The following is a 113,003-nucleotide window of genomic DNA, read 5'->3' as shown; positions in this document are numbered from 1 at the left end:
CGAGCTCCCGGCTCATGAAGGCGATGCCTTCGCCGAGCTCGCCCAGCTCGTCCCGCCGCCGCACCGGCGACGCCGCGATGAAGTCCTGGCGGCGGATGCGGTCCGCCGCGCCCTTCAAGCGGACGACCGCGGACGCGATGCGGCTGAAGTACAGGTAGCCGAGCGCGAACGCCGCCGCCAGCACGCCGCCGCCGATGACGAGGAACAGCCGCCGGATCTCCTGGCGGAACTGCTCCGATCCGCGCAGCGAATACTGCAGCTGCACCGCGCCGAGCTGTCCGTCCGGCCCTTCGAGCGGAGCGAGGTAGATCAGCGTCCCGTCCGATTCGGTGAAGGCGACTTTATTGTCCAGCGCGTAGCCGAGCAGCTCGCTCGCGGGCGAGCCCGCGGGCGGAGCGGCTCCCGTCCCGTCCTGCAGCGAGCTGCCTGCGACCGTGCCCCCCATGTCGTAAAGCGTCAGCGGCAAGCCGCCGTAAGCGTACAGCTCCTGCGCGAGCTGACGGCCGCTGCGCCGCAGGAATTCCTGCGGGTCGCCTCCGGAGCCGGAGTAATACGCCTGGCGGATGCGCAGGTTCGCCATCCGGGTCTGCTGCGCCAGCTCCTGCTCCATGCGCGCCTGCTGGTTGTCCTGGATGCCGCGCTCGACGAGCAGGCTCAGCAGGCCGGCCGCGAGCAGCAGCAGCGCCGCGAGGAACAGCGTCAGCCGCAGCCTCAGGCCGAGCCGCATTAGTCCGAGCCTCCGGCCGCGGAGGGCGACGCCTTGTAGCCGATGCCGTAGACGGTCTGCAGCGCCGCCTGCCAGGGCTCGCCAAGCTTTTTGCGCAGCCGCTGGATATGGATGTCCACCGTGCGCGTGCCGCCGGCGTAATCCATGCCCCAGACGAGATCGAGCAGCTCCTCGCGCGTGTACACGCGCTCCGGATGATGCAGCAGCGCGGCGAGCAGGTCGAACTCCTTGGGCGTCAGATCGAGCTGGCGGCCGTCCGCATAGGCGGCGCGCCGCTCGGGCAGCACCCGCAGGCCGCCCTCCGCAGCGGCCTCCTGCGCCGCCTCGGGGATGCGCTCGAGCCGGCGCGCCAGCGCCTTGACGCGCGCGAGCAGCTCGCGGATCTCAAACGGCTTGGTCATGTAGTCGTCCGCGCCGAGCTCCAGGCCGACGACCTTGTCGACGATATCGTTCTTGACGGTCAGCAGGATGATGCCGATGTCCTCGCGTCCGTCGAGGCGGCGGCACACCTCGTAGCCGTTCAGCTTGGGCATCATCACGTCGAGCACGACGACGCGCGGACGGAAGCTCTCGACCTTGGCGAGCGCCTCTTCCCCGTCCTGCGCCGTCTGCACCTCGTAGCCCTCCCGCCCGAGGGCGTAAGCTACGGCGGAGGCGATGCTTTTCTCGTCGTCGACGACGAGCACGCGCGTCTGCATCGGGCATTCACGCTCCCTTCTGCTACAAGTATACCCGACTCGACCCGGTTGAAAAGGGACGCCCGGCGCCGAAAGGTGAAACCATCCGGCCCTGCGGGGAGTAAAGGAGAGGAACGACACCGCGAAAGGATGATGAACCGATGAAGCAAAACCACCGGCTCCGCCTTCCCGCGCGAGCCGTATCCCTCGGCCGCCGGCGGCTGCTGGCGCTGCTGCTCGCGCCCGCCCTGCTGGCCGGCTGCTCGCTGCCGGGCAGCGTCGACGAAGCGCTCGGCGGCGTGAACGATTCCCTGACGTATGTGAATGAAGCGACATCCTATATCAACGAAGCGAGCCAGTTTTCCAACGAGCTGCCCGGCCTGGCCCAGCAGGCGCTGACCGATCCGGACGCGCTGGCGAGCCTGGAGTCGGAGCTCGGCGCCATGAAGGCGGACATCGCCGCCTTCAACGGCTTGACCGCGCCGGAGTTCGCCTCGGCGATCGACGCCAAGCTCGAGCAGTACAACGGCGTGCTGAGCGGACAGATCGACGGCCTGCTGCAGGCGGTGAACAGCGGCCAGCTGACCGCCCAGGCGATCGAGCAGTCGCAGATCGGCCAGACGCTGTCGCAAATTACCGCCATCCTGGACCAGGTCCAGCGGCTGGGCGGCTGAATTCTGCTTAGATAAAAAAACACCCTCCGGCAATTGAAAAATGCCAGAGGGTGTTTTTTTTGAATTCTCAGGAGGGCGCGCTGCGCTTCCAGACCCGCCGCGCCGCCAAGCCTCAGGAATCGTTCGCATCGGATGAGGAGGGAGTCGGGCTCGTGGAACGTTCGGAAACCGGCATCTGCAGGAGCAGTGAACCGATGCTTATGCCGGACCCATCCCCCGTTCCATTACGAATCGACCAGCTTCCGCATCAGCGTGGTTTCAGCCGCTCACATAATAAGGCGCCATGAACAGATACACGATGACGCCGGTGAAGCTGACGTACAGCCAGATCGGCATCGCCCAGCGCACGATGCGCTTATGCTTCTTCACCTGCATCGTCCAGCCCCAGACGAGCGAGAACAGCGCGAGCGGCACGATGACCGCGGCCAAGAAGCTGTGCGTGATGAGGATCGTGAAGTAGATCGGCCGCACGATGCCTTCGCCGCCGAACTTCGCCGTCTCGGGCGACAGGTAGTGGAACGTCAGGTACGTGACCAGGAACAGCAGCGTCGACGAGAACGCCGCTAGGATGAAGCCCTTGTGGAGCTTGATGTTCTTGCGCAGGATCGACACCAGCGCGGCCACGAGGAAGATGAACGTGAAGCTGTTCAGGATGGCGTTGATCCGCGGCAGGACGGTGATGTCCCAGCCGACGCTGCCTTTGTAGCCGATCGGCCCGAAGAACAGCGCCAGAATGATGACGTTCGCCACCAAGGAAATGCCGATGATCCAGGCCGTGAAATTGCGGCCGGATGTCGGCTGGATGGAATTCGGAGACTCGTTCAAGGCGGGTGGTCCTCCTTCTCGCATTGCCTGTTGATACTACCATTATAGGCAACGGCATGTCCTTCATGTGTGACAACACGTTGAATCTTGCCTATCTCGGCCGCCGCGGCGTCCCGCCGCAGCCGTCCGAAGCTCAGCCGGCCGTCATCGCCCAGCTGTCCATCGATTCGAAGCTTGAGCCGGCGGAGGCGTATGCGGCGAGCAGGCCGAGCTGCGACTCGAGCAGCTGACGGCTCTTGCGGGGGAGGCCGTGCAGCCGCGGCAGTTCCTCGGCCAGCTCTCCCAGCGCCAGATCGACCTCCCACCCTCCGTCCTGAAGGCCGCTTGCCGGAAGCGTCGCCTCCTCGTCCACGCTCCAACCGGCGCTGTGCGCGATTCGCCGGATGTCCGCCGGCGCGAGCAACGTGCGGACGTTGGCCTCGCTGTCCGTTTTGAAGCACTCGGCCTGCGCCTGCACGAGCACGGCGAGCAGATGCGGCAGCTGCCCGATCCGGCCGATGCGCGGGTCCCACTCGGCGAAGCAGAGCCGGCGGCCCCAGCGCCGCGCGCGGGCGAGCAGCCGCTCCAGCTGCTCGGGCGACTGCAGGTACCAGGAGCTGTGCGAGAAGACGATCTCGTCATAGGCATTTTCTCCGAAATCCACGTCGTCCTGCAGCACGTCGAGGCCGAACTCCATCCGCACCGGACCGCCGATCCGGGACTGCTGCAGCCTTGCCGCCGCTTCGCCGACGGTCATCGGCGCTCCGTAGCCGGGCGGCGCGATGTCGACCCCGCGCACGAGGCCGGACGGACCGACCCGGCAAGCGAGCACTGCGGTCGTGTCTCCTTGCCCGCATCCGATCTCCAGCACGCGAGCGCCTTGCCGGATGCCCCAGAACTCCGCCAGCCTCATGCGATGCGCGGTCTGGACCCGCTGCACCTCGGCCATCCTGCCCTCCAGCCCAAGGCTGTCCAGGATCGTTTCCAGCATGTCGTCCATTCCTTGTCCTCCTCGTCTCCGTTGCTGCCGCTGCATTTCCCCCAGCTTATCCTTTCCCGGTCCCCGACGCAATTCCCCGCGATTTCACCCCCTATTTCGTTGATTTCTCACCGTTCAGCGCCGAGCCGCCATCCGGTACAATGAAGGACAGGATCGAGGAGTCCGCGCCGACGGGGACAGCCGCGCGGCAGCGGAAGGCATAGGGGGCAACGTCAATGAAGACGACATGGACATGGATCGGCGAGCTCGGCGAGGTGGAAGCCGGACTGCGCGAGCTGGCGGACGAGCTGAAGCTGAAGATCGAGCTCGGCGAGGAAGGCAAGGCGGGAGGAGCCGAGGCGATCGGACGCGGGGAAAACATGGCTGGAGGAGCCGAGGCGATCGGACGCAGCGAGGCCGCGGACGATCGAGCGGCACGGGAAGCCGGCGGCCACAGTCGCGGCGACGGAACGACGGAGGCCGAGCGGGCCGTGACGGTCCGCGTCGAGCGGGGCGGCGAAGGGCTGGCGGCCGGCTATGCGGACGGACGGGCGTGGATTCGTTATGAGCGCAAGCATCAGTTTTTCCGCGCGTTCTCGCTGCTGCTGGAAAAAGGCGTCGACGGCCCGGCCTGGGAGCTGGCCGAGCAGCAGCGGATCGGGACGGTCGGACCGATGTTCGACCTGTCGCGCAACGGCGTGCTTACGCTCGACGCCTGGCGCAGCCTGCTGCGCCGCATGGCGCTCATGGGGCTGAACAGCGTCATGCTGTATATGGAGGACACGTACGAGATTCCGGGCGAGCCGTACTTCGGCTACATGCGCGGGCGCTACAGCGCGGAGGAGCTGCGGGCGATCGACGATTACGCGGATCTGTTCGGCATCGAGGCGTTCCCGAGCATCCAGACGCTCGCCCATCTGGAGGAGTTCCTCAAGTGGGAGCCGGTCAAAGGCTACAAGGACACCAAGGGCGCGCTGCTCGCCCAGGACGATCGCGTCCTGGAGCTGGTCGAGCGGATGATCGAGCGGGCGACGGCGCCGTTCCGCAGCCGCAAGATCCACATCGGCATGGACGAGGCGGAGGAGGTCGGGCGCGGCAAGCATCTGGACCTGCACGGCTTCGACGGCCGCTTCCCGATCATCGCGGGGCATCTGCAGGCCGTGCTGGACATCGTGCGCCGCCGCGGCCTGTCGCCGATGATGTGGAGCGACATGTTCCTCAAGCTCGCTTCCGCGAACGGGGAGGAGCATTTCGACCGGAACACGGTCATTCCCGAGGAGATGGCCCGCCAGATCCCGTCCGACGTCGACATGGTGTACTGGGACTACAACCACTTCGAGCCCGAGCACTACGAGGCGCAGCTCGGCAAGCACCGTCCGCTCGGCTGCCGCGTCGTGTTCGCGGGCGGCGTCTGGGTGTTCAACACGTTCGGCGTCAACTACGGCCTGTCGCTGGCGGCGACGGAAGCGGCGCTGCTCGCCTGCAAGGCCGAGGGAGTCGACGAGGTGTATGCGACGATGTGGGGCGACGACGGCATGGAGAGCAACCCGTTCATCGCGCTGCTCGGCCTGCAATACTACGCGGAGCAGGCGTACTGCGACGGCAGGCCGGAGTGGAGCCGGGTCGAGGCCCGGACGCTGGCCTGCACGGGCACCGAGGCGGCGGCGTTCCTGCTGCTGAACGGCCTCGACGAGACGCCGGGCGCGGAGCCGGGCAACCGCAAGCAGACGAACCCGTCCAAGTTTCTGCTGTACCAGGACGTGCTGCTCGGCCTGTTCGACCGCCAGATCGCCGGCCTGGAGCTGGATGCGCATTATGCGGAGCTGGAAGCGGAGATCGCCGCGTCGCGGCGGCCGGGCGCGGCGCTCGATCCGCTGTTCGAGGTGCCGGAGCGGCTATGCGGGGTGCTGCGCTGGAAAAGCCAGGCCGGCCTCCGGCTCAAGGCCGCCTACGACGCGGACGACCGCGCGGAGCTGGAGCGGCTCGCGTCGGAGCTGCTGCCGCGCATCGCCGAGGCGGTGCGGGCGCTGCGCGAGGCGCATCGCCGCCAGTGGCTGTCGATGTTCAAGCCGTTCGGCTGGGAGGTGCTCGACATCCGCTACGGCGGCGTGCTGACGCGCCTCGACACGGCGGCGCTGCGCCTGCGCGACTACCTGGACGGCCGCGCGGCGCGGCTCGAGGAGCTGGAGCAGGAGCGGCTCCCGTACAGCACCGTGAACCTGGAGCAGGGCGGCAGCCTCGGCTGGTGCAGCTACTACTACCGCATGGCCAGCCCGAACGTGTTCTACCACGTGCAGAATCCTTTCTGACGCGCATGGCGGAGGCACGCTCGCCGCGCTGACGGCGGATGCCGCGCATGGCGGCGGACGCGTATGACGGCGGACGCTCACACGAATGTCGCGCATGGCGGCGGACGCGCGCACGAATGCCGCGCATGGCGAGACTTGCCCGCAGCGCGTTGGTCCGCCCTAACCGTTTGCGACGATGCAAAAGCCCGTTCCTGCCTCGACGGCGGGGAACGGGCTTTTGCATCGCACATCTCCTCGCTAACGACGGCTGAGATGCTTAGAAGCCCCTTTTCCACGCCTCCAGAAAGCTAACGACGCGTCAGACGCTTACAGCAGCCAACAGCCTCTTTTTTGTCGGCAGTTCCGTCCCTTTGGCACCGCTAAGCCCACCACGCGTCGTTAAAATTCCTGGCCGCCCGATTTCGGCCTTCTAACGATCTGATTCGTCGCCAGACCCTCGGCAAGGGAGCGTTCCGACAGTCCGTACAGCCGATAGCGCAGCTTTCCGCTGACGATGCTCAGATAGCCTCCGTCGACCATCTTCCCGAGCAGCTTCCGAGTATGGGATTCGGATGTCCTCAGATGGCTGGACAGCTCCATCGCAGAGAAAGGCACCATCTGCCGAAACGCGAACCTCAGAATCTCCGCTTCTTGCCAGTCCAGCTCCCGGGATACGCTCATCGCCACAAATCGGCCGACGAAGGCGAGCACCAGCTGCTGGCAGCGCTTCGGCTCCTCCAGAATCGACGGATAGGCGACCGGGAGGACCACCCAGCTGTCTATCGCGAGATAGCTATGTCTCCAGCTCAAGTCCTTGAAACGACGCACGTCCAGATCCCGGGCGTGAGGACCGTACCCCTGGATCTCGAACGCGCCTCTTCCGCCGGCCGGGGGCAAGTAAGCCAGATCGATGTAGCGGCAGCCTCCCCCCATGTCGCGGACTTCCCACTCCGGGTGCAGGTGCTGGAACCCTCCGATGGCCGGGAACCATGCTCTGCGCAGAAACTCTACCGTGCCGTGCCCCAGTCCTTCTGCCAGCCGCTCCCTGCGGCGGACATTCTCCTCCCGTTCCACCACCTCCTCCAGCCATGCCGTATACGCTTGCTTGAAGTCTGCCACGCTCGTCTCCTCCTCGCCAGGTGCCGTTAAAAAAAGCGAACGCCGCCCCGCGCGCTCCCGAAGACGGGAACGAGCAGAGGCGGCGTGTGCTTCACGGCCTGGTCTGTGCTATAGATTTATCATATAGCTAGATTATAACGGGGTGGCGCGCGGCTTGGCAAGCGGCTGCCGCATCATGCGGCAGCGTCCCCGCTTCGCTCGGCAACGTCCCCGCTTCGCTCGGCAGCGTCCCCGCTTCGCTCGGCAGCGTCCCCGCTTCGCTCGGCAGCGTCCCGCTTTGCTCGGCAGCGTCACCGCTTCGCTCGGCAGCGTCGGTTGGCGGCTTGGCGAGCCGTACGGCCAGCCCGATCACGCTCGCCATCCTTTTGAGCCCGCGGCCGGCCCGCTACCAGCGGATGCTGCGCACGGCGGCGGCGAGCTCGCGCCGGCGCTCCGGAGCTTCGCCGGTCCACCGCTCCAGCTCGTCCAGCAGCGCGGAGCGGTTGGCAAAGCCCTTGGCCAGCCCGTTCAGCCGGCAAGCCAGCCGGGAGCTTTCCGCCTCCGCTTCGGACGGGAACAGGCCGAGCAGCTTTGTCCAGGCATCGGGGTAGCGCTTGAGGGAATGCTTCTGATGGCGCTCCTCCGCGGGGAAGAACCGCCCCAGCTCCCTGACCTCCGTATCCGGCTCCGGCAGTCCCGCCAAGCGCCGCTCCTCCAGCCAGCCCTCGATCGCCGCGAGCTGCTCCGGCTCGCTCCAATGAACGATGGACTGGTACTGGCGGCCCTTGTAGCCGTTCGTATTGGCCGGATCGTGATGCTCCCGGAACAGCCGCAGCAGCTCCTCGTACGAAACGGCCGCCGCGTCATAACGGACGAGCACCGTCTCCGAATGGTCTCCCATCTCGCGGTACGTCGGCGCCTCCGAGGAGCCGCCGGCATAGCCGGTCTGCGTGGCGAGCACGCCTTCCTGCGCGCCGAACAGCGCCTCGGGACTCCAGAAGCATCCCATCGAGAACGCCGCCGTTCTTTCCTTTCGCCCTGCCGCTGCCTTCGCCTCGGTTCCATTCATGCGCCTATCCGCTCCTTCCGCGCGCCGCGTCGCTTCTTCTTCATTATGCCCCGCCCGGCGGCCGCCTCCAAACGGCGGCGGCGGCGCTACGCAAACGGATTATAAAAGCGCGAGCCGTCCTCGAACGTCAGCCAGAACGACGCCGCCGCGAGCAGGACGACGAAGGCGATCGCCGCGATATCGGCGGCGCGCAGCGGCCGCGCGCTGTACCAGGTGCGCTTCGGCCCTTGGCCGAAGCCGCGCAGCTCCATCGCGGCGCTGACCGTCTCGATCCGCTGCACGCTCGTCAGGATGAGCGGCAGCAGGATGCCGACCATATGGCGCACTCGTTTGACCAGCTTCTCCTTGCGGGAGATGTCGAGGCCGCGCGCCTGCGCCGCGAAGCGGATGTTCTGGAAATCGCGCTGGATGTCGGGGATGTAGCGCATCGCGATCGACACCGAGCAGGCGATCCGGTAGCTGACGCCGACCCGGTTCAGCGACGAGGCGAACTCGCCGGGATCGGTCGTCAGGATGAACAGCAGCGCCATCGGGATGACGGCCAGGTACTTGAGCGCCACGTTGAGCTGGTAGAACAGCTGCTCCTCCGTCACCCACCAGCGGCCGACCAGGTGCAGCAGGTCGTGCCGGGTCCCGTAGATGCGGACGCCCTCCAGCGGCGAGAACAGGAAGATCGCGACATGGTTCATCAGGAAGAAGACGAGGATGAGCGCAAGCACGAACGAGAAGTCCCGGAAGCGGACGCGCGAGACGCGGAAGGCGATCAGGCCGAGCGCGAGCAGCACGAGCAGCACCCGGGTGTCGTAGGTGATCATGGCGGTGACGGACCAGACGGCGAAAACGACCAGCTTGGCCGCGCCCGTCAGCCGGTGGATCGGCGAGTCTTGTCCCGTATAGGCGATCAGCTTGGCCTTCATCGTCCTCTCCCCTCCCGGTCGCGGCGGATGAACCGCCCGACGAATTCCGCCGGCGCCCCGATGCCCGCGCGCTCGGCGAGCCGCTGCAGCGACGTCTCGCGCAGGCTCGCCCGGCGCACGAGCTCCGCATCAGTCAGGATCGTCGCGGGAGGCGCGTCCGCCAGCACCCGGCCGTCTCCGATGACGACGGTGCGCTCGGCGTACTCCATCATCAGATGCATGTCATGCGTGATGACGAGGATGCTTTTCCCCCGTTCCTTGAGCTGCAGCACGAACTCCATCATCTCGTTGTAATGGCGGTAGTCCTGCCCGGCCGTCGGCTCGTCCAGCAGCAGGATGTCGGGATCCAGCACGAGGATGGAGGCGATCGTCACCCGCTTCTTCTGGCCGTAGCTGAGCGCCGAGACCGGCCAGCTGCGGAAGGGATGGAGGCCGCAGATGCGCAGCGTCTCCAGCACCCGCTCCCGCGCCTCGTCCTCGGGCACGCCGCGCAGCCGCAGGCCGAGCGCGACCTCGTCGTAGAGCAGCGTCTTGGACAGCATGTGGTTCGGGTTCTGCATGACGAATCCGATCCGCTCCGAGCGTTCCTTGATCGTGTCGCCCGCCAGGTCGCGCCCCCGGTGGAGGATGCGCCCGGACGTCGGCCGGTAAAAGCCGCAGATGAGCCGCGCCAGCGTCGACTTGCCCGCTCCGTTATGCCCCGCGACGGCCAGCAGCTCGCCCTCGCCGAGCTGCAGCGACAGCCCGCTCAGCACCGCCGGTCCCTCGTCGTCATAGGCGAACTGCACGTCCTCCAGCTCCAGCACGGGCGAGCGGCGAGGCGGAGGCGGGTCGGACGGCGCCGCCTCATGCCAGTCGCGCAGCGGCTCGCGGATGCTGGCGAGCTCCAGCCGCTCGAGGCTCTCCGGATGCAGCTCCGGCGAGATCGCGCAGCCCGCATGCCGCAGCGCGGTCACATACAGCGGCTCGCGCAAGCCCGTCTCGGCCAGCAGCGGCGAGCTGAGCAGCTCCGCCGGCGGCAGGTCGGCCACGATCCGGCCGTCGGCGAAAACGACGATGCGGTCGACCGGGCGATGGAGCACCTCCTCCAGCCGATGCTCGACGATGACGATCGTCTTGCCCGTCTCGCGGTGGATGGCGTCGATCCGCTCCACCGCCTGCCGTCCGGCCTCGGGATCGAGGCTGGCCAGCGGCTCGTCGAACAGCAGCACCGGCGTGTCGCTGACGAGCACGCCCGCCATCGAGACGCGCTGCTTCTGGCCGCCCGACAGCGTCTGCGGCGAAGCGCCCAGATGCGCCTCCATGCCGACGGCGCGCGCGGCCCGCTCCACGCGCTCCCGCATCTCCGTCTGCGGCACGGCGCGGTTTTCCAGCTCGAAGGCGATGTCCTCGCCGACCGTCATGCCGACGAACTGCCCGTCGGAATCCTGCAGCACCGTGCCGATCAGCCTCGACAGCTCGAGGATGCCGAGTCCGGCCAGCTCCCGGCCGCAGACGCGCGCCCGGCCCGTCATCTCGCCGGAATGCACATGCGGCGCGAGGCCGTTCAGGCAGTGGGCGAGCGTGCTTTTGCCCGAGCCGGACGGACCGACGATGAGCACCTTCTCGCCGGCGGCGATCGTCAGGGTGATGTCATGCAGCGTCGGCTCCTGCTGGCTGCGGTACTGGAAGCCGAAGCCGTCCAGCTCGATGACCGGCGGCCCGTTGTCGGCGCGGGCTCCGGCAGCGCGGCCCGCCGCTGCCGGCGGCGCGGCCAGGCCGATGCCGCCCGCATGCGGAGCCGTCTCGTCCATGCGTTCGTTCATGATGATGTCCTCCTCTGAAAAAGCAGCGGAGCCGGCGCAGCGCGCCGGCCCCAAGCTTGTCTCGATTGATCTCGTGCCTGCAGGGCAATTACAGCTCGCGCGTCAGGCTGCCTTTTTTGGTGCGGGTCTTGGCGTAGGCCGCCAGCAGCAGCGAGCCGAGGACCGCGACCGTCACGATGTTGGACAGGCCGGCGACGAGCCCTTGCGTGAACACCTTGTTCACCGGTTCGGCGTAGATGACGATGTCCAGCACCGGCGCTACGACGAACCAGGCGGCCGCGTTCGCGATGATCTGGTACAGGTTGAAGCGGATCAGGTCTTTTTTGCCGAACTCCCCGTCCCGCACGTCGATCTTGCGCGCCGCCAGGCCGATGATCAGGCCGACCACCGCCGAGGCGATGATCCAGCTGAACCACGGGCCGAATGAAATCGCGTCCTTGATCGTGTGGCCGATGAGGCCGATCAGCAGGCCCGCGAGCGGTCCGTACAGCACCGCGAACAGCGCCAGCAGGGCGTAGGTCGTCTCGATGTTCGTGTCCGGTATGCCGGACGGAATCGAGCCGAACCTTCCCAGCACGACGAACAGCGCCGCGCCGATGCCGATGGCGACGACCTGCTCCACCGGCGAAGCTTTTCTTGCCATGATTGAATTCCTCCCCCGAATGATCCCCATGTAGCGTTGATGTAAGCAGATTATATATCGGAATAGTCGGGTATACAACGGGCAGTTGAAAATATCGCTTTATTTCGTCACCGCCACCGCTTGAACCGCGCTTCCGTCCGCCGGTACGACGATGGAAGCGACCTTTCTCTCGTTCCCGCTGTAGGGACCGGCCGAGCCGGAGACGACGAGATCATAGCGGCCCGGCGGAAGATGCAGCCGGCACTTCCCGTAGTGGACGGACAGCGAGAGCAGCAGGCTGCCCTGCGCGTCATAGAGCCCGCCGTAGCCGGACCAGAGGTCGGCGCGCTCTGCTTCCACGGAGACCGACACGTTGAACGCAGGCAGCCGCAGCTGGGATGGCACGGCCTTGCCCGCTGAAAGAGCGATCGTCTGATCGCTCAGCAGCCACGCTGCCGGACCGCTCGTGACGTTGCGCAGCCGATAAGCCCCGTCCGCCCGATCCACATATGCAGCAGGGCCGTTCCAATACAGCGGGAACTCCGGCTGCGCGTCCAGGCCGAGCAGATAGCTTCCATAAATCAGCGCGTTTCCTTGGTCGTCCAGGAAGGACAGCTCGGGAATCGCTGGCTTGGCTTGACTTGGGCGGAGCCACTTCGACAGGCCCTGCATGCGAGCCGTGCCTGCGGCGCTTCCCCGGTTCCCGACGGAGCGCTCGGGATCGGCTCCGCTCGCCAGCAGCAGCTGCGTCGCTTCGAAGCTTCCGCCAAACACCGCTTGGGCAAGCGGCGAGCCTACGTTCGGGTCGGCGCCATGCTGCAGCAGCAGCCGGACGAGCTCCGGGTCGATCTCGAAGAAGACGTCCTTGCCGTCGACGGTATAAGCGCCGCCCGAGCTCGCGATTTCCAGGAGGGAGCGTCCTGACACCGGCTCGATCGTGTTCGGATCCAGGCCATGCTCCAGCAGCAGCCGCAGCAGGCCGCTCTTGCCCGCTCTCTGAGACGGCTCGAGGAAGTCGGCGGCAAGCTGCGGATCGAACGTCGACCCGGCGGCGAGCAGAGCTTCGACCGCATCCATCCGAGCGAGGCGGATCGCCACATCCAGAGCCGTCGAGTCGCCGTAGCCATGTCCGCGCGCCAGCGGATCGGCTCCGCGCCGCAGCATCTCCTTGACCGTGGCCGCCTCTCCATCTCTGGCCGCATGAAACATCCGTTCCTCGAATTCCATCGCCTGGTAAGGGCTGTAGGAAAACGTCAGCTTTCCTGTCGCTTTCTCATAGGCGCTTTGATCCATTCCCAGCGTCTTCGCGGCCATGAGGACCGGAATATAGAGCGCGCCTTGGATCAGCTTCGGCGAATAGGGCAGTCGGACCGACTGGCCGTTCGCGACCGCTTTAGGCGATCCGACCGCTCCGTTTACCTGGATCGCCCCTTTTTTCAGCGTGATGGCGCCTTTCGAGAAGACCAGGCTGGCGCCGGCTCCTTTGGCGAACGCTTTGGCGGGCAGCATCATCTGGCCCGACAGCCAGATCGGCTCGATCTTGAGCTCGAAGCCGAGGGACGGCTTCGAACCATCGGCATGAGCCTGGGCTGCGGAAGCGGCCGGCAGCGAAGGATGGAGCGGGCATGCGGCTGCCAGCAGCAGCGCCGCGGCGCCCGCAAGCAGCAGCTTGCGGGCAGGAGGCAAGCAAAGGCGGGGCATCTTAGGCATGGACGGGACTCCTCGTCTGGTTCGATCTACCCATGGTTGTATCATGGCTGTCCGGCGTCTGTCTACGGCGGAATCGACTTTCGCGAATACGCGAAAAAGAAGCGGGGCTTGGCCCCGCTCCAGTCTGCCGCTCGGCGCAGGCGCATCCGCCCGCCGATCGTCGCTGCCGCCTCCGCAGACCTGCTTCCTCAGCCCTGCTTCCTCAGCCCTGCGCCTGATCCGGCCGCTTTCGCAGCCTATGCCTCCGCCGGCGTCCTCGCATCCACCGCTGCCCCCGCATTCGTCCGCACTTCCGCACGTCGGGCGGCGGCGTAACGGGTTTCCGGAACCGGCAAGCCGAGGTTGCCGCGAAGCGTATCCGCCTCATACTCGTGGCGGAACAGGCCGCGCGCCTGCAGGATCGGCACGACATGGTCGATGAAGTCCTCCAACGCCCGCGGCACGCTCGCGCCGATCATGAAGCCATCCGCCGCGTCCGCCTCAAACCACGCCTGTACGCGGTCCGCGACCTGCTCCGGCGTGCCGATGAACGGCGTCCGCGGCGTCGCCACCTGCAGCGCCGCCTCGCGCAGCGTCAGTCCCTGCTCGCGGGCCGTCGCCTTGATGCGGTCGGTCGTGCTGCGGAAGCTGTTCTGCCCGAGCTCCCCGAGATCCGGGAACGGAGCGTCAAGCTCGTACTGCGAGAAGTCATGATGCTCGAAGAAGCGGCCCAGATAAAGCAGCGCGTCCTCGGCCGAGACGAGCTCCGCCGTCTCGCGGTACTTGCGCTCGGCCTCCTCCTCCGTAGAGCCGACGATCGGCCCGATGCCCGGAAAGACGAGCAGGTCGTCCGGATTCCGGCCGAACGAGGCCGCGCGCCTTTTGACGTCCGCATAAAAAGCAGCCGCCTCCTCCAACGTATCGTGGCCGGCGAAAATCGCATCCGCCTCCCGAGCCGCGTAGTCCCGCCCGACCTCCGAGGCTCCCGCCTGGAACAGCACGGGATGCCCCTGCGGCGAGCGCGAGATGTTCAGCGGCCCCTTGACGGAGAAGAACTCGCCCTCGTGGTTCAGCTCATGCAGCCGGCTGCGGTCGAAGTAGATGCCCCGCTCCTTGTCTCGCGGAAACGCATCGTCCTCCCACGAGTCCCACAACCCGCGCACGACGTCCAGATGCTCCTTGGCGATGCGGTACCGCTCGTCATGCTGCGGATGCCGCTTCGGCCCGAAGTTGAGCGCCGAGCCCTCGAGCGGCGAGGTGACGATGTTCCAGCCGGCGCGGCCGCCGCTGATCTTGTCGAGCGAGCCGAACTGCCGGGCGACCGTGAACGGCTCGCTGTACGACGTCGAGAGCGTGCCGACGAGGCCGATCCGCTCGCTGGCGGCGGCGAGCGCGCTCAAAATCGTGATCGGCTCGAAGCGGTCGAGGAAGTGCGGAATCGACTTTTCGTTGATGTACAGACCGTCGGCGACGAACACGAGGTCGAACCGGCCCTCCTCCGCCTTGCGCGTCCACTCCCGGTACAGCTTGAAGTTCGTGCTCGCATCCGCCTGGATATCAGGATGCCTCCATAGCGACGTGCTGCTGCCGACGCCGTGGAGCATCGCTCCCAGGCGCAGCTGTTTGCGCTTGCCCATCTCGAATTCCCCCTTGTTTTCCGCGTTCAGCGCACGGCTTCCACGGCCCGCCTTATGCGGGCGATCTGCGCCAGATGCGTGCCGACATGCCGGACGAAGCCGTCCACGATGCCTCGCAGGTCGATCGGGTCGCCTTTGAACGTAATGCCCCGCTTGGCCAGCTCCCCCGCATCCAGCCGCTCCAGCAGCCGGGCGTTCGCCCGCAGCAGCGCCGCGAACGCCGCCAGATGCTCCGCTGCCTCCTCCTCGTTGCCATGCTGGCCCGACACCCAGCGGTCCTGATCGAAGCGCGGCAGCCCGGCCTCCGTATCGGCGAGGATGTCGCGGATGCGGAACGACACGACGATGCTGTGGTCGGCCAGATGGGCCAGAACCTCCGTCACGCTCCACTTGCCGGGAGCCTCCTTTTCCTTCAGCTGCCGCTCGTCCAGTCCCTCGATGGCCTGCGCCAGCTGCTCATGCGTCTGGCGAAAGGCTTGCAGATCGATCGCGCTCATGCGCTTCTCCTCCTCCATGCTTCGACTCTCCGCTTTCTTCGGTCCCCGTCCCATCCCCCTCTGCCGCGAACCGCCGCAGCGCCCGCTCGGCCAGCTCGGCCAGCAGCCGCGCCGCCGGCAGCAGCGCCCGCTCGTCGACGTCGAAGCGGGGATGATGCCACTCCTGCGGCCCGTTCGTCCCCAGGAACACGAACAGGCCCGGGACCTCGCGCTGGTAGAACGCGAAGTCCTCGCCCGCCAGCGATGGCGAGGGCTCGACCGGCTCCAGGCCGGCCGCCGCGGCCGCCTCGCGTCCCAGCTCCGCCAGCGACGGATCGTTCAGCACCGGCGGCGGACCTTGCACCCAGCGCAGCGTCGCCTCCGTTCCGAGCGCCGAGGCGACGCCGACGACGATCGCCTCGAAGCGCTCCAGCACGCGCCGGCGCACCGCCTCGTCGAACGTGCGGATCGTGCCCTCCAGCACCGCCAGGTCGGGAATGATGTTCCATGACGTGCCGCTATGGAGCTTCGTCACGCTGACGACGACGCTGTCCAGCGGACCGACGCTGCGGCTCGCGATCGTCTGCAGCGCCGTCACGACATGCGCCGCCGCCGCGATCGGATCGAGGCCCGCTTCCGGCACGGCCGCATGCGCGGCGCGGCCCCTCACCTCGACGACGAAGCCGTCGGCGGCGGCCATGAGCGGGCCGGCCTTGATGCCGGCAGCGCCGACCGGCAAGTCGGGCTTGTTGTGCAGCCCGAACACGGCGCGCGCGCCGTCGAGAGCGCCGGCGGCGATCAGCTCGCGGGCGCCGCTCGCCTTTTCCTCCGCCGGCTGGAACAGCAGCCGCACCGTGCCGGGAAGCTCGCCCGCCCGGCGCTGCAACAGAAGCGCGGCTCCGACGAGGGCCGCCGCGTGGAAGTCATGCCCGCATGCATGCATGACGCCCGGCGCCAGCGAGGCGAACGGCAGCCCTGTCTCCTCCTGGATCGGCAGCGCGTCGATATCCGCGCGCAGCGCCACGACCGGACCCGGCCCGCCGATCTCGGCGATCAGGCCAGTGCGGAGCCCGTAGCGGCCGAGCGGGCGAATGCCCGCCTCCTCCAGCCAGGCCTGCAGGCGGCGCGTCGTCTCCCGCTCCTCGCGGGACAGCTCCGGATGGCGGTGCAGCTCCCGCCGGACGGCGACGAGCCGCGCCTCCAGCTCCTGGTCCGTCCCGCTCACGCCGGCTCTCCGGCGGCCGCCCCGGCTTCCAGCCCCGCTGCCGCTTCGACCCCCAATCCTGCATCCGCCCCGGCTTCCAGCCCCGCCGCCGGCTCCGCAACCAGCTCCGCCAGCAGCTCGAACGAGCGCAGCCGCGCGGAGAAGTCCGGCACGTTCGTGACCACGATGAACTCCGCCGCCCCGGTCGCTGCCTGCAGCGACCGCAGCTTGCGTCCCACCGTCTCCTTGGAGCCGGCGTAGACGATCGCTTCCTTCTCCTCGATCCGGTACTCGAGGCCGGACTGGCGGCCGAACTCCTCGGCCTGCTCCCGCGTCCCGAGCGTCACCGTGCGCCCGTCCTGCAGATGCGTCTTGACGACCTTCTGCGGCGTCAGCTGCGCCTCGGCCGCCGCGTCCGTATCGGCAGCGACCGCCGCGACGGCGACGATCAGCTCCGGCTGCCGCCCGGAGGAGGCGTCGAAGCTTTCGCGGTACGCCTGCGCCGCTCGTATTGCCAATTCCTCGTCTGCGCCGATGAACAGCGAGAATACATAAGGCAAGCCGAGCTTCCCGGCCGAGCGGGCGCTTTCCTCGCTCGCCCCGAGCACATGCAGCAGCGGCGGCTGCGCCGGTGCCGGCGCGGCGCGCAGGCCCGCCAGCGGATGCGGCTCGGCGAGCGGACGGCCGCCGAGGTAGCCGCTCAGCTCCTCAAGCTTGCCTTCGAGCGGCCCGCCCGCGCTGCCCGCTCCCTGCCGCAGCGCCTGCGTGCTGCGGGGCAGCCCGCCGGGCGCGCGGCCGACGCCGAGATCGACGCGGCCCGGCGCCAGCGCCGCCAGCACGTGGAACGTCTCCGCTACCTTGTACGGACTGTAATGCTGCAGCATGACGCCGCCCGAGCCGATGCGGATGCGCTCCGTGCGGGCCAGCAGGTAGCCGATGAGCGCTTCCGGCGACGAGCCGGCGAGCTGCTCGCTGTCATGATGCTCGGCGACCCAGAAGCGCCGCAGCCCGAGCTCCTCGGCGCGGCGCGCCAGCCGCACGGTATGGGCCAGCGCCTGCTCCGGCGTCTCGCCGGGATGGATCGGACTCTGGTCAAGCACGCTGATGGACAACGAAGACATGGCGGAACCTCCCTATTTCAGATTGAATACGTCGCCTCCGGCGTGATGCGCCGCAGGAACTGCCGCGTGCGCTCCTCCTTGGGCCTGCGGAACAGCTCCTCCGGCGGCCCCTCCTCGACGACGGCCCCGTCGTCCATGAACACGACGCGGCTCGCGACATCCTGCGCGAAGCCCATCTCGTGGGTGACGACGATCATCGTGATGCCCTCGCGGGCGATGCGGCGGAGCACCGCCAGCACCTCGCCGACGAGCTCGGGATCGAGCGCCGACGTCGGCTCGTCGAACAGGATGACCTCCGGCTCGAGCGCCAGCGCCCGGGCGATGCCGACCCGCTGCTGCTGCCCGCCCGACAGCTGGCTCGGATAGGCGTCCAGCCGCTCGCCGAGCCCGACCTTCTCCAGCAGCTCGACGCTGCGCCGGCGCGCTTCCTCCCGGGGCATCCGGCGGGCGACGACCAGCCCCTCCATCACGTTCTCGAGCGCCGTCTTGTGGCGGAACAGGTTGTACTGCTGGAACACCATCGCCGTGCGGCGGCGCAGCTCGTGGATGTCCCGGCGGCGGATCGAGCGGCAGTCGGCGGAGAAGCCGCCGATATGGATGCTGCCCTCCGACGGCCGCTCCAAAAAGTTCAGGCAGCGCAGCAGCGTTGTCTTGCCCGAACCGCTCGGGCCGAGGATCGCGAGCACCTCTCCTTTTTCCACGCTCAGGTCAATGCCCTTGAGCACCTCCGTCCGTCCGAACGACTTGCGGATTCCCTTCAGCCGAATCATGCGACTCCCCCCCGATGGTAACGACTGACGCGCTTCTCCAATACCGCCCCGATCCGCTCCAGCACGAGCGTCATCGCCCAGAACAGCACCGCCGCGGCCAGGAACGCCTCAAAGTACTTCCAGTTCGTCGAAGCGACGATCTCGGCCTGCGCGTTGATGTCGACGACCGACACGACAAAGGCGAGCGTCGAGGCGTGCAGCATGCCGATGACGAAGTTCGTCAGGTTCGGCACGCTCGCCGCCAGCGCCTGCGGAAAGACGATGCGCCGCAGCGCCTGCGGCACGGTCATGCCGACCGAAAGCGCCGCCTCCATCTGCCCGCGGCTGACGGCGAGCAGGCCGGAGCGGATCACCTCCGAGCCGTACGCGGATGCCGTGATCGAGAACGACAGCATCGCGAACGCGATCATCGGAATGCGCGCCGACGTCCACGACGAGCCGAGCTGACCGGCCACGCTGTCGATCAGCAGCGGCAGCCCGACGTAGAGCAGCAGCAGATGCGTCAGCATCGGCGTGCCCCGGATGACCGTCACCCAGCCGGCGGCGAGCCGGCCCAGCACCGGCACCGAGAAAAATCGCAGCAGCGCCAGCACGCTGCCTGCCGCAAGGCCGCAGAAGGCCGACACCGCCGTCAGCAGCAGCGTCGTCGGCACGGCGGGCAGCAGCTTCAGCAGCGCCTCCGCGATGAACGCCAGGTCCAGATTCATGGCGCGTTCCCTCCTTTCAGCTCCTGGATCGGAGATGGCCGCACGGACGGCCTCAGGCCCGCGAAGCGGCGGGGGCTCCCCGGCTCATCTCCGCTCCGCTCATGCCGCAGCAGCCGGCGCTCGCCGAGCTTCATCAGCTTTTCCAGCACGAACGCGACGACGAAGTACACGAGCGCCAGCGCCAAATACGCTTCGGCGAAATGCTGCGTGAGCGAGGCCAGCGTCTGCGACTTGCCGGTCATCTCCATGACGCCGAGCGTGAAGGCGAGCGAGGTGTCCTTGAGCAGCGCCAGCGTCAGGTTGGACAGCACCGGCACCGCGATCGCCAGCGCCTGCGGCGCGACGATGCGGCGGAATGCCTGCACGCCGGTCATGCCGACCGTGTAGGCGGCCTCCACCTGCCCGCGGTCGACCGCCTGGATCGACGCGCGGATCGTCTCGGAAACGTACGCCCCGGTATGAAGCCCGTACGTCAGGATGACAAAAACGAGCACCGGCGTCTTGCTCACGTCCACATGCGCCAGCTTCAGCAGCTCCGGCAGCCCGTAGTAGAACAGGAACAGCTGGATGAGGATCGGCGTCCCCCGGAAAAACGACGCGTACAGCTGCGAAAGCTGCGCCAGCACGGGGATCCGGTACAGCCGCGGCAACGCCGCCAGCAGGCCGGCCAGCAGGCCGAGCAGCAAGGAGCCGGCGACGATCCGCAGCGTCAGCCCGAGCGTGCCGAGCAGCTTGGGGATGAAGTCGATCACATAGGCAAAGTCAAACGGCAATCCGCCCATCGGCAGGTCCTCCTCGTTCCCGAAGCCGGCTCGGGCTGTTAGTCCTCTTCGGAGGTGAAGTCCGCTCCGAGCCACTGCTCGCTCAGCTTCGCCAGCGTGCCGTCAGCCTTCACTTCCTTGAGCGCGGCGTCAATGTCGTCAGCGAGCTTTTGCGACTCGGGCTCGTTCTTACGGAAGACAAACAAGATGTCCGCCTCCGACAACGCCTTGCCGACCCGCTTCAGCTTGCCCTGGGGATCGATCAGCGACAGCGAGAAGTCGGCTGCGAGCGCCGCGTCCACGCGGCCGCTCGTGATCTGATTCACCGTATCGTTGGCCACTCCGCTGGAGTAGACGATTTTCAGCGGATCGCCGTGCTCCTTGTTGTAGTTTTCCAGAATCTGCGCCTGCGCGCTCGTCGGCGAGGTCAGGAACTTCTTGCCGTGCAGGTCGGCCAGCGACTCGATCGGATCGTTATTGTCCTTGGCGACGACGATCTTGTTGCGCCAATGGGCGTAAGGCTCCTTGTTGAACAGGTACTTCTCCGTCCGCTCCGGATTTTTCTCGAACTCATGCGCGGCGAAGTCGATCTTGCCCGTCTCGAGGCTGAGCAGCAGGCTCTTGAACTCCAGCGTCTGAAACTCGAACTCGTAGGCGGGCAAACGCTTGTCGAGCTCCCGCACCAGCTCCACGTCGAACCCGGTCAGCTTGCCGTTGGCGTCGATGAAGCACACCTGAGGGAACTGCGTGCCCGTGCCGACGATGATCTTTTTCGCCGGCTGCGCCGAGCCTTCCGCTCCGGGCGCCGCACTGGCCTTCGAAGCGCCGGTATCGGCGATTCCGCCATTGGCATCGGCATTGGTTCCGGCTCCGCAGCCGGCCAGCGCCAGCCCCGCGAGCAGCGCGGCGGACAGCAGCAGCGGCCGTGCCGAATAAGTCCAGGATGGTGAAAGTCGTCTGTTCATCGGAATCTCCCCTTTTTCAATCGTTCGCTTAGTCTTGCAGCTGCGGCTGCAGCCGTTTGCGCAGCAGATGCATCGTCCCGTCGCCGTTGCCGAAGTCGATCGCTCGATACCGCTCGTAGCCTTTGCGCTCGTACATCGAGAGCAGCCACGGATGCCGCTCCGCAGTCGCCAGCGTGACCGCCTCTGCGCCCAAGCGGCGCGCCAGCACCTCCTGCTCGACCCAAGACAGCAGCTTGGAGCCGACGCCGCGGCTCTGCAGCTCCGGGGCGACCGCGAACCATTTCAGGAAGGGCAGGTCGGTAATCGCCTTCACCTCCTCGCCCTTCGACAGCGTGATCGTCGCGGCCAACTCCCCGTCCAGCTCCAGCACGTAGCATTCATGTTCGCGGATGTTGCTTCGGATCAATTCCTCATCCGCATGGGCGGCAGGCCAGCTCAGTTTCAGCTCGCGGATCTGCTCGTAGGCGCCGTAGACGATCTGCTGCAGGCGCGGCGCATCCTTTTCGACGGCGATCCGGTACAGCTCCCCCATCCTGATTCCTCCTCAGCCATTAATTTCATAACAATTCCTATGCAATTAGTATGAATTAAGCCCTGTGTCTACTGTAGCACCGTCTGCCGCCGCCCGGCCAATAGACTTGTTCTATTCGATCATAGAAAAGGCTTGGAAGCTCCGGATCGCTTCCACCAGCTCGGCATATTCGCCGCTGCGCACGCTGAGGCTCGTCTGCAGGGAGATGCCGGCCGTCTCCGCGATCTCGACGGGCACGAGCCGTCCTTTCGCCGCTTCCTCCCGAATGCAGACGCCAGGCAGGAAAGCGATGCCCGCGCGGCCAAGCACGAGCTTTTTGGCCGTCTCGGATTGATCGGCATGGCAGACGATATCCGGCGGCTGCTCCAAGCTCTCGAACACCCGATGCAGCCGCAGCCAGTCAAGCGACCCGCATTCGAAGAACACCAGCTTCTCCCCCGCAAGCTCGGACAGCTCGATCCGGCCGCGAGCGGCAAACGGATGGCTGTCGTAGACATAGAGCCGGATCGGATCGTCGTAGAGCGGATAGGAGCGGAGGGAGGGATGAGTCAGCTTGCGCACGAACGCGATGTCGATCTCCTGCTCGAGCAGCCGCGCGCCCAGCTCGTCGGTCGTAGCCGTCATCAGCTTGAACGTCAGCTCGGGGAAGAGGCCCTTGAGGAAGGGCAGAAGCTCCGGAATGATGTAGGTGGAGACGGAGACGGTGCTTCCGATGCGCAGCTCCTGAGGTACGGACGGCTTCTTCTGCAGATGAAGCTTGCCCTTGCGATACGTCTGGAGGATCTGCTGCGCGTAGGGAAGGAACGTCTTGCCCGTGTCCGTCAGCTGCACTCCCTTGGCCTGGCGCTCGAACAGCTTGGCGTCCAGGTCCCGTTCCAGCGTTTGGATGCGTGAGGTCACGGACGGCTGGGAAAGATATAGCGCATCGGCCGCCTTGTTGAAGCTCCCGTAATGGTTGACGTAGACGAATGCCTCGATATTGTCGATATTCATGGGCCGCCCCCCAAAGTATATTTCTCACATCTACATAGTGGGTTTAATTTGTATGACTATAGCTTACCCCTCCCGGGCTGTCAACGGGCCGTTTGCAGCAGCAGGACGGCCAATCGAAAAAAGCGCCTCGGCCCGCATGGAATGCGGATCCGGGCGCTTCTTGCCGCTTTAGAGCACTTGACGGCGGCGCTTCGGCCCGTCGCTGCCGCCAGTTGGTCGCGGAGCGCTCCCTCCGAGCCGCACCGGGCTGATGAACCAGTAGGACGCGCCGATGATCAGGCCGCCGCCGACGATGTTGCCGAGCGTGACGGGAATCAGGTTATGCAGCCATCCGGCGAGCGTGACCGTGCCGGGATGCGGCAGCAGCAGCGACAGGCTGAGCAGCGTCATGTTGGCGACGCTGTGCTCGTAGCCGCTTGCAATGAAGGCCAGCAGCATCCACCAGATGAGGATGAGCTTCGCCGTCTCCGACTTGGCGCGGGCTCCGCACCAGAGCGCCAGGCAGACGAGCATGTTGCAGAGGATGCCGCGGAAGAACAGCTCGGCATAGCCCAGATGCATCTTTTTCGCCGCGATCGCGAACAGGATATGATCCGGACCGATGCCGTGGAAGACGCCGGCCCCGACGACGAGTCCGCACAGCACGAGCGCGCCGAGCAGGTTGCCGGCGAACACGAACGCCCAGTTGCGAAGCGCGTCCCCCCAGGTGACCGTTCCCGAGAGGCGGCCGATCGTGAAATACATGTTGTTGCCGGTGAACAGCTCCGCTCCGGCGAATACGACAAGCGTGAGCGCGATGCCGAAAAACGCGCCCATGACGAGCGAGACGACCGGCGAGTGCGCCGCCAGCAGCGGCGCGCCGATCAGGAAGATCAGCACGATTCCCAGGCCGACATACGCTCCGGCCAGCATGCAGTGCACGAGATAACGCAGCGGCCGCTCGCGCTGCATCCGGCTTTTGTCCGCAGCCAGCCTCGCCAGCTTCTCCAGCGGTTGTTCGTACATGAGGGCTCCTCCTTTGGTGGCGCGCTAGCCTTTGCCTCCATTGTAGAGGCGGGAGGCAGGAGAGACTGTGATCGTCCTCACGTTTTCGCCTGGAAAAACATGCACGAATGCGGCATAAAAAAAGACAGCCCGCTCGGGGCTGTCTTCGGGTCTGGCTTATTCGTCGCCGGAAGCCTGCTTTTTCAGCGCGGAAGCGCTGTTGTCATGCAGCACCGGCAGCTCGCGGGTCGCGTGCTCCATCGGAGACTGGCATAAGAAGCATGTCGGCACTTCGTCCAGAGCGAAATTTTTGCGCATCCATCCATTGCAGTCCTCGCTTACGCAGGACCAGATCTCGGTGATCTCGGTCGGCAGCTCCGCCTGAGGTTTCTTGCGGGAGTAATACATTCGAGCTTCGCCTCCTGTTCAAAGTAGCCCGCCTCCTGGCGCCGGCAATTCGAGAAAAAAAGCCCTGCTGATGCAGGGCGCGGCAATTAGTAGATTTTAACGACGTTCTCGGCTTGCGGGCCGCGGTTGCCGGCAACGACGTTGAACTCAACGCGTTGGCCTTCATCCAGCGTGCGGAAGCCTTCGGATTGGATGGCGCTGAAGTGTACGAATACGTCTTCGCCGCCCTCTACCTCGATGAAGCCGTAGCCTTTTTCTGCGTTGAACCATTTTACAGTACCTTGTTGCATGGAACATTCCTCCTTGATGGGATTTACGTAAACAAAAGAAAAAGCCGCCGTTCGGAAAAGGGCAGCATCGCCGGCCCTCTTCGCCTAGGCGACTGGTGTCTCCTATACGATTCCCCTATTGTAGCACGTTCCGGTACCCAAAAGCAAAGAATCCGCTGGAAAAAGTTCCACTTTTCACCGGAACTCGCTCGCCGACAAGATGCCGAGCCGCTTGGCCTCGACGATCGCCTCGGAACGGGAGCGCACGCCGAGCTTCTCGAAGATGCGCGTCAAATTGTATTCCACCGTGCGCTGGCTCATGAGCAGCTTGCTCGCGATATCGCGATTGCTGCTGCCGCTGGCGACCTCCTGCAGGATCTCGGTCTCGCGCTCGTTGATGCTGACCTCCTCCAGCACGCGCTCGCCATGCTCCTGCGGCAGCCGGATGTCGCGGCGCCGCAGCTGGCGCAGCAGCTGCACGGGCACGATCGCTTCGCCCCGCAGGACGCAGCGGATCGAGGTGAGCAGCTGCTCGCGCGAGGCGGTCTTGCTCACGAAGCCGCTGACGCCGGACTCGATCAGCAGATTGAAGTTGGGACTGATCTCGTAGCCGGTGTAGATCAGGATCCGGTGCTCCGGATTGGACGCCATCAGGCGCTTGGTCAGCTCCAGGCCGCTGATGACCGGCATGTTGAGATCGAACAGCATGACGTCGAAGGCCTCCGCCTTGACGATCTCCAGCGCTTCCATGGCGGAATGCAGAACCGTAACCTTCATGTCCGGGTCTTGTTCGATCATCGTCTTGGTTCCTTCGCCTACGGAAGGGTGATCGTCAACCAGCAAGATTCGAATCGCGCTCATCTATCCCATCTTCTCCTTCATGAGCCGCCGATTCGATCGGCAGCCAAAGATCGACTTCCAGTCCTTCGCCCGGCTCCGACAGGAACCGGATCCGGCCTGCATGGCTCCGCACCCTTTCCTTGATGCCGGAGAGGCCCATATGCTGATACGAATCCTGCAGCTTCTCGAGCGCCAGCCCGACGCCGTCGTCCCGGTAGCGCAGCCGCACGCCGCCCTCGTCCTCGCGCAGCTCGATGCGGATGAGCGTCGCGCGGGCATGCTTGCTCGCGTTGACGAGCAGCTCCTGCACGATGCGGAACAGCGTCAGCGTCTCCTCGTCGCCGAGCGACTCCGGCGGCTCGCCGGCGTTGAACTCGATCGCGTAGTTCGCGCGGATCTGCTGCTGCTCGAACAGGCTGCGCAGCGATTCGACGAGCCCCATCTCCTTGAGCAGCGGCGGCCGCAGCTCGTTGCACGTCTCGCGGATCTGATGGATGACGTCCAGCAGCCCCTCGCGGATGTCCGTCAGCTGGCCGCGCATTTCCGGCGGCATGTCGTGGTCGAGCATCGCCGCCTCCAGCTTGCGGTACCAGACGAGCTGGTCCTGGAGCGCCGTGTCGTGCAGATCCGAAGCCAGCTTGCGCCGCTCGCTCTCGGCCAGCTGGAAAATCATGCGCAGCACCCACGAGGGCGTTCCTTGGCGCTTGGACATCTCGGCCTCCAGATCTCCGATCAGATTCTCGATCAGATGCAGGTTTTCGAATACGATGGCGCTGTAGTTGGCCAGCGTCTTGAGCCACCCGAGCTCGTCGGGATTGAACTTGGTGCGGTTCGTCTTGTCTCCGATCCAGAGGATCTGGTAGGAGGAGCGCTTCTGCCCGATGACGACGGCCAGGCCCGTCGACAGGACGACGGCGGCGCCGACGCCGAGCCGGCGGCCGCTCGCGGCGAGCTCGCGGGCGGCGATCGCCTGGGGCGTCTCGGCCGCGTCTTGCGCCTGCGGCGCCGATTCCGGCTCATACCGGAAAAAAGCGACCTCGCGCACAGGCAGGATGGACCGCACCTCCTGCTCGAGCACCCGCTCGAGATCGGCCTGCTTCATGACGCGCGAGATGCGCGAGGAGAAGCGGTCGAGGCTGCCCTGGAAGTTGTTCAGGTCCTTGTTCCATTTCGGCCGCAGCCGGTAGTCGAGGAATTCCTTGCCGAACAGGAAGGCCGTGATGAGCAGGTACACGACGAGGAACAGCTGCACCCAGCCGACCCAGGCGAGCTGGCGGTGGTTCGTGAGCACGACCGCCAGTCCCGTGATGAGCAGCGTCGGGAAGAAGGCGATGATCGTGTAGTACGAGAACCGGCTCAGGAAAAAGTCGATGTCGAACAGCCGCTGCGTCGTGAACATGTACAGGTAGACGATCGGCAGTCCAAGCAGGAACGCCGCCGCCACCTGCCCCGGGATGATCGGCACGCCGAACAGCAGCGGCACGCCGAACAGCAGCAGAAACGGCAGAAACCCGACCAGATGGCCGAGCAGCGTCAGCTTGAACAGCGACTTCAAGTCATCCTGCCGATGAGCGAGGTACGAGCGGACCAGCTTGTAGATGATGTATGCGTTGCCGAGCACGAAGTAGGCCATCAGGAAGATCGACTTGAATGGTACCGCCCCAGTCATCTCGATCGCCTGAACGGCAAGCTGCGCGATGAAGCCCGCTTGCATCAGGAGCAGAGCCGCCTTCGAGGCGAACCGCTTGCCGAAGCGCTGCAAGTAGCGGTCCAGGAAGAGCAGGAAGGTCAGCGGCACTCCGGCAAAGGAAGCCGTAAGCACGACTCTGCCGACCAGATCCCCTCTCCCGGAAACCATGGCGCTGAGGTAAGCGAACCCGATGCACAGGAAAAATAAAATCAGGCGGAGGGCAGCAGGGTCTTCTTTTTTTCGCTTGTAGACAAAGGATGAAAAAGAGATAAAGATGAGCAAAGCAATCGAAGGCAGAATGAGATAAAAGATCAACTGATTTCCTACAAGCCTTTGAGGTACGACAAAGGTCAGGTTTTCCTCTCCAGCGTCTGTCTGTCTGACTAAATTTATTGTAGATACCATTTCCAAATAGCCAAAGGTCCGAAGATTGAATAAATGGTCCGGATCTTGCCCGTCTGTCGAAACAAGCCGGTCTCCAACCTGAATTTTTCCATGACCCCAGAACTCCGGCTCGATGCTTTCGACGGTGTATGTGCCGTCTTCGCTTCGTTGTACGTTTACTCCGAGGAGTGGATGAATGGCGATGGTCTGTACGAGATAAAAGGCGAGCAGTAAGACTGTCAGGATGAATCCGACTGGCTTGAGCTTGAAAGACAGCTTAACTCACCTACCCTTGGATGGTTTAAGTCCAGATACCCGATTGCAGCAAGCTGGTTCCCTTGCCTTGCTCCCGGCGCTCCACTACGTCTACGAACGCTCTTTGCTCCGCATCGCTGAGGCCTGCCAGTTGAAGCTGTCCCATTTGAATTCGCATCACAGAGCCGGATTCCTTCACGATAGATTGGATCATTTCTTTCAACATGGTACATCCCTCCGAATTGGGTTTTAAGAGCGTCGCATCTCTTAACTCCACTATAGCAAGGCGCCAGGATGTCGGAAACGAAAAGCAGCTAGGGGAAAGCCGCAAACGTTGTTGCGCGCCCCGCATGCGGCTGCTTGCGGAGATGGCGGGCTGCGGGATGGCGGAGCCGCTGATATGCCGGATGGCGGGATTCAGCCCCTCGGCCGGCGGCGTTGCCCTCTCTTGCACCGAAGAGTCCGCCCGACTCGGTCTGGCTCGCCCCCGCGCCGAAGCATTCGCCCGCACTTGGCCGAGCCGGCTCCCGCACGGAAAGTCCGCCCTTTACTCCGCCAGAGCGAGCATCTGGTCGCGCCAGCCTTCCTCCAGCTCCAGCTGCTCCAGCAGCTCCAGGAAACGGTAGTAATGCGTGCGCATGCGGACCGACGAGTAGAGCATCGTGCCGGTCTTCTCCAGAATCGCCTCCAGCTCCTCGCGCCGGTGGCGGACCTCCTCCATCGAGAGCCGGCCCTCGTAGTAGTCGATTACCCAGCGGTCCTCGTCCGTGACGGCCTGCAGCAGGAACAGCGTCGGCAGCGTAAGCTTGCGGTTCAAAAAGTCGTTCTTGTCCGTCCAGTTGGCCAGATCGCGGATGTCGTTCTTGATCTGGGCGGCGATGCCGAGCTGCTCGGCGTAGCCGCGCACCTGCTCCTTCCACTCGCCGGTGGCGAGCACGGTGCCGATCATGCAGCCGCAGACGAGCAGCGCCGCCGATTTCTGGCTGACCATCGCCAGATAGGCGTCCTCGTCGGGGATGTCGTTGAGCAGGTCGAGCGTCTGCCCGTGCACGGCGGTCAGCACCTGCATGCTGAGCAGCCGCGCGGCCTGCTGCGCCCGCTCCGGCTCGAAGCCGCTCTCGAGCAGCAGCCGCTGCGCGATCATCAGCATGCCGAGCGCCAGGTTCAGCGCAATCTCCGGCCGGTACGCGCTCCACGGGACCGCCGGATTGTCCTGGTCCTGCACGTCGTCAATCATGTCGAGGCTCAGGATCATCAGCTCCACCGCCGCCGCGGCCCGGTAGATCCGCTCGTCGTCCTCGCCCTTGTACATGCGGTAATGCAGCATCGTCATCTTGCCGAACAGCATCGATTCGCTCAGCTTCTGCTCCAGGCAGGCGAGCGCCATCTCGCGCAGCTGCGGCAGCACGAAGTGCGCCTCGACGCTTTCCTTCATCGCCTGCTCCATCCGTCTGATCGTCTGCTCCATCAAATCCCCCCCGATCTGATCCCTATGCCCCAGGTGTGAGCGACTACGGCGTGTGCATGAGGTCCCATGACTTATTCCACAGAAAATTATCCATATCCTTCAATCCCTGGGAGCGGACAGCCGAAAAAAGCCGTTTCCTTGCCTGCAGGCAAGGAAACGGCTGGATAGGACCGCAAGGCCATTCCACGCGGCCTCCGAAAAGTCCCGCCTGCGCCGGCGCGGGAACCGCTTTCTGCATCCGGGACGCTTACGGACCGCCGCTCGGCTCGCCGTCGCGGGGACGCGGGCCGAGCGGGCGCTCGTCACGCGGCTGGCCTCCGCCCGAGCCGCCCGCAGGTCCCGGATCCGGCGCAGGTCCCGAGGCGCATCTCTCGAGCTGCTCCTCGAGCAGCAGCCGCATCTCGTCCGGCTTCAGGCCATACTTCGAGCCGGTCGCGACCGCGCTGCGGAACGACTCCTGCACGAGCGCCCGCGACCATGACCGCCGCGCGGAGCGCTCCGAGCCGCTGCGGCAGACGAAGGTGCCGATGCCTTTGGAGATCGTCAGCAGCCCTTCCCGCTCCAGATCCAGGTAGACGCGGCGAACAGTGATGAGGCTGCAGCCCAATTTCGAGGCGAGATCCCGCAAGCTGGGCAGCTGCATATCCTCCGGCAGCGCCCCGCTGTGGATCAGCTCGCGCAGCTGAGCCTCCAGCTGGGCGTATAGCGGCTGCGCGCTATCCGGCGAGACGCGCAGCGGCAGCTCCCCCGGGAGAAGGGGGAGCGGCTCGGTGCGGTCTGTCATCGGGAAGCCTCCGGCTCGGCCTGCAGCAGCAGGCAGCTCAGCGCGACCTCGTACTGGCCGTCAAGCCCGAGCAGCTGATGCACGCGGCTGTCGTAAAAGCCGAGCACCGGCTGCAGCCTGAGCCCGCTGCCGGCCGAGCAGGCGGCCAGCCTTTCCGTGATGCGGCCCCCTTCGAGCAGGCTCAGCCGGTAGCCGCGCTCGCCGAACAGCTGCAGCGACCGATGCAGGTTGGCGGCGACGAAAATCGCGCCCTGCAGCGGACCGGCATTCACCGCCGGATCGAACAGCGCGGAGCAGCGCTCCTCGTCCGGAGCGCCGAGCTCCTGCAGGCAGTCGCCGTGCGGATGAAAGTAGAACAGCTCCAGCCGCTTCGTCGCCAAGCTGCGCGAGAGGATGTACAGCTCCGGCGAGTCGAGCGCCGCCCCGCCGAGCTCCTCGAGCGGACCGAAGTCCGCGAACGGAGCCGTCTGCGGCTGCTGGCGGCGCAGGCGGACCAGCAGCCGGCGCAGCGCGGGATGGTCGTTCAGGCCGCCCTCTGCCTCCGCCTCCGGATCGTCCGCCAGCCGGGAATGCGGCGCGGAGAAATACCGCTTGGCGGGCGTGGCGGGAGCGTTCATCTGCGCGAACAGCTTGCGCAGCATTTTCATCCGGGAGCGGGTGAGCACCTCGAGCTGGGGATAATGGCTGGAGTTGAGGTGATACGTCAGGGACAGAGAATCTTCGCCGGCGAGCGCGTCGGCGCGCCAGTCGATGAACTTGGATTGCATGGAATCACGCCCTTATGGGTTGATGGTGCGGCCGAGGCGCGGGAGGCGCGAGGCCGCCGGTCGAGGCCAATCAAGGAAAAGGATGCGGGCTGACGTTCAGCTCGGAAGGAGCGATCGGCGAGCTGCGCCAGCCGAGCTCCACCGGCACGTCGTAGATGCGGCGGCTGGCGATCAGCCGCTCGCGCTCGCTGCGCGGCAGCTGGATCGTGCCGGGCACGATCATCTTGACGACATGCAGCCCGAGCTCGCGCACGTCGTCGGTCGTGACGTCGACGCAGAGCGGCTCCAGGCCGCGCGCCTGCAGGGCTTCGACGAGATAGGCGAGCCGCTCCGCCTCGGAGGCGGAAGCGACGGCCGGAGCCGGCGGCACCGGACGCAGCAGCGGCGAGGCCGCCGTGAAGGCCAGCTCCTCATGGGCGAACGGCTGCTCGTAATACGGAAGCCGCAGGCCGTAGTCGGTAATTTGATGCGGCAGCAGCGACGGCAGTCCCTCGGCGTAGATCTGCGCCTTGTTGCCGATGAACAGCTGGCTGATCTCCATCAGCGTCTTGACGACTGCCTCCTCCATGGACAGACGCGCCGAGCCGCCGAAGCTGACGCGGCCGTCGTTCGTCCGGAGCAGGCCGAACGACGACGGAATGCCGGTGTCGCCGGTCGTGTCCACGATCGACAGCTCGAAGCGGCTCTCGTCGAGCAGCTCGCGGAACGGCCGCGCCAGCGGATGATCCCGGATGTCGAGCCGCGGCAGCGAGGCCATGTTGTACCACATCATCATGAACGCGTCGCGCTCGACGATTTCCAGCAGCCCGCCGATCATCGCCTGCTCGAGCGTCGAGCCGGCGGCCGATCCGGTCATCAGGCCGAAGCAGATCGCCGCTTCGTCGTCGCTCTGCGGCACATAGGAGTCCCACGCGATCGCGGCGGGCACAAGCTTCTCGCGGCCGGTCGCGAGCGATACGGCCGGCACCCAGCGGATGCGCGCCTGTTCCGTGAACGGCTGGTAGGGGAACTGCCAGGCCGCGTGCTGCTCCGGCGTGTACAGCGGCAGCTCGCGCGGATGCAGCGCCTCCGCCCGCAGCTCGCTCCACGAGGCGAACACGGTGCGGTCCGGCATGACGTAAGCGGCGCAGTAGCGCTCGACCGCTTCGGCGACCGCCGAGACGTTCGCTTCCTGCAGCGTGAAGCCCATGCCGCTGGCGAACCGGTCGATCAGCCCGTGCTGGCGGCCGCCGAACGCCTTCGGATCGGCCGGAGCGGCGAGGCTGAGGAACAGCGCCGGATCGCCGGGATCGGTGCTGAGGCTCATCAGCCTGCGCACCATGCCGCCCTGCGGGCTGATCGCCCGCGCCAGCGGCTCCGTCAGGCCGAGGGCAAGGCCGAGCGGCCGGCTGGCGACGCTTGGGGACGCCGCCGCCGCGCCGCTCCAGCGGCGGATCAGCTGGCGGCTCATGGCCGATGCACCAGCCCGGCCTCGGTCCACGGCTGGGCCGCGAGCCGCGCCTGATGGCGCAGCCCGCAGGACGGGCAGGTGGGCAGCCGGTACACCGGGTTCACCTCGCCCTGCAGGTGAAAGGCGTCGAACTCGACCTGATGGCCGAGCGACAGCGGCGCGAAGCTGTTCGTGGAGCGGGACAGCCATTTGACCGTCTCCATGACGGCCAGCGACGCCACCATCGACCAGCTCGGATCGAACCGGCTCGGCTTCGGCGCAAGCGGCGGCACGCCGTTCGCGCGTCCGCGCAGCTCCAGGCATTCGTAGCAGGCCGTCTCGCCGGGGACGACGATCGGTCCGAGCCGGCCGACCGTATGCGAGAACGCGACCGGCAGCCACGTCAGCCCATGCTCCAGGGCGTAGGCGTTGAACGCGGCGCCCTGGCGCTCCGCCTGGAGCACGAGCACGAGGTCGCTGCCGGGATCGATCTCGCCGAACGCCGACGCGGCGCGCGCTTCGACGCCGAGGCCGCGCAGGGCGGCGGCGATCGGCTCGGCCTCGCCGCTCTCTCCCCATCCGCCCAGAAGGGTGACGAAGGCGTTCATCGGGCGCCCTCCTTCTCCAGAATCAGGCAGCGCACGTTGCCGTCGCCCTCGACGCTGTACGTGCGGGTGTCCACGATGCGCAGGCCGGAAGCTTCGATGCTGGCGTAGATGTCCGGCTCGGGGAAGAATTTTTTGAACGTGGAGCCGAAATAGCGCTTCGTCTGGTCCCCCTGGATGACCTCGGCGTAAAAATTCATGACCGCGCTCTGATCGTCCAGATTCTCCTCCTCGCCCATGAGCACGAACTGCTTGTGGTCGGGACCGAGATCGAGCGTGACGCCGTTGACGCGGCCGCCGCGCAGCTGGCTGTTGTGGATGTCGTTGGACAGCACGTAGTCGAAGACGAACCGTCCGCCGTCCGCCAGATGGCGCTCCACCGTCTGCAGCATGCGCTCCAGGTCGGCCTGCTGGCGCAGCAGGCTGATGCTCGTCGCCGACAGGATGATGAGCGGGAACTTCTCGCCGAGCTCGAAGCTCGTCATGTCGCCTTGGCGCACTTCGATGCGGTTCTTCAGGCGCGGCGGCAGCTGCTCGCTCTTGCGACGGCACAGCTTGAGCATATCCTCCGACAGGTCGAGGCCGACCGTCTGGAAGCCGCGATTGGCCAGATGCATCAGGACGCGGCCCGAGCCGCAGGCCAGCTCCAGCACCTTGCCGTCGCCCGCAAGGGCCGCCGCCTGCTCCAGCAGCAGCGGGATGTCATAGTCCGTGCGGCCCGCCACCGCCTCGTAGAACTCGGAATAGTACCCTTCATACAGGTCGAAATCCTGGCTGCCGGGCAGCCCCAAATTCCTCAGGTCCTTGAATACGCCGAAATACATCGCAACCGCCTCCTCGCGTCGAATGGATAGGGATAAGTGCCGCTTTGAAGCGCCGTCCGCCCTCGCGGAAGCCGCCGGGCGCCAAGGCCCGGGAACCGGCTCCGCTGCGGACGATGCTTGATCGGGCCGGGTATCCGGCCGGGCGCTGCGCCGCCGTCTGACCGCCGGGTATCCGGCTCTCGGCGCTGCTTATGGATGCTCTTCGCCGGGTATCCGGCTCGGGTGCTGCTTATGGATGCGCTTCGCCGGGTATCCGGCTTGCGGTGCTGCTTATGCGTGGCGGACCCTCGAAACGGAACTCCCGGTCGGGCAGCCGCCTCAGGCGCTGCCGCCGTCAGATGGCGGTCCAGCCGCCGTCGACGACGAGATTGTGCCCGGTGATCATGCCGGCCGCGTCCGTCGCCAGGAACAGCGCCGAGCGGGCGATGTCCTCCGGCGTCGCGAACCTGCGCAGCGGCAGCTTGGGCAGGTTGGCCCGCAGGAACTGCGGGTCGGTCAGATGCGGCTCGCTCGCCTCGGTCAGCACGAACGTCGGCGACACCGTGTTGACGCGGATGCCGTATTTGGCCCATTCGACCGCGAGCGCCTTGGACAGATGGATGAGTCCGGCCTTGCTGGCGCAGTAGGGAGCGCGGTTCTCGTTGGCGACGACGCCGTGCTGCGAGGCGATCATGACGATCGAGCCGCGCTTCTTGCGGACCATCGCCTTGGCCACCTCGCGGGTCAGGAAAAACGTGCCCTTGAGGTTGATGTCCACGACAAAGTCCCATTCCTCCTGCGTGAGCGAAAGCGCCGGCTGCAGCAGGTTGACGCCGGCGTTGTTGACGAGGTAGTCCACGCCCGCTTCAACCTCGCCGCCGATGCGCGCCGCCGCCTCCTCGATCTGCTCGAATCGGCGCAGGTCGAGCGGCAGGCAGCTCGCCTGCACGCCATGCTCCCGCCGCAGCGCGGCGGCGCTCTCCTCCAGCAGCGGCAAGCGATCCGGCAGCTCGGTCAGGACGAGCGACGCGCCGGAGGCGGCGAACTGCCGCGCGATCTCCTCGCCGATGCCGCGCCCGGCTCCGGTCACCATCGCCCACTGGCCGAGCAGCGGCCGGGCCGCCGCATCCTCCCCCCGGACGGCCGGGGGTGGGATCGGGACGGGACGGGCGGCCGGCGTCTCCCTGGTGATGTCTATCGCCATGTGCGCCCCTCCTTACATCGTCGACCGAAGCGCTTTGTAGATCAGCTTCGGCGTCGGCTTTTGCCCGTAGAGCAGCACGCCGACCTGATAGACCTTGGCGGAAATCCAGCAGGCGAGGACGGAGGAGGCAAGCAGGATGAGCGTCGGCACGAGAATCTCCATCCAGGACGGGTCGGACATGCCGATCCGGACGAACATCGCGAACGGCGTCGCGAACGGGATGTAGGAGCTGACGACGGCGAGGCTGCCTTCCGGGGAGCCGAGCGAGAGCAGCGCGACCACGAAGCCGCCCATCATGAGGAGCGAGACCGGCAAGGTCACGGCGTTGACCTCCTCGCTGCGGCTGACGAGCGAGCCGCAGGCGGCGAACAGCGCCGCGTAGAAGAAGTAGCCGAGGATGAAGAACATCACGAGCAGGACCATCGTCTTGGCATCCAGCATCGAGAAGTCGACCGTGAAGCCGAACAGGCTGAGCCCGCTGCCCGAGCCGGAGGCGAGGATCATGCCGTAGCCGATGCCGAGGATCAGGACGAACTGCAGCAGGCCGGCGAGGCCGACGCCGAGCACCTTGCCGAACAGCAGCTGCTCCGGCTTCACCTTGGTGATGAGGATCTCTTTGACGCGCGAGCTCTTCTCGACCGAGACGGAGGTAGCCACGCTGCCTCCGCACATGTAGAGCAGCAGATAGAGCATGAAGCTGATCAAGTAAATCGGCATGTACATGGAGAACATGGACTTGCTGCCCGCCTTCAGCTCCTGCACGTCGAGCTGCAGGGCCGCGGTCACGCGCTCCTTCTGCGCCGGGTCCAGCGTCAGCTTGGCGAGCTCGCTCGCCGTGTACGCCCCTTGCAGGTAGGTGCCGAGCGCTTCGGCGTAAGGCGCGTCGTCGAGCTTGTTGACCGTAAGCGAGAGCACCGGCTTGCCGTCCTTCTCCTCGATCGCCGCCAGGCCGAGCAGGCTGTCGTCGTCCTTGGCCAGCTGCGCGCGGGCTTCGGCTTCTCCGGACGGCTCGATCAGCTTCCAGGCGTAGGAGGGCGATACGCCCTGCTGGAGGCTTTCCGACGTGACCGCCAGGTCCGTCTTGTTGACGACGGCGATCGTGCCGTCCACCGATTCGCTGTCCGATTGCAGCAGCTTGGGGAGGAAGATGAGCGCCGCCAGCAGCACCGCTGCGATGTAGATCGTCAGCGTGAACGCTTTGGAGCGGAGACGCTCCCGGAACGAATACTGGAATACGAGGCCGAACTGCTTCATGCTCCTTCGCCTACCTTTTCAATGAAGATTTCATGGAGCGTCGGCTCCTTGATCTCGAACTTGAGCAGCTTCACGCCCGCGCCCGCCATCGACTGCATGAGGCCGTGGGCCTGCTCCTCGCTGTCGACCTTGACCTGCCACTCGTGGAGCGACTCCTCGACCGGCCGCACGCCGAACGTCGCCAGATGCGGGGTCAGGTCCTGCTCGCTGCGCAGCAGCAGGCTCGTGCGGCCGTAGGAGCGCTTGATGTCGGCGAGCTTGCCGGAGACCGTCATCTCGCCGCGCTTCAGGATGCACACCTGGTCGCAGAACCGCTCGACCTGGCCCATCTGGTGGCTGGAGAAGATCATCGTCTTGCCGAGCTTCAGCTGGTCCTGCACGACGGCGGCCAGCATGTCGGAGTTGACCGGGTCGAGGCCGCTGAACGGCTCGTCGAGGATGACCAGCTCGGGATCGTGGATGAGCGACGAGATGATCTGCACCTTTTGCTGATTGCCCTTGGACAGCTGCTCGACGCGCTTGCCCTCATGCTCGGCGATGCCGAGCCGCTCCAGCCAGCCGCGCATCGCCTTGACCGCCGCCGGCCGGGAGAGCCCTTCCAGCATGGCGAAGTAGACGAGCTGCTCGCTGACCTTCTCCTTCGGATACAGGCCGCGCTCCTCCGGCAAATAGCCGATGCTCGGGCGGTTGTCCTTGATCGGCTTGCCGTCCCACGTGATGGAGCCGGACTCGTACTCGACCAGGCCGAGGACGGAGCGGATCGTCGTCGTCTTGCCCGCCCCGTTGCCGCCGAGCAGGCCGAACGCCTGGCCGGTGCGAGCCTCGAGCGAGATGCCGTGCAGCACCGTCTTCCCTCCGTAGCGCTTGATCAGATGATTGATTTCCAGTCCCATCTCATATCCCACCTTGTCTTGGTTTGGAGCCGGTCAGGCCGGCTGTCTCATCGTCCGGAAAAACTTGCCCATATGATAGAGCATGACGACCGCGATGCAGGCGGTCACGAGGAAGCTGAAGGCGCCGATCCAGGCTTGCAGCCGCTGCTGCACCTGCAGGATGCCCCACAGCCAGAAGCAAGGAGTGAACGCCGTCGCCGCCGCGCCGTAGGCGAGCAGGATCGCGCGCTCCCGGCGGCTGGCGCCGCTTTGGGCAGCCTCCCCGCGGAATTTCGTCAGCCGCAGCAGGCTCCACAGGGAGCGGAACGCCTTGGCGCGCAGGTTGGCGATGCCGAGGCCGTGGCTCAGCATCCAGTAGCCGTCGAGCTTGACGAGCGGCAGCAGGTTGAGCACGCTCATGCCGAGGTTGGCGAAGGCGTAGTACAGCAGCAGCTCCGACGGCTGCGCTCCGGCCGCTTGGAGCGCGCCGTAGGCGAGGATGGCGAGCGAGGAGAGCAGCCACTGGCTGAACACGCCCGCCGCCAGCACGGCCAGCTTATGCCGCCGGCGCCGGAACGTATACGTGTCGCTCACGTCGCAGAACATCGCCGGGCTGAAGTAGAACAGCATCGCGCCCATCTGCTTCACGCGCCCGCCGTAATATTTGCACGTCATGCCGTGGCCGAGCTCGTGGATGACCGTCGTCAGGACGATCATCGCGTAGATCGCCGCGTACTGGCCCCAGCCGAGGCCGTACGGGTCGAGGCCGACGGTCAGCTGCGGCTGCGACAGCAGCAGCGCGAACGCGCCGAGCATGACGAGCCCGTAGGCGGCGATTGCCGCCGGGTGGAGCAGCAGGCGGATGAGCGGCAGCCGCCGGTCCAGCCAGGCGTCGGGATCGACGGAGAAAAACTTGATCGTCGTCAGGTCGTCGATGCGCCAGTTGAAGCGCCACTTGCGGGCTCCGGCCGCCTCCTCCTCCGGCAAGGCCGGGTCGAGGAAGCCCCATTCGCCGAATTTGGCGGCGAGATAGGCCCGCTCCTCCTCCGTCAGGCTGCCGGCGTAGGCCGGGGCGGCTTGGGCGGCCGCTTCGCCCTGCGGCGGGTCCGCGGCGGCGGCGGGGACGGCGGCGAGGAACTGCAGGTACTCCGTCTCGCGCGGCCCCATGCGGATGAACTTGCGGCTCGATTTATGTTGAACCAGGAATAGGTTGTTTTCGATCTCATGGATATCGAAGGCTAAGGCTGATGCGGTCGACATCTCGTTCACCTCGAATCGTGGATAATGTCCGGGTCAGGCTTCATCGTTAATCCAGGAAAAAAATAATGCGGCGATGCTCGTCATGGGGAGGACTCCCCCGCCCGGCTCCATCGTCCGGGCGGGGAGAGAGTCTCCCATCTGAAGCGGCTGAGAGGCTCAGCCGGGTCTTGCGGGCGATTGTTCGTCCGAAGCGGTTCTTAGGTGAAGGCGATGATGGCCGTGACGGCTGCGACGGCGCCCAGGCCGACCGCTACGCCTTCGACGAAATCTTTGCCGCTGCCCGGAGCGGATACGTCCTCCAGCAGCTCCATGTGCAGGTTCAGCGATTGGTTCATGGATGATTCCTCCTTGGATAGGGTTAAGTAAAGCTTCGATTACGTGAAGGCGATGATGCCGATGCCGATCGCGACGCCTACCGCTACGCCGGCGATGTACGCGCCGTCGCCCGGTGCTGCGATGCTTTCCATTTCCTCCAGTTGGAGGGACAGAGCTTGGTTCATGGTTTTGGCCTCCTTTCCGAAAAGGTACGGGGTCGCTCTTACGTGAAGGCGATGATCGCCGTGACAGCCGCGACGGCGCCCAGGCCGACCGCTACGCCTTCGACAAAGTCCTTGCCGCTGCCCGGAGCGGATACGTCCTCGAGCAGTTCCATATGCAGGTTCAGGGATGGATTCATGGATCATTCCTCCTTGGATGAAAGTGGATGGGATAAATGGATTACGTGAAGGCGATCGCGCCGATGCCGATGCCGATACCGATGCCGACGGCAACGTCTTTCCAGTCCGGAGCGGAAACAGCTTCCAGCTCCTCGAGCTGCAGGGACAGGTTTTTCATGGATTTCACCTCCTTGGCGTAATGTCGGATGCAGGGAAACGCGGATTACGTGAAGGCGATGGCGCCGATGCCGATGCCGATGCCGATGCCGATCGCGACATCGCCCCAATCGACCGGAGCGGCGACCGCCTCGAGCTCTTCGAGCTGCAGGGACAGGTTTTTCATGGATTTCACCTCCTCTCAAGGAATATCGCTATGCGGGAATCGGAACTAGGTGAGGGCCGCGATGCCGAGTCCGATGGCGATGATGACGACAGTATCTTGCCAGCCTGGAGCCGCGACGGCTTCCAGCTCTTCGAGCTGCAGGGAGATTTCGTTCATGGATCTCACCTCCTGAAAGGGAATGGGCGGAGCGGGAGCGATTAGAACAGGATGATCGGGTCGATCGGGAACGGAAGCGGGATCGGAAGCTTCGGGAACGGAAGCGGCCAGATTGCCATCACGGTCATCACCTCCTGAGCGGAATGTCGCCGTTGCGAAAAGGGTCAGCGGAAGGAAAGGAAGCTGCCGATGCGGTGCAGGCAGGCCCGCAGCCGGGAGATGACGGCGGCCTCCGGCTCCGGCTCGGCCGGAGTCAGCTCCAGCGGCGAGGCCAGGTCATGCTTGGCCGGACTCATGCTCGCTCTCACCTCCCTCCCAGCGAGCGGGCGACGATCTGGACGATCTTGCGGATCTCGCCGTCCTCGATGATCAGCGGAGGGAACAGGTGGAAGCCGGTCGTCACGCCGGGCGTGTGGATCGGGTAGACGAGCAGGCCGCGCTGCCTCAGCCGGGCGACGACCTCCCGCAAGCGGTCCGGATCGAGCAGCGCCCGGGCCGAGCGGTCCGAGGTCAGGGCGACGCCGATCATGAGCCCTTTGCCCCGCGTCTCGAGGAACATCGGATTCGCAGCCAGCGCTTCCTCCAGCAGGCGGCGGAGCAGCTCGCCCTTGCGGGTCACCTCCGCCAGCAGGCCGGGCCGCTCCAGCGCCTCAACAGTCGCGAGGCCGGCGGCGCAGGCGATCGGATTGCCGTTCTGCGTCGACAGATGCTCGATATGCGATCCGGCCCGGGCGAACGCCTGGTAGATCGCGTCGCTGAACAGCGTCGCGCCGAGCGGCAGATAGCCGCTGTTGATGCCCTTCGACAGGCAGAGGATGTCCGGCGCCGCGCCGCTGTGCTCGAAGGCGAACATGCGTCCCGTGCGTCCCATGCCCGTCGCCACCTCGTCGAAGGCGAGCAGCGCGCCGGAGCGGTCGCACAGCTCGCGGACCCGCCGCAGGTAGCGGTCCGGCAGCGGCAGGATGCCGCCCGAGCCGATGATCGGCTCGAGGATGATGCCGCCGAGGCGGCCCTCCTCTTCCTCGAACAGCCGCTCCAGCTCCGCCAGCCGGCGCTCCAGCAGCTCGCCCTCCAGCACGGCGGGCTTGCCGTCGTCGCCGAGCGGCACCGGATGGAACCGGAAGCCGGGCACTCGGGGGCCGTAGCTCTCCGAGATCTCCTGGTCGATGCCGCTCGCGCTCATCGAGCCGTAGTACGTGCCGTGATAGGACTTGTCGAGCACCGCGATGAGCGTGCGTTCCGGACGGCCCGACAGCTGATGGAACTTGCGGATGAGCTTGATTGCCAGCTCCACCGACTCCGAGCCGGTGCAGGTGTACGCGACCTTGGCCAGCGCCGGCGGCGTCAGGCGCAGCAGCGTCTCGGCAAAGGCGAGCGTCGTCGGGTTCGCTCCGTCGACAGGGTTGACATAAGGCAGCCGGTCGAGCTGGTCGACGATCGCCTGGCGGATGCCGGGATGCCGATAGCCGAGCGAGACGTTCCAGAGCCCGCTGATGCCGTCGATGTACGTCTTGCCGTTCGTGTCCTGGACGTAGATGCCCTCGCCGGCCGCGAAGGAGGGGAAGGCTTCGCCCAGACGGACATCCTTGAGCGGATGGACGATCGGGTAGCCGGGCGGCGGCAGCGGAGCCACCGGAGCGGCGGCGCTTCCCGGCGCAGGGACGGATGCAGGCGCCGGCGCAGACTCGGGCGCAGATGCAGGTGCAGGTGCAGGTGTCAGCATAGCGGATCTCCTTTCGTTCACGATGCCCGTGCGGGCAGATTGAGGCAGCCTTGGCGGCTGAACAGCTCGATCGCCTGGCTGACGGCGGCCGCCGCGTAGGACGGCTCCGTGCCGTACGCCGCTTGCAGCGCGCCGGCCAGCTCGGCTTCGGTCGCGCCGACCATGAGCCCTTCGAGCAGCAGCGCCATCGGCTCGCTCAGCTTGAGCACCTTTTGGCTGACAGCCTGGTAGAGCACCGGCGTGCCGTCCGTCGTCAGGAGAAAGACCGCCTCGCTGACGAGCGAGGGACGCTCGGCGCCTCCGGCCAGCGGGTAGTAATGCGTGCAGGTCGGCAGCGAGACGAGCAGCGTCTCGGCGTCCAGCGCGGACAGCGCCTGCGTATGGCGGCGGAGTCCCTTGACGAGCTGGACCACCTGCATGTAGCGATGCAGCATGACATGCTTGCGGCGGATGGAGCAGTACTGCGCCGCCGTCATGTAGGACGGCAGGAACGCGCACTGGGAGCAGGTCGATCGAATCTCGCAGGAAGCGCATCCGCGCAGCAGCTGCTCCTGATCGGACAGCACCGCGGCCTGCATGAGCAGCTGGTCGGGCGTATCGTCCAGATGGCCGATCGGCGCGCAGCCCCGGCAGGCGGCGACATCGCCCTCCCCGTCCGCGAACAGCCTCGGCAGCTTGCGGGCCGAGCAGGCGCCCGCCGCCGACCAGCGGCAGCTGTCCGTTACGTACGACTGGACCTCGTAGCCATGCGCGAAGCGTCCCGTGCGGCTGAACGCGTCGACGTCCTCCAGGAACCGGTCGAGGTCGCGCTCGCTGCGGATGTCCAGCAGCCGGAAGTCCGCAGAAGCATCGGCGCCTTCCTCGGCTGCGGCTTCCTCGTAGCGCTGGCGCAGCAGCGAGATCGGCTCGGCCAGCAGGAAGTCGTTCAGCTGAAGCTGCCAGCGGCCGCCGCCCAAGCGTTCCAGCCGGTTGGCGTTGGAGAGATAGGTTCCCTCGCGCTCCGCCTCGCTGCTCGCCTGATCGAAGCGGCGGTCGAGCCGCTTCCACTTGCCGTCCTGGTCATAGAAGATCGGGGGCTCGACAGAATTCGAGTTTTCTTCCCCGCATGCTTGGTTTTGTTCGAAGAAGACGGCGCTGTTGAGGGCGGAGTGCTCGCCTATGCGTCGAATCGTCTCGGGCCTCCAGCCGTCCTCGCCGACGCCGATATGCTTCGCGCCGCCCCCGAGGACATGGGCCGGATAGTGCCCGGTCATGAAGGCGAGAAAGCCGTTCACAAGCGCCGTCTCCGGGCTGGAGCCGAATCGCTCGCGCGCCAGCTCCTCCAGCGGAGACGGCAGCAGCGTGCGGGCTTGCGCGCCGGCGGCAGCCGGGACGGCAGCAGCGATCGCATCCCGGGCGAGCAGTCCTTCGTCCAGGCACTGTCTGAGCTGCCCGGCGACCCGCCGCGCCCCCGACTCCGTGCTGCCAGGCGCTGTCTCCAGCACGATGCGCAGCCGCAGGTCCGGGTAGGCGATCCTCAGCTCCCGCAGCATGTCGGCCAGAAAAGGCTCCGCCTCGGCCAAGCTGTCCGGCAGCCGCAGCGTCAGCGTGCTGGCGCCCAGCTCCGCGAGGCGGGCGGCGCCGCCTCTCCGCCAGCGCTCCAGCGTCAGCTCCGCCGACCAGGTCGCGCTTGCTCGGCACGCCTCCAGCGCTTCGGCGACAGCGGCCTCCCGCGCCTCGTCGGCAGTCGCCGCCTCGTAGCCGAGCAGCTGCAGCTCCGGCCGCATCTGGCGGGAAGCGGCGGCCGCGAGCCGAATGTCGCGGAGCAGCCGCTCCGGCGAATGCAGCCGGATGCCGCCCGGGGCCGCATCGCCTCCGAGGCGATCCGCCGCCTTGACCGCCAGCAGCGGAGCCTGCCGCATGGACGCCGCATCCTCCCATACCCCGGCGATGGCATCGAGCGCGTCGGCCTCGTCCGCTTCCTCGCTCGGCGCGTCCGGCTCCAGCAGCCGGTGCAGGACGCGTTCGGGCTCCGAGCGGACGAGCCGCTCCACCGCGTCCGGCAGCGAGCCGTCCGGCAGCTCGGCCGCCCATTCGCCGAACCAGAAGATCCGGAGCGAGCCGTCCAGGGCTCCGAGCGTCCCGCTCAGCTCCCGGCAGAGACGGTAGGAGGCCGGAGTGACGTGGAAGGCGACGGCATCGTTGCCGAGCGAGAGCAGATCCTCGGCCGTCTCGTACAATCCGGCCAGGCTGGCCTGGATGTACTGCGCCGTCGGCGTGCCCTGCTGCCTGAAGTAGGCCCTCACGTACCGGCAGTCCAGCTGGTCCGTCGCTGCGAACAGCCTCGGCGAGCTCGCCTCCAGATGGACCAGCGTCAATCCGCTTCCGAATGAAAATCCCTGCATGCCGTCTCCTCCTCGCCCTCGTCGTCTCTTCGTTCCGTTGCCCGCTTCCGGTTCGTGCTGTCGTTGTTTCCCTTGATTTCACTATAAGCGATCTTTTTCCATTTCACACCGAAAACGAGGCTTCGTCATTCCACAAACGGCTTGCGGAAAAGAACCGAAAAAAAGCCGCAAACCCGCGCCATGGCGCGGGTTTGCGGCTTTGCGGAGGCGGCGCTGCCGCCGCTGCGGGAATTGCGGCGGCGCGAGCCTGGATCAGCGGCTGCCCTGCAGCCGCTCGTACAGCTCCCGCGTCCGCGCGGGATCCTCTTCATTGTAGTACACATAGCGGCCATCCAGCCGAAAGCGGATGTACGGCGGGCGGTCGCGATAGACGAACAGCTGCGCCTTGCCGAGCTCCCTCAGCCGGAAGCTGCCTCTCAGCACCTTGCCCGTCGCTTCCCCGCTGAGCTTGGCTCCTCGCGGAATCTCGTCCGTCAGGCTCAGCTCGGCGACCTCGCCGAGGTCAAAGGAGGCGGAGTGCAGCGGATAGTCGATGCGCACCTGCTTCTCCGCCAGCTCCAGCTTCGGCGAGACGAGCTCGGACACGAGCAGCAGGGCGCAGGCGAGGCCGAGCACCGCCGCTGCGAGCCCCAGCGTCACGCCGAGGAACCACTTGCCGCCGCGCGACGCCGAGTTCACCGTCATCCCGATGCCGACCCGCTTGGCGACGAATACGGCCGAATCATGCGGATTATGATAGGTGAACCCGTTCGCCCACCATTCGTCCTCTTCCTCCGGCTTGCCGGGCCTTGCCGTCGGAGCGGACCAGCCTTCGCGGCGCTTGAGCGCCAACGTCGTCCGGAACGCGCGGCGGAACGGCCGGACGAGCAGCAGGACGAAGGCGAGCAGCCAAGCCACGAAGTAGAGGGACTGGAAGGCAATCCAGTCATAGAGCGCGTAGAGCGGGATCAGCGCCAGCGCCATGCCGAGCGCGGCGGTCTTCATCTCGCGCCGGAAGCGGGCGCTCGCCGCCTCCAGCTCGGGATGCGACGCCGCTTCCGGAGGAAGCGCCACCGCGAACCGCATGCCATGGCGATAGGCGGCCTGCGGGAGATAGGTGCCCAGCATCGAGGCGTACACGATGACGACAACGACCGACAGGATGATCAGAAAGGCGACGATAGACCCTCTCTCCTTTCATTGTCATGCATTCGGGTTGAATGCCTCCATCCAATCCGAGACGAGCAGATCGAGCAGCTCTTCCTGAAACAGCTTCCTCTTCGATTGCAGCAGCCTGGCGGTCAGATCCGGCTGCCACTCTGCCCGCAATTTGGAAAGCTGCCGGCACTCTTCCGGCGAAAAATGGAGGCCGCGGGCAGCCAGCTTCCCTTGCGCAAGCGAATCCGCATACGTCTCGCGATCGAAACGCCAGGGCCGGAAGCGCTCCCGATACCGTCGGCAGAGCACATTGGCCATGACGATTCCTTTCCCATCATAATCGCCGGAGTAGCGGATCATGCCGCTCAGCCTGCCGGACTCCACGAGCCGGTCCATCAGCCGCAGCGCGGCAGCGCTTGCCGGCCCGCTCGTACAGAGCAGCAGCGGACTGCCGCTCCTCGCCCCTGCGTTCCCGATGACGGCTCCGTTCCTACGCTCATCGATCAAGGCGGCATAAACGGCCGGATTCTCCACCACGAACAGCTCCGAGACGAGCGGAAGGATTCTCGCTTCTTCTACATGAGCCAGCGTCCAAACGGCATGATGGCCCGACTGGGCTGACGGATCTGATCCTTGCCTATACAGATGGACGTAGGACGAGAAGTCGTCGTCGAGCACTCCCCAGCTTCGGTAGACTTCGCGCGCGGCCAGCGTATCCAACCCTTTGGCGGCCTCGCGAACCATCCGCTCGAGCGGGGGTTCTTCCTGCCTATCCGCAGCTTCCAGAGTCGAGTCCTCCGCCCCTTCCCTAACGACAAGTGAAGCCTGATCCGCCTCGCGAGCTGCCCTCTCTGAATGGCCGCTTGGAGCCGGCATCGACAGCAGGGCCTGGAAAAACAGGCGGCCGGCCGGCTGATCCCGATCGAGCGCATGCGGGTTGCCCGACACTTCCGCCGCCAGCACGGGCTTTCGGATCGGCCGCCTCGCCCCTCGCTCCTCCTCGCCGCTTAATCGGCACCATGCCAGCGTGGCGTGCAGCAGCGCTTCCGAAGCCTCCGCTTCTCCCCGGTCCCACAGTTCTTTCAACGTTCGATAGCCCATCCCTTTCCCGCTTCTCAGCATGAGCCACCATTCCTCGACGAAAGGCGGGGGCAGCAAGCCTTCTGCATACAGCCGGCGCTCAGCCGCGGTGAACAGAGCCTGCCAATTTTGCTGGCTCATCCGTTTCCTATCTGAACGGCTAAGCAAAGGCTCTCCGTAAAGACGCTGATAAAGCTCTTCCAGGCCGCATTCAAACACGGAGCGGCGAAGCTCGAGCTCCATCTCACTCAGGCTGATTTCGGCTTTTTCCCCCGGCCTGTAATACGTTCCGAAGAATCCATTCAGCGCTTCGCACTCTTCCGGCCTCAGCTTCGGCACGACCGCCTTGCCGCCGATCCGCCCCAGGCCCTCGTACCGCTTCCAGATCGCCTGCAGCAATCGATTCATGCCGGGCCGCAGGAAATACGCCCTCGCCTCTTGTTCGGCCTGTCCTTGCGTCACGACGGCTCATCCGCCTCGACATACGTCCTGCGCTTGCCGTTCCATCGATAGTGGAACAACGTGACGAAGTCGACATCCTTCGGACGGGAAATCTCATAGATCGCCAGCTGCGGAACCGTATCGTAGCAGCCCCACAGCACCTGCGAGGTCATCATGAAGTCGAAGCCCATATCCGTCAGCAGCTTGAACATGTCGCGCATGTTCTCCTCGTCGACGCCGGCGAAAGCCTCGTCCAGTGAAATGAGCCTCGGCGCATCCTCACGGGCATCCGAATAGCGCGACCAGGCTGCCGCAAACAGCGGGATGTACATCGCCATCGCTTTTTCTCCGCCGCTCAGGACGTTGAATCGGGCATCGGTCAGCGGGCGATAGGCGGCTTGGGTTCCTTTTTTGGACTTCAGTCCGAACTCGAACCAGTTCCGGTAATCGAGGATGCGGTAAAGATGCAGCCGCAGCGATTCCTGCTCGTTCTGAGCCGTTTCCTTGGCCAGGCGGATCTGCTCCCGGAAGTGGCGGATCATCGCTTCGATCTCATCCTCCCGCAGCCGCTGCGAATCGCGCTTGAGCAGCTCGACCAGATCATGGACGTCGAGCTGCTCCTCCGTAGCGGCGCTTTTCGGCCCCCATTCCAGGCGCAGCCTGAGGCCGCTGGAAGTCTCGCGCGCTTCCATGAGGCGGTTCATCTCGCGCACCCATTGCTCGGCCCGATGGATGCGCTGGCGGATCGCCTTGCCGACGCTGGACAGGATGATGTCCTCGAACAGCACGCGATCCTTCTCGCTGAGCAGCGCGTCCTGCTCCGCCTCCAGCTCCTCCAGCTCCTGCAGCAGACGCTGCGGAGCGAGCGGCTGCTGCGGGTTGCGCATCGACCAGACCATGAATCGGCCGCTTCGCTCGTCGACAGCCAGCTCCAGCACATAATCGGTCAGCTGCGTCCGCGCCGCCGACATCTCTTCCAGCAGGCGATTCGTAATGTTGTCGACGTTGCGGTTCTCGAACAGCCCGGCGTACTCGCTCCTCACCTCCGCCGCCAGCCGTCCGAGCGCAGGCTTGCCGGCAGCGCGCGCCTGATGCAGCTGCGATTTCCAGTCTCCGGCGAGCCCGAGCTCCATCTCCTGCTCCAGCTGCCCGCTCGTCTGCCTAGCCGCATGCTCGCGCTCCTGCTGCTGCTCCCGCAGCAGGACCAGCCGGGCATCCGCGCGCGCCGCTTCGCCCTTGGCCCGATCCACGGCCGCCTCCTCGTCGCGTACGGACCGGAACAGCGCTTGCAGCTGCTGGCGCAGCTCCTCCAGCCGCCTGGACACATCGGCCAGCCCCAGCTCCTCGATCAGCCTCTTCAGCGCATCGGTCTGCGCCTGCTGGTCGCGGCGGCGGAGATCGAGCTCGTCTTCGAGCTGCAGCAGATCCTCCCGTTCCTGTCCAGCGGAGGCGATCTCCTCGGACAGGCGTTCCAACGCGCGCGCCGTTCCCTCATGCTCTTTCCAGAGCGAGGCAAGCTCGGACAGCTGCGCCTCGTAGTCCGCTGCCGAGCGCAGCGCCGCGGCTAGCTCGGGCTCCCGCTTCAGCCGGCTCCAGTCTGCCGTCGCTTCGGCGAGCTCCCGCTGCAGCCGATGCCACTCCTCCGCCTTGGCCTTGAACCGCTCGAGCGCCCGCTGCTCCTGATGCAGCGCTGCCGCCAGCCGATGCCCCGCTGCCTCCAGCTCCTTGCGCGCCGCTTCCATCATGGATGGAGACGGGTAGGCGTCGCGCTCCTGCGCCAGCCTGCTCTCGGCCTCCGCCGCGGCTGCCAGCCTTGCCGCCGCAGCCGCAAGCTGTCCGTCCAGCTCCGAGATCTCCTGCTGGAGGCGGGCGATCTCCAGCAGCCTCGTCCGCTTGCGCGTCTCCCGGCCGATATATTCGGCCCGCTCCTTCACGGCGGACCGCCCGGACAACGGACCGAGACGATACGAGCCGTCGGCTCCGATCGCGCCTCCCCAATCGCCGTCGCCCGCCGCGCCGCTCTCGTCCCACAGGAAGCTGCGCAGCACCTGCCGAATCCGCTCGGCGCTCAGACCGCTGCCCTCCGGCGGATCCGCGACCAGCACATCGGCCAGCGTATAGCCGAACTCGTACGGAACCGGAGCCAGCCAGCTCTCTTCCTCGCCGGCAGCCGCCGCTTCGATCCGCCCGTCCGGCGCGATCCAGGCATCGAGCAGCCCGCTTTTTTCCAGCGCTTCCTCGATGCGTGCCCGCGCCTCTTCCGTCAGGCCCGAGGCAAAGTCGCAAGCTGCATAAAGCGGAGCTCCGGCGATCTCGCCCGCCAGCCGGGACCTAAAGCGGCTGCGCGCTTCGCTGCGAGGCGGCTCCGGCTCCCGGCTCTGCTCCCAGCGCCGCTTCTCCATGACCAGCTGCTCGCGATCTGCGGCCAGCTGGCGGCTTTCCCTCTCCAGCTCCAGCCGCGCCGAGACGAGACGCTCGCGCTCCCCGTCATAGGCGGCGGCCAGCGGCGCGCGCAGCGGCTCCAGCGAGCTGCTTTCCTCGCTGTACTCGCTGACGGCTTCCAGCGCCGCCCGCAGCGACGCCTCGTCGAACGGGAGAACCTGCAGCCGGCCGGCCCAGATCGCCAGCTCGTTTCTCAGCTCTTCCCTGGCCTCGTCGAGCTTCCGTCCGCGATCTCCCCGAATCCGCTCCGCTTCGTCACGGCTGCGGCTCGCTTCGCCCAGCTCGATCTCCCGATCCCTGGCGGCCGCTCCGGCTTCCCGCTCCTGGACCGCCCGGGCAAGCGCCTGCTCGATGCGCTGACGATGCTGCCTCAGATCCCGGCGCCAAGGCTCGCGCCATGCATCCCCGGCCGGAACATCCGGCATCCAATAGCGGTGATAGACCGCATGCTCCTGGAACTCCAACTCGCCGGCCAGCGCCTCGAGCTCATCCAGCAGCTCTAGCTGCCCTCCGCCGAGCCGCTGCAGATCCGCTTGCCGCGCCTCCTGCTCGCGCCGCAGCTGGTCCTCCCGGGCTCCTGCCTTGCGCAGCGACTCCCTGGCCCGAGCCAGCTGGCGCTCCAGATCCTCCAGCATCTCCTGCGCCTTCTCGTACTCCTGCTGCTTGCCGATCGCTTCATGCCGGCCCAGCAGCTCGCGCTCCGCGTTCAGCGTGCGGACCTGATCCTGCAGCGCGGCCAGCCTCGACTCCGCCGCCTCCCGATCCTGCCCGGCGGCGTCCAGCTCCTGCTGACATGTCCGCACCTTGGCCAGCGCCTGCTCCAGCTCCGCCGCCGCGGCGCGATAGCGGTCCGACCGCTCCAGCAGCTGATGCTTGTTGTAGAAATCATACCGCTGCTGCAGCTTGTCCACGCTCGCCCGGTGCCGGCGCAGCTCGTCCAGCCGATCCGTGATCTGGTCCATGTCCTCCAGCACTTCGGACAGCGGGCGCAGATCGTCCTCGAGCAGAGGCGGCAGCGCCTGATGCAGGATCTGGTAGATGGCGGACGGCTTGAAGTCCTTGGACAGCTTCGGACTGCGCATCTGGATCATCAGCTGCAGCAAATCCTGGAACGCGTCGCTGTCCGGGAAGCCGAACAGCTGCTTGTTGACGAGATCCTGATAGGCTTTCTGGTCGTGGACGACCTGCCCGCCTGCGCCGATGAGCTTCTCCAGCTCCTTGCGGTCGAGCGGCGTCTTGATCTTGTCCTGCAGCCAGGCCGGACGGTCATACAGCCAGAGATCGCGTCCGATCCGCCTGCCGTCGGTGATCGCGAACCCCCAGAACTGCACCTGCGCTCCGCCGCGCCGCGCTCTCAGCCCGATGCCGATCGTGCGATGCAAGCCGGTCTCGCCGTGCTTGAACTCCATCCACAAGTATCCGGTCGAGTCGGTCTTGACCGACCCGCTCTCTTCTTCGCCGAGCAAATAATACTCGATCCGGCGGTCCCTCGATCCGAACGGATCGAGCCGATGAGCCCGCTTGTCGCCGTCCAGCACGAGCGGCAGGAAGCTTTGCATCGTGACCGACTTGCCGGAGCCGTTCGCTCCGCGCAGGATGATGCGGCCATTTTCCAGCTGGAACTCTTCCTCGTCGTAATACCAGAAGTTCAGGATGCCGACCCGGTTCATCTGCCAGCGGGCCGAGGACGGCGCCGCCGCGGCCTCCGCCGCTCGAAAACTGCTTTCTCTTCCGTCGTCCTCCTGCTCTTCCACCCGTTCTTCCCGACGCGCTTCGATGCTCATTCCCGCTCCTCCTCCCCATATTCGGCCTGCCATCGCCCAAGGATAGCCGATATTCGGACCTCTCCTGCCGCCGTGCGCTCCGCCAGCCCCCAAGACTTCAGATGGTCCAGGCACAGGGCGGCCAGCTCGCTGCTGGACAGATCCTCCCTCCATTCCTTGCTCCAGTACTTTCCATGCTGCTTGCGCAGGCGAAGCAGCATCGTCTCCAGCTCGGACATCGTCAAGCGGATCGCCCCATCCGGCTGCGGCTCGAGGCTTCCTTCGTCCTTCAGGCGCCGCAGCTCTCCGGACACGAGCAGCGCGAGATCGGAGACGGCGGCTTGCGTCGGGAACAGCTCGCTTTCCGAGGTGAGGCCAGGGTGGAAAAAGGCCATGCCTTCGCGATAGCGCCGTCCGTTCCAGCCGAGCGTCTTCTCAAGCTGGTCCAAAATCGCGCGTCGCTGACCTTGCACGTACTTCAGCTCCTCCTCGCTCCAGTCCCGATCCTCGACCAGCGGCTCCATCAGCAGCCGGCGGAACACCCGGTGCCGGATGCGTCCGTTCTGTCCATCGGCCGTATCCGCGTACGCGACCGGATCCTCGAGCTGCCGCAGCTCCCGGGCATCCGTCAGGTCCCAAGGGAACCGGCGCAGCACATACCGGGCGGCAGGGGAGCATTCATACAGCACGTTGCGCTCCTCGTTCTGCGCCCATAGCGATTCGTCGCCGTCTACGCCGAGCAGCACGCCGAGCACGCGCAGCTTTTTGAGCGCGCGCGCCATCGAGAGCCGATGCGAGTAGACTCGCCAGTCCGCATCCATGCCTCCGGCGATCATCTGCTCGCGGATCTGCTCCACCATCTCGGACAGCAGGAACTGGTCGAGCTCCGTCTTGGACTCCAGGTACCAGAGGCCGTAGGTGAAAAAGACATAGTCCTGCGGCTCGCGGAACTCCTCGAATCCCATCCAGGGCTGCGCGCCGACCGGAGCCTTATCCAGCTTGGCCATCGTCCGCGTCAGCAGCAGCGGCAAGCCCGCCTTGTCCATGAACCAGCCTCTCAGCTCCTCGTAATGATCCTTGACCGCATAATAAAGCTCGGCGTCCTCTTCCTTGGACACCCACGGCCGGTTGAGCAGAGCCTGCGCGCATTCCTGCTTGCGCTCGGCCAGCTGCTCCGCGCTGCGCTCTCGCTTGGCTGCGCGGCGTGCCGCTCCGCGATTCATCGCCTCGCCTCCTCTTCTTCTCTCTCGGCCAGCTCCAGCTCACTTGAAGCGGCCTCGGTCAGCTGGAAGCTCAGCCGATAATCCGCCATTTCGAGCTCTCCATCCTCCGCCTGCAGCAGCGCCCGCTCACCATGCTCCGGCTTCTGGAGCGTGATGCGCACCCCTTCCGCCGTGACGAAGCTGCGCCTCGTTCCTGCCGTCATGCAGCGGCCGATCCATTGCAGCAAGCGGATCCGCTCCTGGGCCGTCACCGGCCCCAGCTCGGAGATCGACAGCTCTTTCAGCCGCAGCATCCGTTCGATGCCGCGCCTCTCTTCCGCCTGCCTCGCCTGATAAGCTTCCCGCTCCCGCTGCTTGCGCGCCCCATGATCCGTTACCGAATCCGACACGGAGCGCTCGGAGCGCTTGCGGCTGCGGGAACGCAGCCGGCGCAGCATCGACTGCTCCTCCCAGGAAGATTGATCGGAGCGGTCCGTCGTGCGGAGATCCTCGCCCTGCAGATGGCGCGTGCGGAACAAGCCGAACGCATGCGCGCCGAGCCGATGGGCGTCCTCGATGGACTCCAGGCGGGCGAACCAGCTCGCGAGATGCTCCAGCTCCTTTTTGCGGCTCATCCCGGAGCGCTTGCGCTCCTGGATGCGGATGGCGCTGCGCACGATGCGGGCGATGGCATCCTTCGTCGCCCGTTCCAGCATCGTCAGCTCGCTCGCCGCGGAGCCGCTGCCAAGGAACCAGCGCCGGATATTGCCCCAGCCCTGGCGCAGCTCCTCCAGCAGTTCCTCCTTGTCTGGTCCGTCCTCCAGCCGGGGACGGTTCAGCTCGCCTGCCGCGACCCGCTCCAGGAACAGCTCCATGACCGGCTCGCGAATCTGGAGCAGATGTCCTTCAATCGAGTAGGAGCTGCGCTGCAGCGCCTGTACGAAATGCTGAAGATAGTCGGTCAGCTTCTCCTTGAACAGCAGGAAGGCGTCCGTCACCATCATTTCCTCGGCTTTTGCGGTGTGCAGGCTGGCCATGTAGTCGGCGGCATTTTCATGCAGCTTGACGAACGATTCGTACAGCGACTTCCATAGCTGCAAAGCGGCCTCCGGCTCCAGCTCGACCGCATCGAGGCGGATCGCGAACAGCTTTTCGGCAATCGTGTCGAACAGGCTCGCCTCCAGCGATCCGCCGTAGCCGGTCACCTTCTCCAGCGATTCGAGCATGCGCTCGATCTCGATGGAGTACGGCCGCAAGCAATACTGCAGCTTTTTCTTCAAGTATTCCTCCAACGTCGACGAACGGCCGCCTTCATGCCGCGACGTCAGGTTCTGCCACTGCGCCAGCTGCTCCAGATCCTGCTGGCACATCTCCAGCGTATAGCCAGGCCAAAGGCTCGCGGCGGACATGGCGTCGAAAATCTCTTCCGGCCTCAGCCAGTAGCGCAGCCGCTTGTATTCCAAATAAAAAAAGCGCATGATCGCGCGATAACGCACAACATTGTCGGCGTTCACGTACTTCAGCTCCGGTATGCCCCGCAGCGTTTGCGCACTCAGCGAGTCCTCTTTCACGGACATTTCCTCCGTTCTTCCATGCTTCTTCAATCATAGGAGATAGATGGAAGCTCTGACAAGCCGGAAACGTTGGAGAAGAAAGGAAAGAGGCCATCTGAGCGTCTTGTGTCGGTTGGATATCCTAGCAAAAACAGCACTCGGCTCCTCCCAGAGCCGAGTGCTGCAATACAATCCATTTCGCCGTAGCCTACTCCGCCTTCAACTCGCTCTCCGTCACCCACCTATGGTTCTTGACGGGCTCGCCGCCGTCCACAGGGACATAGTCCACGGCGTACACCGTTGTCTGCTCCGCCGTATCGATCGTCGCCACGGCGCCGTCCATGCCGGCCATATGCTCGGCATCCAGCACGACCTCGTCGCCGGGCTTGTACGGCTCGGAACCGGCGCCGTCGATTTCCTCATGCACGACCCACTCGTGGTTCGTCACCCGTTCCCCGCCGGTCGTCGGCGTGTAGGACACGGAATAAACCGTCGTCGCATAGGCGCCTGCGATCGTCGCCTCCGCGCCTTCCATGCCCGGCATATGGCCGGCCTGCAGCTTGGCTCGGCTGCCGACCGGGAATGCCGGGTTTTGCGCCGCCACCATGTCGTCCGGGAGCTCGTCCGAGCCATGGTGCATGCCTTCATGGGCGGAATTCGCCGCTTCCCCGCCCGGCGCCGCCGTGTTTCCCTCCGCATTGCTCGCCGCTCCGTGGTTTTCCACGTTCATGGCCTCATGTCCTCCGTTCTTGGCTCCGCAGCCGGCCAATACGACCGCCAGCACTGCGGCCGCAGCCAGTCCTTTTCCGATCCGTCTCATGCTTCTGCCGCCTCCTTCGCTTCTTGTCTAGGCTCTTCTAGAGGCAAGTATCTCCTTTTCCTTGCCGTTCCAGTACTCGATCCGCTCTAGTCTCGATACGGACGACTGCCCCGCCGGCCATCCAAGGCACATTTGTGCCTTGGATGGCCAATTCCGTCGCTGCCCAACCCCATCCAAGGCACATTTGTGCCTTGGATGGCCAATTCCGTCGCTGCCCAACCCCATCCAAGGCACATTTGTGCCTTGGTTGGCCAAATCCATCGCTGCCCAACCCCATCCAAGGCACATTTGTGCCTTGGTTGGCCAACTCCGTCGCTGCCCAACCCCGTCCAAGACACATTTGTGCCTTGGATGGCCATTTTCGCCGACGCCTCGCCCTGCCTCTACTGTACCGAGAGGTTGTGAAGATGCCGTGTAGATTTCCATTTATCCATTTTTAACTATTTCTGAAACTTCACTCCTGCTCGTTGCGTCTCACCTAGAAGCAATCATCCCAAAGGAGGCGCTGCAGATGGAAATGAGCTTTGGCCCCGAGTTCGGACCGGACTCCCGCATCAGCTTCGAGCCCGACAGCGGCTTCTCGCCGGAGATCGACTTCGGCTCCCCAGCCAGCTTCGGTTCGCATGGAGGCTTCGGCCCCGTCGCCGGTCCCGGCTCCGGCTTCAACTTCATGTTCACGCTCGTGCCGGTGCTGATCGGCATCGTGTTCGTCATCGTCATCGTCACGATGATCGCGCGCGGCGTCCGCTACGCGCAGAACGCCAGCTCGCCGCGCGAATCCGTCCACGCCCGCATCGTCTCCAAGCGGATGGAAGTACATCATAGCTCCGGCCATTCCCACGGCCCGGACAATCAGTTCCATACGTCGGGCTCCTCGCGCACGGACTACTACATCACGTTGGAGTTCGAGAACGGCGAGCGCAAGGAATTCCTCGACGTCAAAAAGCTGTACGGCCTTGTCGCCGAGGGCGATGTCGGCTACGCGCAGACGCAAGGCGAATGGATCGTCGCCTTCGAGCGCAGCTGACCAGGCAGACCCCTTGCGATCGGCCATTCCAACGCAAAAAGACAGCCTGCCCCTCTCATCGGGGTAGGCTGTCTTTCTCTTTCTTCCGATCGGCTTCGTTCGCGTCAGCTTGCCGCCCGCTCCTCGATGGCGGCCGCCGTCGCTGCGGTCAGCTGCTCGACCGCGCGCGGCACGAACTCCTTCATGACGCTGTTCATCATCATCGCCATGAGCCCCTTGCCGCTGATGTCGAGGCTGCCGACGAGGCTCGCCGCCGCGCCTGCGGCCGCAGCCTCGAAGCTGCCGCTGCCCTCGACGGGATCGGAGAGGCCGGTCAGGCGGAAGGCGACCCGGCTCGGGTCCGCTTCCTCCTCCAGCTCGAGCTTCAGCTCGACGGCTTTTTTCGTGAAGCCCAGATCGGCCTTGAACGTCCAGACCGACTCCCGCGCGCTGACGATCTCGTGCTTGATGTAGCCCGGCATGAGCGGCTCCCATCGGTCGGGATCGCGGATGAAGGCTTGGACCTGCTCCAGACTGGCCTTGACCTCGCTGCGATGCGTTCCGCTTGGCATGGTGAATCCATCCTTCCGTCGGCATGTTGGTTCCCGGCTTCCCTCGCCTCTGCAGCTGTTGCATGACAGATGGAAAGCGCTATCATCTGTTTAACACAGCGCTGCCGCCCGCGTCAAGCTGCCGCACTGACTCAGAATTCCTCGTATTCCGCCGGGCCTTGGCCCCACAGCCATCCGTCCGGCCGATGGAGAGTACCGATCGCCTCCATCTGCTGCGCCGACAGCTCGAAGTCGAAGATCGCCAGATTTTCCCGCTGATGCTCGGCCGAGCCGGCTTTGGGAATCGGCAGCGCTCCGAGCTGCACATGCCAGCGCAGCACGACCTGCGTCGGCGTCTTGCCGACCTGCTCCGCGATGCTGCGGATCGGCTCCAGCCCGGCGAGGTCATGGTCGCGGCCGAGCGGGCTCCACGACTCCGTCACGATGCCGAGCTCGGCATCCTTGGCCCGCTGCTCCGGCTGTTGGAAGAGCGGATGCAGCTCAACCTGATTCAGGCTCGGGGCGTCGCCCGTCTCGGCGACGAGCCGATCGAGATGCTCCGGCAGGAAGTTGCACACGCCGATGGAGCGGACATGCCCTCTTTTCTTCGCCTCGATCAGCGCCTGCCAAGCCTCGACGTAGCGGTCCCGCTTCGGATTCGGCCAGTGGATCAGATAAAGGTCGTAATAGTCGAGGCCGGATCGATAGAGCGACTCCTCGACCGTCAGCAGCGCCTCCTTGTAGGCATGGCGGCGGCCCGGCAGCTTGGAGCAGAGGCGCAGCTCCTCCCGCGGCACGGAGCTTAGGCGCACCGCCTGGCCAAGTGCCCCCTCGTTCTCGTAGTTGAACGCCGAATCGAGCAGCCGGTAGCCGATGTCGATCGCCCCGGCGATCGCCTTCGCGCCTTCGGCTCCCCGCAGGCTGTACGTGCCAAGCCCGATGGCGGGCACTTTGAGGCCGTCGTTGAGTTCTCGCTGCGGAATCGTCTCTTGCATGTCTATCGCCTCCCTTTTTCCGTTTCTGAATCTAGTATATACCCGAAGCGCTTCCGCTCGGAACGAACCGGCGCTCATTCTCTATATTCTTCAGGCTGCTCTTCTGAATAAGTCTAAAAACAAAAACAAGACCAGCACGAGGCAGCTCCTAGTCAGAACCACAACGCCAGTCTTTGAGCTTGATTATATATCATGAGAGAACAATGTCAACCTTTTACAAAAAACGAGACCAGCACGAGGCGGCTCCTAGCCGGAACCACAACACCAGTCTCACTCTATCTATACCCCGCTTGGAATAAAGTTATGCTACCCGCGAGCCAGCAGACGATAAGGCATTTTGTAGATCCCATGCAATTGTTGATCGCCGTGAGGCGAGGGAACTAAACAAGTGCGTGACTGAATCTTAGCGTACAGCTCATTGATCCACGTCGAGAACGGATCCATTGTTGCCGCTCCCACACACAACTCATGGTATTTTCGAATGACGCCCGCGCATAAATCAGCAAGCTGTATCCCTTCTTCTACTTTTGAACTCACAAAAAAGGCAGATTCCACAATCGAGGTGCAGCTGATTCCTTCTCCGGAACGGAATAAATAGTTCTTCATTTTATGAGAGATCAACATGTCGTTTCCCTCATCCTGGGAATCAAAAGCAACGATGCACTTCTTCCCTCGCATATGGGAATATCCGTTTATTCGCTGAAGCAAGAACCTGTAATGATTAGGAAACGTCCCTCTCTCTATTTCGAGTGGTGTTTCAGGCTTGTCCATGACGATCGCAAAAACTTTCAAGTTCAAAATCGTGCAGAGAACTTCGGCAACGACTCGATCAGCAAAAGCTTTATTAGTAACGTTTTTAGTCATTGACTTCGGCTTAAGGACATTTACGGCTTTAAGTTCAACATCTTGACGTCCGTATAACTCCATTTTAAGGGCATACATTCGTTGCATGATCATTCTCACTTCATCCTTAGGGATGCATACGGCAGCCAGCACGGGATGTTTTGTTTCATCATTAGGATGGGGGAAGCCGCTTTCATCAACATACGCCAGCATGAAACTCCTCCGTTAGACCTTTATACCCTTAGATTACTATATATGCCAAAAGACTCAAAGATAATTTAAAAGCCAGACCGCAACAAGCCATGGACCGGAACCGGTCCATGGCTTTGGCATGCTCGTGCAGCCGGCTTTCGTCACGAAGAAGGAACCAGCTTCATGTAGTACAGGTTGGCGACCGCGTTTTTCGAGATGCTGTGCGCGCCCGCGGACAGGGCGACGCTGACGGTCCCGTTCGTCATCGCATGCGCCGCGCCGTCGATATTGACCTTCGTCCCGTCGGGCGAATTGAAGACGAGCGTCAGCGTCGAAGCCGTCGCGGCCGTGAACGAGATCGAGGTCGAGCTTTCCATCTTCAAGCAGCTCGTCAGCGTCAGGCCGTCGTAGATCACCGTGCCCTTCGTCGACGACAGGCTGCCCTGAATCGCGAAGAAGGAGCTGGTCAGGCCGTCGGCCGTAAAGTTATGCACGCGGACTCCTGCACCAGGAGTCGCGGTCGGTCCGGACGTCGGCGTCGGCGTGGCCGTTGGCGTAGCCGTTGGAGCCGCCGTCGGACTCGCGGTCGGAGATGGGGTCGGGGTGGCCGGGCTCGCGTTCCCTCCGACCGAGACGAGCTGCGTCCGATACGAGACGATCTTGGCCATCAGCGGCGCAAGGACCGCATAGGACGTATCATCCGCCGCATCGTTGAACGTCCACGCGAAGTCGCCGCCGCCGAGGCGTCCGGCCTCTGCCGTCACGATCGCCTCGACCTGGCCGGCGGGATCGACGTCGGAGGCGTCGGCTCCGGTCGCGATCCGGGTATCGAAGTTGTTGTACGGCGTGCCGCCCTTGAGCGCCTTGTAGGCTGCCGGAACCGCCTCGCTCCGCGCCGATGCGAGATAAGCGTCGAACGAGGAGGCATGGGCCGGAGCCGTGCCCGCGTCGGAGTTGGCGTAGATCAAGCTCTCGGCGTCGACGACGATGTTGCCGTACGCCTTGATCATGCCGCCGTTCTCGCCCGAGAACGTGCCTTCTCCAAGCGCGTCGGTGCCTTGCAGCGAGCTCAGCATCGGATGCTTGGCGTGCCGGAAATAGTTCGCTTCGACGAAGGCCGAAGCCCCCGTCGTCACGCCTACGCCGTACTTGGAGATTCCGTCGAAGAAGTTGTTGTAGATATGGACGGAGGCGACGCGGATGCGCGGATGGCGGGAGTCGGAATGATCGAACCAGTTGTGGTGGAAGGTGGCGAAGAATTCCGCCGTCTCGCTCAAGCCGACGAGGGAGGCTTTCCCGGAGTCCCAATAGTGGTTGTACGAGATTGTAATGTGCGTCGAGCCCTTCTTGAGATCGGTCGAGCCGTCGCCCTTGGCCTGATCGGCATCGCTGCCGGCCTTGCCGTAGAACAGATCGTTATGATGCACCCACACGTTCGCGTTGCCGGTGTCGAGCGAGATGCCGTCGTCGGGGAACAGCATCCAGCCGATGTTGCGGACCTCGACGTTGCCGACGGAACGCAGCAGCAGTCCCCAGCCGTAGGCAGAGGCGTCTTTCCCGATGCCTTCGATCGTCAGGTTCAGCTCGGCGTAGTCGGCTTTCCCCTTGACCTGCAGGTAGCCGCTGCCGTTCAGCTGCCCGCTCATGTCGCCCTCCGTAATTTGTCCGACGATCCGGACCGCCAGCGGCGTCTTGTCGTAGCCTTTTTGCCTCAGCTCCATGATCTGGGCGATGCCGATGCCCTTCTGCACCGCTCCGGAGCTGCTCGTGACGACATCGAGCTCGACCGTCCGCGCCGTCGCAGAGGTGACATACAGCACCTTCGCTCCTGCCCGGAGCGTGCCGTCCTCGTTGTAGGCGCCCGATCCGGTGCCATAGGCCGAGCCCGGGGCAAAAGCGAATCCGGAGCGGTCGTGGGCCGCTACCGGCAGCGCGCCGGTGACGACGCTGGTCCTTCCGCCGCCGGACAGCAGCGCTTCGACCTTCAGGACATACGATCCCGCGGCCAGCCCTACGGCGTCGGCCCGCCAATAGGACGGGTAGCGGCGGATCAGCTCGTTGTCGAGCTGGCGGTACTGGGCGTCGGCGGCGCCGGCCGGCTTGACGTAGACCTGGTAGCCCGTCGCCCCGCTCTCCGGCGTCCATTCCACATAGGCCGTCTCGTTCCAGCCCCCTGCGCTCGTGATCGCCAGGCCGGCAGCATGGATCGTGGCGGCCCTTCCGCCGGACAGGATCGTCAGCAGCAGCGCTGCCGCCAGAGCCACGCAGGCCAAGCGGATGATTCTTTTCTTCAATGGAATCCCTCCTGAATTCATGCAGGATTTCGGCCGATGCCGCTTCGCTGCCGTTCTCGAATGAATGCAACCGCTTTCAATAAAATCGCTTCGCCTGTCCTCCTCTCCCCTCCGGATGCGGACTCTAGAATCGGCTCCCGACAGAAGCTCTCGAAAGCTTCTTCACCTTACCTTCCCGACTCCAGGTTGCGAAACAATCATTTGCTGGGATTTGCCGCTTCCTATCGTAGAACTGAGTCGATGATTATCGGAATAACCGCAAAAGCCATGAACCGGAAGTTCCGGTTCATGGCTTCGCATCAGATTTCCGTCCCGACCTTGAACCTCGCGGCATGCTCCGCATGCCACTGGTCATAATGGACGCCCAGCTCATGCGCATCGTCCAGCAGCTTCTCCATGTACGCTTGATCGGAGCTGAGCGTATCGTACAGGATCTCCAGCCTGGACTCGGCTATGCCGGAGTAATGGGCCAGACCGACATTGAGCTGGTGGCCGATCATCTCGTCAAAGCCCCTCTTCCGGAGCTGCTCCTGCGTGGCCGCCGCCAGCCCGATCCACAGCACGCGCTGATGCGGAAGCTTGGAGGCGCCGTAAGCGAAGCCGTAGTTCCAGACGCGGTCGATATATCCCTTCAGCATGGCCGGCAGGCCATACCACCAGATGGGGAAGATGTAGGCGAGCGCATCATGCCGCCTCATCCGCTCCATCTCCGCTTCCGCCTCGGCGGAGTATTTCTTGCTCCCGTTCGACCAGTCGGGCTCATCCTCCTCCCGCAGCACCGGATCGAAGCCGCTGCGATGAAGATCGAGCACCTCCGCCGAGTGCCCTGCGTCCAGCAGGCCTTGCTTGAACCGCTCCGTCACCGCAAACGTAAGCGAGCCGCTTCTCGGATGGGCCGTTACAATCAGTACGTTCTGAGCCATTGCCTCTCCTCCTGACCAAATCTGGAATAGGTAGAGTATGATTCATATAATGAGATCAGGGGTCGTCTATGAGATGACCGAGCTTGGACAATCGCTCAGCGGCATTTTGGACCAGCTATGCGAATGGGGAGAGAAGTTCATTCGGGGCGACTTTCAAACGAAAAGAAAGGAGTAGGACCGAGTCCTACTCCTTCACCGCTCCGAGCATGATGCCCGACACGAAATATTTCTGCAGGAACGGATAGACGATCAGCATCGGCACCATCGCGATGAACACCTTGGCCGAGTTCAGCGTCCGGTTGGACAGCTCCGACAGCTTCTTGTACTGGTCGGGCGTCAGGTTCGTCCCGGTCGGGATGTTGACGACCAGCTGCTGGATGTACGTCTGCAGCGGGTACTTGTCGGAGGTGTTCATCAGCACGAGCCCGTTGAAAAACTCGTTCCAATGGTACACGCCGATGAACAGCGCCACGGCCGCCAGCACGGGAATCGAGCACGGCAGATAGACGCGGAACAGGATCGCCCACGGGCCGGCGCCGTCGACGACGGCGGCTTCGTTCAGCTCCTTGGGCAGGTTGCGGAAAAAGTTCATGATGAGGATGACGTTGAACACCGGCAAGCCTCCGGCCAGCACGAGCGCCCAGATCGAGTTGATCAGGCCGTAGCTCTGGACGGTCAGATACCACGGGATCAGTCCGCCGCTGAACAGCATGCAGAACACGAGGATCCACATGAACACGTTGCGCAGCCGGAATTCCCGGGAGGGCCTGGCTAGCGGGTAAGCCATCAGCACCGATACGAACAGCGACAGCCCCGTGCCGAGCACGGTGCGCTGGATGGAGATCCAGAACGAGTTGAAGAACAGCGCGTCGCCTAGAATTTCCTTGTAGGACGCCAAGGAGAAGCCGATCGGATAGATCGTCACGAGGCCCGCGTTGGCGGCGGCCTTGTCGGAGATCGATACGCAGAACGTATACCAGAGCGGATACAGGCAGCTGAACAGCAGAAGGGCGAGCAGCACGTAATTGGCGCCGTCGAACGCCCTCGAGCCGAATGTCTTGCTTTGGACCATGCCGTCTCCCTCCCTTAGAACACCGTGTAATCCGCATAGCGGTAGGCCAGCCGGTACGAGACGACGATCAGCACGAAGCTGATGGCCGACTTGAACAGTCCCGCCGCCGTCGCCAGCGAGAATTGCAGGTTCTGCAGGCCGAGGCGGTATACCCACGTGTCGAGGATGTCCCCGGTCGAGTAGACGAGCGGATTGTACAGGTTGTACACCTGGTCGAACCCGGCGTTGAGCACGTTGCCGAGGCTGAGCACGCCGAGCAGGACGACCGTCGTCGTCATCGCGGGCAGCGTCACGTTCCGGATCAGCTGCCAGCGGCTGGCGCCGTCGATCGCGGCCGCCTCGTATAGGTTGAGGTTGATGCCGGTCAGCGCCGCCAGGTAGATGATGGCGTTGTAGCCGAACTCCTTCCACACGTCGGTGCCGACCAGCAGCTGGCGGAAGATGCCGGCATCCGCCATGAACAGCTGCGGACTCACGCCGAACATGCCGAGCACCGTGTTGACGACGCCGTAATAGCCGAAGATGCCGATGACGATCGTCGCCATGATGACCCAGGACAGGAAGTGCGGCAGGTAGGCGACCGTCTGCACGAGCTTTTTGAAGCGCAGATGCCGAAGCTCGTTCAGCAGGATCGCGAAGACGAGCGGAATGATCAGATTGAGCACGATTTTTCCGATGGCGATGATGAACGTATTGACGATGACCGTCCGGCTGTCGCTCAGCTGGAACATGTACCGGAAGTTGTCCAGCCCGACCCACGGCGACTTCAGCAGGCCCGCCCCCGGATTGTAGTTCTGGAACGCCATCACGATGCCGGCCATCGGCACGATGCTGAACAGGACGAGCCAGACCATCCCCGGCAGCAGCATCAGATAGTAATGCTTCTCGACGTTCATTCTTCTCATGGCCGCCGATCCCCCCTTCACGGACTCGCCGGCTTGCCGCAGGCTCCGGCCGCCTTTTTGCAGGCAGCCGGAGCCGCTGGCCGGCGACTCGTTATTTTTTCAGCAGCTCGGCGACCTCGGCCGTGATCTCGTCTCCGCCTTGAGCTTTCCAGTCCTTCACGAACTTGTCGAAGGAATCGATCGGCGCCTGGCCCAGAATGATTTTCAGCACCGTCTCGTCCTCCAGCTTCTTGAGGTTGGCCCACTTCGTCTCCATCGTCGGCGTCTGGTTGTAGGTGACGCTGAACACCTTTTTGTCGATCGGCACGGTCGAGAACGGACGATCGCCGATCAGCAGCGAGTAGAGGCGCTGGAAGTCGCCGAAGTTCGCCGTATTGAAGTTGCTGACGTTCAGCTCGTCATAGGGCGGCTTGATGACGTCCTTCACTTTTTTGGCGTCGGCGTACATCAGCTTGTACAGGCTGTTCGGCACGTTGTAGTCCTCGGCCTGCGTCTCGCCCTTGAGCACCTTGAGCAGCTCGGCGTATTCGTACTCCGTCTCGTTGGCCGCTGCCATGACGTTGCGCAGCGGATACCAGCCGACCGCTACCGACAGGTCGAACGTCGCCTCGTCGCGGACGAGCGCGTTGTTCATGATGAGGATCGCCTTGACGACATCGGGCTTGGCGTTTTTGCTGATGAGCGTATAGGTGCTGCCGGTCGTCTTCATATGCGCGTTCCACTTGCCGTCGTCGGTGTAGACGGGATAGGCCTGCCAGTTGGCCGTCGGATCGTTCTTGAACGAATCGCCGTTGCCGTAGCCGCCGCTCCACCAAGGGCCGAAGAAGATGCCCGTCTGGTTCGCGTTGATCGGATCGCCGACGTTGTCGCGGGTGCCGGCCTCGGGATCGATCAGCCCTTTTTTGTACCAGTCGGCCAGCGTCGCCAGCGTTTCCTTGGTCTGCTCCGTCAAGGTTCCGTACGTCACCGAGCCGTCGCCGTTGTCGAGCCAGTACCCCGGGTAGGCGTCCTTCGCGCCGAACAGCGGATCGAATCCTCCCAGGTTGTTGGACGAGGTGAGGAAGGTAGCGTAAGGGAACGTGTTTTTCGACGGTCCGGCGATGCCGATCGTGTTCGCGCCGCCGAGCTTGCCGTCCTTGAACGCCTGGGCGGTCTTCTCGATGTCGGCCAGCGTTTTCGGCACCGGCAGCCCGAGCTTGTCGAGCCAGTCCTTGCGGATCCAGAGCAGGTGGACGCCGTCGGTGTCAACGGTAATGTTGGGCAGCGAGACCATCCGGCCCTTGTAGCTGGCGTTATCCATGGCGCGGCCGCCGGTGCTCTCCATGATGTCCTTCACCTGAGTCGACTGGTATTGCTGGAACAGGTCGGTGATGTCGTAGAGCAAGCCGGAGCTGGCCGCCTTCGTCATGAACGAGCGGTCGTCGACGACCATGCCGTCCGGTAGCTTGCCGGAGGCGATCGTCAGGCTCACCTTCTGCTTGAAGTCGTTGCCGGTCGCCGCCGTCCAGTCCACGATGACGTTGATGTTGTACTTTTCCTTCAGGTAGCGCGTGTACTGGTTGTTGCTGACGCTGTCGCCCGCCGGCAGCGTCTTGTCGGTCGGATCGACCGGCATGCCGATATGGACGTCGACCGGCTCCGGGAATCGGTAGAACGCCAGATCGTCTCCCGACAGCGCCGGGCCGGACGATTCCGCGGGCGCCTGCGCGTCCGTATTCGTCGAGTTGGAAGATGAGCAGGCGGTCAGGCTTAGCCCCAGCATGAAGGCGGCCAGCATCGTGGCCATCGTTCGTTTCATAAGATCCCTCCCCTTGAATCGGTGCTTTCCCATTGTAATATGAAAGCGCTTCACAAAAGTCGGGGAGCTGTGCCGCCTTTTTCGGCGGCCTCTGCGGCAGGGGCGGTCAGATGTTTCGTCCGCAGCGATCATTCCTCCCCCTTGTGGTGCTGGGCGCGGAATTCCGACGGCAGCAGCGACGTCTGTTCGTGAAAAAGCTGGGAGAAATATTTGGAATCGCTGTAGCCGACCGCATTGGCGATCCAGCCGATGGAGCGGTTCGTCTCGCACAGCAGCCGCTCGGCGGCGCGGATCCGCTCCTGCCGCAAGTACTCGTTGAACGTCGAGCCGGTCCATTTCTTGAAGCATTGGCAAAAGTAGCTGCGGCTCATATGCACATGCTCGGCCGCGTCTTCGGCATGCAGCGCGCCGGTAGCCCGCTCCCGGATGAACAGGACGGCCTTCAGCATGCTCTCCATCGTCGTGGCGCCGTCGGAGGCCGCCGCGACCTGAGCGTAGATCACCGAGCGGCAGTCACGCATCCACTGCAGGGCGGCGGCGACGTCGCCCGCTTCCGCCAGCCGCCCGAAGTCCGGCGCATGGACGTTCTCCAGCGGCGCGAGGATGCGGGGAAACAGCCCGGCCAGCCGGTGCACGGACACGCCTGCCTCCGCCGTCCGCTGGCAGAGGCGCTGGAACAGCGCCTCGCTGTACAGCCAGTGCAGCGAGCGCCACTGAGCCTCGAGCGCGCTCCAGTCCTCCTCCGCGGGAGGAGGGACGCTGCCGGGAGCGGCCGCGGCAGGAGCAGAGCGCGGCGTCTCGCTTGCGAGCCGCTCGCCGATCCGCTGCAGGATCTGCTCGTCGTCCTCGGATTCCAGCCGGACCTTCGACAGATAGTCCAGCACGCCCAGCCGGTACGCCGTCTGCACGCTTTCGAACTCCTCGTGAAAAGACAGCACGACCGACCGCACGTCCGGGAAGCGGCTCTGGACGATGCGCAGCAGCTCCAGGCCGGACATGACCGGCATGGAGAGGTCGACGAACAGCAGATCCACCTCCTGCCGTTCCATGAACTCCAGCGCCTTCGCGCCGTTCGCCGCCTCTCCCACTACGGTCATGCCATGCCGGGACCAGGGCAGGATGGAGATCAAGCCCTTGCGCGCCAGCTTGTCGTCGTCGACGATCAGCACCCGGATCATATCGCTCGCTCCTTTGCTTGGGGAAGGGAATAGGGCAGCAGCAGCGTCACCGTCGTGCCCTCGTTCGGGCCGCCCTCGATCGTCAGGCGCGCCTTGAAGCCGTAGAACGATTCCAGCATCGAGCGGACATAGCGCAAGCCAATGCCCCATCCTGCCTGCCGCTCGTCCGGCGTCTCGCGCTGCAGCAGCTCCAGCGTCTCGCGGCTCAGCCCCTTGCCGTCGTCGCGGATGACGATGGCGACCGTCTCCGTCGACGGATCGGGACGAACGACGATGTCCAGCCTCCCGTTGTCGTCGATGCCGTGGCAGACGGCGTTCTCCACGATCGGCTGCAGGATGAAGCGGGCGACGGGGCAGTCCAGGTAGCCGCCTTCGGCGACGTCCAGCCTCACCTCGAAGTCGTAGCGCATCTGCTGCAGCTCCAGGTACGTCGCCATGACCTGCAGCTCCGATCGCAGCGTAGCCGCTTCATTCGACTTGCCCAGGTTGTAGCTGAGCAGCGCGATCAGCGCCGCCGCGAACTTCTCGATCTCCTCCTGCTTGTGCAGCGCCGCCAGCCAGCGCATGGAGTTCAGCGTATTCATCAGAAAATGCGGGTTGATCTGGCTGGCGAGCTTCTCCAGCTCCAGCTGATGCCGGCGCTTTTCCTTCTGCTCCGCCTCCATCATCAGCTGCTGGATCTGCCGCTTCATGACGTTGAACTGGTCGAAGATGCGGTCGAACTCCAGCATGCCCGTATGGACCGTCCGGGTGCCCATGTAGCCTTTGCCGAACGTCTTCATTTCCTTCTCGATCAAGCGGAACGGCCGATTGATCAGCCGGCGCAGCAGCAGCATGAGCAGGAGCATCGTCAGCAGGGCGGCGCAGACGATCCAGAGCATGTGGTTTTTCCAGGCATACAGCTCGCGGTTGTAGCTCGATACGGGAAGCAGCAGCGCCAGGTCATAGCCGTACTCGCCCTGTACCCGGTTCCAGACGTAGCCGTCCGTCATGCCGGATTCTCCGTTCAGCTGCAGGCTCGCTCCGGCGGCGTAGGCATTCGGAGCGCTGCTGTAGGTCACCTTGCCCGCGGCATCGGCGACGAGCAGGATGTACGGCAGGTCCAAGTTGTCTGTAAGCGTTTTCATGTCGGTGATGATTTCGGCTCTGGCTTCGACATAGACGACGCGCTCCGTCCCGTCGGAGAATCGGATTTCCCGCGTCACCGATACGACTTGATCGTCGCTGAACCGGCACATCGAGAGATGGGGAGATTGATAGGCGATCCCTGCCGAGGCGGCCGCATCGGGCAGCGCGCTCAGATGGAAGCTTTCGCGAAGCGGGAGGTTGGAGTAGGAGGCCTGGCCTTTCGCCTCGTCGTAGTACATGACCAGCTCCATGGACGGGTTGGAGAAGGTGATCAGGCCGATATTGTAGGCGATGTCCCGCGAGAGGAGCAGCTGCCGGTAGGAGTCGGGCGCGGCGAGGTACGCCTCCGTCAGGTTGCCGACCGTGCCTTCCGGCGCCATCTGCTGCGTGACCTGGAGCAGATGGCTGTAGAGCTGGTTCAGCTTGCTGCTTTGCTGATACAGATTGAACGCCATGGACGTCTTGATCTTGTCGCGCTGCATCGTATAGATCGCATTGTAGGACACCGCGGCCATCAGCATGGCGAAGCATGCGAAGCCGACGATCAGAAACAGCATGATCCGCTTGCGCAGGGAGGAGAACCTGAACCACCGGCTCATCCTGCTGTCTTCCTCGACGAACATCCGGCGCAGATCGAGCATGGCGTCACCTCGCGAAAAGGATACCCTTGAATTCGCGGTTCGCGCGGCAACTCCTGCCTGGCGGACGGCAGAGAGATCAGGGAGATACTGGGGACGTTGTCATTGAACATCTATTCCATTGTTGTATAATTGTTATAACAGTTGAATATACTCCTAAGGAGGGATTTCCATGAACAGGGTGGTTGAAATGGAACGAAAAGTGACCCGAATCGGCAACAGCCTTGGCTTGACGCTGACTGAAGCGCTGAAGCAGATCGGAGCGGAGCAGGGCGATCTGGTCAGCATTGAAGTGAGTCCCGCTACAGGTGAAATCAAGATTAGGAAATCAACCAAAGTCTCTCTGCCTGAGGGAATCAGCGCAGACTTCATGGATACTCTATCCGAAGTTATGGAGCAGTACGACAAGACGCTTCATGGACTTAAGGACAGATGACTCCGATTCGCTATCTTTCAGTCACGGAAGCGATCGCCATTAATGTAGCGATGATTCGGGTTTACAGTCCGGGCGAACAAGTGGGCGTCAAAGAAGCTGGATTGCTCGAGTCAGCCTTTCATCGTCCTCAAACATCTGTTTTGGGCCAAGATGCTTATCCAACGATTTTCGATAATGCAGCAGCCTTGTTCGAGTCGCTTGGACAAAACCATCCCTTTCATAATGCGAATAAACGTACGGCATTTACGGCCATGGTGATTTCTCTTCGTTACAACCAACAGCAATTTATAATGGACGCAAAAGAAGCCGAGGATTTTACGGTGGATATGGTCAATCATCGATTCGACCGTCACCATGCAGCTGCAATCATCGAGGCGCATTGCGTCCCAATGCCTGAATGATCTTACTCATCGTTCTTTAGAGCCCTCGGCGAAGGGCTCTTCCGAATGCTACAGAGGGTGCCTCAAAGCCTTGGCTTTGAAGCACCCTCTGTATTGTTTTTGCCTATGCCCATCCAGGTGAAGGCCGAGACAAAAAGGATCCGTCCCGGAAGGCACCTCTACGCTTGGGGACATGTCCTCAAGCAGGCTGCTCCTGGGAAGCATGGTCGAGCAGCGCCTGAACGACGGATTCGTGGCCGCAGTCCTTGGCGAAGCTGAGCGCCGTATTGCCGTGCTTGTCCCGAACCTCCGGGTCCGCTCCTGCGGCCAGCAGCAGCGAGGCGCATTCCGCATGCCCGTTGTAGGCCGCGATCATCAGAGGCGTCTCACCGTCTGCATGGCAGGTGTAGATCGGCCGGGCGCCGGCGTTCAAAAGGATCTTCAGCACGGCTGCATGACCGTGCATGCATACTGCCGACAGCACGGAACGTCCGGTCAGATACCGCACGTTCGGATCCGCCCCTTGCTCCAGCAGCCAGTTCACCGCTTCCTCGTCCCCCTGATACGCTGCCCAGAATAATGGCGTGTTGCCGTCCTCATTCTTCTCGTCGATGCGGGCGCCTTTTTCCGCCAAGAGCTTCATCGTGACGAGATCCTCCTGATTTGCCGCCATCGACAGAGGCAGCATCCCCTGCTCGATCCGATTCGGATCGGCGCCCATGGCCAGCCAGAAGCGGACCGCACCGGTCCTTCTTTTGGCGATCGCCTCCATCATCCTCCGGGAGGACAGGCTGCGGAGCATCGCCGCCGGCGTCCAGGCCGATTCCCTACGGAACAGCACTCCATGCGGATGAAGAAGAGCCTGCTCTTGAACCGGCTTGAACCGGCGGGACGTGTTCAGCACGATGATGCTCGTCCCGCTCGGGAGCGCTTCCTCCTTGGCCAGATTCCGGACCATCAGCCGGGCAAGCGTACGGCTCCACACCCTCCATTTCCGCTTGTTGCGGATGAGGAGTACGAACTTCGGCTTGTTCGGGAAATGCGTCACGACTTTCCGCACGAGATAGGCTTCCCGCAAGATCGGGTACTGCCTCAGCTCCTGCGTCAGCGGAGCCAGCTCGTACGCTTCCAGGCCATGCGGCACGAAGGAATCGGTCGGCAGCACCGAAGCGCGCTCCAGCTGCCCTTGACGGAGCCGCTCCAGGAATCGGACCTGCTTGTCCCGGTATTGCTCGGCTTCCCTGGCCATGCCGATCCGGGTGCAATAATCCGCCAGCTCGCCATAGGCGCTCAGCGCATAATCCTCGTCCAGCTCAGCAGCACGGCTCAAGTAAGCCGCCGCCTGCGCTTCCATCGCCGCCCCCTCCTGCTTCATGAGCGCCCTTCCGGCAGCCGCATAGGCGTGAGCGAGCCGATCATTGCGGGCGATCAGCCGCTCGTACAGCGGGAGCGCGGAAGTCGGGCCGTTCAGCTCTTCCTCGAGGCGAGCCAAGCCCCATAGCTGATTGTCGGTCAGTTCATCCGAATCCAGGCAGCTCAGCTCGGCATGCTCCTTGGCCATCTCCCGATAGCTCTCCACTCGCTCTGCCCAGGAGTCGGCCGTCTCTTGCTTCCATTGGTCGTCCAGGCGGGATGTAAGCTCCTCCGCAGAGCTTCCCAGCAGCTCCTGAAGGCAAGAGGCATAGGCAGGATCAGGCACGGAAGCGGTCTGCTGCAGCGCCTCCAGACGGTCGCGCAGAGAAGGATGCGTATCGTCGTATGCCGTCTCTACAAGCATCGCCTCCCGCAGAAGCCGCTCTGCTTCCGCTGCCGGCTGCGGCTGGGCGAGCTCCTGTCCCATCAAGGAGTGCACGGCAGGAATGGGCTCCGCTCCTCGGACCCGCCGCTCCAATCCGGGCCAGAAGTCGGACTGCAGACGGGCTCCAGCGATGCGGATCCGCAGAAGAGCCGAAGCGACGGAGCGGGCTCCAGCGGCATCCGCGGCGAGCCGGTCGGCTTCATACTCGTTGTCCCGTGCCAGGACAAACGTATATGCGCCAAGCTTGGGACTGTACCAGTCCAAAAACCGTTGGAACAGCAGGACCCAGGCGCTGTCCTTTTCCTCCAGCTTGTCCATCAGCTGGCCCCATGCCCGGCGCACCCGATAGATCCAGCCATGGAACTTGCTGTGGGACCGGGACAGATGGGCCATCTCATGAGCCAGCACGGCGCGGAACTCGTTCATCGGCATCGCCTGGAGAAGAGGCAGTCCGATCATCAGGTAGTTGCGCTGCCATCCGAAAAGGCCCAAGCGAGGAATCTGCACGACCGAGGCATTGAACTCCGGGGTCAGCAGCACCTTGTGGATGCGGAGCGTCCGCAGGCTGGACGCCAGGCCGCTGATTTCGCGGAACAGTCCGGGAGCATTGATCGGGGTCAGAGGGATGCCTTCGGGCTCGTCGAACTTGATGCGCAGCGAGCGGACCAGCATCCAGATCAGGCCGGCCAGCGGAAGGACGAGCTTGACGAGCAGCACGGACGCCTTCCCCGAGAGCCCGACGACAAGCGCCGCTATGCTTCCTGCGAGAAGAAGCAGGATGCCGATCAAATAGGCGAAGCCCAGCCCGACAATACCCAGCACCTTCAACCGGTAGGCAGATGGGCTGATCCGAGATTTCTCTTCCAATTTCTTTACGGTTTCTTCAAACTGCGCTGGCGTCAACTGAACAGCCCCCTGACACGACTATAATGACAACAAAGGAATGGTTTCGCCTTATTATAGCGGATTTCATTCCCTTTTCTTCCTCTTTTTTTAGTCTAAGCAAGAATTCGTCTTCTACATTCAAATCCAGATAAAGCAAAAACCCACAACCTTTTCGGGTTGTGGGTTTTTCTTTTAATGGAGGCGAGGGGATTTGAACCCCTGTCCGAAGGCAACGGCACACAGGCATCTACGGGTGTAGTCACGGATTTGATGTCACTTGCAAGAGCGCCCCGTAACCGGCTATCTCACAAGTCAGCCTGATTGTCTTCTTCTGCCGACCCCAGGCGGAGACCGAACAGCGTAGCCTACTAAGGGTGAGCCCCTACATCCGGCACATAGGCGATGCTGGAGAGGAGCTTAGCATACAGTTTCTTAGGCTGCTGCTAAAGTTGTACGTTGGTTGCCATTTAATAGGCTTTAGCGTTGATGAAGCGGACGCGTCCCCACTACCCGCAACCCATGCTCGAACTACCCCCGTCGAATCCATAAACGCCCCCGGACAGATCCGTCCTGCCGGCGCATGCACCTAAGCTGCAGCAGCCGCGCGGCGGTCCGAAGCGCAAGGACTGAGCGAGACACTCGCACAGCATTGCAAATTCAAAGCCAACGTAACTTGATACTCCTAGTATACCACAGGTGAATCGGAAAAAGCGAAGCGAAACGCTGGAAGCAGGTCTTATGCGACCTGGCGTCAGCAACGCCCGAAAATCTGGCGGCAGGCAGCAGGAGCTAGCGAGCCACCTTCTGCTTCTCCCGCAGCGCCCGCTGAATGTCGCGCTGGGCATCCCGCTTGGCGGCGGACTCGCGCTTGTCGTACTGCTTCTTGCCCTTGCCGAGTCCGATCAGGATTTTGGCGTAGCCGTTGCGCACGTAGATCTTGAGCGGGACGATCGAGTAGCCATCCTGCTTGGACTGGCCGTACAGCTTGGCGATCTGCGCCTTGTGCAGCAGCAGCTTGCGCGCGCGCGTCGGATCGGTCGGATTATGCCGGTTGCCCTGCTCGAACGGGCTGATATGCAGGTTGTTAAGGAATATCTCGCCGTTCCGTACGGTCGCGAACGCATCGTTCAAGTTCGCCCGCCCGGTCCGCAGCGACTTGATCTCCGTCCCCATCAGCACCATGCCGGCCTCGTACGTCTCCTCGATGAAGTAATCATGCGAGGCCTTCTTGTTCTGAGCGAGCGGCTTCTGCGACTGATCTTTGTTTTTAGCCATGCCTCGATCTCCTCCTTTCGTTGAAAACAGGGATTGCCGGTTCGGCAACCCCTGTCCATGTCTGCTTACTCGGCGGAATCCGATCCGCCCTGAGGCGCGGAGCTCGGATTCGTTCCCGCATCGCCGCCGCTCACCGGCGGAGCGCCTGCGGCGCCTTTGTTCTTCTTGCGGCGCGAACGGCTGCGCTTGGAGCCGCCCTCGGCCGGAACCGCGTCCGGCGTGACGGAAGCGCGCGATTCCGGATCCATGTCCCGGAACAGATCGGCGATGTCCGCCCGCGTCACTTCGCGGATGGACGGCGCCGTGCTGCTGCCTTTGCGGCGCTTGCGCTTCGCCTTGGCTCCGCTGGAGGCCTGCTCCTGCGGCACGCCTGCGGCCGTCTGGCCCTCTGCAGCGGAAGCCCCGCTGATCGTCGGACCGCGTCCGCCCTTAGGGCGTCCGCCGCGCGGCGCGCCGTCCGGAGACGGCCCGCGTCCGCGGCTGCGGTCCGCTGCCGGGCCTGCGCCCGGACGTCCGCCACGGTTGCCGAGGCTGGCCGGCGGCACCGGCAAGCCCCACATGTCCGTGCGCTTCGTGCTCTCGATCTTGCCGCCCTCGCGCACGCTCCAAGGATTGTCATCCCGCACGTTCGGGATATCCTCCGGCATGCTGCCCCGCCAGCCGTTGGGGCCGAACCCGCTGTCGCGGCGGCCTCTGCCGCCGCCGCCCCCGCGAGGACCGCGCCCGGCTCCGCCCGGGCCGCGGCCGCCGGCTTCGCCGGCTCCGCGTCCGCGCTGCGCGCTCGGACGCGCGCCGCTCGCCGGCGCTGCCGGCGACCCGCCGCCCTGCGCGGCGGGCCTGCCGCCTGCGCCGGCGCGCCCGGCGGCTGCGCCGCCTTGCTGGCCGCCTGCACGGCCGGCGGCTTCCTTGCCGCGGCGCCCTTTGGCTCCGCGGCCCTTCCCGCGCGCTCCGCCTCCTTGAGCGGCTCCGCGCGAACCACCTTCGACCATCGCGAAGTCAATCTGATGATCATCCATATCTACCCGCTCCACGCGCACTTTCACCTCGTCTCCGATGCGATACATGTTGGAGGTGCGCTCACCGATGAGGATCATCTGCTGATCGTCAAAGTGGTAGTAATCGTCGTTCAGGCTGCTTAGCCTTATGAGACCTTCTACCGTGTTCGGCAGCTCCACGAAAATTCCGAAGCCGGTCACGCTGCTGATGAGGCCCGTGAACTCTTCTCCTACTTTATCGAGCATAAACTCGCATTTCTTGAGTTGATCCGTATCCCGCTCGGCGTCGACCGCCACGCGCTCGCGCTCCGACGACTGCTGGGCGATGTCCGGCATGCGGGCGGCAAGCGCCTCGATGCGGGCTTCGGACAGCGTGCCGCCATTTTCCAGCACCTCGCGGATGATCCGGTGGATCACCAGGTCCGGATAGCGCCGGATCGGCGACGTGAAGTGGCTGTAGTACTCCGCCGCCAGGCCGTAGTGGCCGAGGCTCTGGGCATCGTAGCGCGCCTGCTTCATCGAGCGCAGCATCATCGTCGAAAGCACCGTTGCTTCCTTGGTGCCCTTGATCTCCTCGAGCAGCGACTGCAGCGCCTTGGGATGGACCGTGTTGTTCTTGCCGCGCACCGAGTAGCCGAAGTTCGAGGCGATCTGGATGAACGTCATCAGCTTCTCGCCCTCCGGATTCTCGTGCACCCGGTAGAGGAACGGCACCTTGAGCCAGAAGAAATGCTCGGACACCGTCTCGTTCGCCGCCAGCATGAACTCCTCGATGATCATCTCGGCGATCGTGCGATCGCGCTTGATGATGTCGGTCGGCTTGCCTTCGTCGTCCACGAGAATCTTCGATTCCGAAAAATCGAAGTCGATCGCGCCGCGGTTCATGCGCTGGCGGCGGAGCTTCATCGCGAGCTCCTCCATCAGCTGGAACGTCGGCACGAGCTCGGCATAGCGCTCCAGCAGCTGCTCGCGCTCCGCGCGCCGCTCGGCGCGGTCCTGGCGCTCGGCGGCGAGCCGCGCTTCGCGCTCGGCATCCGTCTCGGCCGGCTGAGAAGCCGGAGCCTGTCCGCCGGCAAAGGCGTCCAGCTGGTCGAAGTCCTCCTGCCGCGTGCGCACCTTCTCCGCCTTGCGGATCGGCTTGTTGTTGATGACCGGCTGCGCTTCCTGCGCCATCCAAGGATTGTCCGACTCGCGGGAGCGCGTCGGTCCGCCGGCTCCGGCTCCGCGCAGCGGATACGGCTCGCCGTCGTCCGCCTGCGCGGCCGGAGCATCCGGCTCGTCATCGGCAGCGAACTCCTCGTCGGCATTTTCGCCCGGACTGCCGGCATCGCCTCCGGGAATGATGAGGCCCATGTCCGACGGACGGCTCAGCCGCTCCGGCTGACGGACGCCTTCATCCTCGTCCTCGTCGCTCGAGGCCTCGACGAACGGCTCCTCTTCCTCCTCCGCTTGGCGCGGCACGCCGCCGTCATCGTCGGCGACGATCGTGCCCATGCCGCCCGGAGGCAGCTTTTCGGCCGGCGCGCTCAGGCTCGGGTCGAACTCCGCCTCGTCGGACGCGAAGTCCGCCTGAGACGCTTGCAACGGCTCCAGAGACTCGTCCGCCACGATCGCTTCCGCCGTCTCTTCCTCCACCGGAGTCAGAATCTTGCGCACGTTCGTATACGACATGCGTTCCTTGGAACGGATGACGCTCGTGAAGATGTCGTGGCGCACGCGCTTCAGCGTCGAGGCGTCGAACTCCATCTCGCAGCTCATCGTCAGCCGGTCGACCTGCGGATGCAGCGAGCAGATGCCGTTGGACAGCCGATGCGGCAGCATCGGGATGACGCGGTCGGTCAAGTAGACGCTCGTGCCGCGGCGGTACGCTTCCTGGTCGAGCGCGCTGCGCTCGCGGACGTAGTAGCTGACGTCGGCGATGTGGACGCCGAGCAGGTAGTTGCCGTTCGGCAGCCGCTCGACGTTGACCGCGTCGTCGAGGTCCTTGGCGTCCTCGCCGTCGATCGTGACGATCGTCTTGGCGCGCAGGTCGCGCCGGCCCTGGCTGACGATCTCCTCCTCCGTGATGGAGTCGGGAGCCGCCTCGGCCTCCGCCATCACGTCGTCCGGGAAGCTCTCCGGCAGCTGATGCTTGCGGATGATCGACAGGATGTCGACGCCAGGATCGTTCTTGTGTCCGAGCACCTCCACGACCTCGCCCTGAGCCGCGGCGCGGCCCTGCGGGTAGTGCGTGATGTCGACGACGACCTTCATGCCGGTCACCGCTCCGCCGAACGAGCCTTGCGGGATGAAGATGTCGCGGCCGAGGCGCTTGTCGTCCGGCGAGACGAAGCCGAAGCTCTCATGGCTCTCGAACGTGCCGACGAACTGCTTGACGGCCCGCTCGGCGACGCGCACGACTTCCCCTTCCATGCGTCCGCCGCCCGGTCCGCGCGTCTGGACGCGGACGAGCACGGTGTCGCCGTTCATGCCGGTGTTCAGATCGTTCGCCCCGATATAGACGTCGGGGTGGGTCTTGTCCTCGGGCAGCAGGAACGCGAAGCCTTTGGCATGCACCTGAAGGCGGCCCTTGAGCAGGTCCATATGCTGCGGCAGGCCGTATGCGCCTGCGTCGTTGCGGAAGATCGCTCCTTGATCCTCCAGCTCATTGAGCAGCTTCAGGAACGCCTTGAAATCGGAGGCGTTGTCGATGCCGAGCTGCCGTTCCAGTTCTTGATACGTCATCGGCTTGTAAGCCGGCTGGTTCATCAAGTCGAGCAATGTTTGATGTTCGATGGTCATGTTCTCCTTCTCACCTCGTGCCGTAAGGACCCGTCCTGCTATCCTGGCAGATCCAGCCACTTCTATCTCCTTGATAGTATACACGAATTCGGGCCTCATCAACCGCCAACGTTCCGGAATATAAAGAAAAAGCGGGGATTCCCCCGCTTCCTCAAGGCTGTATTCCGTGCTATTTCAGGTAGGCGACCAGCAGCGCGACGATGAAGAATCCGGCGGCGAGCCCGATCGTCAGGCGCTGCAGGAACAGGTCCAGGCCGCGCGCCTTCTGCTTGCCGAACAGATGCTCCGCTCCGCCGGAAATCGCTCCGGAGAGGCCAGCGCTCTTACCTTTTTGCAGCAGAACTACCGCAATCAGTCCGAGGGAAAAAATCACGAGCAGAATCTTCAGGAAAATATCCATGCGTACGTTACCTCCCAGCCTTCGTACAGCCTCCCGGCTGCCTGCCGCTATGAGTTTTGCACATGCAGGCCGTCTCCTGCGGCCAGCAAGCGGCTTGCATGGGCAAAACCAAATCATAAACAGCGGTTTCATTGTACCATAGCCAGGCCTGTGGAAACAAGCGCGTCCTTTCCGCTCCGAAAAAGCCCGTCCGAACCCTACCGGTCCGAACGGGCTTCCTGCGGAAGGGCTGCGTCCGCGGGCCTAGTAGCCTTTGCCGCGCAAATAGTCGAGGCTCAGCTTGGCGCTTTCGAGCGAGGAGCTGGCGAACTCCTCCTGCTCCACGATGAAATATTCGATGCCGGCTTCCTCGGCGATCGCGAATACCGGGTCGAACTCGACCGAGCCGCTGCCGACCTCGGTGTCGCGGCGTCCGACGCCGAAGTCCTTCAGATGCGCGATCGGGGTGCGTCCTGCGTAGCGCTGCACGTATTCGACCGGCGATTGGCCGCCCATATGCACCCAGCCGAGGTCGAACTCCATGATCATGAGGTCGGCCGGAATTTTTTGCAGCAGCAGGTCGATGACCGGAGTTCCGTCGACTTGCTTGAACTCGAAGTCATGGTTGTGATAGCCGTAGATCAGGCCGGCCTCCTTCACCTGGCGGGCCGCCTTCTCAAGCGTCGAGGCCAGGCTGTCCACGTCCTCCAGCTGCGGGTTTTCCGGCAGCGGAGCCCACGGCGTAATCAGATACTTGAGGCCGATCGCCTTTGCGTACTCGATCTGCTCCGCCAGGTCCGCCTCCATCTTGTTCGGATCGTTGAAGTTCAGGCCGACATGCGCGGACACCGCTTGGATGCCCGTCTCCTCCAGCACCTTGTTCAGATCCGCCGGGCTCGTGTTGAAGTAGCCCGCGAATTCCACGTACTTATAGCCCATATCAGCGACCTTGCGGATCGTGCCGAGGAAGTCTTTTTCCGTCTGGTCGCGCAGCGTATACAGCTGCAGTCCGACTTGAGGTTTTGCCATCGCTTAAACACCGCCTGTTCGATAGGTTCGTCTAGCCTAGCCTCAGTATAGCGTTTTCAGGGAACGGCGGGCTATGCCGGTTTTTGCGCCGTTTGTTTGTGATTTTGGCCTAACGAACCTAAAAAAATCCTGTCCGCACAAGGCGGACAGGATGAGAGAGCTCTATTTCTTGAAGCTTTTGAGGTTGTAGAACGCGCTGCGGCCGGCGTACTGGGCCGTGGAGCCGAGCTGGTCCTCGATGCGGAGCAGCTGGTTGTACTTGGCGACGCGGTCCGTGCGGGACGGAGCGCCCGTCTTGATCTGGCCGGCGTTCGTCGCTACGGCGATGTCGGCGATCGTGCTGTCCTCGCTCTCGCCGGAGCGGTGGGAGATGACCGCCGTGTAGCCGGCGCGCTTCGCCATTTCGATCGCGTCGAACGTCTCGGTCAGCGAGCCGATCTGGTTGACCTTGACGAGGATCGAGTTGCCCACGCCTTTGTCGATGCCGTCCGCCAGGCGCTCGGTGTTCGTCACGAACAGGTCGTCGCCGACGAGCTGCACTTTGCCGCCCAGCTTGTCGGTGAGCAGCTTCCAGCCCTCCCAGTCGTCCTCGGAGCAGCCGTCCTCGATCGTGAGGATCGGGTACTTGTCCGCCCACTCGGCGAGCAGGTCCACGAATTCAGCCGACGTGTAGGACTTGCCTTCGCCCTCGAGGTGGTACTTGCCGTCCTTGTAGAACTCCGTGGAGGCGACGTCCATGCCGAGGAAGACGTCCTCGCCCGGCTTGTAGCCCGCGCGCTCGATGGCGGAGATGATCGTCGTGATCGCCTCTTCGTTGGAGCCGAGGTTCGGCGCGAAGCCGCCTTCGTCGCCGACAGCCGTGTTCAGGCCTTTGTCCTTGAGGACGGACTTCAGGCTGTGGAAGATCTCGGCGCCGATGCGCAGCGCTTCCTTGAAGCTTTCCGCGCCGACCGGCAGCACCATGAACTCCTGCACGTCGACGTTGTTGTCGGCATGCTCGCCGCCGTTGATGATGTTCATCATCGGCACCGGCAGCACCTTGGCGTTGAAGCCGCCCAGGTACGTGTAGAGAGGCACGTCCAGCGCGTCCGCAGCCGCGCGCGCCACCGCCATCGACACGGCCAGGATCGCGTTCGCGCCCAGCTTGCCTTTGTTGTGCGTGCCGTCCAGCTCGATCATCTTGCGGTCGATCAGCACTTGGTCGAGCGCGTCGAGGCCGATGATTTCCGGAGCGATCAGCGTGTTTACGTTCTCGACGGCTTTCAGGACGCCTTTGCCGAGGTAGCGGCCTTTGTCTCCGTCACGAAGCTCGACAGCTTCGTAAGCGCCGGTGGAGGCGCCGGACGGAACGATCGCGCGGCCTTTGCCGCCGGATTCGAGGGATACTTCGACTTCGACGGTCGGGTTGCCGCGGGAGTCGAGCACTTCGCGTGCGTATACGTCAACGATGATAGACATAGTTTGAACACTCCTTCAAGGAATTGAGTTGGTTGTAGCAGGCTGTAACCAGTATAACCGATTGCCAGCCGCGGAACGAGTGCGGGCGAAGGCGCGGGCCGAAAGGCCCGCGCCTGTCGGCCGCAACCGCCGTCAGCTCGGGCGGATGAGGCTCAGGCCGGTCATCTCGGCCGGCTTGGGCAGCTCCATCAGGTCGAGCAGCGTCGGCGCGATGTCGGCGAGGATGCCGCCCTCGCGCAGCTGCACGCCTTTTTGCGTGACGATCAGCGGCACCGGATTCGTCGTATGCGCCGTGAACGGGCGTCCGTCCGGTCCGATGACCATGTCCGCGTTGCCGTGGTCGGCCGTGATGAGCACGACGCCGCCCTTGGCCAGCACCGCGTCGACGACGCGTCCCATGCATTCGTCCGTCGCCTCGACCGCCTTGATCGTCGGCTCCAGCATGCCGGAGTGGCCGACCATGTCGGGGTTGGCGAAGTTCAGGATGATCGCGTCATGCTTGTCCGAGTTGATCTCGCGCACGGCGGCGTCGGCCACCTCGTAGGCGCTCATCTCCGGCTTGAGGTCGTACGTGGCGACCTTCGGCGAGTTGATGAGCACGCGCGTCTCGCCCGGCAGCTCCTGGTCGCGGCCGCCGCTGAAGAAGAACGTCACATGCGGATACTTCTCCGTCTCGGCGATGCGCAGCTGCGTCTTGCCGTTCTGCACGAGCACCTCGCCGAACGTGTTGTCGAGGTTTTTGGGCTTGTAGGCGACGAAGCCGCCGACCGTCTCGCTGAACAGCGTCAGGCAGACGAAGTACAGGTTGGCCGGAGCCTTGTCCCCGCGGTCGAAGCCGCGGAAGTCTTCGTTGGTGAACACCTGCGACAGCTGGATCGCGCGGTCCGGGCGGAAGTTGAAGAACACGACCGCGTCTTCGGACTCGACCAGCGCGACCGGCTGTCCGTCCGCCTCGACGATGACCGTCGGCATGACGAACTCGTCGAAGACGGATTTCTCGTACGACTCGCGCACCGCCAGGATCGGGTCCGTGTACTGCGGGCCGTCTCCGTACACCATCGCGCGGTACGATTTCTCGACGCGCTCCCAGCGCTTGTCGCGGTCCATCGCGTAGTAGCGGCCCTGCACGGTCGCGATGCGGCCGATGCCGAGCTCCTCGATTTTGCCCTGCAGCTCGGTCAGGTAGCCGACCGCGCTGTCCGGCGCGACGTCGCGGCCGTCAAGGAAGGCATGGATGTACACTTGCTCCAGCCCTTCCTTTTTGGCCAGCTCCAGCAGCGCGAACAGATGCGCGATATGGCTATGGACGCCGCCGTCGCTGACGAGGCCGTACAGATGCAGCTTTTTGCCGTTCAGCTTGGCGTGGCGCACGGCGCCGATCAGCGTGTCGTTGTCGTAGAACTCTCCGTCGCGGATCGACTTGGTGATGCGGGTCAGATCCTGGTAGACGATGCGGCCGGCGCCGATGTTGAGATGGCCGACCTCGGAGTTGCCCATCTGGCCCTCCGGCAAGCCGACCGCCTCGCCGCAAGCGGTCAGCGTCGTGTTCGGATATTCCGCGAGGAAGCGGTCATAGTTCGGCTTGTTCGCCTGCGCGACGGCATTGCCGACGATGTCGCTGCGAAGGCCGAATCCGTCCATGATGATGAGCGCAACCGGTTTGGGAGCCATCTTACTTCGCCCCCTCGACGAGGGCGATGTAGGAAGCCGGCTCCAGGCTGGCGCCGCCGACGAGCGCGCCGTCGATGTTCGCTTGGCCGAGATATTCCTTGACGTTGGCCGGCTTCACGCTGCCGCCGTACTGGATGCGGACCGCATCCGCCGTCGCTTGGTCGTACAGCCCTGCGACGACCTGGCGGATATAGGCGATGACGTCCTCGGCATCCTCGGCCGTGGACGACTTGCCCGTGCCGATCGCCCAGATCGGCTCGTAGGCGATGACGGTCTCGGCCGCCTGCTCCGCCGTCAGGCCTTTCAGGCCGCCCTCCGTCTGCACTTTGCAGACGTCCTTCGTCTCGCCGGCCTCGCGCTCCTCGAGCTTCTCGCCGACGCACAGGATCGGAGTCAGGCCGTGCTTGAACGCCGCGACGACCTTCTTGTTCACGATCTCGTCCGTCTCTCCGAAGTACGCGCGGCGCTCGGAGTGGCCGACGATGACGTACTTCACGCCGAGATCGGCCAGCATGACGCCGGAAATTTCGCCGGTGTACGCGCCGTTGTCCTCGAAGTGCAGGTTTTGCGCGCCGATGGCGATGGAAGTGCCTTTGGCCGCTTCGACGAGAGCCGGAAGGGTCGTGAACGGAGCGCAGATGACGCTCTCGACGCCATCGACCTCAGCGCCGCCTTTCGCTTCGTTGAAGAAGGAGACCGCCTCGGAGACGGTCTTGAACATTTTCCAGTTGCCTGCGATGATCGGGGTTCTTGCCATGGGTTGTTCTCCTCTCTACTTGTCGTTAAGGGCGACAACGCCCGGGAGGGCTTTGCCTTCCATGAATTCGAGGGATGCTCCGCCGCCGGTGGAGATGTGGTCCATCTTGTCCGCAAGGCCGAACTTCTCGGCCGCCGCCGCGGAGTCGCCGCCGCCGATGACCGTGTAGCCCGCCGTTTCGGCGCAAGCCTGAGCGACGGCGCGCGTGCCGTGGGAGAACGGCTCGATCTCGAACACGCCCATCGGTCCATTCCAGACGACCAGCTTGGAGTCCTTGATCACGTTCGCGTACAGCTCGCGCGTCTTCGGTCCGATGTCGATGCCTTCCCAGTCGGAAGGGATGCCGTCGACGCCGACGATGTTCGTGTTGGCGTCCTTGCTGAACTCGTCGGTGACGACGATGTCGACCGGCAGCAGGAAGTTCTTGCCGAGCTTCTTGGCCTTCTCGATGAACTCGAGCGCCAGGTCCAGCTTGGAGTTGTCGACGAGCGACTGGCCGATCTCATGGCCTTGCGCCTTGAAGAAGGTGTAGCTCAGGCCGCCGCCGATGAGGATGTTGTCGGCGATCTCGATCATCTTGTTGATGACGTCGATCTTGTCCTTCACCTTGGAGCCGCCGACGATCGCGGTGAACGGACGCTCCGGATTGTTCAGGGCTTTGCCGAGCACGTCCAGCTCCTTCTCCATCAGCAGGCCGGATACGGCCGGGAGCAGATGAGCGATGCCTTCCGTGGAAGCATGCGCGCGGTGCGCGGCGCCGAACGCGTCGTTGACGTACAGGTCGGCCAGGGAAGCCAGCTGCTTGGCGAACTCCGGATCGTTGCTCTCCTCGCCGGCGTTGAAGCGCGTGTTCTCCAGCAGCAGCACGTCGCCGTCCTGGAGCGCCGCGGCTTTAGCCTGGGCGTCCGGACCGGCGGTGTCGTCCGCCTTGGCGACCGGCTTGCCGATCAGCTCGGACAGGCGCGCCGCGACCGGGGTCAGGCGCAGCTCTTCCTTGACTTCTCCGCCCGGACGGCCGAAGTGGGCCGCCAGGATGACGCGCGCGCCGCCTTCGATGAGATGCTGGATCGTCGGCAGCGTCTCGCGGATCCGGGTATCGTCGGTGATCGCGCCGTCTTCCATCGGCACGTTGAAATCGACGCGCACGAAGACGCGCTTTCCTGCTACTTCCACATCACGAACACTTTTTTTGCTCACAGCTGCTCGCCCTCCCGATATATAGGTTTCTATGGGTTAAACATCGTTAAAGAGGAGAACGAAACGCTCGCCTCTCCTCTTTAACCTTACCGCTGTCTATGCAGTTAAGCGCCGCTTCTTACAGCCCTTTGGAGGCGATGTAAGCCGCCAGGTCGATAACACGGTTGGAGTAGCCCCACTCGTTGTCGTACCAGGACACGACTTTGACCATGTTGCCTTCAACGACCATCGTGGACAGGCCGTCGATCGTGGAGGAAGCCGGGTTGCCGTTGTAGTCGCTCGATACGAGCGGCTCGTCGGAGAAGTACAGGATGCCTTTCAGCGGGCCTTCAGCCGCTTCTTTGAGGGCCGCGTTGACTTCTTCTACCGTGACGTTGCTTTTCACTTCGGCGACGAGATCCGTTACGGACACGTTTTTCGTCGGCACGCGCATCGCCATGCCGTTCAGCTTGCCTTTCAGCTCAGGCAGAACGAGGGAGACGGCTTTGGCAGCGCCCGTCGAGGAAGGAATGATGTTCTCTGCGGCAGCGCGGGCGCGGCGCAGGTCCTTGTGCGGCACGTCCAGCACGGACTGGTCGTTCGTGTAGGAGTGGACCGTCGTCATCATGCCTTTGACGATGCCGAACTTGTCGTTCAGGACTTTGGCGAAAGGCGCCAGGCAGTTCGTCGTGCAGGAAGCGTTGGAAATGACCGTATGGGAAGCCGCGTCGTATTTCTCTTCGTTGACGCCCATGACGATCGTGATGTCTTCGTTCGTAGCCGGAGCGGAGATAATGACTTTTTTCGCGCCGCCTTTCAGGTGAAGCTCGGCTTTTTCCTTCGCCGTGAAGATGCCCGTCGACTCGACGACGATCTCAGCGCCGACGGAGGACCAAGGCAGGTTTTCCGGATTGCGCTCGGCGAACACTTTGATTTCGCGGCCGTTGACGATCAGCGCGCCTTCTTTGGCTTCGACGGTCGCGTCCAGCACGCCGTGCGTCGTGTCGTATTTGAGCAGGTGAGCCAGCGTTTTCGTGTCGGTCAGGTCGTTGACGGCGACGATTTGAACTTCGCTGCTGTTCAGAGCGGCGCGGAATACGTTGCGTCCGATACGTCCGAATCCGTTAATACCAACTTTTACCATGGTTGAAAACCTCCTGAAATTAGGTGATGGTCCTGCATGATCCTTCAACGCGAAGCGCTCGGCCCTGCCCCTGTCAGGCGCAGAGCCCGCTTCGCCTTCATTCACGGTCGCGGTTGCGACGCGGATCGCCGGTCTAGTCTGCCATCGCGGCGATCTCCAGCGCGGCCGCCTCGTCGGTCACGAGCACATCCTCGTGGCCGAAGCGCAGCACCGCCGCGATCGCTTCGGCCTTGGACCTGCCGCCGGCGACGGCGATGACAACCTCGGTCGTCATGATGTCCTCGAGCCGGATGCCGGCGGTCGGCATCTTGTGCACGACGGATCCGGCCCGGTCGAAGTAGTAGCCCCACGCCTCGGCGAGCGCCCCCTCCTGGCGGAGCTCCTCGACGACATCCGATTCCACTCGCCGTCGCCGCGCCATCGTCATCGCGTCGCCGATGCCGTGGATGACGATGCGGGCTCCGCGGATGACGCCGACGACCTCTTTGACGCCGGGCTCGTGCATGAGGCTCGTATAGGCCTCCTCGCTCAGATGGTCCGGCACATGCAGCATCCGGTACTGGGCGCCGGTGCGCTTGGCCATCGCCGAGACGATCGTGCTCGCCTGGTACTCCAGGCTCTCTCCGAGCCCGCCCCTGGCCGGCACGAACAGATTGCTCGGATGCGGGACGGGGGCGTTAAGATGGCTCGCCACCTGTGCGAGCGTGGAGCCGCCGGTGACGGCGACGACGTCGCCCTCCCGCAGCTGTCCCAGCAGGGCGGACGCCCCGGCGCGTCCGAGCTCCCGCTTCGTGCTGGCGGAGTGGTCGGAGTCGCCCGGCACGATGACGACCTTGCTCAGGCCGAAGCGCGTCCGCAGCTGCTCCTCCAGGTTGGACAGGCCGAGCAGTCCGCTCAGCACCGGCTCCATCTCCTCGAGCAGGCGCCGGCCGCTCTGGCTGACGCGCATGCCGGAGGCGTTGATCTCTAGGAAGCCCTGCTCCTTGAGGAAGTCGGTCTCGGCCCGAAGCACCCGCTCGGTCATGCCGAGCGCCGAAGCGAGCGAGCGGCGGCCGATCATGTCCGCCACGAGCACCTGATGGAGAATCCCATAGCGGAGACGGACCGTCTCCAGCAGATCGGGCACCAGCTGACGCTGCAAATCAATAAGGCTGCGCATGAGCGCTCCAACTCCACTCGTTAGCTATCCGTACGGGACAATTAATGTCCCAGCTATTCAATAAACGTCCCACAACCTCATTGTACTCCTTCTGCCGAGGACCCGCAAGGGACCTTTACCCGATGAAAACGGTTGCCGACACGCCTTTCGACCTAAATGTTTTCCAGCAGCAGCAGGGAAACGGAGCCCTCCGGAAGCCGGACAGGTTAGTGTTGCTTTTTCTGGCAGGCTGTTATACAATCTTAGACGTTACGCTTTTCAAGCATACATGCGCCCGTGGTCCAATGGATATGACGTAGGCCTCCGGAGCCTGAGATCTAGGTTCGATTCCTAGCGGGCGCGCCAATCATTCACATCATGCTTTTCCGATACATGGGATCGCGTCCCTCCAGGGCGCGATCCTTTTTTGTTTTTGCAAGCCTCGTTTAAGAGGCGCCCGAGCCGGTTAAAATGGGCTATTGAACCGGCTTGGCGAAGCCGTCTCCGACCTCTTTGACCAAATTTGACTTTAACAATCGATTCTCGTAGAATGAAAAAAGCACCTGCAGTGACAACCTTAATGAGGATATAAGGAGGGACTTGCACATGAACATGAACTACGTGCCTATGGTCATCGAGCAGAGCAACCGCGGCGAGCGCGCCTACGACATCTACTCGAGGCTGCTCAAGGACCGCATCATCTTCCTCGGTACCGGCATCAACGACATGGTCGCCAACTCCGTCATCGCCCAGCTGCTGTTCCTCGCCGCCGACGATCCGGAGAAGGACATCTCCATTTACATCAACAGCCCCGGCGGCTCCATCACGTCCGGCATGGCGATTTACGACACGATGCAGTTCATCAAGCCTGACGTCTCGACGATCTGCGTCGGCATGGCCGCCTCGATGGGCGCGTTCCTGCTGGCCGCGGGCGCCAAGGGCAAGCGCTACGCGCTGCCGAACAGCGAGGTCATGATCCATCAGCCGCTCGGCGGAGCCGAAGGCCAGGCCAGCGACATCGAGATCCGCGCGCGCCGCATCCTCCAGATGCGCGACAAGCTCAACCATATTCTCGCCGAGCGTTCCGGTCAGCCGCTGGAGCGCATTGAGAAGGACACCGACCGCGACTACTTCATGAGCGCGGACGCCGCCCGCGAGTACGGCCTCGTCGACAAGGTCATCGAGAAGCTGTAAGCCAGGCTGCGACAGGCAAAAAGCGCCGCCCCTTCCGAATCGGAAGGGGCGGCGCTTTGCGTTTCGACGCTCTCGCGGCCGTCGCGGGCACGCGCGCAGGCCATCCTGCGCGGCGCTGCGGCTGCCGCGGCAGACCGGGGCTGGCCGAGAGCTATGCTACTTCAGCTGGTACACGACGGTCAGCTGGCCTTGCACGTCGACCTGGCCCGGCTCGACGGAGGTCGAAGCGCTGTCGCTGGCAGCCATGGCCTTCATCTGCGCCATCTCGCGGTACACCGGCACGGCCTGCGCGCCGTTCTCGGTGATGTTCACGACCGGACCGAGCGAGCGGCCCGCAGCGGCGGCAAGCGCCTCCGCCTTGACGCGCGCGTTGTCGAGCGCTTTTTTGAGCGCGTCGTTCGTATACGCGTCCGTCTTTTCCGTGCCGAAGGAGACGCCGCTGATCTGGTTCGCGCCCGCGCTTCCGAGGCTGTCGAGCAGCTCCCCGGTCTTGTCGATGCTGCGCCAGGAGATGCTCAGCTCATGCGTGGCCGTATAGCCGGTCAGCACCTGGCCTTCCTTCTCGGTGTAGCGGTACTGCGGCTGCACGTAGTAGGACGTCGTCTTCAGATCCTTGTCCGCCAGACTGTAGGTTCCTTTAAGCATTTTGACGACCGCGTCGTACCGCTTGGCCGCTCCGGCCTGAGCCTCCTTCGCCGTCTTGGCCGTCACGTTCACGCCCGCTGTGACATACGCGATATCCGGCGCCACCGACAGCTTGCCTACGCCTTGCACTGCGATCGTGTTCTCCATCGCCGCTCCTTGCTCCGCCGCATAGACGGGCTTTGATCCCGAGTCCAGCACGCCGGCTCCGTTCAGAGCCAGCAGCGATCCTGCCGTCAGCGAGGCCGCCAGCAGCAGCACCTTGCCTTGACTTGCCAGCTTGCCGAATCCTTGTTTGCTTCCCATACCTGTTCGCCTCCGTTTCGGTTTGTCCTTTGAAACGCTCGCCCGCCTGAAAATGTTGCACATGCAGGTTAGGATTCCCAACGGGGGCTTCGGCCAATGGCCAAAACGCAAAAAAAGCCCCCGGATCGGGAGCCTCGGGAGCCGCAGCGAATCAAGCTTGGGGACCGGCAGGCCGAGACCTACTGGTTCTCCAGCTCTTCCTTGCTGACGAGCGATACTAAAGCGTTTACAGCCTGCTCGGCGTCCGAACCTTCAGCACTGATGTGAACTTCGGTGCCGGAGCTGATGGCAAGGCTCATGATGCCCATGATGGACTTGGCGTTCACTTTTTTCTCGTCCTTCTCGACAAAGATCTCGGAGGAGAATTTATTCGCTTCCTGGACGAAGAGCGCGGCCGGTCTTGCGTGAAGACCCGTCTTCAGTCTCACGACTACGGGTTGTCTTGTCATGAACTCTATACCCCCTAATCCTAATTCATTGCTGCATGGCCGCCGGAAGGCGAACGTGAGGCATGCTCTTGCAAAGGGCCGCCGGGTGGAACGGACCTTACCTTGCGTGACAATTGCTTTCATTATACCATCGGCCGGCGCAACATGAAAGTTCAGCTTCCCCGGATTTTTTCGGCGAGCTCGTCGATCTTGCGCAATCGGTGGTTGACCCCGGACTTGCTGACGGAGCCCTTGAGCATCTCGCCGACTTCCTTGAGGTTCATGTCAGGATGCTGCAGCCGGATCTCCGCCACCTCCCGCAGCTTCTCGGGCAGGTTCTCGAGGCCGAGCTCCTTTTGCAGCAGCCGGATGTTGTCGATCTGGCGCACGGCCGCGCCGATCGTCTTGTTGAGATTGGCCGTCTCGCAGTTGACGATCCGGTTCACCGAGTTGCGCATGTCGCGCATGATGCGGACATCCTCGAACTTGAACAGCGCCTGATGCGCGCCGATGATGTTCAGCAGCTCGATGATCTTCTCGCCTTCCTTGATGTAAAAGACGAAGCCCTTCTTGCGCTCGATGCAGCGGGCGTTGAGGCCGAACTTGTTGGCGAGCGTGACGAGCGCGGAGCAGTGCTCCTCGTACATGCAGGCGATCTCCAGATGGTAGGAAGAGCCCTCCGGATTGTTGACCGAGCCGCCGGCGAGGAACGCGCCGCGCATGTAGGCTCGCTTGCAGCATGGCTTGCGGATCATGTCCTTGTCGATGCCCTGGTTGAACATGAAGCCCTCGGAGACGATGTTCAGCTCCTTGAGGATCTCCTGCACCCGCGCCGGGATGCGCACGATGTAGACGTTGTTCTTCTTAAGCCGCATCTTCTTGCGCACCAGCAGCTCCGTATGCACGTCGAACAGCTTCTTGATAAGGCTGTAGATTCTGCGGGCGATGGCTGCATTCTCGGTGGAGATGTCCAGAATGACCTTGCGGCTGGACAGATGCACCGAGCCGTTCATGCGGATGAGCGCGGAAAGCTCCGCCTGCTCGCAGCAGGCATCCTGGTTCTCGACGAGCGTCAGCTCTTTTTTCGTTTGAGCGGCGAAGGACATCCCTCTCTCACCCCTTTCGGTCCATCCAGCTGTCGACGAGCTGGTAGATATGATGGCTCAGCCGCACGGCGTCATGCCGCAGGTAGGTGCGGAACAGCACGAGCCGGTCGGCGATGACTTTGTAGCCTTGACGCGTCACCTCGTCCAGATCGAGCTGGACCGCCTGGGCGCCCATCTCGGCATAGCGGTCCTGCACCTGCGGCGGAATCTCGCCGTCGTTGACGATGATGTAGTCGAACAGCTGGTGGCCGACGTGGCGCTCGATCGCCTCCAGATGATCGCTCACCGAGTAGCCGTCCGTCTCCCCCGGCTGGGTCATAACGTTGCAGATGAAAATTTTGATCGCGCTCGACTGCACGATGCAGTCGGCGAGCTTGGGCACGAGCAGGTTCGGAATGATGCTCGTGTACAGGCTGCCCGGTCCGATCAGGATGGCGTCGGCCTCCTGGATCGCCAGGCACGCCTCCTCGAGCGGCTCCACGTCCGCCGGCTCGATGAATACCCGCTTGATCGGCTGGCCCGCCAGCGGAATGCTCGACTCGCCTTCGACGATCGAGCCGTCCGCGAGCTCCGCCTTGAGCACGATCGACTGGTCGGACGCCGGCAGCACCGTGCCGCGCACGGCAAGCACGCGGCTCAGCTCGCGGATGCCGGTGACGAAGTCGCCGGAGATGTCCGTCATCGCCGCCAGCATCAGGTTGCCCAGGCTATGTCCGGCCAGGCCGGTGCCATTGGAGAAGCGGTACTGGAGCATCTCGGAAAGCAGCGGCTCCACGTCCGCGAGCGCGATCAGCACATTGCGGATGTCGCCCGGAGGCGGCATCTGCAGCTCGCTGCGCAGCACGCCGGAGCTGCCGCCGTCATCGGCGACCGTGACGATCGCCGTAATGTCGAGGGGCTTCTCCTTCAGGCCGCGCAGCATGACCGACAGGCCGGTCCCGCCTCCGATGACGACGATCTTGGGGTTTTTCGGGTCCGCAGACCTTTTTCTTGCCATTGCACTCCCGCCTTAGGGGCGATCGCGGTCAGCATCGCGATGGCTGACCCGGACCGACTCCGTCTCGCTGCTGCCGAGCATCCGCCCGAGATATTCCGCTATGGCCACGGAGCGGTGCTTGCCTCCCGTGCAGCCGATGCCGATGACGACCTGGCTCTTGCCTTCCTTGCGGTATAAAGGAATGAGGAATTGAAGCATATCCAGCAGCTTGGTCAGAAACGTCTGGGTATCGGGCCATTTCATAACATATTCATATACATCGGGCTCCCGTCCGGTGCGTGGACGAAGGTGATCCACATAATGCGGGTTCGGCAGGAAGCGCACGTCATAGATCAGGTCGGCGTCGATCGGGATGCCGTACTTGAAGCCGAACGAGGTCACATTGACGGAGAAGCGGGACTGCTTGAGGTTCGTGAAGCGCGAGATGATCGCTTCCTTGAGCTGGGCGGGCTTGAGATTGCTCGTATCGATGATCTGGGTCGCCGAGTCCTTGAGCTCCTCCAGCAGCCGGCGCTCCATCGCGATGCCGTCGAGCGGCAGCCCTTCCGGGGCGAGCGGATGGCGGCGGCGGCTCTCCTTGTAGCGGCGCACCAGCACGTTGTCGGTGGCGTCGAGGAACAGGATCTCGTACGGGATCGTGAAATGAGTGCGAATATGCTCCAGCGAATCCGCCAGCGCCGTGAAGAATTCCCGGCCGCGCAGGTCGATGACGAGCGCGACCTTGGCGATCTTGCCGCTCGAGCCGTCGATCAGCTCCGCGAATTTGGGAATGAGGACGGGCGGCAGGTTGTCGACGCAAAAGAAGCCGAGATCCTCGAGGCTTTGCACCGCGATCGTTTTGCCTGCGCCGGACATGCCGGTGATGATGACGAGCTGGGGTGAGTTGGTTTCCATCGGGATTCCCCTTCCTGCGGCTGGATCAAGCCGAAAAGCCGCCGCGCGAGGCGGCGGCGGGCCGGACTAGGAGCGAAGGATGAGGCCGGCCGCTCCGACGACGCCGGCATTGTTGCCGAGCGTGGCCGCGACGATCTCGACGCCTTCCTTGGCTTCCGGCTGCGTATACTTGGCGAACACCTCGCGGATCTGGTCGAACAGGAAATCTCCGGCCTTGGCGACGCCGCCGCCGACGATGAAGCGCTGCGGGTTGAGCGTGACCGCCGTCGCGGCCATCGAGCGGCCGAGGTAGTAGGCCGCGCGGTTGACGATGCGGGCCGCCACCTCGTCGCCTTCCTTGGCGGCGTCGATGACTTCCTTGGCCATGAGGTTCGGCACGAGCGACAGGCTCGTCTTGTCCCCGCGGGCGACGGCGTCCTTGGCCATGCGGATGATGCCGGTCGCCGAGGAGACCGTCTCCAGGCAGCCCGTCATGCCGCAGGTGCATTGGATCGCTTCGAGATCCGGCACGATCGACATATGGCCAAGCTCGCCGGCCATGCCGTTGTAGCCTTCATAGATGCGGCCGCCGATGATGACGCCGCCGCCGACGCCCGTGCCGAGCGTGTAGCAGACGCAGTTCGGCACGCCGCGGCCGGCTCCGCCCCACGCCTCGCCAAGCGCGGCCACGTTGGCGTCGTTGTTCACCTTGACGATGACGCCGAGCTGATCCTCGAGCATCTGCTTCAGCGGAACGTTGCGTATGTTCAAATTGTTGGAGAACTTCACGATGCCGTTCGGAATGTCGAGGAATCCGGCGATTCCGACGCCGACGCCGCCTACCTGCTCCCAGGAATGTCCGGTCGCATCGACGATATGGCGCACGTACTTGACGATATTGTCGACGATGCGGTCCGCCCCATGGCTCGCCTCGGTCGGTCCCTCGTACGTCTGGAGCAATTCGCCCGCCGCGCTGCATACTCCAACTTTAATGGCGGTGCCGCCGATATCTGCTCCAACGTAGATCGTCTCTGACATGTGATAGCCACCTCAACGAATTAGTTTAACTTCTTTAGCTACTATAAGCGAAGGCATGGGTTAGGTCAAGGTAACAACGCCCCCCGGCGAACCGCGCCGAAGCTGGCCTCTCGCGGCTTTTCGGGAGCGCCGGGAAGGGCTTTTGAATCGTTTTTGGATTGCTCTCGGATTGCTTTTGGATGGCTTTCTGATGGCTTTCGAATGGCTTTCAGACCGCTCTCGAAGCGTCTTCGGGGCGCTGCCCAAACTGCCGCATGACCAGGCAATACCGGGTCCGCCCCGTCTCTCGCCGACCTTCGCGCCTGACGTTGCAGATCGACGTTAGCCGCAGGGCGATCCGCTTTTCCCCGTAAAAAGAAACGTCCGCCATCCGGAAGGATGGGGACGCCCGAAGCAAGCTTATAGGGACTGGCTCCAGTCATGGACCATCGAGCCTTCAAGGAACTTCTCGCAGTCCAGAGCGGCCTGGCAGCCGCTGCCCGCGGCGGTGACCGCCTGGCGATACTTCGTGTCCTGCACGTCGCCGCAAGCGAACACGCCCGGCACGTTCGTCTCGGTCGTGCCCGGCTTCACGACGATGTAGCCGTGATCGTCCGTGTCGACCTGCCCGCCGAGGAACTTCGTATTCGGCGTGTGGCCGATCGCGACGAAGATGCCGTCGGTCTCGATGAGCTCTTCCTGGCTCGTCTCGTTGTTGCGCACCTTGAGGCCGGTGACGCCGAGCGGGCCGGCGACGACCTCCAGCGGCGTGCGGTTGAGCGCGAAGCTGATCTTCTCGTTGTCGCGAGCGCGGTCCTGCATGATCTTGGAGGCTCGCATCTCGTCGCGGCGATGAACCAGGTCGACGCCGGTCGCGAAGCGCGTCAGGAAGTTCGCCTCCTCCATCGCGGAGTCGCCGCCGCCGACAACGACAATTTTCTTGCCGCGGAAGAAGAAGCCGTCGCAGGTCGCGCAGGTGCTGACGCCGCGGCCGACGTTTTCTTTTTCCCCCGGGATGCCCAGGTAGCGCGCGGACGCGCCGGTGGAGATGATGAGCGACTCGGCGACGAGCTCGCCCTGGCCCTCGACCTGGAGCTTGAACGGACGCTGCGAGAGGTCGACGCTGTTGACCCAGCCCGTGCGGAATTCGGCGCCGAACCGTTCCGCCTGCTTGCGCATGTTGGCCATGAGGTCAGGGCCAAGGATGCCGTCAGGGAAACCAGGGAAGTTCTCGACCTCGGTCGTCGTCGTCAGCTGTCCGCCCGGCTCCGGTCCCTCGATGACGAGCGGATTCAGGTTGGCGCGGGCAAGATAGATGGCGGCGGTGAGCCCGGAAGGTCCGGTACCGATAATGATGGATTTGTACACGATGAAACTCCTCCTTGTTGCCTGCTTGATTATAATTATTCTAATCCAAAGCGAGGCGATCCGTCAAAAGCGGCGGCGTATTCTTCATAAAACGTTCATCCGTTACTTTTCCCAATGGCCGCAAATCTCATCAATGCGCTTGGCATGCTTGCTCACGGTCGCCGCGGACGCGCCGTAGCGCTCCGCCACCTCCTGATAAGAAACCGTCCGGCGATGCTGCTTGGCGGTCAAATATTCAAGCGCGGCCGACCAGCTCTCCGGCTTGGCCATGCGCGGCACGTCCGGATACACCCGGACGAGGTAGTCGAGCCAGAGCTTCATCAGATCGTACTGCTGCAGCAGGCCGTACTCTTTCCCCATATGGCGGAAAGCGGTATCGAGCACGATCTGCCAGCTCGGCTCCCAATCCGGCAGCGGGCTGCCGTCCTCGAACGCCGTCTCGGCCACCGAGCCGAGCATCCGGCGGCGTCCCGACAAGACGGCGGGCACCGGCTCCTCGACACCGAGCTTGCGCAGGACGAACAGCGCGATGCGCTTCAGATCGTCCTCCTCGTCCGGCTCCAGCAGAAACGCCCGCAGCGCTTCCTGCACCTCTCCGTCGCCGATCGCGGCGAAGGCCTGGATGACCTGCAGCTTCGTCTTGCTGTCGCCGTGGCGCAGCGCCCAGAAAAACGAGGAGCGCACGAGCGGATTGCTGCTCATCCCTTCGGGCATCGCTTCCGGCGTCCGTTCCCATGTCTGGAACTGCTCCTCGAAGGGCAGGTGGTAATGGTAGCTCGCCGTCATCCGCTCTTCCTGCCCGCGCAGCATCGGCAGCTGCTCGAGGTAATACCGGGCCACATCGGACTCGGGATCGAGGCGCGCCGCCTGCTGCCAGAACCGCCGCGCCTCGTCCAGCCGACCGGAATGCACGGCCGCTACAGCCGCATAATGGTAGAGCGAAGCCTCATGCTCTCCCGATTCCCCCTTCAGCAGCCGGCGGAAATGGCGCAAGGCGCATTCATGCTCGCCGAGAATGCCCATCGTCGTCGCCAGCTTGAACATATGCTCCTGATGGAAGGGCACGGTCCGGCGCAGCCGATCGGTCAGCGGCTCCAGCCGCTCCCGATCGTCCGCATGCTGATAGAAGATCGCCAGGTTGCACAGGGCGTGAAGGTTGCCCTCCTCCTGCTCCAGCGCCTCCCGGATCGTCTCCATCGCGCGGTCGAGACGGCCCATATAATAGTAGGCCAAGGCGAGATTGTTGCGCGCCGCCATGAAATCCGGCGTCCGCTCCAAAATCGATTCCAGCAGCTTGGCCGCTTGGGCGAATCGGCCCTCTTCCAGCAGAGAGCGGGCGCGGTCATGCTCCGCCGTTCCCTGGCGAGCCTTGATCGTTACGGCCGGCGCCGGGCGCTTCAGCTCGTACTGAAGCAGCTCCATCATCTCCTCGGCGTCGTCGAGGTAATGCCCTTCCTCGTCCTCCTCGAGATAACGCAGCAGGGCGTGCTCGGCCTTGTCATACTGCTCCATGTTGGCGTAATTGTTGGCCATATAAAAGAAGCATTCCGTCATGGACGGATCCAGCGTCTCCAAAATCTCGATCAGGATCCGATTGGATTCCTCGTACTGGCCCGTCTCCGACAGGATTCCGGCCAGATTGCAATGGTTGACCGGATTGTCCGGCTCGTATTCCACGGCCTTGCGGAAATATTTCAGCGCCTTGTCGTAATGATAGCGGTCCATCGAGCGCACTGCGCGCTCGAAGAAGAACGTCGCGTCCCATTGGATCGGTATAATCTTCGCTGCCTGGTCCGCAGCCGCCCTGTTGTCCTCTTTCACCCGCCAAGGCACCTCCTCTGATTCCGTTAAAATCGAATGCACATGATTATACCATAACGTGTAACGCTTAACACGGTAGAAAATAAGGAACGAAAACGTCAAAAAACGGAAGGCCGCGAGTGGCCTTCCGTTCTTCGGAAGAGCAGGTTGGCCGGTCAGATGCCGGCATTTTTGAACAGGGTGCTGATCGAGCCGCCCTGCATGATGATCTTGGTGGCGTCCGCCAGCATCGGAGCGACGGAGAGCACCTTGAAGCGGTCCGAACGAATGTCCGGCAGCGCGATGGAGTCGGTCACGACGACTTCCTTGATGAGCGGATGGTCCAGCTTCTGCAAGGCGTTGCCCGAGAACAGCGGATGCGTCGCGCAGACGTAGACGTCTTCGGCGCCGCGCTCCTTCAGTCCTTCGACAACGTTGACGATCGTCGTGCCGGTGTCGATCAGATCCTCGATGATGATCGGGGTCTGGCCCTCGACGTCGCCGATGACGTGGGTGATGACGGACTCGTTGTGGGCCGGGCGTTTCTTGATCATGATAGCGAAAGGCGAATCCAGGTAGTTGGCCAGCTTCTCCGCCGTGGAAGCTCGTCCGGCATCAGGGGAAACGACAACGGGATTCTTGATGTTTTTGCTCTTGAGATGATCGCTGATGAGGTCCAGCGCCGTCAGATGGTCCACCGGGATGTTGAAGAAGCCTTGGATAGCCGGAGCGTGAAGGTCGATCGTGATGATGCGGGTCGCCCCGACGGTCGTCAGAATGTCCGCCAGCATCTTGGCCGAGATCGGTTCGCGCGGCGCGGATTTGCGTTCCTGGCGCGCATAGCCGTAGTACGGCATGATGATGTTGATCGTCTTGGCCGACGCGCGCTTGGCGGCATCGATCATGACGAGCAGCTCCACGAGGTTCTCGTTGATCGGATGGGAGAACGACTGCACCAGGAATACGTGGCAGTTCCGGATCGTCTCCTCATAGTGGCAGTAGACTTCTCCGCTCTTGAACCGGGAGATCGTGATCGCCCCAAGCGGCAGCCCCAGCTCCGCGCTGATCTTCCTCGCCAGCTCCGGGTTCGAGGAACCCGAAAAAATTCGCAACTTGTCGCTAAACATGATACCCTCCTGAGCGTTCCAACCAAAAATTTGACATCATCCTGCTAAAGCTCTGCGTGTTCGACACATCTATTATACATCCTGAGCCGCAGATTTCAAAAAGGAATCGGGAAGCGCTTGCGCTCCTTGAACGTGAGCAGCTGCGTGTAGCCGGCCTGGCGCAGCGCCTCGCGCGCTTCGGGCAGGTACTGCTCGAGCCGCTCCGGCTGGTGGCAGTCGGAGCCGATCGTGACCGGGATGCCGAGCTCATGCGCGCGCCTCAGCATGCGCGGTCCCGGGAACATCTCCGCGCACGGCATGCGCAGCCCGGAGGCGTTGAGCTCGATCGCCATGCCGGCGTCCGCGACCGCTTGCAGCGCGGCATCCTCCAGATGCGCCACGTCCTGCTCCGGCGCGTAGCCGAAGCGCTTGATGACGTCGATATGACCGATGTAGTCGTAAAAGCCGGTGCGCGCCGCCTTGATGACGGCGTCGTAGTACTGCTCGTATACCTGCAGCCGGTCGCGGCCTTCCCAGCCAGCCGTCTGCCGGAAGTCGGTGATGTCCCATGTCCCGAGGAAATGGACCGATCCGATGACGTAATCCCACGGATACGCTTCGATGATCGCTCGGATCTGCTCCTCGCAGCCCTCGATGTAGTCGCCCTCGAGTCCGAGGCGGATGTCGATCTGGCCGCAGTATTTCTCCCGCAGCTCGAGCACCTCCTCGACGTAGCGGGGAAGCTCCTCCATCGGCATGGCCATCTCGGGGAAATAGTCCTCCGGCCTGACATGCAGCAGCGGCATGTGGTCGGACAGGCCGATCTGCGCGAGGCCGCTGCGGATGCCTTGGCGCACATAGTCCTCCAGCGTGCCGACGGCATGGCCGCAGCGCTCGTGATGGGTATGGTAGTCGATGCGGATCGTCATGGATGGGCTCCTTTCGCCGCTAGGCGCTTCTCGCTATGGGATAGCTCGCTGCTCAGCGCTCTCGTTCCGGCATCTCCCGGAACTCGCTACCTATTCATCCTGTTCGTCGTCGGCTGGCCGTGGCGCTCGCGAAGCACGGCCATGACGTCGTCCAGCGGCAAGCCGCGCTCGCGAAGCAGCACCATGAGGTGGAACAGCAGGTCGCCCGCCTCCGCGCGAAGCTCCTCGTTGTCGCCGTTCTTGGCGGCGACGACGACCTCGATGCTCTCCTCGCCGAACTTCTTGAGGATCTTGTCGAGCCCCTTTTCGAACAGGTACGTCGTATACGCGCCGTCCGGCCGCTCCGCGTACCGCTGGGCGATTGTGCCCTCCAGCTCGCCGAGCATCGCGAAGCGGTCGCCGGTCGCCGCTTCCGCTGCCGCCTCTCCGCCCGCGACCGGCAGCGGGTTGTGGAAGCAGCTGTACGCGCCGGTATGGCAGGCCGGTCCCTGCTGCTCGACGCGCACGAGCAGCGTGTCGCCGTCGCAGTCGTAGCGGATCGAGCGGATGCGCTGCGTATGTCCGCTCGTCGCGCCTTTATGCCACAGCTCCTGGCGGGAGCGGCTCCAGTACCACGTCTCGCCGCTCTCCAGCGAGAGGCGCAGCGATTCCTCGCTCATGTAGGCGAGCATGAGCACTTCCTTGGTGAGCGCGTCCTGCACGACGGCCGGCACGAGCCCGGCCGCGTCGTACCTGATGCGGCTCAGGTCGAGCTCGAGCTCGAGCCCGAGCTCGAGCTCGCCTGACGCCTGAAGATCCTTGCTCATCGCACCGCCACTCCTTCCCGCCGCAGCTCGTCCTTGACCTCGGCGATCGTCATTTCCTTGTAGTGGAAAATCGTCGCCGCCAGTCCCGCGTCCGCGCCTGCTTCCCGGAATACCTCGCCGAAATGCTCCTTGCGTCCCGCGCCGCCCGAGGCGATGACCGGAATGCCGACCGACTGCGACACCGCGCGCGTCAGCGCGAGGTCGAAGCCGTCCTTGGTGCCGTCCGCGTCCATGCTCGTCAGCAGCAGCTCGCCGGCGCCGAGCTCCTCGGCGCGGCGCACCCACTCCAGCGCCCGCTGCCCCGTCGGCTTGCGTCCGCCATGCGTGTAGACCTCCCACTCGCCCCATTCCGGGTTGAAGCGGGCGTCCACCGCGACGACGATGCACTGCGAGCCGAAGCGGCGCGCGCCGTCCGAGATGAGCTGCGGATTCAGCACCGCCGCCGTGTTGATGCCGATCTTGTCCGCGCCCGCGCGCAGGATGCGCTTCATGTCGTCGGTCTGCGAGATGCCGCCGCCGACCGTGAACGGGATCGTGATCTCGCCCGCCGTGCGGCGCACGACCTCGATCATCGTCGCCCGCCCTTCGACCGAGGCGGAGATGTCGAGGAACACGAGCTCGTCGGCCCCCTCGCGGTCATAGAGCGAGGCGAGCTCGACCGGATCGCCGGCGTCCCGCAGATTGACGAAATTGACGCCTTTGACGACGCGTCCGTCCTTCACGTCCAGGCAAGGGATGATTCGTTTAGCCAGCATAGGCTCGACCTTCTTTCGCTAGATTCCCTGACGCCGGCCTTGCGGCTCCAGCTCCCGCACCGCTTCCGCGAGCGAGATCGCGCCGGTGTACAGCGCCTTGCCGACGATCGCGCCGCGGATGCCTTCTCCCGCATGCTCGACCAGCGTGCGCAGATCCTCGATCCGGCTGACGCCGCCCGATGCGATGACGTCCGCTCCCGAATACGCGGCCAGCGAGCGGATCGCCTCCACGTTCGGCCCCTGCATCATGCCGTCGCGGGAAATGTCGGTGAAGATGAACGTCTCCGCGCCTTTGGCCGCCAGCTCCCGGGCCAGCTCCTCGGCCTTGACCTCGCTCGTCTCCAGCCAGCCGCGCGTCGCCACATACCCGTCCTTGGCGTCGATGCCGATCGCCACGCGGCCGCCATGCCGCGCCAGCACGCGCTCGACGAACGCGCGGTCCTCGATCGCCGCCGTGCCGAGGATGACGCGCGAGACGCCGAGCGACAGCAGGCGCTCGACGTCCTCCTCCGTGCGCAGGCCGCCGCCGAGCTGCACCGGCACGGACACCGAGCGCGCGATCTCGCCGATCAGCTCGGCGTTCACGGGATGGCCGGCCTTGGCGCCGTCGAGATCGACGAGATGGATCCAGGACGCGCCTTGCGCCTCCCAGTCGCGGGCCGCCTGCACCGGACTGTCGTTGTAGACGGTCTCCTGGGCGTAGTCGCCCTGCACGAGCCGGACCGCCTTGCCGCCGCGGATGTCGATCGCGGGATAGATCGTGAATGTGGTCATGTCTTTTCCTCCAAGCGGGCCTCTCGCCCTATCGGTTGTCGCTTGCCGCCGGCGCGCCGGCCAGCCTTAGGAAGTTGCGCAGCAGGCTCATGCCGAGCTCGCCGCTCTTCTCGGGGTGGAACTGCATCCCCGTCACGTTGCCGCGGCCGACGATCGCCGTCACCGGCTGATGATAGTCCGTCACCGCGATCAGATCCGACGGCTCCGCCGGCAGCGCGTGGTAGGAATGCACGAAGTACACATGCCCCTCCTCCAGCCCCTCCAGCAGCGGGCTCTCCTGCCGGAACTGCAGCCGGTTCCAGCCCATGTGCGGAATCTTGTACTCGCCCCGGAAGCGCACGACGCGGCCCGGCAGCAGCCCCAGTCCTTGATGCGGACCGTGCTCCTCGCCCTCGTCGAACAGCAGCTGCATGCCGAGGCAGATGCCGAGCAGCGGCTTGCCGGATGCGGCGAACGCGCGCGTCGCCTCGTCCATGCCGGTCTCGCGCAGGAATGCCATCGCGTCGCCGAACGCGCCGACGCCGGGCAGGATCGCCCCGTCCGCGCTCAGAATCTCCGCCAGGTCCGACGTCACAAGCGCCTCGCAGCCGAGCCGCTCCACCGCCTTGCTGACGCTGTGCAGATTGCCGAGCCCGTAGTCGATGACCGCGATCGCGCTCATGCTAGAGCACTCCCTTGGTCGACGGCACGCCCTGCACGCGAGGGTCGATCGAGGTCGCCTCGTCGAGCGCGCGACCGAGCGCCTTGAACACCGCTTCGATCATGTGATGCGTATTTTTGCCGTAGTGCACGATGACATGCAGCGTGAAGCGCCCCTCGAGCGCCAGCTTCCAGAGGAACTCGTGGACGAGCTCCGTGGAGAAGCTGCCGACCTGCTGGGACGGATACTCGGCCCGATATTCGAAATGCGGCCGGTTGCTCAGGTCGATGACGACCTGCGCGAGCGCCTCGTCCATCGGCACGAACACGCTGGCGTACCGCTTGATGCCGCGCTTGTCGCCGAGCGCCTCCGCCAGCGTCTGGCCGAGGCAGATGCCGATGTCCTCCACCGTATGGTGGTCGTCGATGTCCACGTCGCCGCGGGCGTCGACCTTGAGGTCGAACTGGCCGTGCTTCGTGAACAGGTCCAGCATATGGTTCAGGAACGGCACATCCGTCTCGATCTCCGATACGCCCGTGCCGTCCACGGCGAACGCCAGCTTGATGTCCGTCTCGTTCGTCTTGCGCGCCACCTCGGCGCGGCGGAGCTCCCGCCCGTTGTCCCCAGTCGCCATCTCTATGCCCTCTTTCCTTCTGTCGATTGAAGTCCGGCCGCGCCTGCGGCCGCTTCCTTGTCCAGCCGCGCCCCGATCGCGCGGGCATGGCCCTCCAGCCCCTCGTGGCGGGCGAGCGTCATGATCTGCGCTCCGTCCCGCAGCAGCGCCTCGCGGCTGTACGAGATGAGGCTCGACTTCTTGATGAAGTCGTCCACGTTCACCGGCGAGCTGAAGCGCGCCGTGCCGTTGGTCGGGATGATGTGGTTCGGACCGGCGAAGTAGTCGCCGACCGGCTCCGAGCTGTACGGCCCGAGGAAAATCGCGCCGGCGTTCTCGATCGAGCCGAGCAGCCCCATCGGATCGTCCGTCATGATCTCCAAATGCTCCGGCGCCAGCCGGTTGACGACGTCGACGCCCGCCTGCAGCGAGTCGACAAGCAACGCGGCGCCGTGCCGGTCGATCGACTCGCGCGCGATCGCCGCCCGCGGCAGCAGCGGGAGCTGGCGCTCCACCTCGGCCGCGACCGCTTCGGCCAGCGCGGCCGAAGGCGTGATCAACAGGCTCGACGCCATCTCGTCATGCTCCGCCTGCGACAGCAGGTCCGCCGCCACATAAGCCGGATCGGCCGTCTCGTCGGCCAGCACCGCGATCTCGCTCGGCCCGGCCAGGCTGTCGATGTCGACCGCCCCGTAGACGGCGCGCTTGGCCAGCGCCACATAGATGTTGCCCGGTCCCGTAATCTTGTCGACCGGCGGGATCGTCTCCGTGCCGTAGGCCAGCGCCGCCACCGCCTGCGCGCCGCCGATGCGGTACATCTCCTTGACGCCGGCCTCGGCCGCCGCGACGAGGATGTACGGGTCGATGCCCGGCTTGCCCCCGGTCGCCGGCGGCGTGACCATGACGATCTCCGGCACGCCCGCCACCTGGGCGGGGATGACGTTCATCAGCACCGACGACGGATACGCCGCCTTGCCTCCCGGCACGTAGACCCCGACGCGCTTCAGCGGCCGGATCACCTGCCCGAGCATCGTGCCGTCCGGCTGCACGTCCATCCACGACTGGCGCTTCTGCCGCTCGTGATAGGCGCGGATGTTGGCCGCCGCCTGGCGCAGCGCCTCCAGAAAGTCCGGCTCGACCTGGCTGTACGCCGCCTGGATCTCCGCCTCGCCGACGCGCAGCTGCGCCGCGCTCAGCCGCACGCCGTCGAAGCGCTCCGTCAGCTCCAGCAGCGCCTCGTCCCCGCGCGTCCGCAGCGCCTCGACCGTCTGCCGCACTGACTCGTTCTGCTCCGGCGTGCCGTATTCGACCTCCCGGCTCAGCTTGAACTGCTCCGCTCGCATGATCCGCATCGTCCGTCTCCCCTTTCCTTCCTCGACTCTAGACCCGCGCCGACAGCGTCGCCTGCAGCCGGTCGCACAGCGACTGGATGCGGTCGTTCTTCATCCGGTAGCTGACGCGGTTGGCGATCAGGCGGCTCGTCACGCCGAACATCGGCTCCATCTCCACGAGCCCGTTGTCGCGCAGCGTCTGTCCGGTCTCGACCATGTCGACGATCCGGTCGGCGAGGCCGATCAGCGGCGCCAGCTCGATCGAGCCGTTCAGCTTGATGACCTCCACCTGCTGGCCGCGCTCGCGGAAGTACTGCGAAGCGACGTTCGGATACTTGGTCGCCACGCGCGGGTTCATGACCGGCTTCCAGTCCGGCAGTCCGATGACCGACATGCGGCACGGCGCGATGCCGAGGTCGAGCAGCTCGTAGACGTCCTTGTTTTCCTCCATCAGCACGTCCTTGCCGACGACTCCGATATCCGCCACGCCGTACTCCACATAGGTCGGCACGTCGACCGGCTTGGCCATGATGAACTCCATCCGCGCGTCCGGCACCTCGATGATCAGCTTGCGCGTATCCTCCAGGTCCTCCTGGATCAGCAAGCCCGCCTCGCGGAAGAGGCGGGACGCCTGCTTGTAGATGCGGCCCTTGGGCATCGCCACCTTGAGAATGTCCTTCGTCGGCTCTCCGCTCATCGTCCCGCCCCCTCTCCTGCCTCTTCATCGTTGAAAAAAGGAACAAAAACCCCGTAGGTCTGCCCGCCATAACGGACCGACTCTCCATCCGGCAGCCGCCGCGCCTTGCGCTCCAGCCGCTCTCCTGCGGCTGCGCCGGCTGCTCGCGCCTGCGCGCCATGGGCCACGCCTGGCGCCTCCAGCAGCGCCGTCACGACGACGGCGCCCTCGCCGCGCAGGCGGCCCGCCTCGGCCAGCGCCCGCTCGCGCGAGGCGGCGTCGTAGCCGATCAGAATGCGCCGCTGCGGCTCGCTCTCCTCTCCGACCAGCTCGAGCACGCGCGTCGTCTTGATCGCGAAGCCCGTCGCCGGCGCGGGCCGGCCGAACTGCTGCAGCAGATTGTCGTACCGTCCGCCCGCCACGACCGGGAACCCGAGATCCGAAGCATAGCCCTCGAACGTCATGCCCGTATAATAGGAGAAGTCGCCGATCATCGTCAGATCGATCAGCACATGCTCGCTCACGCCGTACGCCTCCAGCGCGTCCCACACTCCGCACAGATGGCCGATCGCGCTGCGCGCCGTCTCGTTGGCGCTCAGCTCCAGCGCCTGCTCGCATGCCGCGCGTCCGCCGCGCAGGCGCAGCAGCCCTTCGAGCTCCCGGCGCACGCTCTCGGAGAGGCCGAGCCGGCGCAGCTCGTCGCGATAGCCGACATGGTCGCGATTCAGCAGATAGTCCTTGAGCCGGCCCTGATCGCTCTCCCGGCCCGGCAGCAGCTCCTCCAGCAGCCCGTTGAGGAAGCCGACATGGCCGACCGCCATCCGGAACCGCTGCACGCCCGCCGCCTGCAGCGAGGCGATCGCCAGCGCGATCACCTCCGCATCGGCCTCGGCGGAAGCGTCTCCGACCAGCTCCACGCCCGTCTGGAAAAACTCCGCGTCCCGCCCCGCCTCGTTCTCGAACGCGCGAAAGACGCTCGCATGGTACGACAGCCGCAGCGGGAACTCGTGCTCCCGCAGCAAGGAGGAGACGACGCGCGCGATCGGCGCCGTCATGTCCGAGCGCAGCACGAGCGTCGTGCCGCGGTTGTTGAGCAGCTTGAACAGCCGCTGATCCGACGTCGAGCTCGCGACGCCGACCGTATCGTAATACTCCAGCGTCGGCGTCATGATCTGCTCGTAGCCCCAGCCGGCCATGCAGTTGAGCACGCTGCGCTCGATCTGGCGCAGCTTCGACACGGCCAGCGGCAAGTAGTCCTTGACGCCGACCGGCTTTTCAAACACCTTCGGTTTCGACATGATCCAATCTCCTATAAAGACGCGCATCACTTTAACGCGTTAATGTACTACCATGTTACCATACTGCCAAAGTAAAGGTATGGGTTATACTATCACGAACGCTCCGCATCCGTCAACCTGCGTTAAGCCGCCTCCGTCCGGCGGTTGCCGGCAGAGGCGGCTCGTGCCGACTTCCGCTCCTTCTTGCTACATCGGGTCTCGCCGCATCCGCGATCGCAGCCGCAGCTCTACGGCCAGCTCCCACGCGCTGCGCAGCCACAGGGCGCCGAGCAGCAGGCAGACGAGCGGCAGCAGCAGCAGCATATAGATCAAGCTCGGCCGCTCGTACCGGACATGGCCGAGCCGCTCCTCCGCATGCTTCATGAGCGCGATCTGCAGCGCCGGATCATTGTCGGCTCCGCCGGCGTTGAGCCGGTAGCCGTTGTGCTGGCCGGGACCGTTGAGTCCCGGCTTGACGGTCAGCGTCACGTCGATCCCTTCCTTGCGGCACGCGCGCAGCAGCGGCTGGGAGAAGGCCCCGTAAGGAAAAGCCAGCACGTCGTTGCGGACGCCGAGCTTCTCGCGCAGCACCGCATTGGCCTGGCGCACATCGCTTGCGATCCTGCGCTCGTACTCGCGCTCGGTCTCCCGTCTTCCCAGCCTCGGGACGAAAACGCGGCCGGCCAGCAGCGCGGTCTGTCCGCCGCCCAGCGCCGCCTCCGGCGCGTAAGCGTGGGAGTTGAAGGAATGGCTGTAGAACTCCATTCCGCCCCGCTTCATCTCCCGCACCTGCTCCCAGCTCAGCTTGGCGACGCCGTCGCGCCTCGCATCGCCGATCGTGCTCGCGATCAGGAAGTTCGTCGCCGTGACGCCATGCTTGAGCAGCAGCGGATACGCATAGCGGTAGAACGACTCGTAGCCGTCGTCGAACGTCAGCAGCACGGCATTGTCGGGCACCGGCCCTTTGCGGCGGATGAAGCGCTTGTATTCGTCCATCGAGATGACATGAAAGTTGTTCGCCCGGAGCAGCGTCAGCTGCCGGTCCAGCTTGTCCAGCGCGAGCGCCTTGTCGTCGGCCGGAGCGGGCGCGACATCGTGGATCATCAGCACGAGCACCTTGTTCCGATAGTAGCGGCCGTCCGGCGTATCCGGCTCCGACTTCAATCCTTGATACAAGACGGGCTCGCCTTGCGGCCCGAGCAGCTTTCCGAGCATCGGAATTCTGTCTTTATACGAAAAGGCCGCTCCCGCCAAGCCCGTGGCGAGAACAGCGGCGGCAAGCAGCGCGGTCAGCAGCGCGAAGCGGCCGGTCCGATCCATATTGATTGTCCTCCTCTTGCCTCAGCGAATCCATCTCCCTGACGATCCGCTTTCGCAAAAGGTTTCTCCCTGGTTGAAACGATTCCCTTATACATCCCTTTTATTCCGTTCGATCGGACGCGCCGGGTTGCCCCCGACGAACGCTCCTGCAGGCACGTCCCGGTGCACGACCGAACCGGCTGCGACGACCGCTCCGTCCCCGATCGTTACGCCCGGCAGGATCGTCGTGTTGGCTCCGATCATGACGTCGTTGCCGATGACGACATCGCCGAGCCGGTATTCCCGGATGAGGTATTCATGCGTCAGGATTGTCGTGTTGTAGCCGATGATGCAGTTGTCTCCGACGGTGATCCGCTCCGGGAAAAAGACATCGACCATGACCATGAGCGCGAACGAAGTCGTCCGCCCGACCTTCATGCCGAGCACGTTCCGGTAGATCCAGTTCTTGACCGGAAGCGACGGACAGTATCGGGAAACCTGGATCGCCGCGAAATTGCGCACGGCCTTGAAGCGGCTGACGGTCCGATACACCTGCCACAGCGCGTTCGGCCCCTCGGTCGGATATCGCTCCACCCGCCTCACGCGGGGCTCGGCTCCAGTCCGACCAGCGCATACAGGTCCCTCATATCCTGCAGCACATGCTGCGCCCCGTATTCGCGGAGCAGCTGCTCGCCCTTGAGCGACCAGGCGACGCCGATCGGCACCGCGCCGGCTTCAATGGCGGACTGCATGTCGACCGCGCTGTCGCCGACCATGAACGTCGCGGCCGGATCCGCGCCGAGCTGCTCCATCGCCAGCCGTACCGGCTCCGGATCCGGCTTCGGCCGCGTCACGTCATCCATCGTGACGATGGCGTCCATCAGGTCGAACAGCCCCGTCAGCTTGAGGCCCTTGTCGGTCGTCAGGCGGATCTTCGTCGTGACGACGCCGAGCTGGAAGCCCTCTTGCTTGAGGCGTTGCAGCACCTCGAGCGTATGGGGGAACGGCTTCACGAGATCATCGTGCAGCCGCAGGTTCATTTCGCGGTAGATCGGGATCAGATGCGAGGCATCGGCCAGTCCGGAAAAGAAGTTCATCTGGTCGAGCAGCGGCAGTCCCATATGCGGAATCATCTGCTCCCGCCCGAAGCCTTCCGGCGCGACGCCTTGCAGCGCGTGCAGGAAGCTGCGGATGATAAGCTCGTTCGTATCCAGGATCGTGCCGTCGAGGTCAAACAGTAGGGTTTTGATTTTGCGGGTCATCTTGATTCTCCTTGCCTTTGGCAGAGACGGCAGGCGCCGTCTCGGATTCCGCTCCGGCCGGCAGGCCGGTCTTGCGGTTGAGGATCGGGTCGCTGTAGCGCTCCGAGGACCAGCCCGCCTTGCGCCGCACCGCGATCAGGATCGCGCAGGCGAGCACGGTCAGCACCGCGATCAGCTGCGAGCTGCGGACGTTTCCGTAGTTCGGGTCGAGGAATCCGGCCTGGAACATCGCCGTCATCGGCGACCAGAGCGCATCCATCAGCGAGGCGAGCCAAGCCGGTCCCTGGAACGCCAGGCTGTCCGTGCGCAGCCCCTCGACGAAGAAGCGGCCGATCGAATACCAGATCAGATAGGTGAAGAACATCTCGCCGGCGCGCACCCATGGACGGCGGCGCAGCACGAAGATCAGCACGATGCCGAGCACGTTCCACAGCGACTCGTACAGGAACGTCGGATGATGGAACAGGCCGTCCTTCTCGACATACATCTGGTTTACGATCCAGTCCGGCAGATGCAGCTCTCCGGTGAGGAAGCGCTTGGTCACCGGCCCGCCGTAGGCTTCCTGATTGACGAAGTTGCCCCAGCGCCCGATGATCTGCCCGATCAGCAGCGACGGCGCGCAAATGTCGGCGATTCTCCAGAAGCTGTAGCCTTTGACGCGGCAGTAGATGACCGCGCTGATGACGGCGCCGATCAGCGCGCCGTAGATGGCGATGCCGCCGTTCCAGATGGCGAGGATCTCGCCGGGGTGCTCGCGATAGTAGTCCCACTTGAACAGGACGAAGTACGCCCTCGCCGCGAGGATCGCCGACGGCACTCCGAGCAGCAGGATGTCCATGAAGAAATCGGAGGAAAGCCCGAAGCGCTTGCCCTCCCGGATGGCCAGCACCAGGCCGGCGAGCGCGCCGAGCCCGAGAATGATGCCGTACCAATGGACCGTGATCGGTCCCAGCTTGAAAGCGATAGGGTCAATGAGCAGGCTGATAGGCGTCATCCAGACAGACCTCTTTCCGTTCTATTATTCGTAATCGTCCATATCGTCGGCGATCGTCTCGGTCAGCTTGTTCGTGAACTGCAGCGCCGCGTTGTAGCCCATGCGCTTGAGCCGGTAGTTCATCGCCGCCACCTCGATGATGACCGCCAGGTTGCGTCCCGGCCGGACCGGCACGGTGACGAGCGGCACGTCGGTCTCGATGATGCGCGTCGTCTCCTCGTCCAGTCCGAGCCGGTCGTACTGCTTGTCCGGCTGCCAGTTCTCGAGGCGGATGACGACGCTGATGCGCTTGTTGTTGCGGATCGCCCCTGCCCCGAACAGCGTCATCACGTTGATGATGCCGAGGCCGCGGATTTCCAGCAGATGGCGGATCAGCTCCGGCGCGGTGCCGTGCAGCTGGCCGTCCGACGTCTGGCGGATCTCCACCGCGTCGTCCGCGACGAGCCGATGGCCGCGCTTGACGAGCTCGAGCGCCGTCTCGCTCTTGCCGATGCCGCTGCCCCCGGTGATGAGGATGCCCATCCCGTAGACGTCGACGAGCACGCCGTGGATCGTCGTCGTCGGCGCGAGGCGGCGCTCCAGGAAGTTCGTCAGCCGGCTCGAGAAGATCGTCGTCGAAATCTGGCTGCGCAGCACCGGAATCTGCTTCTCCGTCGCCTGCTCCAGCAGCTCCGTCGGAGGCTCCAGCCCGCGCGTCAGCAAGATGCATGGCGTCTCGTCATGGCAGAGCCGCTCCAGCCGCTCGCGCCGCTCCTCGCTGCCCAGCGTCTCGATGAAGGCAAGCTCGGTCTTGCCGAGCAGTTGAACGCGCTCTTTCGGGTAATAATGAAAATAGCCGGCCATTTCAAGAGCGGGCCGGTACAGATCATCCGTCGTGATGAAGCGCTTCAGTCCGTCCTCGCCGGCCAGGATTTCCAGCTGGAACGGCTGGATCAATTCAGATACCTTTACTTTTTTAGGCATGGAAGCCTCCCTGTATCGATTCCTTCTGCAAGACTTATGTAGGAATAGTGGTGGTTCATTGCTCCTTGGCTGTTAGTTCCATCCTAATGGAAATCCGCTTTCGGCGCAACGTAGCGGCCCATGCGGCTTTTCCTGATTTCGGAAGGATTCCCGATCCTCGCCGGAGAAACCTTTTGGAAGCGCTTGTCGTCCATCTTTTCAAGCGGATCGTCCGGACCGTCCATTCCTTGTCCCTGCGGAGGTGCTGCCCCATGAGATCAAAACGAAAGTCGCCGTCCCGCTTGCGGCCGGGACGTCTTGCCGCTTGCCTGCTGCTTTCCGCTGCGGCGACGCTTCCCTTGGCCTACGCGTCATCCCGGCCGTCGGACTCGCCCGACGCGCTGACGGCAGCCGTCACCGCCCTCGCGCCGGCATCCGCCGCCGTCGCCGCCTTTACGGCTCCTGCCAAGCCCGCGCTGCCGTCCGCTGCCGGCGCTGCCTCTGCTTCGTCCGCCGAATCGATTCCCGCTCCCGTCGCCGATACGTCCGCTCCCGCTTCCTACGCCAATTCGGTTTCGCCCGCCGTTCCCGCGCATGTCTGGCCTCGCATCTCCGGCCTGTCCGAGCCGCAGCGAAAGCAGCTCGCGGATCAGGTGCTGCGGATGGCCCCGGAGGAAAAGATCGGACAGCTGCTCGTCGCCGGCATCGACGGCAGCGCGCCGGATCAAGCCGTCGCCCGCCTCATCGAGCAGCGCCAGGCCGGGGGCTTCATCCTGTTCCGGCGCAATATGGAGACGATCTCGAGCACCGTGTCGCTGCTCAACGAGCTCAAGAAGATCAATCGTCAGGCCGGCGGGCAGCCGCTGTTCCTCGGCGTCGATGAGGAGGGCGGCCGCGTGACCCGCTTTCCCGCTTCCATGACCCGCTTGCCGGCAAGCGGAGCAGTCGGTCAAAGCGGCGACGTCGACTATGCTCGGGCGGTAGGCAAGCAGCTGGCCGAGCGGGTAAAGGCGTTCGGCTTCAACGTCAACTTCGCTCCCGTGCTGGACGTGAACAGCAATCCCGACAATCCGGTCATCGGCGACCGCTCGTTCGGCGGCAGCCCCGAGTTGGTCGCCAAGCTAGGCATCGCCGAGCTGAAAGCCCATCAGGAGGCAGGCATCCTCGGCGTCGTCAAGCATTTCCCGGGACATGGCGATACAGCCGTCGACTCGCATAAGCAGCTTCCTGTCTTGACCCATGATTTGAGCCGCCTGACCAAAATAGAGCTGGCGCCGTTCGAAGCCGCCATCGAGAAGGGGACGGACGCCGTCATGGTTGCCCATATTCTGCTGCCCAAGCTCGATCCCGACTGGCCGGCGTCTCTATCCAGCTCGATCATCGGCGGCTTGCTGCGCGGCAAGCTTGAATTCGACGGCCTCGTCGTCAGCGACGACATGACGATGGGCGCGATCACGGACAACTATGATCTCGGCGATGCCGCGGTGCGGTTCGTCGCTGCAGGCGGAGATCTCGTGCTCGTCTGCCACGATCCGCAGCAGGCGAAGCTCGTCTTCGCCGCTTTGCAAAAAGCCGTCCAGGACGGGACGGTTTCGACCCGAAGGCTGAACGACAGCGTATACCGCATCCTCGCGCTGAAGCTTCGTTACAAGCTCGATGATGCGCCAACCGCCGTCCCTTCGCTGAAACGGCTGAACGGGCAGGTCGAAGCGGCTCTCGCGCCGTTCGGCACGGCTCCCTGAAGCCCGGCGCGGGCCCATCCCATCCCGCATCGACAGCAGCTCCAAGCGTAAAAAAAAAGGCGATCCCGGATGGGATCGCCTTTGTCGTTCGTTGAATTAGTTCTCGAACAGGTTCAGCTCGGTCGCTTTGTCGAAGATGTGGACTTTGTTCATGTCCAGCGCCAGCTTGACCGTCGTGCCGTCGCGCATGCCGGAGCGTCCGTCTACGCGAGCGATGACCGTATCGTTGCCGATGCCGTTCAGGTACAGGTACATCTCATGGCCCAGGTTCTCGGCAACTTCGATGTTCGCCGTAACGATGCTGTTCGGGGATGCTTCCAGGAATACCGGCTCTTCATGCAGGTCTTCCGGACGCACGCCGAGAACAACCTCTTTGCCGGAGAAGCCCTTGTCGCGGAGCGCTTGAGCTTTGCCTTCCGGCAGGACGACGTCCACGCCTGGAGCTTTGAAGCGCAGGGCGCCGGCGACTTCGTTCAGCGTGCCCGTGATGAAGTTCATGGCAGGAGCGCCGATGAAGCCAGCGACGAAGATGTTCACCGGATGGTTGTACAGCTCCTCCGGAGTTGCGTTTTGCTGGATGATGCCGTCCTTCATGACGACGATGCGGTCGCCCATCGTCATGGCCTCGATCTGGTCATGGGTTACGTAGATCGTGGTCGTTTCCAGACGCTTCGTCAGCTTGCTGATCTCAGCGCGCATCTGGCCGCGCAGCTTGGCGTCAAGGTTGGAGAGCGGTTCGTCCATCAGGAACACTTGCGGTTCGCGGACGATGGCGCGGCCCAGGGCGACACGCTGGCGTTGACCGCCGGAGAGCGCCTTCGGCTTGCGATCGAGCAGATGCTCGATGTCGAGAATTTTCGCGGCTTCGCGCACGCGCTTATCGATATCCGCTTTTTTGAACTTGCGCAGCTTCAGGCCGAAGGCCATGTTCTGGTACACGTTCATGTGCGGGTACAGGGCATAGGATTGGAATACCATCGCGATGTCGCGGTCTTTCGGAGCGACGTCGTTCACGAGGCGGTCGCCGATGAACAGCTTGCCCTCGGAGATTTCTTCAAGGCCAGCGATCATACGAAGAGTCGTGGATTTGCCGCAGCCGGACGGACCGACCAGAACGAGGAATTCCTTGTCCTTGATGTCGAGGTTGATGTCCTTGACCGATGCGTTGTCGGATCCAGGGTATTTCTTGTAAACATGCTCTAAACGTACGCCTGCCATGTTCGTTTTCCCCCTATGTGAGTGATGGTGAGTTCCTGCTGTTCCTCTTGTAGATCCATCTTAACCGAAAATGTAAGCGTGTGACTATGCACAACTCCTACAAAAAAATCAGGGTCTTTTCGTAACTTTATACAATAGCAGAATGACCTTGACCATGACTGCGTCCCGGAACAGCCTCACATCGAGCCCGGTCTCCTGCTTGAGCTTGTCCAGCCGGTACAGAAGCGTATTCCGGTGAATGTACAGCTTTTTTGCCGTCTCGCTCACGTTGCAGTCGAGCGAAAAGAACGTCTCCAGCGTCGTCATGATTTCCGGCTCCACATAGTAGTCGGAGCGGCTGAACGCCTGCTCCACGAACCGCGCGCGGTCTCCTTCGGGGATCGCGCTGAGCAGCCGCTCGAGGTGGAGCTCCCAGGGCAGGTGCACGCTCGACCCGATCTGGAAGCGGCGTCCGAGCTGCACCGTTTCCCGCAGCAGGGCGGTCGTCTCGACGATCGACTTGGACGGCTGGATCGGAAAAGCGATTGCGATATGGCATTCGCCGAGCCACTCGCTTGCCAGCATGTCATGCAGGCCAAGTCCGATCGAGCGCAGGCTCTCCTCTTCCGATTCCTCCTCTTCCCCCGAATCCAGCAAAGAGTCGCTCAAAGGCGCAGTCGGGCTCAGGATAAGCCACTCGTTGCGCTGCAGCGGCAGCAGGATGATCTCTTCCTCGAAGAAGGAGCGCAGCAGCTTCTCCAGCTCGGCGTACGGCTCGTCGACGAGTCCGTGATATTCTCGGATGAGCAGGAAAGGAATCATGTCGGCATACAGCCGGCCGCCCATCGTGAGCGCCTCCGGCAGCATCTCCGCTTGCGGCCTCTCCAGCTGCTCCATGATCCAGGCTCCGAGAGACGCCGCCTGCTTCTCGACTCCGGTCGGCGCCGCAGGCGCGGCTTTGCCGGCCTTCATCGCTCCCAGCATCCAGCCGATCAGGCGCAGCTCGGTATGGCCGAGCGGCCTCGCTCGCCGGATCTCCAGCACGTCCGCCCGTTGCGCGTCTGCTGTCCCTTGCACCGCTACCGCGCCACCCGGCAGCTGCCGGAACAGCTCCGGGTCTTCGTCCGCCAGCGTCTCCAGCTCCTGCCACTGCCCCGGCTTATAGGCGCGAAGCTGCAGATCCGCGTCCAGGATATGCCTCAGTTCTTCCAGCCAGTCTGCCGATGCCATGTGTCATCTCCTGTTCCTGTCTTTGGATGAGCTATGACCCAAGTGTACCATGAAGCAGAGCGCCTCTTCCAACGCGCATCGCCAGCCGCTTGCGGGAGAACGACAAAAAAAGCCCAGACAAGGTCTGGGCTTGGATCGATAAAACTGGTGAGCCATGAAGGACTCGAACCTTCGACACCCTGATTAAAAGTCAGGTGCTCTACCAACTGAGCTAATGGCTCTTGAAGATGAAGTGGTGGAGGGCGATGGATTCGAACCACCGAACTCGTCAGAGAACAGATTTACAGTCTGCTGCGTTTGGCCACTTCGCTAGCCCTCCACATTTGCTCTAAGATGCGCCATTGAAGCTCACTTAGAAAACCAATGGTGGCTCGGGACGGAATCGAACCGCCGACACAAGGATTTTCAGTCCTTTGCTCTACCAACTGAGCTACCGAGCCGTATACGATTGAAAAAATGGCGGAGCTGACGGGATTCGAACCCGCGGTCTCCTGCGTGACAGGCAGGCATGTTAGGCCTCTACACCACAGCTCCAGGCGATAATGGTGGAAGCTGAGGGGATCGAACCCCCGACCCTCTGCTTGTAAGGCAGATGCTCTCCCAGCTGAGCTAAGCTTCCGTATAAGTGGTAGCGGCAGAGGGGATCGAACCCCCGACCTCACGGGTATGAACCGTACGCTCTAGCCAGCTGAGCTATGCCGCCACATGTGTCAGGTCAGGCATCGCCAAATGCCTGCACAACTTGTCCTGCTCTCCGGCACTAGTCCGTGAAGCAAAACGAGCTTGCGCCCTGAAAACTGGATCGAACGAAATGCCGTGCTGACCGGCTGTTCTTGCTTGAATAGGATAAGCCCTCGACCGATTAGTACTCGTCAGCTGCACACGTTGCCGCGCTTCCACCTCGAGCCTATCGACCTGGTCGTCTTCCAGGGGTCTTACATACTGGGAAATCTCATCTTGAGGGGGGCTTCGCGCTTAGATGCTTTCAGCGCTTATCCCGTCCGTACGTAGCTACCCAGCGGTGCTCCTGGCGGAACAACTGGTACACCAGCGGTACGTCCATCCCGGTCCTCTCGTACTAAGGACAGCTCCTCTCAAATTTCCTACGCCCACGACAGATAGGGACCGAACTGTCTCACGACGTTCTGAACCCAGCTCGCGTACCGCTTTAATGGGCGAACAGCCCAACCCTTGGGACCTACTTCAGCCCCAGGATGCGATGAGCCGACATCGAGGTGCCAAACCTCCCCGTCGATGTGGACTCTTGGGGGAGATAAGCCTGTTATCCCCAGGGTAGCTTTTATCCGTTGAGCGATGGCCCTTCCATTCGGTACCACCGGATCACTAAGCCCGACTTTCGTCCCTGCTCGACTTGTTGGTCTC

General features: G+C 64.0%; 105 protein-coding genes, 7 tRNA genes, 1 rRNA gene and 1 other RNA gene (2 of these 114 running past the window's edge). 8 read left to right on the top strand and 106 right to left on the bottom strand.

All coding sequences use genetic code 11. The annotated features are described in order from the left end of the window. Positions 1 to 727, bottom strand: the 5' end (the start) of a protein-coding gene (locus NYE40_RS01885) for a HAMP domain-containing sensor histidine kinase (RefSeq protein WP_101808389.1). Its footprint begins 764 nt before the window's first position; only the first 727 of its 1,491 coding nucleotides appear in the window; its start codon is at positions 725 to 727; its stop codon lies beyond the left edge, outside the window. Then, positions 727 to 1,425, bottom strand: coding sequence for a response regulator transcription factor (locus tag NYE40_RS01880; RefSeq protein WP_028599351.1), 699 nt, complete (start codon positions 1,423 to 1,425; stop codon positions 727 to 729). The genes NYE40_RS01885 and NYE40_RS01880 overlap by 1 nt, the downstream gene beginning before the upstream one ends. Positions 1,426 to 1,565: 140 nt before the next feature. Between NYE40_RS01880 and NYE40_RS01875 the strand changes: the two genes are divergently transcribed. Continuing rightward, the gene (locus NYE40_RS01875; protein WP_153782620.1) at positions 1,566 to 2,078 is read left to right on the top strand and encodes a DUF6376 family protein; all 513 of its coding nucleotides are present in this window, start codon (positions 1,566 to 1,568) and stop codon (positions 2,076 to 2,078) included. A 258-nt stretch (positions 2,079 to 2,336) separates the two neighbouring features. Here NYE40_RS01875 and NYE40_RS01870 read toward each other — a convergent pair whose 3' ends face one another. Both NYE40_RS01870 and NYE40_RS01865 read right to left on the bottom strand, forming a co-directional pair. Next, positions 2,337 to 2,903, bottom strand: coding sequence for a DUF420 domain-containing protein (locus NYE40_RS01870; RefSeq protein WP_228551229.1), 567 nt, complete (start codon positions 2,901 to 2,903; stop codon positions 2,337 to 2,339). 133 nt (positions 2,904 to 3,036) lie between these two features. Next, positions 3,037 to 3,882 (bottom strand): class I SAM-dependent methyltransferase, encoded by an 846-nt coding sequence (locus NYE40_RS01865; RefSeq protein WP_028599348.1) that lies wholly within the window; start codon positions 3,880 to 3,882, stop codon positions 3,037 to 3,039. A 215-nt stretch (positions 3,883 to 4,097) separates the two neighbouring features. On the opposite strand from NYE40_RS01865, the gene NYE40_RS01860 reads away from it, so the two are divergent. Then, positions 4,098 to 6,170, top strand: coding sequence for a beta-N-acetylhexosaminidase (locus NYE40_RS01860; protein WP_052333340.1), 2,073 nt, complete (start codon positions 4,098 to 4,100; stop codon positions 6,168 to 6,170). A 378-nt stretch (positions 6,171 to 6,548) separates the two neighbouring features. Here NYE40_RS01860 and NYE40_RS01855 read toward each other — a convergent pair whose 3' ends face one another. The 48 genes from NYE40_RS01855 to NYE40_RS01620 all read right to left on the bottom strand — a co-directional run bounded on the left by NYE40_RS01855 (position 6,549) and on the right by NYE40_RS01620 (position 53,491). Further along, positions 6,549 to 7,268 carry a transcriptional regulator gene (locus NYE40_RS01855; RefSeq protein WP_240479036.1) on the bottom strand — a complete coding sequence of 240 codons (720 nt, stop codon included), beginning with the start codon at positions 7,266 to 7,268 and terminating at the stop codon, positions 6,549 to 6,551. A gap of 127 nt (positions 7,269 to 7,395) precedes the next feature. Beyond that, a complete protein-coding gene (locus tag NYE40_RS01850; RefSeq protein ID WP_339279217.1) occupies positions 7,396 to 7,629 on the bottom strand; it encodes a hypothetical protein in 234 nt (77 codons plus the stop codon). 24 nt (positions 7,630 to 7,653) lie between these two features. After that, a complete protein-coding gene (locus NYE40_RS01845) occupies positions 7,654 to 8,316 on the bottom strand; it encodes a peptide-methionine (S)-S-oxide reductase (RefSeq protein ID WP_028599346.1) in 663 nt (220 codons plus the stop codon). A gap of 86 nt (positions 8,317 to 8,402) precedes the next feature. Further along, positions 8,403 to 9,233, bottom strand: a complete 831-nt coding sequence (locus NYE40_RS01840) for an energy-coupling factor transporter transmembrane component T (RefSeq protein ID WP_028599345.1) — start codon at positions 9,231 to 9,233, stop codon at positions 8,403 to 8,405. Continuing rightward, entirely contained in the window at positions 9,230 to 11,038 is a 1,809-nt protein-coding gene (locus NYE40_RS01835; RefSeq protein ID WP_240479035.1) for an ABC transporter ATP-binding protein, read from the bottom strand. The genes NYE40_RS01840 and NYE40_RS01835 overlap by 4 nt, the downstream gene beginning before the upstream one ends. Before the next feature lie 88 nt (positions 11,039 to 11,126). Next, entirely contained in the window at positions 11,127 to 11,681 is a 555-nt protein-coding gene (locus NYE40_RS01830; protein WP_028599343.1) for an ECF-type riboflavin transporter substrate-binding protein, read from the bottom strand. Positions 11,682 to 11,780: 99 nt separating this feature from the next. Beyond that, the gene (locus tag NYE40_RS01825) at positions 11,781 to 13,370 is read right to left on the bottom strand and encodes a stalk domain-containing protein (protein WP_164820115.1); all 1,590 of its coding nucleotides are present in this window, start codon (positions 13,368 to 13,370) and stop codon (positions 11,781 to 11,783) included. 236 nt (positions 13,371 to 13,606) lie between these two features. Beyond that, positions 13,607 to 14,986, bottom strand: a complete 1,380-nt coding sequence (locus tag NYE40_RS01820) for an LLM class flavin-dependent oxidoreductase (RefSeq protein WP_028599341.1) — start codon at positions 14,984 to 14,986, stop codon at positions 13,607 to 13,609. A gap of 26 nt (positions 14,987 to 15,012) precedes the next feature. Next, on the bottom strand, positions 15,013 to 15,483 hold the full coding sequence (locus tag NYE40_RS01815) for a DinB family protein (RefSeq protein ID WP_028599340.1): 471 nt from the start codon (positions 15,481 to 15,483) through the stop codon (positions 15,013 to 15,015). After that, positions 15,443 to 16,687, bottom strand: a complete 1,245-nt coding sequence (locus NYE40_RS01810; protein WP_101808385.1) for an amidohydrolase — start codon at positions 16,685 to 16,687, stop codon at positions 15,443 to 15,445. Before NYE40_RS01810 ends, NYE40_RS01815 begins: the two co-directional genes overlap by 41 nt. Continuing rightward, the gene (locus NYE40_RS01805) at positions 16,684 to 17,787 is read right to left on the bottom strand and encodes an MsnO8 family LLM class oxidoreductase (RefSeq protein ID WP_052333339.1); all 1,104 of its coding nucleotides are present in this window, start codon (positions 17,785 to 17,787) and stop codon (positions 16,684 to 16,686) included. Before NYE40_RS01805 ends, NYE40_RS01810 begins: the two co-directional genes overlap by 4 nt. 17 nt (positions 17,788 to 17,804) lie before the next feature. Beyond that, positions 17,805 to 18,557: an amino acid ABC transporter ATP-binding protein gene (locus tag NYE40_RS01800; protein WP_028599339.1), complete on the bottom strand. Its 753-nt coding sequence runs from the start codon at positions 18,555 to 18,557 to the stop codon at positions 17,805 to 17,807. Beyond that, positions 18,554 to 19,264, bottom strand: coding sequence for an amino acid ABC transporter permease (locus NYE40_RS01795; protein ID WP_028599338.1), 711 nt, complete (start codon positions 19,262 to 19,264; stop codon positions 18,554 to 18,556). The genes NYE40_RS01800 and NYE40_RS01795 overlap by 4 nt, the downstream gene beginning before the upstream one ends. Continuing rightward, positions 19,261 to 20,046, bottom strand: coding sequence for an amino acid ABC transporter permease (locus tag NYE40_RS01790; protein WP_052333338.1), 786 nt, complete (start codon positions 20,044 to 20,046; stop codon positions 19,261 to 19,263). Before NYE40_RS01790 ends, NYE40_RS01795 begins: the two co-directional genes overlap by 4 nt. A gap of 38 nt (positions 20,047 to 20,084) precedes the next feature. Further along, entirely contained in the window at positions 20,085 to 20,990 is a 906-nt protein-coding gene (locus tag NYE40_RS01785) for a transporter substrate-binding domain-containing protein (RefSeq protein ID WP_052333337.1), read from the bottom strand. 28 nt (positions 20,991 to 21,018) lie between these two features. Then, a complete protein-coding gene (locus NYE40_RS01780) occupies positions 21,019 to 21,522 on the bottom strand; it encodes a GNAT family N-acetyltransferase (protein ID WP_339279216.1) in 504 nt (167 codons plus the stop codon). Positions 21,523 to 21,633: 111 nt separating this feature from the next. After that, positions 21,634 to 22,515 carry a LysR family transcriptional regulator gene (locus tag NYE40_RS01775; RefSeq protein WP_101808384.1) on the bottom strand — a complete coding sequence of 294 codons (882 nt, stop codon included), beginning with the start codon at positions 22,513 to 22,515 and terminating at the stop codon, positions 21,634 to 21,636. A 168-nt stretch (positions 22,516 to 22,683) separates the two neighbouring features. Then, a complete protein-coding gene (locus NYE40_RS01770; RefSeq protein WP_339279215.1) occupies positions 22,684 to 23,520 on the bottom strand; it encodes a formate/nitrite transporter family protein in 837 nt (278 codons plus the stop codon). A 156-nt stretch (positions 23,521 to 23,676) separates the two neighbouring features. Next, positions 23,677 to 23,907 carry a cold-shock protein gene (locus tag NYE40_RS01765; RefSeq protein WP_028599334.1) on the bottom strand — a complete coding sequence of 77 codons (231 nt, stop codon included), beginning with the start codon at positions 23,905 to 23,907 and terminating at the stop codon, positions 23,677 to 23,679. A gap of 86 nt (positions 23,908 to 23,993) precedes the next feature. Continuing rightward, complete coding sequence (locus NYE40_RS01760) at positions 23,994 to 24,197, bottom strand: cold-shock protein (protein WP_028599333.1); 204 nt, start codon at positions 24,195 to 24,197, stop codon at positions 23,994 to 23,996. Between the two features lie 174 nt (positions 24,198 to 24,371). Next, complete coding sequence (locus NYE40_RS01755; protein WP_339279214.1) at positions 24,372 to 24,974, bottom strand: response regulator transcription factor; 603 nt, start codon at positions 24,972 to 24,974, stop codon at positions 24,372 to 24,374. Positions 24,975 to 25,008: 34 nt separating this feature from the next. Beyond that, positions 25,009 to 26,838, bottom strand: coding sequence for a sensor histidine kinase (locus NYE40_RS01750; RefSeq protein WP_180968426.1), 1,830 nt, complete (start codon positions 26,836 to 26,838; stop codon positions 25,009 to 25,011). A gap of 553 nt (positions 26,839 to 27,391) precedes the next feature. Beyond that, on the bottom strand, positions 27,392 to 27,571 hold the full coding sequence (comX, locus tag NYE40_RS01745; protein WP_127464377.1) for a competence pheromone ComX: 180 nt from the start codon (positions 27,569 to 27,571) through the stop codon (positions 27,392 to 27,394). Between the two features lie 321 nt (positions 27,572 to 27,892). Beyond that, a complete protein-coding gene (locus NYE40_RS01740; RefSeq protein WP_084137366.1) occupies positions 27,893 to 28,813 on the bottom strand; it encodes a polyprenyl synthetase family protein in 921 nt (306 codons plus the stop codon). A gap of 247 nt (positions 28,814 to 29,060) precedes the next feature. Continuing rightward, positions 29,061 to 29,597: a GntR family transcriptional regulator gene (locus tag NYE40_RS01735; RefSeq protein ID WP_052333334.1), complete on the bottom strand. Its 537-nt coding sequence runs from the start codon at positions 29,595 to 29,597 to the stop codon at positions 29,061 to 29,063. Next, positions 29,594 to 30,364 carry a hypothetical protein gene (locus NYE40_RS01730; RefSeq protein ID WP_043111465.1) on the bottom strand — a complete coding sequence of 257 codons (771 nt, stop codon included), beginning with the start codon at positions 30,362 to 30,364 and terminating at the stop codon, positions 29,594 to 29,596. The genes NYE40_RS01735 and NYE40_RS01730 overlap by 4 nt, the downstream gene beginning before the upstream one ends. A 70-nt stretch (positions 30,365 to 30,434) precedes the next feature. Then, the gene (locus NYE40_RS01725; protein ID WP_028599329.1) at positions 30,435 to 31,814 is read right to left on the bottom strand and encodes a YcaO-like family protein; all 1,380 of its coding nucleotides are present in this window, start codon (positions 31,812 to 31,814) and stop codon (positions 30,435 to 30,437) included. Beyond that, positions 31,811 to 32,401 (bottom strand): TOMM precursor leader peptide-binding protein, encoded by a 591-nt coding sequence (locus NYE40_RS01720; RefSeq protein WP_028599328.1) that lies wholly within the window; start codon positions 32,399 to 32,401, stop codon positions 31,811 to 31,813. Before NYE40_RS01720 ends, NYE40_RS01725 begins: the two co-directional genes overlap by 4 nt. Continuing rightward, entirely contained in the window at positions 32,398 to 33,222 is an 825-nt protein-coding gene (mpaM, locus tag NYE40_RS01715; RefSeq protein WP_153782602.1) for a daptide-type RiPP biosynthesis methyltransferase, read from the bottom strand. The genes NYE40_RS01720 and mpaM overlap by 4 nt, the downstream gene beginning before the upstream one ends. 334 nt (positions 33,223 to 33,556) lie before the next feature. Then, on the bottom strand, positions 33,557 to 34,405 hold the full coding sequence (locus NYE40_RS01710) for an SDR family oxidoreductase (RefSeq protein WP_153782601.1): 849 nt from the start codon (positions 34,403 to 34,405) through the stop codon (positions 33,557 to 33,559). 12 nt (positions 34,406 to 34,417) lie between these two features. Then, positions 34,418 to 35,659, bottom strand: a complete 1,242-nt coding sequence (locus tag NYE40_RS01705) for an ABC transporter permease (protein ID WP_153782600.1) — start codon at positions 35,657 to 35,659, stop codon at positions 34,418 to 34,420. Further along, on the bottom strand, positions 35,656 to 36,552 hold the full coding sequence (locus tag NYE40_RS01700; protein WP_028599326.1) for an ATP-binding cassette domain-containing protein: 897 nt from the start codon (positions 36,550 to 36,552) through the stop codon (positions 35,656 to 35,658). Before NYE40_RS01700 ends, NYE40_RS01705 begins: the two co-directional genes overlap by 4 nt. A gap of 33 nt (positions 36,553 to 36,585) precedes the next feature. Further along, entirely contained in the window at positions 36,586 to 37,791 is a 1,206-nt protein-coding gene (mpaP, locus tag NYE40_RS01695; protein WP_339279213.1) for a daptide biosynthesis intramembrane metalloprotease, read from the bottom strand. A 197-nt stretch (positions 37,792 to 37,988) separates the two neighbouring features. Continuing rightward, positions 37,989 to 38,126, bottom strand: a complete 138-nt coding sequence (locus tag NYE40_RS01690; RefSeq protein WP_164820113.1) for a daptide-type RiPP — start codon at positions 38,124 to 38,126, stop codon at positions 37,989 to 37,991. A 39-nt stretch (positions 38,127 to 38,165) separates the two neighbouring features. Continuing rightward, positions 38,166 to 38,291, bottom strand: coding sequence for a daptide-type RiPP (locus NYE40_RS01685; RefSeq protein WP_255309619.1), 126 nt, complete (start codon positions 38,289 to 38,291; stop codon positions 38,166 to 38,168). Between the two features lie 38 nt (positions 38,292 to 38,329). Then, positions 38,330 to 38,467: a daptide-type RiPP gene (locus tag NYE40_RS01680; RefSeq protein WP_164820112.1), complete on the bottom strand. Its 138-nt coding sequence runs from the start codon at positions 38,465 to 38,467 to the stop codon at positions 38,330 to 38,332. A 41-nt stretch (positions 38,468 to 38,508) separates the two neighbouring features. Continuing rightward, on the bottom strand, positions 38,509 to 38,625 hold the full coding sequence (locus tag NYE40_RS01675) for a daptide-type RiPP (RefSeq protein WP_304363383.1): 117 nt from the start codon (positions 38,623 to 38,625) through the stop codon (positions 38,509 to 38,511). A gap of 45 nt (positions 38,626 to 38,670) precedes the next feature. After that, on the bottom strand, positions 38,671 to 38,790 hold the full coding sequence (locus NYE40_RS01670) for a daptide-type RiPP (protein ID WP_304363382.1): 120 nt from the start codon (positions 38,788 to 38,790) through the stop codon (positions 38,671 to 38,673). Positions 38,791 to 38,835: 45 nt separating this feature from the next. Further along, positions 38,836 to 38,946: a daptide-type RiPP gene (locus tag NYE40_RS01665; protein ID WP_304363381.1), complete on the bottom strand. Its 111-nt coding sequence runs from the start codon at positions 38,944 to 38,946 to the stop codon at positions 38,836 to 38,838. Between the two features lie 164 nt (positions 38,947 to 39,110). After that, positions 39,111 to 39,242 carry a hypothetical protein gene (locus NYE40_RS01660; protein WP_255309618.1) on the bottom strand — a complete coding sequence of 44 codons (132 nt, stop codon included), beginning with the start codon at positions 39,240 to 39,242 and terminating at the stop codon, positions 39,111 to 39,113. Positions 39,243 to 39,250: 8 nt separating this feature from the next. Then, entirely contained in the window at positions 39,251 to 40,669 is a 1,419-nt protein-coding gene (mpaD, locus tag NYE40_RS01655; RefSeq protein WP_127464376.1) for a daptide-type RiPP biosynthesis aminotransferase, read from the bottom strand. A gap of 17 nt (positions 40,670 to 40,686) precedes the next feature. Further along, entirely contained in the window at positions 40,687 to 43,053 is a 2,367-nt protein-coding gene (locus NYE40_RS01650) for a hypothetical protein (protein ID WP_028599324.1), read from the bottom strand. Between the two features lie 252 nt (positions 43,054 to 43,305). After that, positions 43,306 to 44,172, bottom strand: coding sequence for a DUF5808 domain-containing protein (locus tag NYE40_RS01645; RefSeq protein WP_240479034.1), 867 nt, complete (start codon positions 44,170 to 44,172; stop codon positions 43,306 to 43,308). 63 nt (positions 44,173 to 44,235) lie between these two features. Beyond that, positions 44,236 to 45,732 carry a TIGR02679 domain-containing protein gene (locus NYE40_RS01640; RefSeq protein WP_101808379.1) on the bottom strand — a complete coding sequence of 499 codons (1,497 nt, stop codon included), beginning with the start codon at positions 45,730 to 45,732 and terminating at the stop codon, positions 44,236 to 44,238. After that, positions 45,729 to 49,937: a TIGR02680 family protein gene (locus NYE40_RS01635; RefSeq protein ID WP_339279212.1), complete on the bottom strand. Its 4,209-nt coding sequence runs from the start codon at positions 49,935 to 49,937 to the stop codon at positions 45,729 to 45,731. The genes NYE40_RS01640 and NYE40_RS01635 overlap by 4 nt, the downstream gene beginning before the upstream one ends. Then, the gene (locus NYE40_RS01630) at positions 49,934 to 51,139 is read right to left on the bottom strand and encodes a TIGR02678 family protein (protein ID WP_101808377.1); all 1,206 of its coding nucleotides are present in this window, start codon (positions 51,137 to 51,139) and stop codon (positions 49,934 to 49,936) included. Before NYE40_RS01630 ends, NYE40_RS01635 begins: the two co-directional genes overlap by 4 nt. Beyond that, entirely contained in the window at positions 51,136 to 52,695 is a 1,560-nt protein-coding gene (locus NYE40_RS01625) for a TIGR02677 family protein (RefSeq protein ID WP_339279211.1), read from the bottom strand. The genes NYE40_RS01630 and NYE40_RS01625 overlap by 4 nt, the downstream gene beginning before the upstream one ends. A 184-nt stretch (positions 52,696 to 52,879) precedes the next feature. Next, the gene (locus NYE40_RS01620; RefSeq protein ID WP_028599318.1) at positions 52,880 to 53,491 is read right to left on the bottom strand and encodes a YdhK family protein; all 612 of its coding nucleotides are present in this window, start codon (positions 53,489 to 53,491) and stop codon (positions 52,880 to 52,882) included. Between the two features lie 670 nt (positions 53,492 to 54,161). Between NYE40_RS01620 and NYE40_RS01615 the strand changes: the two genes are divergently transcribed. Next, entirely contained in the window at positions 54,162 to 54,518 is a 357-nt protein-coding gene (locus NYE40_RS01615) for a DUF2500 domain-containing protein (RefSeq protein ID WP_101809388.1), read from the top strand. 104 nt (positions 54,519 to 54,622) lie between these two features. Here the strand turns inward: NYE40_RS01615 and NYE40_RS01610 are convergent, their stop codons facing one another. The 10 genes from NYE40_RS01610 to NYE40_RS01565 all read right to left on the bottom strand — a co-directional run bounded on the left by NYE40_RS01610 (position 54,623) and on the right by NYE40_RS01565 (position 66,975). Beyond that, positions 54,623 to 55,069, bottom strand: coding sequence for an SRPBCC family protein (locus NYE40_RS01610; protein ID WP_028599316.1), 447 nt, complete (start codon positions 55,067 to 55,069; stop codon positions 54,623 to 54,625). Positions 55,070 to 55,200: 131 nt separating this feature from the next. After that, on the bottom strand, positions 55,201 to 56,043 hold the full coding sequence (locus NYE40_RS01605; RefSeq protein WP_339279210.1) for an aldo/keto reductase: 843 nt from the start codon (positions 56,041 to 56,043) through the stop codon (positions 55,201 to 55,203). A gap of 306 nt (positions 56,044 to 56,349) precedes the next feature. Continuing rightward, positions 56,350 to 57,099, bottom strand: a complete 750-nt coding sequence (locus NYE40_RS01600) for a DUF3800 domain-containing protein (RefSeq protein WP_153782594.1) — start codon at positions 57,097 to 57,099, stop codon at positions 56,350 to 56,352. A 140-nt stretch (positions 57,100 to 57,239) separates the two neighbouring features. Further along, the gene (locus NYE40_RS01595; protein WP_028599314.1) at positions 57,240 to 59,372 is read right to left on the bottom strand and encodes a pectate lyase; all 2,133 of its coding nucleotides are present in this window, start codon (positions 59,370 to 59,372) and stop codon (positions 57,240 to 57,242) included. Between the two features lie 299 nt (positions 59,373 to 59,671). Next, positions 59,672 to 60,295, bottom strand: coding sequence for an NAD(P)H oxidoreductase (locus NYE40_RS01590; RefSeq protein WP_339279209.1), 624 nt, complete (start codon positions 60,293 to 60,295; stop codon positions 59,672 to 59,674). Between the two features lie 184 nt (positions 60,296 to 60,479). After that, complete coding sequence (locus NYE40_RS01585; RefSeq protein WP_028599313.1) at positions 60,480 to 61,367, bottom strand: carbohydrate ABC transporter permease; 888 nt, start codon at positions 61,365 to 61,367, stop codon at positions 60,480 to 60,482. Between the two features lie 14 nt (positions 61,368 to 61,381). Next, a complete protein-coding gene (locus NYE40_RS01580; RefSeq protein ID WP_028599312.1) occupies positions 61,382 to 62,272 on the bottom strand; it encodes an ABC transporter permease subunit in 891 nt (296 codons plus the stop codon). A 91-nt stretch (positions 62,273 to 62,363) separates the two neighbouring features. Then, on the bottom strand, positions 62,364 to 64,070 hold the full coding sequence (locus NYE40_RS01575) for an extracellular solute-binding protein (protein WP_028599311.1): 1,707 nt from the start codon (positions 64,068 to 64,070) through the stop codon (positions 62,364 to 62,366). A gap of 128 nt (positions 64,071 to 64,198) precedes the next feature. Then, the gene (locus NYE40_RS01570) at positions 64,199 to 65,248 is read right to left on the bottom strand and encodes a response regulator (RefSeq protein ID WP_101808374.1); all 1,050 of its coding nucleotides are present in this window, start codon (positions 65,246 to 65,248) and stop codon (positions 64,199 to 64,201) included. After that, positions 65,245 to 66,975: a histidine kinase gene (locus tag NYE40_RS01565; RefSeq protein ID WP_180968425.1), complete on the bottom strand. Its 1,731-nt coding sequence runs from the start codon at positions 66,973 to 66,975 to the stop codon at positions 65,245 to 65,247. Before NYE40_RS01565 ends, NYE40_RS01570 begins: the two co-directional genes overlap by 4 nt. A 211-nt stretch (positions 66,976 to 67,186) precedes the next feature. Here NYE40_RS01565 and NYE40_RS01560 point away from each other — a divergent pair, with 211 nt between their 5' ends. Then, positions 67,187 to 67,450, top strand: coding sequence for an AbrB family transcriptional regulator (locus tag NYE40_RS01560; RefSeq protein ID WP_028599308.1), 264 nt, complete (start codon positions 67,187 to 67,189; stop codon positions 67,448 to 67,450). Continuing rightward, the gene (locus NYE40_RS01555; RefSeq protein WP_084137364.1) at positions 67,447 to 67,851 is read left to right on the top strand and encodes a type II toxin-antitoxin system death-on-curing family toxin; all 405 of its coding nucleotides are present in this window, start codon (positions 67,447 to 67,449) and stop codon (positions 67,849 to 67,851) included. Before NYE40_RS01560 ends, NYE40_RS01555 begins: the two co-directional genes overlap by 4 nt. Before the next feature lie 178 nt (positions 67,852 to 68,029). On the opposite strand, the gene NYE40_RS01550 is transcribed toward NYE40_RS01555, so the two are convergent. The 12 genes from NYE40_RS01550 to NYE40_RS01495 form a co-directional block, all read right to left on the bottom strand. Continuing rightward, positions 68,030 to 70,495, bottom strand: a complete 2,466-nt coding sequence (locus NYE40_RS01550; protein WP_127464372.1) for an ankyrin repeat domain-containing protein — start codon at positions 70,493 to 70,495, stop codon at positions 68,030 to 68,032. Positions 70,496 to 70,706: 211 nt separating this feature from the next. Further along, positions 70,707 to 71,070, bottom strand: a transfer-messenger RNA (tmRNA) gene (gene ssrA / locus NYE40_RS01545). Positions 71,071 to 71,302: 232 nt separating this feature from the next. Then, positions 71,303 to 71,788 carry an SsrA-binding protein SmpB gene (gene smpB / locus NYE40_RS01540; protein ID WP_028599305.1) on the bottom strand — a complete coding sequence of 162 codons (486 nt, stop codon included), beginning with the start codon at positions 71,786 to 71,788 and terminating at the stop codon, positions 71,303 to 71,305. 65 nt (positions 71,789 to 71,853) lie between these two features. Then, entirely contained in the window at positions 71,854 to 75,564 is a 3,711-nt protein-coding gene (locus NYE40_RS01535) for an RNB domain-containing ribonuclease (protein WP_339279208.1), read from the bottom strand. Positions 75,565 to 75,733: 169 nt separating this feature from the next. Continuing rightward, positions 75,734 to 75,964 carry a preprotein translocase subunit SecG gene (gene secG / locus NYE40_RS01530; RefSeq protein ID WP_028599304.1) on the bottom strand — a complete coding sequence of 77 codons (231 nt, stop codon included), beginning with the start codon at positions 75,962 to 75,964 and terminating at the stop codon, positions 75,734 to 75,736. 243 nt (positions 75,965 to 76,207) lie between these two features. Next, positions 76,208 to 76,972 carry a sugar phosphate isomerase/epimerase gene (locus NYE40_RS01525; RefSeq protein WP_028599303.1) on the bottom strand — a complete coding sequence of 255 codons (765 nt, stop codon included), beginning with the start codon at positions 76,970 to 76,972 and terminating at the stop codon, positions 76,208 to 76,210. A 162-nt stretch (positions 76,973 to 77,134) separates the two neighbouring features. After that, positions 77,135 to 78,430, bottom strand: a complete 1,296-nt coding sequence (gene eno, locus NYE40_RS01520) for a phosphopyruvate hydratase (RefSeq protein WP_028599302.1) — start codon at positions 78,428 to 78,430, stop codon at positions 77,135 to 77,137. Positions 78,431 to 78,562: 132 nt separating this feature from the next. Then, positions 78,563 to 80,101: a 2,3-bisphosphoglycerate-independent phosphoglycerate mutase gene (gene gpmI / locus NYE40_RS01515; protein ID WP_153782585.1), complete on the bottom strand. Its 1,539-nt coding sequence runs from the start codon at positions 80,099 to 80,101 to the stop codon at positions 78,563 to 78,565. A 1-nt stretch (position 80,102) separates the two neighbouring features. Beyond that, complete coding sequence (tpiA, locus tag NYE40_RS01510; protein WP_028599300.1) at positions 80,103 to 80,858, bottom strand: triose-phosphate isomerase; 756 nt, start codon at positions 80,856 to 80,858, stop codon at positions 80,103 to 80,105. A 15-nt stretch (positions 80,859 to 80,873) separates the two neighbouring features. Further along, positions 80,874 to 82,055, bottom strand: a complete 1,182-nt coding sequence (locus NYE40_RS01505) for a phosphoglycerate kinase (protein WP_028599299.1) — start codon at positions 82,053 to 82,055, stop codon at positions 80,874 to 80,876. Between the two features lie 118 nt (positions 82,056 to 82,173). Further along, entirely contained in the window at positions 82,174 to 83,178 is a 1,005-nt protein-coding gene (gap, locus tag NYE40_RS01500; RefSeq protein WP_028599298.1) for a type I glyceraldehyde-3-phosphate dehydrogenase, read from the bottom strand. 133 nt (positions 83,179 to 83,311) lie between these two features. Then, the gene (locus NYE40_RS01495; RefSeq protein ID WP_028599297.1) at positions 83,312 to 84,337 is read right to left on the bottom strand and encodes a sugar-binding domain-containing protein; all 1,026 of its coding nucleotides are present in this window, start codon (positions 84,335 to 84,337) and stop codon (positions 83,312 to 83,314) included. Positions 84,338 to 84,607: 270 nt separating this feature from the next. Here NYE40_RS01495 and NYE40_RS01490 point away from each other — a divergent pair. Beyond that, positions 84,608 to 84,682, top strand: a tRNA-Arg gene (locus tag NYE40_RS01490). Between the two features lie 246 nt (positions 84,683 to 84,928). Then, positions 84,929 to 85,510: an ATP-dependent Clp endopeptidase proteolytic subunit ClpP gene (gene clpP, locus NYE40_RS01485; protein WP_028599296.1), complete on the top strand. Its 582-nt coding sequence runs from the start codon at positions 84,929 to 84,931 to the stop codon at positions 85,508 to 85,510. A 156-nt stretch (positions 85,511 to 85,666) separates the two neighbouring features. Here clpP and NYE40_RS01480 read toward each other — a convergent pair whose 3' ends face one another. The 23 genes from NYE40_RS01480 to hprK form a co-directional block, all read right to left on the bottom strand. Beyond that, on the bottom strand, positions 85,667 to 86,458 hold the full coding sequence (locus tag NYE40_RS01480; protein ID WP_052333329.1) for an SIMPL domain-containing protein: 792 nt from the start codon (positions 86,456 to 86,458) through the stop codon (positions 85,667 to 85,669). Positions 86,459 to 86,637: 179 nt separating this feature from the next. Further along, on the bottom strand, positions 86,638 to 86,907 hold the full coding sequence (locus NYE40_RS01475) for an HPr family phosphocarrier protein (RefSeq protein WP_028599294.1): 270 nt from the start codon (positions 86,905 to 86,907) through the stop codon (positions 86,638 to 86,640). Between the two features lie 152 nt (positions 86,908 to 87,059). Next, positions 87,060 to 87,992 carry a DNA-binding protein WhiA gene (gene whiA, locus NYE40_RS01470; protein ID WP_028599293.1) on the bottom strand — a complete coding sequence of 311 codons (933 nt, stop codon included), beginning with the start codon at positions 87,990 to 87,992 and terminating at the stop codon, positions 87,060 to 87,062. Between the two features lie 7 nt (positions 87,993 to 87,999). Continuing rightward, positions 88,000 to 88,989: a YvcK family protein gene (locus NYE40_RS01465; protein WP_028599292.1), complete on the bottom strand. Its 990-nt coding sequence runs from the start codon at positions 88,987 to 88,989 to the stop codon at positions 88,000 to 88,002. A 12-nt stretch (positions 88,990 to 89,001) separates the two neighbouring features. Beyond that, positions 89,002 to 89,883 carry an RNase adapter RapZ gene (gene rapZ, locus NYE40_RS01460; protein WP_028599291.1) on the bottom strand — a complete coding sequence of 294 codons (882 nt, stop codon included), beginning with the start codon at positions 89,881 to 89,883 and terminating at the stop codon, positions 89,002 to 89,004. A 66-nt stretch (positions 89,884 to 89,949) separates the two neighbouring features. Then, a complete protein-coding gene (locus NYE40_RS01455) occupies positions 89,950 to 90,900 on the bottom strand; it encodes an ROK family glucokinase (RefSeq protein ID WP_028599290.1) in 951 nt (316 codons plus the stop codon). A gap of 399 nt (positions 90,901 to 91,299) precedes the next feature. Continuing rightward, complete coding sequence (gene trxB / locus NYE40_RS01450) at positions 91,300 to 92,247, bottom strand: thioredoxin-disulfide reductase (protein WP_028599289.1); 948 nt, start codon at positions 92,245 to 92,247, stop codon at positions 91,300 to 91,302. Positions 92,248 to 92,349: 102 nt separating this feature from the next. Then, positions 92,350 to 94,068 carry a tetratricopeptide repeat protein gene (locus NYE40_RS01445; protein ID WP_339279207.1) on the bottom strand — a complete coding sequence of 573 codons (1,719 nt, stop codon included), beginning with the start codon at positions 94,066 to 94,068 and terminating at the stop codon, positions 92,350 to 92,352. A gap of 155 nt (positions 94,069 to 94,223) precedes the next feature. Continuing rightward, positions 94,224 to 95,174: a ribose-phosphate pyrophosphokinase gene (locus NYE40_RS01440; protein ID WP_028599288.1), complete on the bottom strand. Its 951-nt coding sequence runs from the start codon at positions 95,172 to 95,174 to the stop codon at positions 94,224 to 94,226. 95 nt (positions 95,175 to 95,269) lie between these two features. Beyond that, entirely contained in the window at positions 95,270 to 96,076 is an 807-nt protein-coding gene (hisJ, locus tag NYE40_RS01435) for a histidinol-phosphatase HisJ (protein WP_153784632.1), read from the bottom strand. A 92-nt stretch (positions 96,077 to 96,168) separates the two neighbouring features. Beyond that, on the bottom strand, positions 96,169 to 96,888 hold the full coding sequence (gene hisIE / locus NYE40_RS01430) for a bifunctional phosphoribosyl-AMP cyclohydrolase/phosphoribosyl-ATP diphosphatase HisIE (RefSeq protein WP_339279206.1): 720 nt from the start codon (positions 96,886 to 96,888) through the stop codon (positions 96,169 to 96,171). Further along, a complete protein-coding gene (gene hisF / locus NYE40_RS01425) occupies positions 96,885 to 97,643 on the bottom strand; it encodes an imidazole glycerol phosphate synthase subunit HisF (RefSeq protein WP_339279205.1) in 759 nt (252 codons plus the stop codon). The genes hisIE and hisF overlap by 4 nt, the downstream gene beginning before the upstream one ends. Before the next feature lie 18 nt (positions 97,644 to 97,661). Then, on the bottom strand, positions 97,662 to 98,417 hold the full coding sequence (hisA, locus tag NYE40_RS01420; RefSeq protein WP_028599284.1) for a 1-(5-phosphoribosyl)-5-[(5-phosphoribosylamino)methylideneamino]imidazole-4-carboxamide isomerase: 756 nt from the start codon (positions 98,415 to 98,417) through the stop codon (positions 97,662 to 97,664). A 28-nt stretch (positions 98,418 to 98,445) separates the two neighbouring features. Further along, positions 98,446 to 99,078: an imidazole glycerol phosphate synthase subunit HisH gene (hisH, locus tag NYE40_RS01415; protein WP_153782580.1), complete on the bottom strand. Its 633-nt coding sequence runs from the start codon at positions 99,076 to 99,078 to the stop codon at positions 98,446 to 98,448. 1 nt (position 99,079) lies between these two features. Beyond that, positions 99,080 to 99,691 carry an imidazoleglycerol-phosphate dehydratase HisB gene (gene hisB / locus NYE40_RS01410; protein ID WP_101808362.1) on the bottom strand — a complete coding sequence of 204 codons (612 nt, stop codon included), beginning with the start codon at positions 99,689 to 99,691 and terminating at the stop codon, positions 99,080 to 99,082. 2 nt (positions 99,692 to 99,693) lie between these two features. Continuing rightward, a complete protein-coding gene (hisD, locus tag NYE40_RS01405) occupies positions 99,694 to 101,022 on the bottom strand; it encodes a histidinol dehydrogenase (RefSeq protein WP_101808361.1) in 1,329 nt (442 codons plus the stop codon). Between the two features lie 28 nt (positions 101,023 to 101,050). Next, the gene (gene hisG / locus NYE40_RS01400) at positions 101,051 to 101,698 is read right to left on the bottom strand and encodes an ATP phosphoribosyltransferase (protein WP_101808360.1); all 648 of its coding nucleotides are present in this window, start codon (positions 101,696 to 101,698) and stop codon (positions 101,051 to 101,053) included. Beyond that, a complete protein-coding gene (locus tag NYE40_RS01395; protein ID WP_101808359.1) occupies positions 101,695 to 102,975 on the bottom strand; it encodes an ATP phosphoribosyltransferase regulatory subunit in 1,281 nt (426 codons plus the stop codon). Before NYE40_RS01395 ends, hisG begins: the two co-directional genes overlap by 4 nt. A gap of 186 nt (positions 102,976 to 103,161) precedes the next feature. Continuing rightward, a complete protein-coding gene (locus tag NYE40_RS01390; RefSeq protein ID WP_101808358.1) occupies positions 103,162 to 104,274 on the bottom strand; it encodes a polysaccharide deacetylase family protein in 1,113 nt (370 codons plus the stop codon). A gap of 87 nt (positions 104,275 to 104,361) precedes the next feature. After that, a complete protein-coding gene (locus NYE40_RS01385) occupies positions 104,362 to 104,856 on the bottom strand; it encodes an acyltransferase (protein WP_028599279.1) in 495 nt (164 codons plus the stop codon). Beyond that, complete coding sequence (gene ppaX, locus NYE40_RS01380; protein WP_101808357.1) at positions 104,853 to 105,515, bottom strand: pyrophosphatase PpaX; 663 nt, start codon at positions 105,513 to 105,515, stop codon at positions 104,853 to 104,855. The genes NYE40_RS01385 and ppaX overlap by 4 nt, the downstream gene beginning before the upstream one ends. Beyond that, a complete protein-coding gene (gene lgt, locus NYE40_RS01375; RefSeq protein WP_052333327.1) occupies positions 105,484 to 106,509 on the bottom strand; it encodes a prolipoprotein diacylglyceryl transferase in 1,026 nt (341 codons plus the stop codon). The genes ppaX and lgt overlap by 32 nt, the downstream gene beginning before the upstream one ends. Positions 106,510 to 106,533: 24 nt before the next feature. Beyond that, the gene (gene hprK / locus NYE40_RS01370) at positions 106,534 to 107,472 is read right to left on the bottom strand and encodes an HPr(Ser) kinase/phosphatase (protein ID WP_028599277.1); all 939 of its coding nucleotides are present in this window, start codon (positions 107,470 to 107,472) and stop codon (positions 106,534 to 106,536) included. 251 nt (positions 107,473 to 107,723) lie between these two features. On the opposite strand from hprK, the gene nagZ reads away from it, so the two are divergent. Then, positions 107,724 to 109,193 carry a beta-N-acetylhexosaminidase gene (gene nagZ / locus NYE40_RS01365; RefSeq protein ID WP_339279204.1) on the top strand — a complete coding sequence of 490 codons (1,470 nt, stop codon included), beginning with the start codon at positions 107,724 to 107,726 and terminating at the stop codon, positions 109,191 to 109,193. 96 nt (positions 109,194 to 109,289) lie between these two features. Here nagZ and ugpC read toward each other — a convergent pair whose 3' ends face one another. The 9 genes from ugpC to NYE40_RS01320 form a co-directional block, all read right to left on the bottom strand. After that, positions 109,290 to 110,411: a sn-glycerol-3-phosphate ABC transporter ATP-binding protein UgpC gene (gene ugpC, locus NYE40_RS01360; RefSeq protein WP_028599276.1), complete on the bottom strand. Its 1,122-nt coding sequence runs from the start codon at positions 110,409 to 110,411 to the stop codon at positions 109,290 to 109,292. Positions 110,412 to 110,519: 108 nt separating this feature from the next. Continuing rightward, positions 110,520 to 111,620 (bottom strand): helix-turn-helix domain-containing protein, encoded by a 1,101-nt coding sequence (locus NYE40_RS01355; RefSeq protein WP_339279203.1) that lies wholly within the window; start codon positions 111,618 to 111,620, stop codon positions 110,520 to 110,522. Positions 111,621 to 111,765: 145 nt separating this feature from the next. Continuing rightward, a tRNA-Lys gene (locus tag NYE40_RS01350) sits at positions 111,766 to 111,841 on the bottom strand. Positions 111,842 to 111,853: 12 nt separating this feature from the next. Then, positions 111,854 to 111,939: transfer RNA gene (locus NYE40_RS01345), tRNA-Tyr, on the bottom strand. Positions 111,940 to 111,984: 45 nt separating this feature from the next. Beyond that, positions 111,985 to 112,060 (bottom strand) — tRNA-Phe (locus tag NYE40_RS01340). A 17-nt stretch (positions 112,061 to 112,077) separates the two neighbouring features. Next, positions 112,078 to 112,154 (bottom strand) — tRNA-Asp (locus tag NYE40_RS01335). Between the two features lie 9 nt (positions 112,155 to 112,163). Continuing rightward, positions 112,164 to 112,239, bottom strand: a tRNA-Val gene (locus NYE40_RS01330). 7 nt (positions 112,240 to 112,246) lie between these two features. Further along, positions 112,247 to 112,323 (bottom strand) — tRNA-Met (locus NYE40_RS01325). 139 nt (positions 112,324 to 112,462) lie between these two features. Further along, positions 112,463 to 113,003: ribosomal RNA gene (locus NYE40_RS01320) — 23S ribosomal RNA — on the bottom strand (it continues 2,401 nt past the right edge of the window).

It is taken from the genome of Paenibacillus sp. FSL W8-1187 (assembly GCF_037965485.1).
Lineage (GTDB): Bacteria > Bacillota > Bacilli > Paenibacillales > Paenibacillaceae > Paenibacillus_O > Paenibacillus_O pasadenensis.
This window is presented reverse-complemented; position numbering and strand designations above follow the sequence as displayed.

Bases quoted from the DNA above. Each gene is read 5' to 3' on its own strand.
- NYE40_RS01880 (WP_028599351.1), bottom strand. From the start codon at position 1,425: ATGCAGACGCGCGTGCTCGTCGTCGACGACGAGAAAAGCATCGCCTCC.
- NYE40_RS01875 (WP_153782620.1), top strand. From the start codon at position 1,566: ATGAAGCAAAACCACCGGCTCCGCCTTCCCGCGCGAGCCGTATCCCTC.
- NYE40_RS01865 (WP_028599348.1), bottom strand. From the start codon at position 3,882: ATGGACGACATGCTGGAAACGATCCTGGACAGCCTTGGGCTGGAGGGC.
- NYE40_RS01860 (WP_052333340.1), top strand. From the start codon at position 4,098: ATGAAGACGACATGGACATGGATCGGCGAGCTCGGCGAGGTGGAAGCC.
- NYE40_RS01850 (WP_339279217.1), bottom strand. From the start codon at position 7,629: ATGGCGAGCGTGATCGGGCTGGCCGTACGGCTCGCCAAGCCGCCAACC.
- NYE40_RS01845 (WP_028599346.1), bottom strand. From the start codon at position 8,316: ATGAATGGAACCGAGGCGAAGGCAGCGGCAGGGCGAAAGGAAAGAACG.
- NYE40_RS01840 (WP_028599345.1), bottom strand. From the start codon at position 9,233: ATGAAGGCCAAGCTGATCGCCTATACGGGACAAGACTCGCCGATCCAC.
- NYE40_RS01835 (WP_240479035.1), bottom strand. From the start codon at position 11,038: ATGAACGAACGCATGGACGAGACGGCTCCGCATGCGGGCGGCATCGGC.
- NYE40_RS01830 (WP_028599343.1), bottom strand. From the start codon at position 11,681: ATGGCAAGAAAAGCTTCGCCGGTGGAGCAGGTCGTCGCCATCGGCATC.
- NYE40_RS01825 (WP_164820115.1), bottom strand. From the start codon at position 13,370: ATGCCTAAGATGCCCCGCCTTTGCTTGCCTCCTGCCCGCAAGCTGCTG.
- NYE40_RS01820 (WP_028599341.1), bottom strand. From the start codon at position 14,986: ATGGGCAAGCGCAAACAGCTGCGCCTGGGAGCGATGCTCCACGGCGTC.
- NYE40_RS01815 (WP_028599340.1), bottom strand. From the start codon at position 15,483: ATGAGCGCGATCGATCTGCAAGCCTTTCGCCAGACGCATGAGCAGCTG.
- NYE40_RS01805 (WP_052333339.1), bottom strand. From the start codon at position 17,787: ATGTCTTCGTTGTCCATCAGCGTGCTTGACCAGAGTCCGATCCATCCC.
- NYE40_RS01800 (WP_028599339.1), bottom strand. From the start codon at position 18,557: ATGATTCGGCTGAAGGGAATCCGCAAGTCGTTCGGACGGACGGAGGTG.
- NYE40_RS01795 (WP_028599338.1), bottom strand. From the start codon at position 19,264: ATGAATCTGGACCTGGCGTTCATCGCGGAGGCGCTGCTGAAGCTGCTG.
- NYE40_RS01790 (WP_052333338.1), bottom strand. From the start codon at position 20,046: ATGGGCGGATTGCCGTTTGACTTTGCCTATGTGATCGACTTCATCCCC.
- NYE40_RS01785 (WP_052333337.1), bottom strand. From the start codon at position 20,990: ATGAACAGACGACTTTCACCATCCTGGACTTATTCGGCACGGCCGCTG.
- NYE40_RS01780 (WP_339279216.1), bottom strand. From the start codon at position 21,522: ATGGGGGAGCTGTACCGGATCGCCGTCGAAAAGGATGCGCCGCGCCTG.
- NYE40_RS01775 (WP_101808384.1), bottom strand. From the start codon at position 22,515: ATGAATATCGACAATATCGAGGCATTCGTCTACGTCAACCATTACGGG.
- NYE40_RS01770 (WP_339279215.1), bottom strand. From the start codon at position 23,520: ATGTACGAACAACCGCTGGAGAAGCTGGCGAGGCTGGCTGCGGACAAA.
- NYE40_RS01765 (WP_028599334.1), bottom strand. From the start codon at position 23,907: ATGTATTACTCCCGCAAGAAACCTCAGGCGGAGCTGCCGACCGAGATC.
- NYE40_RS01760 (WP_028599333.1), bottom strand. From the start codon at position 24,197: ATGCAACAAGGTACTGTAAAATGGTTCAACGCAGAAAAAGGCTACGGC.
- NYE40_RS01755 (WP_339279214.1), bottom strand. From the start codon at position 24,974: ATGATCGAACAAGACCCGGACATGAAGGTTACGGTTCTGCATTCCGCC.
- comX (WP_127464377.1), bottom strand. From the start codon at position 27,571: ATGTTGAAAGAAATGATCCAATCTATCGTGAAGGAATCCGGCTCTGTG.
- NYE40_RS01740 (WP_084137366.1), bottom strand. From the start codon at position 28,813: ATGGAGCAGACGATCAGACGGATGGAGCAGGCGATGAAGGAAAGCGTC.
- NYE40_RS01735 (WP_052333334.1), bottom strand. From the start codon at position 29,597: ATGACAGACCGCACCGAGCCGCTCCCCCTTCTCCCGGGGGAGCTGCCG.
- NYE40_RS01730 (WP_043111465.1), bottom strand. From the start codon at position 30,364: ATGCAATCCAAGTTCATCGACTGGCGCGCCGACGCGCTCGCCGGCGAA.
- NYE40_RS01725 (WP_028599329.1), bottom strand. From the start codon at position 31,814: ATGAGCCGCCAGCTGATCCGCCGCTGGAGCGGCGCGGCGGCGGCGTCC.
- NYE40_RS01720 (WP_028599328.1), bottom strand. From the start codon at position 32,401: ATGAACGCCTTCGTCACCCTTCTGGGCGGATGGGGAGAGAGCGGCGAG.
- mpaM (WP_153782602.1), bottom strand. From the start codon at position 33,222: ATGTATTTCGGCGTATTCAAGGACCTGAGGAATTTGGGGCTGCCCGGC.
- NYE40_RS01710 (WP_153782601.1), bottom strand. From the start codon at position 34,405: ATGGCGATAGACATCACCAGGGAGACGCCGGCCGCCCGTCCCGTCCCG.
- NYE40_RS01705 (WP_153782600.1), bottom strand. From the start codon at position 35,659: ATGAAGCAGTTCGGCCTCGTATTCCAGTATTCGTTCCGGGAGCGTCTC.
- NYE40_RS01700 (WP_028599326.1), bottom strand. From the start codon at position 36,552: ATGGGACTGGAAATCAATCATCTGATCAAGCGCTACGGAGGGAAGACG.
- mpaP (WP_339279213.1), bottom strand. From the start codon at position 37,791: ATGTCGACCGCATCAGCCTTAGCCTTCGATATCCATGAGATCGAAAAC.
- NYE40_RS01690 (WP_164820113.1), bottom strand. From the start codon at position 38,126: ATGAACCAATCGCTGAACCTGCACATGGAGCTGCTGGAGGACGTATCC.
- NYE40_RS01685 (WP_255309619.1), bottom strand. From the start codon at position 38,291: ATGAACCAAGCTCTGTCCCTCCAACTGGAGGAAATGGAAAGCATCGCA.
- NYE40_RS01680 (WP_164820112.1), bottom strand. From the start codon at position 38,467: ATGAATCCATCCCTGAACCTGCATATGGAACTGCTCGAGGACGTATCC.
- NYE40_RS01675 (WP_304363383.1), bottom strand. From the start codon at position 38,625: ATGAAAAACCTGTCCCTGCAGCTCGAGGAGCTGGAAGCTGTTTCCGCT.
- NYE40_RS01670 (WP_304363382.1), bottom strand. From the start codon at position 38,790: ATGAAAAACCTGTCCCTGCAGCTCGAAGAGCTCGAGGCGGTCGCCGCT.
- NYE40_RS01665 (WP_304363381.1), bottom strand. From the start codon at position 38,946: ATGAACGAAATCTCCCTGCAGCTCGAAGAGCTGGAAGCCGTCGCGGCT.
- NYE40_RS01660 (WP_255309618.1), bottom strand. From the start codon at position 39,242: ATGAGTCCGGCCAAGCATGACCTGGCCTCGCCGCTGGAGCTGACTCCG.
- mpaD (WP_127464376.1), bottom strand. From the start codon at position 40,669: ATGCTGACACCTGCACCTGCACCTGCATCTGCGCCCGAGTCTGCGCCG.
- NYE40_RS01650 (WP_028599324.1), bottom strand. From the start codon at position 43,053: ATGCAGGGATTTTCATTCGGAAGCGGATTGACGCTGGTCCATCTGGAG.
- NYE40_RS01635 (WP_339279212.1), bottom strand. From the start codon at position 49,937: ATGAGCATCGAAGCGCGTCGGGAAGAACGGGTGGAAGAGCAGGAGGAC.
- NYE40_RS01630 (WP_101808377.1), bottom strand. From the start codon at position 51,139: ATGAATCGCGGAGCGGCACGCCGCGCAGCCAAGCGAGAGCGCAGCGCG.
- NYE40_RS01625 (WP_339279211.1), bottom strand. From the start codon at position 52,695: ATGTCCGTGAAAGAGGACTCGCTGAGTGCGCAAACGCTGCGGGGCATA.
- NYE40_RS01620 (WP_028599318.1), bottom strand. From the start codon at position 53,491: ATGAGACGGATCGGAAAAGGACTGGCTGCGGCCGCAGTGCTGGCGGTC.
- NYE40_RS01615 (WP_101809388.1), top strand. From the start codon at position 54,162: ATGTTCACGCTCGTGCCGGTGCTGATCGGCATCGTGTTCGTCATCGTC.
- NYE40_RS01610 (WP_028599316.1), bottom strand. From the start codon at position 55,069: ATGCCAAGCGGAACGCATCGCAGCGAGGTCAAGGCCAGTCTGGAGCAG.
- NYE40_RS01605 (WP_339279210.1), bottom strand. From the start codon at position 56,043: ATGCAAGAGACGATTCCGCAGCGAGAACTCAACGACGGCCTCAAAGTG.
- NYE40_RS01600 (WP_153782594.1), bottom strand. From the start codon at position 57,099: ATGCTGGCGTATGTTGATGAAAGCGGCTTCCCCCATCCTAATGATGAA.
- NYE40_RS01590 (WP_339279209.1), bottom strand. From the start codon at position 60,295: ATGGCTCAGAACGTACTGATTGTAACGGCCCATCCGAGAAGCGGCTCG.
- NYE40_RS01585 (WP_028599313.1), bottom strand. From the start codon at position 61,367: ATGGTCCAAAGCAAGACATTCGGCTCGAGGGCGTTCGACGGCGCCAAT.
- NYE40_RS01580 (WP_028599312.1), bottom strand. From the start codon at position 62,272: ATGAGAAGAATGAACGTCGAGAAGCATTACTATCTGATGCTGCTGCCG.
- NYE40_RS01575 (WP_028599311.1), bottom strand. From the start codon at position 64,070: ATGAAACGAACGATGGCCACGATGCTGGCCGCCTTCATGCTGGGGCTA.
- NYE40_RS01570 (WP_101808374.1), bottom strand. From the start codon at position 65,248: ATGATCCGGGTGCTGATCGTCGACGACGACAAGCTGGCGCGCAAGGGC.
- NYE40_RS01565 (WP_180968425.1), bottom strand. From the start codon at position 66,975: ATGAGCCGGTGGTTCAGGTTCTCCTCCCTGCGCAAGCGGATCATGCTG.
- NYE40_RS01560 (WP_028599308.1), top strand. From the start codon at position 67,187: ATGAACAGGGTGGTTGAAATGGAACGAAAAGTGACCCGAATCGGCAAC.
- NYE40_RS01555 (WP_084137364.1), top strand. From the start codon at position 67,447: ATGACTCCGATTCGCTATCTTTCAGTCACGGAAGCGATCGCCATTAAT.
- smpB (WP_028599305.1), bottom strand. From the start codon at position 71,788: ATGGCTAAAAACAAAGATCAGTCGCAGAAGCCGCTCGCTCAGAACAAG.
- NYE40_RS01535 (WP_339279208.1), bottom strand. From the start codon at position 75,564: ATGACCATCGAACATCAAACATTGCTCGACTTGATGAACCAGCCGGCT.
- secG (WP_028599304.1), bottom strand. From the start codon at position 75,964: ATGGATATTTTCCTGAAGATTCTGCTCGTGATTTTTTCCCTCGGACTG.
- NYE40_RS01525 (WP_028599303.1), bottom strand. From the start codon at position 76,972: ATGGCAAAACCTCAAGTCGGACTGCAGCTGTATACGCTGCGCGACCAG.
- eno (WP_028599302.1), bottom strand. From the start codon at position 78,430: ATGTCTATCATCGTTGACGTATACGCACGCGAAGTGCTCGACTCCCGC.
- gpmI (WP_153782585.1), bottom strand. From the start codon at position 80,101: ATGGCTCCCAAACCGGTTGCGCTCATCATCATGGACGGATTCGGCCTT.
- tpiA (WP_028599300.1), bottom strand. From the start codon at position 80,858: ATGGCAAGAACCCCGATCATCGCAGGCAACTGGAAAATGTTCAAGACC.
- gap (WP_028599298.1), bottom strand. From the start codon at position 83,178: ATGGTAAAAGTTGGTATTAACGGATTCGGACGTATCGGACGCAACGTA.
- NYE40_RS01495 (WP_028599297.1), bottom strand. From the start codon at position 84,337: ATGCGCAGCCTTATTGATTTGCAGCGTCAGCTGGTGCCCGATCTGCTG.
- clpP (WP_028599296.1), top strand. From the start codon at position 84,929: ATGAACTACGTGCCTATGGTCATCGAGCAGAGCAACCGCGGCGAGCGC.
- NYE40_RS01480 (WP_052333329.1), bottom strand. From the start codon at position 86,458: ATGGGAAGCAAACAAGGATTCGGCAAGCTGGCAAGTCAAGGCAAGGTG.
- NYE40_RS01475 (WP_028599294.1), bottom strand. From the start codon at position 86,907: ATGACAAGACAACCCGTAGTCGTGAGACTGAAGACGGGTCTTCACGCA.
- whiA (WP_028599293.1), bottom strand. From the start codon at position 87,992: ATGTCCTTCGCCGCTCAAACGAAAAAAGAGCTGACGCTCGTCGAGAAC.
- NYE40_RS01465 (WP_028599292.1), bottom strand. From the start codon at position 88,989: ATGGCAAGAAAAAGGTCTGCGGACCCGAAAAACCCCAAGATCGTCGTC.
- rapZ (WP_028599291.1), bottom strand. From the start codon at position 89,883: ATGGAAACCAACTCACCCCAGCTCGTCATCATCACCGGCATGTCCGGC.
- NYE40_RS01455 (WP_028599290.1), bottom strand. From the start codon at position 90,900: ATGTCAGAGACGATCTACGTTGGAGCAGATATCGGCGGCACCGCCATT.
- NYE40_RS01440 (WP_028599288.1), bottom strand. From the start codon at position 95,174: ATGTTTAGCGACAAGTTGCGAATTTTTTCGGGTTCCTCGAACCCGGAG.
- hisIE (WP_339279206.1), bottom strand. From the start codon at position 96,888: ATGAGCAAGGATCTTCAGGCGTCAGGCGAGCTCGAGCTCGGGCTCGAG.
- hisF (WP_339279205.1), bottom strand. From the start codon at position 97,643: ATGCTGGCTAAACGAATCATCCCTTGCCTGGACGTGAAGGACGGACGC.
- hisA (WP_028599284.1), bottom strand. From the start codon at position 98,417: ATGACCACATTCACGATCTATCCCGCGATCGACATCCGCGGCGGCAAG.
- hisH (WP_153782580.1), bottom strand. From the start codon at position 99,078: ATGAGCGCGATCGCGGTCATCGACTACGGGCTCGGCAATCTGCACAGC.
- hisB (WP_101808362.1), bottom strand. From the start codon at position 99,691: ATGGCGACTGGGGACAACGGGCGGGAGCTCCGCCGCGCCGAGGTGGCG.
- hisD (WP_101808361.1), bottom strand. From the start codon at position 101,022: ATGCGGATCATGCGAGCGGAGCAGTTCAAGCTGAGCCGGGAGGTCGAA.
- hisG (WP_101808360.1), bottom strand. From the start codon at position 101,698: ATGAGCGGAGAGCCGACGAAGGACATTCTCAAGGTGGCGATGCCCAAG.
- NYE40_RS01395 (WP_101808359.1), bottom strand. From the start codon at position 102,975: ATGTCGAAACCGAAGGTGTTTGAAAAGCCGGTCGGCGTCAAGGACTAC.
- NYE40_RS01390 (WP_101808358.1), bottom strand. From the start codon at position 104,274: ATGGATCGGACCGGCCGCTTCGCGCTGCTGACCGCGCTGCTTGCCGCC.
- ppaX (WP_101808357.1), bottom strand. From the start codon at position 105,515: ATGACCCGCAAAATCAAAACCCTACTGTTTGACCTCGACGGCACGATC.
- lgt (WP_052333327.1), bottom strand. From the start codon at position 106,509: ATGACGCCTATCAGCCTGCTCATTGACCCTATCGCTTTCAAGCTGGGA.
- hprK (WP_028599277.1), bottom strand. From the start codon at position 107,472: ATGCCTAAAAAAGTAAAGGTATCTGAATTGATCCAGCCGTTCCAGCTG.
- nagZ (WP_339279204.1), top strand. From the start codon at position 107,724: ATGAGATCAAAACGAAAGTCGCCGTCCCGCTTGCGGCCGGGACGTCTT.
- ugpC (WP_028599276.1), bottom strand. From the start codon at position 110,411: ATGGCAGGCGTACGTTTAGAGCATGTTTACAAGAAATACCCTGGATCC.
- NYE40_RS01355 (WP_339279203.1), bottom strand. From the start codon at position 111,620: ATGGCATCGGCAGACTGGCTGGAAGAACTGAGGCATATCCTGGACGCG.